94 protein-coding genes, 2 pseudogenes and 1 riboswitch (2 of these 97 running past the window's edge) are annotated in these 115,343 nt (G+C 63.8%); of the genes and pseudogenes, 53 read left to right on the plus strand and 43 right to left on the minus strand.

Features of this window, described 5'->3' with window-relative positions; genetic code table 11:
- The 7 genes from HU738_RS06545 to HU738_RS06575 all read right to left on the minus strand — a co-directional run.
- Nucleotides 1-166, minus strand: partial view of a glycosyltransferase gene (locus HU738_RS06545; protein WP_186601672.1) — the beginning only. The gene continues 926 nt to the left of window position 1, outside the view; only the first 166 of its 1,092 coding nucleotides appear in the window; it begins with the start codon at nucleotides 164-166; the stop codon falls past the left edge of the window.
- A gap of 263 nt (nucleotides 167-429) precedes the next feature.
- Nucleotides 430-1,386 (minus strand): glycosyltransferase, encoded by a 957-nt coding sequence (locus tag HU738_RS06550; RefSeq protein WP_186601673.1) that lies wholly within the window; start codon nucleotides 1,384-1,386, stop codon nucleotides 430-432.
- Between the two features lie 37 nt (nucleotides 1,387-1,423).
- Nucleotides 1,424-2,827 carry a PIG-L deacetylase family protein gene (locus HU738_RS06555; protein WP_186601674.1) on the minus strand — a complete coding sequence of 468 codons (1,404 nt, stop codon included), beginning with the start codon at nucleotides 2,825-2,827 and terminating at the stop codon, nucleotides 1,424-1,426.
- On the minus strand, nucleotides 2,824-3,720 hold the full coding sequence (locus HU738_RS06560) for an antimicrobial resistance protein Mig-14 (protein ID WP_186601675.1): 897 nt from the start codon (nucleotides 3,718-3,720) through the stop codon (nucleotides 2,824-2,826). The genes HU738_RS06555 and HU738_RS06560 overlap by 4 nt, the downstream gene beginning before the upstream one ends.
- On the minus strand, nucleotides 3,720-4,850 hold the full coding sequence (locus tag HU738_RS06565; RefSeq protein WP_186601676.1) for a glycosyltransferase: 1,131 nt from the start codon (nucleotides 4,848-4,850) through the stop codon (nucleotides 3,720-3,722). Before HU738_RS06565 ends, HU738_RS06560 begins: the two co-directional genes overlap by 1 nt.
- Nucleotides 4,834-6,591, minus strand: coding sequence for a carbamoyltransferase family protein (locus HU738_RS06570; RefSeq protein ID WP_176509970.1), 1,758 nt, complete (start codon nucleotides 6,589-6,591; stop codon nucleotides 4,834-4,836). The genes HU738_RS06565 and HU738_RS06570 overlap by 17 nt, the downstream gene beginning before the upstream one ends.
- A gap of 87 nt (nucleotides 6,592-6,678) precedes the next feature.
- Nucleotides 6,679-7,515, minus strand: coding sequence for a 23S rRNA (adenine(2030)-N(6))-methyltransferase RlmJ (locus tag HU738_RS06575; protein WP_186601677.1), 837 nt, complete (start codon nucleotides 7,513-7,515; stop codon nucleotides 6,679-6,681).
- 180 nt (nucleotides 7,516-7,695) lie between these two features.
- On the opposite strand from HU738_RS06575, the gene HU738_RS06580 reads away from it, so the two are divergent.
- On the plus strand, nucleotides 7,696-7,953 hold the full coding sequence (locus HU738_RS06580; protein ID WP_176509968.1) for a hypothetical protein: 258 nt from the start codon (nucleotides 7,696-7,698) through the stop codon (nucleotides 7,951-7,953).
- A 125-nt stretch (nucleotides 7,954-8,078) separates the two neighbouring features.
- Here HU738_RS06580 and putP read toward each other — a convergent pair whose 3' ends face one another.
- The gene (gene putP, locus HU738_RS06585) at nucleotides 8,079-9,557 is read right to left on the minus strand and encodes a sodium/proline symporter PutP (protein ID WP_176508217.1); all 1,479 of its coding nucleotides are present in this window, start codon (nucleotides 9,555-9,557) and stop codon (nucleotides 8,079-8,081) included.
- Between the two features lie 357 nt (nucleotides 9,558-9,914).
- On the opposite strand from putP, the gene putA reads away from it, so the two are divergent.
- The 8 genes from putA (at nucleotide 9,915) to yccS (ending at nucleotide 25,706) form a co-directional block, all read left to right on the plus strand.
- Nucleotides 9,915-13,868, plus strand: a complete 3,954-nt coding sequence (putA, locus tag HU738_RS06590) for a trifunctional transcriptional regulator/proline dehydrogenase/L-glutamate gamma-semialdehyde dehydrogenase (RefSeq protein ID WP_186601678.1) — start codon at nucleotides 9,915-9,917, stop codon at nucleotides 13,866-13,868.
- 662 nt (nucleotides 13,869-14,530) lie between these two features.
- Nucleotides 14,531-16,333 (plus strand): acyl-CoA dehydrogenase, encoded by a 1,803-nt coding sequence (locus HU738_RS06595; protein WP_186601679.1) that lies wholly within the window; start codon nucleotides 14,531-14,533, stop codon nucleotides 16,331-16,333.
- A 31-nt stretch (nucleotides 16,334-16,364) separates the two neighbouring features.
- Entirely contained in the window at nucleotides 16,365-17,807 is a 1,443-nt protein-coding gene (locus HU738_RS06600) for a TldD/PmbA family protein (protein WP_186601681.1), read from the plus strand.
- Nucleotides 17,807-19,126 carry a TldD/PmbA family protein gene (locus tag HU738_RS06605; RefSeq protein ID WP_186601683.1) on the plus strand — a complete coding sequence of 440 codons (1,320 nt, stop codon included), beginning with the start codon at nucleotides 17,807-17,809 and terminating at the stop codon, nucleotides 19,124-19,126. The genes HU738_RS06600 and HU738_RS06605 overlap by 1 nt, the downstream gene beginning before the upstream one ends.
- Before the next feature lie 100 nt (nucleotides 19,127-19,226).
- Complete coding sequence (mdtD, locus tag HU738_RS06610; protein ID WP_099815611.1) at nucleotides 19,227-20,654, plus strand: multidrug transporter subunit MdtD; 1,428 nt, start codon at nucleotides 19,227-19,229, stop codon at nucleotides 20,652-20,654.
- Nucleotides 20,655-20,766: 112 nt separating this feature from the next.
- Nucleotides 20,767-22,101, plus strand: a complete 1,335-nt coding sequence (gene dbpA / locus HU738_RS06615; protein WP_236192415.1) for an ATP-dependent RNA helicase DbpA — start codon at nucleotides 20,767-20,769, stop codon at nucleotides 22,099-22,101.
- 156 nt (nucleotides 22,102-22,257) lie between these two features.
- Entirely contained in the window at nucleotides 22,258-23,439 is a 1,182-nt protein-coding gene (locus tag HU738_RS06620) for a BaiN/RdsA family NAD(P)/FAD-dependent oxidoreductase (RefSeq protein ID WP_054887919.1), read from the plus strand.
- Nucleotides 23,440-23,522: 83 nt separating this feature from the next.
- On the plus strand, nucleotides 23,523-25,706 hold the full coding sequence (gene yccS / locus HU738_RS06625; protein WP_186601685.1) for a YccS family putative transporter: 2,184 nt from the start codon (nucleotides 23,523-23,525) through the stop codon (nucleotides 25,704-25,706).
- A gap of 11 nt (nucleotides 25,707-25,717) precedes the next feature.
- Here yccS and HU738_RS06630 read toward each other — a convergent pair whose 3' ends face one another.
- Nucleotides 25,718-26,455, minus strand: a complete 738-nt coding sequence (locus HU738_RS06630; protein ID WP_186601687.1) for a substrate-binding periplasmic protein — start codon at nucleotides 26,453-26,455, stop codon at nucleotides 25,718-25,720.
- 168 nt (nucleotides 26,456-26,623) lie between these two features.
- Here HU738_RS06630 and HU738_RS06635 point away from each other — a divergent pair, with 168 nt between their 5' ends.
- Nucleotides 26,624-27,097: a GNAT family N-acetyltransferase gene (locus HU738_RS06635; protein WP_176508206.1), complete on the plus strand. Its 474-nt coding sequence runs from the start codon at nucleotides 26,624-26,626 to the stop codon at nucleotides 27,095-27,097.
- Here HU738_RS06635 and HU738_RS06640 read toward each other — a convergent pair.
- From HU738_RS06640 to tkt, 9 genes are all read right to left on the minus strand, one after another.
- Nucleotides 27,072-27,368, minus strand: a complete 297-nt coding sequence (locus HU738_RS06640) for a winged helix-turn-helix domain-containing protein (RefSeq protein WP_054887923.1) — start codon at nucleotides 27,366-27,368, stop codon at nucleotides 27,072-27,074. The genes HU738_RS06635 and HU738_RS06640 overlap by 26 nt on opposite strands.
- Nucleotides 27,369-27,380: 12 nt before the next feature.
- Complete coding sequence (locus HU738_RS06645; protein ID WP_027920691.1) at nucleotides 27,381-27,881, minus strand: M48 metallopeptidase family protein; 501 nt, start codon at nucleotides 27,879-27,881, stop codon at nucleotides 27,381-27,383.
- Between the two features lie 39 nt (nucleotides 27,882-27,920).
- Nucleotides 27,921-30,041, minus strand: a complete 2,121-nt coding sequence (locus HU738_RS06650) for a putative bifunctional diguanylate cyclase/phosphodiesterase (protein ID WP_186601689.1) — start codon at nucleotides 30,039-30,041, stop codon at nucleotides 27,921-27,923.
- Nucleotides 30,042-30,237: 196 nt separating this feature from the next.
- Nucleotides 30,238-31,302, minus strand: a complete 1,065-nt coding sequence (gene fba / locus HU738_RS06655) for a class II fructose-bisphosphate aldolase (RefSeq protein ID WP_008093958.1) — start codon at nucleotides 31,300-31,302, stop codon at nucleotides 30,238-30,240.
- A 100-nt stretch (nucleotides 31,303-31,402) separates the two neighbouring features.
- Nucleotides 31,403-31,732: an MliC family protein gene (locus HU738_RS06660; protein ID WP_186601691.1), complete on the minus strand. Its 330-nt coding sequence runs from the start codon at nucleotides 31,730-31,732 to the stop codon at nucleotides 31,403-31,405.
- Nucleotides 31,733-31,796: 64 nt separating this feature from the next.
- Nucleotides 31,797-32,015, minus strand: a complete 219-nt coding sequence (locus tag HU738_RS06665) for a hypothetical protein (protein ID WP_186601693.1) — start codon at nucleotides 32,013-32,015, stop codon at nucleotides 31,797-31,799.
- A gap of 32 nt (nucleotides 32,016-32,047) precedes the next feature.
- Nucleotides 32,048-33,211 (minus strand): phosphoglycerate kinase, encoded by a 1,164-nt coding sequence (locus HU738_RS06670; protein WP_054887926.1) that lies wholly within the window; start codon nucleotides 33,209-33,211, stop codon nucleotides 32,048-32,050.
- Between the two features lie 12 nt (nucleotides 33,212-33,223).
- Nucleotides 33,224-34,285 carry an erythrose-4-phosphate dehydrogenase gene (epd, locus tag HU738_RS06675; RefSeq protein WP_186601695.1) on the minus strand — a complete coding sequence of 354 codons (1,062 nt, stop codon included), beginning with the start codon at nucleotides 34,283-34,285 and terminating at the stop codon, nucleotides 33,224-33,226.
- A 152-nt stretch (nucleotides 34,286-34,437) separates the two neighbouring features.
- Entirely contained in the window at nucleotides 34,438-36,435 is a 1,998-nt protein-coding gene (gene tkt, locus HU738_RS06680) for a transketolase (protein WP_176508202.1), read from the minus strand.
- Nucleotides 36,436-36,661: 226 nt separating this feature from the next.
- On the opposite strand from tkt, the gene HU738_RS06685 reads away from it, so the two are divergent.
- From HU738_RS06685 to HU738_RS06700, 4 genes are all read left to right on the plus strand, one after another.
- Nucleotides 36,662-37,654, plus strand: coding sequence for an ArsR/SmtB family transcription factor (locus HU738_RS06685; RefSeq protein ID WP_176508201.1), 993 nt, complete (start codon nucleotides 36,662-36,664; stop codon nucleotides 37,652-37,654).
- 19 nt (nucleotides 37,655-37,673) lie between these two features.
- Nucleotides 37,674-38,864 (plus strand): methionine adenosyltransferase, encoded by a 1,191-nt coding sequence (metK, locus tag HU738_RS06690; protein WP_054887930.1) that lies wholly within the window; start codon nucleotides 37,674-37,676, stop codon nucleotides 38,862-38,864.
- A gap of 144 nt (nucleotides 38,865-39,008) precedes the next feature.
- Nucleotides 39,009-40,700 carry an NAD-dependent DNA ligase LigB gene (gene ligB, locus HU738_RS06695; protein WP_186601697.1) on the plus strand — a complete coding sequence of 564 codons (1,692 nt, stop codon included), beginning with the start codon at nucleotides 39,009-39,011 and terminating at the stop codon, nucleotides 40,698-40,700.
- 132 nt (nucleotides 40,701-40,832) lie between these two features.
- The gene (locus HU738_RS06700) at nucleotides 40,833-41,225 is read left to right on the plus strand and encodes a DUF1090 domain-containing protein (protein WP_186601699.1); all 393 of its coding nucleotides are present in this window, start codon (nucleotides 40,833-40,835) and stop codon (nucleotides 41,223-41,225) included.
- 30 nt (nucleotides 41,226-41,255) lie between these two features.
- Here HU738_RS06700 and HU738_RS06705 read toward each other — a convergent pair whose 3' ends face one another.
- The gene (locus HU738_RS06705) at nucleotides 41,256-41,702 is read right to left on the minus strand and encodes a c-type cytochrome (RefSeq protein WP_186601701.1); all 447 of its coding nucleotides are present in this window, start codon (nucleotides 41,700-41,702) and stop codon (nucleotides 41,256-41,258) included.
- Nucleotides 41,703-41,821: 119 nt separating this feature from the next.
- On the opposite strand from HU738_RS06705, the gene mltA reads away from it, so the two are divergent.
- Nucleotides 41,822-42,973 carry a murein transglycosylase A gene (mltA, locus tag HU738_RS06710; protein ID WP_186601703.1) on the plus strand — a complete coding sequence of 384 codons (1,152 nt, stop codon included), beginning with the start codon at nucleotides 41,822-41,824 and terminating at the stop codon, nucleotides 42,971-42,973.
- Nucleotides 42,974-43,021: 48 nt separating this feature from the next.
- Here the strand turns inward: mltA and HU738_RS06715 are convergent, their stop codons facing one another.
- Together HU738_RS06715 and HU738_RS06720 are read right to left on the minus strand one after the other, a co-directional pair.
- Nucleotides 43,022-43,408 carry an MAPEG family protein gene (locus HU738_RS06715; protein ID WP_186601705.1) on the minus strand — a complete coding sequence of 129 codons (387 nt, stop codon included), beginning with the start codon at nucleotides 43,406-43,408 and terminating at the stop codon, nucleotides 43,022-43,024.
- Between the two features lie 28 nt (nucleotides 43,409-43,436).
- Nucleotides 43,437-44,270: an EamA family transporter gene (locus HU738_RS06720; RefSeq protein ID WP_186601707.1), complete on the minus strand. Its 834-nt coding sequence runs from the start codon at nucleotides 44,268-44,270 to the stop codon at nucleotides 43,437-43,439.
- Nucleotides 44,271-44,631: 361 nt separating this feature from the next.
- On the opposite strand from HU738_RS06720, the gene HU738_RS06725 reads away from it, so the two are divergent.
- A complete protein-coding gene (locus HU738_RS06725) occupies nucleotides 44,632-45,447 on the plus strand; it encodes a DUF3800 domain-containing protein (protein ID WP_186601709.1) in 816 nt (271 codons plus the stop codon).
- A 142-nt stretch (nucleotides 45,448-45,589) separates the two neighbouring features.
- Nucleotides 45,590-46,825, plus strand: coding sequence for a cation:proton antiporter (locus tag HU738_RS06730; protein WP_186601711.1), 1,236 nt, complete (start codon nucleotides 45,590-45,592; stop codon nucleotides 46,823-46,825).
- Nucleotides 46,826-46,858: 33 nt separating this feature from the next.
- On the opposite strand, the gene HU738_RS06735 is transcribed toward HU738_RS06730, so the two are convergent.
- A complete protein-coding gene (locus tag HU738_RS06735) occupies nucleotides 46,859-47,260 on the minus strand; it encodes an acyl-CoA thioesterase (RefSeq protein ID WP_054884326.1) in 402 nt (133 codons plus the stop codon).
- Between the two features lie 179 nt (nucleotides 47,261-47,439).
- A riboswitch (S-adenosyl-L-homocysteine riboswitch) is annotated at nucleotides 47,440-47,536 on the plus strand.
- A 20-nt stretch (nucleotides 47,537-47,556) separates the two neighbouring features.
- On the opposite strand from HU738_RS06735, the gene ahcY reads away from it, so the two are divergent.
- The 4 genes from ahcY to rhlE2 all read left to right on the plus strand — a co-directional run bounded on the left by ahcY (nucleotide 47,557) and on the right by rhlE2 (nucleotide 53,388).
- A complete protein-coding gene (gene ahcY / locus HU738_RS06740) occupies nucleotides 47,557-48,966 on the plus strand; it encodes an adenosylhomocysteinase (RefSeq protein WP_099815603.1) in 1,410 nt (469 codons plus the stop codon).
- Nucleotides 48,967-49,092: 126 nt separating this feature from the next.
- A complete protein-coding gene (gene metF / locus HU738_RS06745; protein WP_186601713.1) occupies nucleotides 49,093-49,938 on the plus strand; it encodes a methylenetetrahydrofolate reductase [NAD(P)H] in 846 nt (281 codons plus the stop codon).
- 94 nt (nucleotides 49,939-50,032) lie between these two features.
- Nucleotides 50,033-51,109 (plus strand): hypothetical protein, encoded by a 1,077-nt coding sequence (locus tag HU738_RS06750; RefSeq protein WP_186601715.1) that lies wholly within the window; start codon nucleotides 50,033-50,035, stop codon nucleotides 51,107-51,109.
- A gap of 380 nt (nucleotides 51,110-51,489) precedes the next feature.
- Complete coding sequence (gene rhlE2 / locus HU738_RS06755) at nucleotides 51,490-53,388, plus strand: RNA helicase RhlE2 (RefSeq protein ID WP_186601716.1); 1,899 nt, start codon at nucleotides 51,490-51,492, stop codon at nucleotides 53,386-53,388.
- 66 nt (nucleotides 53,389-53,454) lie between these two features.
- On the opposite strand, the gene HU738_RS06760 is transcribed toward rhlE2, so the two are convergent.
- The 3 genes from HU738_RS06760 to HU738_RS06770 form a co-directional block, all read right to left on the minus strand.
- Entirely contained in the window at nucleotides 53,455-54,054 is a 600-nt protein-coding gene (locus HU738_RS06760) for a YceI family protein (RefSeq protein ID WP_054884321.1), read from the minus strand.
- A gap of 34 nt (nucleotides 54,055-54,088) precedes the next feature.
- A complete protein-coding gene (locus HU738_RS06765) occupies nucleotides 54,089-54,640 on the minus strand; it encodes a cytochrome b (protein ID WP_176508190.1) in 552 nt (183 codons plus the stop codon).
- Nucleotides 54,641-54,870: 230 nt separating this feature from the next.
- Nucleotides 54,871-56,661: a flavin monoamine oxidase family protein gene (locus HU738_RS06770; protein WP_186601717.1), complete on the minus strand. Its 1,791-nt coding sequence runs from the start codon at nucleotides 56,659-56,661 to the stop codon at nucleotides 54,871-54,873.
- Nucleotides 56,662-56,874: 213 nt separating this feature from the next.
- On the opposite strand from HU738_RS06770, the gene HU738_RS06775 reads away from it, so the two are divergent.
- The 3 genes from HU738_RS06775 (at nucleotide 56,875) to HU738_RS06785 (ending at nucleotide 59,748) form a co-directional block, all read left to right on the plus strand.
- On the plus strand, nucleotides 56,875-57,366 hold the full coding sequence (locus HU738_RS06775) for a hypothetical protein (protein WP_186601718.1): 492 nt from the start codon (nucleotides 56,875-56,877) through the stop codon (nucleotides 57,364-57,366).
- A 78-nt stretch (nucleotides 57,367-57,444) separates the two neighbouring features.
- A complete protein-coding gene (locus tag HU738_RS06780) occupies nucleotides 57,445-58,851 on the plus strand; it encodes an adenosylmethionine--8-amino-7-oxononanoate transaminase (protein ID WP_186601719.1) in 1,407 nt (468 codons plus the stop codon).
- 174 nt (nucleotides 58,852-59,025) lie between these two features.
- Complete coding sequence (locus HU738_RS06785; RefSeq protein WP_186601720.1) at nucleotides 59,026-59,748, plus strand: 16S rRNA (uracil(1498)-N(3))-methyltransferase; 723 nt, start codon at nucleotides 59,026-59,028, stop codon at nucleotides 59,746-59,748.
- An 8-nt stretch (nucleotides 59,749-59,756) separates the two neighbouring features.
- Here the strand turns inward: HU738_RS06785 and trhA are convergent, their stop codons facing one another.
- From trhA to HU738_RS06820, 7 genes are read right to left on the minus strand one after another with little or no spacing between them, the layout of a single operon-like run.
- The gene (trhA, locus tag HU738_RS06790) at nucleotides 59,757-60,374 is read right to left on the minus strand and encodes a PAQR family membrane homeostasis protein TrhA (protein ID WP_186601721.1); all 618 of its coding nucleotides are present in this window, start codon (nucleotides 60,372-60,374) and stop codon (nucleotides 59,757-59,759) included.
- A gap of 59 nt (nucleotides 60,375-60,433) precedes the next feature.
- The gene (locus tag HU738_RS06795) at nucleotides 60,434-60,907 is read right to left on the minus strand and encodes a chemotaxis protein CheW (protein WP_176508185.1); all 474 of its coding nucleotides are present in this window, start codon (nucleotides 60,905-60,907) and stop codon (nucleotides 60,434-60,436) included.
- Nucleotides 60,900-65,789 (minus strand): hybrid sensor histidine kinase/response regulator, encoded by a 4,890-nt coding sequence (locus HU738_RS06800; RefSeq protein ID WP_186601722.1) that lies wholly within the window; start codon nucleotides 65,787-65,789, stop codon nucleotides 60,900-60,902. The genes HU738_RS06795 and HU738_RS06800 overlap by 8 nt, the downstream gene beginning before the upstream one ends.
- 9 nt (nucleotides 65,790-65,798) lie before the next feature.
- Nucleotides 65,799-67,823: a methyl-accepting chemotaxis protein gene (locus tag HU738_RS06805; protein WP_189660540.1), complete on the minus strand. Its 2,025-nt coding sequence runs from the start codon at nucleotides 67,821-67,823 to the stop codon at nucleotides 65,799-65,801.
- Between the two features lie 47 nt (nucleotides 67,824-67,870).
- Nucleotides 67,871-68,425 (minus strand): chemotaxis protein CheW, encoded by a 555-nt coding sequence (locus HU738_RS06810; RefSeq protein WP_176508183.1) that lies wholly within the window; start codon nucleotides 68,423-68,425, stop codon nucleotides 67,871-67,873.
- Entirely contained in the window at nucleotides 68,422-68,787 is a 366-nt protein-coding gene (pilH, locus tag HU738_RS06815; RefSeq protein ID WP_176508182.1) for a twitching motility response regulator PilH, read from the minus strand. Before pilH ends, HU738_RS06810 begins: the two co-directional genes overlap by 4 nt.
- A 45-nt stretch (nucleotides 68,788-68,832) precedes the next feature.
- Complete coding sequence (locus HU738_RS06820) at nucleotides 68,833-69,234, minus strand: response regulator (protein ID WP_176508181.1); 402 nt, start codon at nucleotides 69,232-69,234, stop codon at nucleotides 68,833-68,835.
- 196 nt (nucleotides 69,235-69,430) lie between these two features.
- On the opposite strand from HU738_RS06820, the gene gshB reads away from it, so the two are divergent.
- From gshB to HU738_RS06890, 14 genes are all read left to right on the plus strand, one after another.
- Nucleotides 69,431-70,384, plus strand: a complete 954-nt coding sequence (gene gshB, locus HU738_RS06825; protein WP_186601723.1) for a glutathione synthase — start codon at nucleotides 69,431-69,433, stop codon at nucleotides 70,382-70,384.
- A gap of 91 nt (nucleotides 70,385-70,475) precedes the next feature.
- Nucleotides 70,476-71,381: an energy transducer TonB gene (locus tag HU738_RS06830; protein WP_176508179.1), complete on the plus strand. Its 906-nt coding sequence runs from the start codon at nucleotides 70,476-70,478 to the stop codon at nucleotides 71,379-71,381.
- A 173-nt stretch (nucleotides 71,382-71,554) separates the two neighbouring features.
- Entirely contained in the window at nucleotides 71,555-72,124 is a 570-nt protein-coding gene (locus tag HU738_RS06835) for a YqgE/AlgH family protein (RefSeq protein WP_054884307.1), read from the plus strand.
- Entirely contained in the window at nucleotides 72,124-72,549 is a 426-nt protein-coding gene (ruvX, locus tag HU738_RS06840) for a Holliday junction resolvase RuvX (protein ID WP_186601725.1), read from the plus strand. Before HU738_RS06835 ends, ruvX begins: the two co-directional genes overlap by 1 nt.
- A 60-nt stretch (nucleotides 72,550-72,609) precedes the next feature.
- Entirely contained in the window at nucleotides 72,610-73,128 is a 519-nt protein-coding gene (gene pyrR / locus HU738_RS06845; protein ID WP_186601726.1) for a bifunctional pyr operon transcriptional regulator/uracil phosphoribosyltransferase PyrR, read from the plus strand.
- 13 nt (nucleotides 73,129-73,141) lie between these two features.
- Nucleotides 73,142-74,146, plus strand: coding sequence for an aspartate carbamoyltransferase catalytic subunit (locus tag HU738_RS06850; protein WP_054884304.1), 1,005 nt, complete (start codon nucleotides 73,142-73,144; stop codon nucleotides 74,144-74,146).
- Nucleotides 74,143-75,414 (plus strand): dihydroorotase, encoded by a 1,272-nt coding sequence (locus HU738_RS06855; protein ID WP_176508176.1) that lies wholly within the window; start codon nucleotides 74,143-74,145, stop codon nucleotides 75,412-75,414. Before HU738_RS06850 ends, HU738_RS06855 begins: the two co-directional genes overlap by 4 nt.
- A 259-nt stretch (nucleotides 75,415-75,673) precedes the next feature.
- Entirely contained in the window at nucleotides 75,674-76,204 is a 531-nt protein-coding gene (gene hslV / locus HU738_RS06860) for an ATP-dependent protease subunit HslV (RefSeq protein WP_054884302.1), read from the plus strand.
- A gap of 74 nt (nucleotides 76,205-76,278) precedes the next feature.
- Nucleotides 76,279-77,622, plus strand: a complete 1,344-nt coding sequence (gene hslU, locus HU738_RS06865; protein WP_176508175.1) for an ATP-dependent protease ATPase subunit HslU — start codon at nucleotides 76,279-76,281, stop codon at nucleotides 77,620-77,622.
- Nucleotides 77,623-77,708: 86 nt separating this feature from the next.
- On the plus strand, nucleotides 77,709-78,086 hold the full coding sequence (locus HU738_RS06870) for a gamma-butyrobetaine hydroxylase family protein (RefSeq protein ID WP_054884300.1): 378 nt from the start codon (nucleotides 77,709-77,711) through the stop codon (nucleotides 78,084-78,086).
- Between the two features lie 354 nt (nucleotides 78,087-78,440).
- Complete coding sequence (gene phaC / locus HU738_RS06875; RefSeq protein ID WP_186601727.1) at nucleotides 78,441-80,120, plus strand: class II poly(R)-hydroxyalkanoic acid synthase; 1,680 nt, start codon at nucleotides 78,441-78,443, stop codon at nucleotides 80,118-80,120.
- Between the two features lie 63 nt (nucleotides 80,121-80,183).
- Complete coding sequence (phaZ, locus tag HU738_RS06880; RefSeq protein ID WP_060509739.1) at nucleotides 80,184-81,035, plus strand: poly(3-hydroxyalkanoate) depolymerase; 852 nt, start codon at nucleotides 80,184-80,186, stop codon at nucleotides 81,033-81,035.
- A gap of 68 nt (nucleotides 81,036-81,103) precedes the next feature.
- Entirely contained in the window at nucleotides 81,104-82,786 is a 1,683-nt protein-coding gene (gene phaC, locus HU738_RS06885) for a class II poly(R)-hydroxyalkanoic acid synthase (RefSeq protein WP_186601728.1), read from the plus strand.
- A 13-nt stretch (nucleotides 82,787-82,799) separates the two neighbouring features.
- Nucleotides 82,800-83,414, plus strand: coding sequence for a TetR/AcrR family transcriptional regulator (locus HU738_RS06890; RefSeq protein ID WP_186601729.1), 615 nt, complete (start codon nucleotides 82,800-82,802; stop codon nucleotides 83,412-83,414).
- Nucleotides 83,415-83,545: 131 nt separating this feature from the next.
- On the opposite strand, the gene HU738_RS06895 is transcribed toward HU738_RS06890, so the two are convergent.
- Both HU738_RS06895 and HU738_RS06900 read right to left on the minus strand, forming a co-directional pair.
- Nucleotides 83,546-84,331, minus strand: a complete 786-nt coding sequence (locus tag HU738_RS06895; RefSeq protein ID WP_186601730.1) for a phasin family protein — start codon at nucleotides 84,329-84,331, stop codon at nucleotides 83,546-83,548.
- A 10-nt stretch (nucleotides 84,332-84,341) separates the two neighbouring features.
- A complete protein-coding gene (locus HU738_RS06900) occupies nucleotides 84,342-84,761 on the minus strand; it encodes a phasin family protein (protein ID WP_186601731.1) in 420 nt (139 codons plus the stop codon).
- Nucleotides 84,762-84,940: 179 nt separating this feature from the next.
- On the opposite strand from HU738_RS06900, the gene HU738_RS06905 reads away from it, so the two are divergent.
- Nucleotides 84,941-89,659 (plus strand): dermonecrotic toxin domain-containing protein, encoded by a 4,719-nt coding sequence (locus HU738_RS06905; RefSeq protein ID WP_186601732.1) that lies wholly within the window; start codon nucleotides 84,941-84,943, stop codon nucleotides 89,657-89,659.
- 43 nt (nucleotides 89,660-89,702) lie between these two features.
- On the opposite strand, the gene HU738_RS06910 is transcribed toward HU738_RS06905, so the two are convergent.
- Nucleotides 89,703-89,978, minus strand: a complete 276-nt coding sequence (locus HU738_RS06910; RefSeq protein WP_186601733.1) for a polyhydroxyalkanoic acid system family protein — start codon at nucleotides 89,976-89,978, stop codon at nucleotides 89,703-89,705.
- A gap of 125 nt (nucleotides 89,979-90,103) precedes the next feature.
- Here HU738_RS06910 and ubiE point away from each other — a divergent pair, with 125 nt between their 5' ends.
- The 13 genes and pseudogenes from ubiE (at nucleotide 90,104) to HU738_RS26320 (ending at nucleotide 100,192) form a co-directional block, all read left to right on the plus strand.
- Entirely contained in the window at nucleotides 90,104-90,874 is a 771-nt protein-coding gene (gene ubiE / locus HU738_RS06915; RefSeq protein WP_186601735.1) for a bifunctional demethylmenaquinone methyltransferase/2-methoxy-6-polyprenyl-1,4-benzoquinol methylase UbiE, read from the plus strand.
- Nucleotides 90,874-91,497: a ubiquinone biosynthesis accessory factor UbiJ gene (locus tag HU738_RS06920; protein ID WP_186601736.1), complete on the plus strand. Its 624-nt coding sequence runs from the start codon at nucleotides 90,874-90,876 to the stop codon at nucleotides 91,495-91,497. Before ubiE ends, HU738_RS06920 begins: the two co-directional genes overlap by 1 nt.
- Complete coding sequence (gene ubiB, locus HU738_RS06925; protein ID WP_186601737.1) at nucleotides 91,494-93,113, plus strand: ubiquinone biosynthesis regulatory protein kinase UbiB; 1,620 nt, start codon at nucleotides 91,494-91,496, stop codon at nucleotides 93,111-93,113. Before HU738_RS06920 ends, ubiB begins: the two co-directional genes overlap by 4 nt.
- Before the next feature lie 72 nt (nucleotides 93,114-93,185).
- Entirely contained in the window at nucleotides 93,186-93,578 is a 393-nt protein-coding gene (gene hisI, locus HU738_RS06930; protein ID WP_176508163.1) for a phosphoribosyl-AMP cyclohydrolase, read from the plus strand.
- A 1-nt stretch (nucleotide 93,579) separates the two neighbouring features.
- The gene (locus HU738_RS06935; protein WP_013974545.1) at nucleotides 93,580-93,915 is read left to right on the plus strand and encodes a phosphoribosyl-ATP diphosphatase; all 336 of its coding nucleotides are present in this window, start codon (nucleotides 93,580-93,582) and stop codon (nucleotides 93,913-93,915) included.
- A gap of 25 nt (nucleotides 93,916-93,940) precedes the next feature.
- A complete protein-coding gene (locus tag HU738_RS06940) occupies nucleotides 93,941-94,228 on the plus strand; it encodes a twin-arginine translocase TatA/TatE family subunit (RefSeq protein ID WP_186601738.1) in 288 nt (95 codons plus the stop codon).
- 3 nt (nucleotides 94,229-94,231) lie between these two features.
- Entirely contained in the window at nucleotides 94,232-94,609 is a 378-nt protein-coding gene (gene tatB, locus HU738_RS06945; protein WP_186601739.1) for a Sec-independent protein translocase protein TatB, read from the plus strand.
- On the plus strand, nucleotides 94,606-95,397 hold the full coding sequence (gene tatC, locus HU738_RS06950; RefSeq protein WP_186601740.1) for a twin-arginine translocase subunit TatC: 792 nt from the start codon (nucleotides 94,606-94,608) through the stop codon (nucleotides 95,395-95,397). Before tatB ends, tatC begins: the two co-directional genes overlap by 4 nt.
- Complete coding sequence (locus tag HU738_RS06955) at nucleotides 95,394-96,101, plus strand: 16S rRNA (uracil(1498)-N(3))-methyltransferase (protein ID WP_176508159.1); 708 nt, start codon at nucleotides 95,394-95,396, stop codon at nucleotides 96,099-96,101. The genes tatC and HU738_RS06955 overlap by 4 nt, the downstream gene beginning before the upstream one ends.
- A gap of 100 nt (nucleotides 96,102-96,201) precedes the next feature.
- Nucleotides 96,202-97,263: pseudogene (locus HU738_RS26305) on the plus strand (methyl-accepting chemotaxis protein); the annotation flags it as partial.
- A 141-nt stretch (nucleotides 97,264-97,404) separates the two neighbouring features.
- Complete coding sequence (locus HU738_RS26310; RefSeq protein WP_409519843.1) at nucleotides 97,405-98,118, plus strand: methyl-accepting chemotaxis protein; 714 nt, start codon at nucleotides 97,405-97,407, stop codon at nucleotides 98,116-98,118.
- A 220-nt stretch (nucleotides 98,119-98,338) separates the two neighbouring features.
- Nucleotides 98,339-99,289: pseudogene (locus tag HU738_RS26315) on the plus strand (methyl-accepting chemotaxis protein); the annotation flags it as partial.
- 198 nt (nucleotides 99,290-99,487) lie between these two features.
- Nucleotides 99,488-100,192 carry a methyl-accepting chemotaxis protein gene (locus HU738_RS26320; protein ID WP_420066523.1) on the plus strand — a complete coding sequence of 235 codons (705 nt, stop codon included), beginning with the start codon at nucleotides 99,488-99,490 and terminating at the stop codon, nucleotides 100,190-100,192.
- 93 nt (nucleotides 100,193-100,285) lie between these two features.
- On the opposite strand, the gene HU738_RS06970 is transcribed toward HU738_RS26320, so the two are convergent.
- From HU738_RS06970 to pip, 7 genes are all read right to left on the minus strand, one after another.
- The gene (locus HU738_RS06970; RefSeq protein WP_176508223.1) at nucleotides 100,286-101,020 is read right to left on the minus strand and encodes an amino acid ABC transporter ATP-binding protein; all 735 of its coding nucleotides are present in this window, start codon (nucleotides 101,018-101,020) and stop codon (nucleotides 100,286-100,288) included.
- Nucleotides 101,013-101,975, minus strand: coding sequence for an amino acid ABC transporter permease (locus tag HU738_RS06975; RefSeq protein ID WP_176508156.1), 963 nt, complete (start codon nucleotides 101,973-101,975; stop codon nucleotides 101,013-101,015). Before HU738_RS06975 ends, HU738_RS06970 begins: the two co-directional genes overlap by 8 nt.
- A 79-nt stretch (nucleotides 101,976-102,054) precedes the next feature.
- On the minus strand, nucleotides 102,055-102,852 hold the full coding sequence (locus tag HU738_RS06980) for a transporter substrate-binding domain-containing protein (protein ID WP_025752328.1): 798 nt from the start codon (nucleotides 102,850-102,852) through the stop codon (nucleotides 102,055-102,057).
- A gap of 216 nt (nucleotides 102,853-103,068) precedes the next feature.
- Nucleotides 103,069-105,642, minus strand: a complete 2,574-nt coding sequence (gene mdoH / locus HU738_RS06985; protein ID WP_186601742.1) for a glucans biosynthesis glucosyltransferase MdoH — start codon at nucleotides 105,640-105,642, stop codon at nucleotides 103,069-103,071.
- Nucleotides 105,635-107,371, minus strand: coding sequence for a glucan biosynthesis protein G (locus HU738_RS06990; protein WP_217871434.1), 1,737 nt, complete (start codon nucleotides 107,369-107,371; stop codon nucleotides 105,635-105,637). The genes mdoH and HU738_RS06990 overlap by 8 nt, the downstream gene beginning before the upstream one ends.
- 263 nt (nucleotides 107,372-107,634) lie before the next feature.
- Nucleotides 107,635-108,072, minus strand: coding sequence for a D-aminoacyl-tRNA deacylase (gene dtd, locus HU738_RS06995; RefSeq protein WP_186601743.1), 438 nt, complete (start codon nucleotides 108,070-108,072; stop codon nucleotides 107,635-107,637).
- Nucleotides 108,069-109,040 (minus strand): prolyl aminopeptidase, encoded by a 972-nt coding sequence (pip, locus tag HU738_RS07000; protein WP_176508153.1) that lies wholly within the window; start codon nucleotides 109,038-109,040, stop codon nucleotides 108,069-108,071. The genes dtd and pip overlap by 4 nt, the downstream gene beginning before the upstream one ends.
- A gap of 149 nt (nucleotides 109,041-109,189) precedes the next feature.
- On the opposite strand from pip, the gene HU738_RS07005 reads away from it, so the two are divergent.
- On the plus strand, nucleotides 109,190-114,724 hold the full coding sequence (locus tag HU738_RS07005) for a dermonecrotic toxin domain-containing protein (protein ID WP_186601745.1): 5,535 nt from the start codon (nucleotides 109,190-109,192) through the stop codon (nucleotides 114,722-114,724).
- Between the two features lie 15 nt (nucleotides 114,725-114,739).
- Here HU738_RS07005 and hutG read toward each other — a convergent pair whose 3' ends face one another.
- Nucleotides 114,740-115,343, minus strand: the 3' portion of a protein-coding gene (gene hutG / locus HU738_RS07010; protein ID WP_186601746.1) for an N-formylglutamate deformylase. Its footprint extends 200 nt past the window's final position; the window shows 604 of its 804 coding nt (coding positions 201-804); its start codon lies off the right edge, out of view; the stop codon is at nucleotides 114,740-114,742.

Genomic DNA, 115,343 nt, shown 5'->3' on the forward strand with positions numbered 1-115,343 from the left:
TGTGCCACACGCGGGTGGGGCCACGACCGTGACACAGCTCGCCCCCAAGTAACAACCAGTTACTGATGGAGGCATCGGCCCCTGCGTGCGACAGCACCTGCTGGTGGACCTTGTGGATGGACATGTACGGCGAACCGCCTGCCCACATCATATTGACGATATTCATGGGGATAGCGCCCCTCGCCCGTCCAGGCCAGGTGGGACTGCAACCTCAATTTCAAGAATCGGATTTCCCATGCCGACAAGGGCACCCATTACCCGCGTCAATGCCGGTCTTACCCGACATGACGCCGGAAAAGCGCCCTTCACCAGCATAGGCCGGAAATGCCGGACAGCAGTGCTGCCCCTTGGATGACCCTGGCAACACAGCTTAGTGCCCGGCATCAACATGAAACCTTCAGCCAACGCTGTCATCGCAGAGGCAGATGGTCAGAAGCCGAATTTCAGGCGCAAGCGCTGCCATGCAGACAGCGGCGGCTGAGGCCTGAGCGCCGGGCGCATATGCTCGACGATACTGCGCCCCACTGCCGCGAAACTGAAACGCGACACTGCCAACTCGCGACCATTTTCGGCAATCTGCTGTGCTAGCGCAGGGTTTTCGCGCAAAGTGCGTAACTTTGCCTGCAAGGTCGGTATGTTGTCGTAGAACACGACATTGACCATGTCCTGCAGCCCTAACGCGCGATTCTCTGCTTCGCCCTGGTCGTAGGCCAGCAGCACACAGCCGCAAGCCATGGCTTCGAAGTTCTTGATCATGTACTCGCCCATGCCCACGTCGGCGCTGACGAAGTACTGGATACGGTTGAGCGTGTTGCAATAATCCTCGCCCGACTTGGTGCGGGTCACGACCAGGTTTTCTACCTGCCCCAGCTCGTCCAGCAGCGCCTTGCGACCGCTGTACGCGACACTGTTGGTGCTGCCGACGAATGCCAGTTCGATATCGCGCTCACGGCCCTGGTCGGCCAGCAGTTGTTCATCGTAGCCTTTGGGCACGAACACCGCGTCGAAGCCCTCCTGACGCAGACGCTCGCTGACGCTGTAGCCCGAGCTGATCACGCGCGCCCACGGCATCTTGCGGTAATGTGCGCTGAACTTGCCGGTGTACTTGCATGGGATGTAGTTCTGGTAGGCGTCGTGCTCGAGAATGACCAGGTTTGGCACCGTGCGGATGAAGGCCGACTGGCGGATCTCTTGCTTGAAGCGCAGGAAGAAGACGATACGGTCATAGCGCTCGACCTGCACCTCACGCTTGAAGTAACGGCGCAGGTTGCGCTGGTCTTCGCTGGTCAGCCAGCGCAGATCGCATTCACAGTTGGCCGCGACGCCGTCGTACAGGCGATCGAGGATCGCGCGCTGTTCCTTCTGTACCAGAAATAGGACTTTCATTGCTTTCCTTGGGCGCTCTGCGCCATCGCGGTCAGGTTTACAGCTCACGCCGCCAGAACAATTCATGCCGGCGCACGGCCTTGCGGAAGAACTCGTTCTCCCCGTAAGGCGACGGCCGGCGCCCGGCCAGCCAGCGCTGCAACAAGCGGCGCAAGCGACGCTTGAACGGCGCAGGCGGCTGCAGGTCGTGCATCATGCCCAAGGCCATGGCCTTGTCGCGTTGGGTAGCGACATCCAGTAGCAAGGCACATGGCGCCCAGGCCTGCTCGGCACTCAGTTGCGGCGGCAAGGCCACGCCATCGCCACTGTCGCCCATGGGCCAGCGGTCGTTGTCATGCAGATGGTTGGCGTAACACAGCAGCGTCTGCGGCTGCCAAACGAGGCCCTGCAGGGCCTCCATGACGGCCGCCTGGGCGCAGATATGGTCGGGGTGGGGGTCAAGTTGCGGATGGGGCATGACCAGCACTTCAGGCCTGGCCATCTCCAGCAGGGCCCGCAGGTCGGCCAGCAGGTTCTGCCAGGTTGGCGCACCATCGCGGTCGGCCGGCAGCGGGAACGGGTTGAACCGGCGGAACGGGCGGATATCGGCCATGTCCGCTTCGCGGGACGCAGCAGGCTGATCAGGCGCAGCTTGCATGGCGGGCAGTTGCAGGCAGAAATACCCCAACTGCACGCAACGGGACTCGGGTACACCGGCCCAGCGCGGTACGGCGATGCTGTCCCAGGCGCGCAGGCGCCCCTTCAAGCGGGCAGCCTCCGACTTGCCCAGGCCCATCTGCTGATAGTGCTCGGCTTCGATCTCCCCTGCAGTCAGGGTCACCACCCAGGTTTCGTCCGCCTGGCTGTACAAGCCATAAGCCGCCAGCTCGGCATCGTCGGCATGCGGCGCGATGACCATCACGCGGCGGCGCTGCAGTTCGACGCCGGGGGTTATCCACAGGCGCGGCTCCCCCTGCAACTGGCAAAAGCGCCCGCGCAGACGCAGCGTGCCCGCCTGCAGTGGGGCCGCCAGCCCGGTAAGGTTGAGGAAACGCACCCCATCGACACCACGCTCGAAGGTTTGCCGATCCATGCATTCGCTGCCGTACAACTCGACCCGGGGATCGAGGAAGCGCCCCAGCCATCCACTTTTCACCCGCACTTCAAGCACCAGGGTTTCATCACCCTGCAAGGTCGCGTCCATCTTGAGCAACCCGTCGCGCAGCACGACCGGCGCTTCCTGGCTCAGCTCGCCGAAGCGGTAGGCGTAATCTTCGCCAGGCGCATAGAACAGGTGGTCGGCGAACCAGGCTTCGTGCGCGACCCAGAGCAAAGGCAGCAGCAACAGCGGCAGCCACCACCAGGTGACGACCCCCAGCACCAGCAGCACAACCAGACTGGCCAGCAAACCCAGGCGTTTGTTGCGCCGATGGCGCCTGAGCAATTGCTGCTTGCGGCTCACGACTGGAATACCTGCACAGGGTTGCACCACCGATCTTTGTACTCCCGGTCGGCTCGGCCGAACGAGAAGCGCAGGGGCTTGTTGCGCGCCTTGGCATCTTCCCAGGCCGCCTGGGTATTGAGGAAGCTCAGCACGCTACCGGGGCTGAAAGCCTTGGTCTCGGGATCGACACCACCGTTGATGTATTCGACGCTGATCCACTCAGGCGCTTCAACGCGATACACCAGCTGGATGGCAATGGGTTTGTCGTCGAGCATCAGCACCGAGCCGATCAGCAGCTCGCGCAGGCGCTCCAGCACTTCGGCCATGCGCTCGGCACCGGTGGCCGGGAAGCCCCAGCGGCGCAGGAACAGGTCGCAGTACATGACTGCGATCTGCTGCGCGCTGAAGTCGCTGATCGGTCGCACCACCCCACCCGCTTCTTCCAGCAGGCGCAATTCGCGGCGCTGGTTGTAGCGGAACTTCTTCGACAGGTCTTCATGGGGGCGGGCCATGGCCAGCTGCTCTTTCTGCACCTTGAGGCCGCTGAAGCGGCCCTGGTTCAGTTCGGACAGGTAGCGTGCGCCATGGCGCAACGGCGCGCCGGCATCAGCCGCTGCCGGGAGGATGATTTCGGCATTGCCAAGGTCGAACAGGGCCTTCTTGCCGGCACGCTTGAGCACGTCCTTGGACAACGCCAGGTGCCGCCCCCAGGTCGGGATGGCAGCCTTCAATTCACCTGCCTGGTACCAGCCCAGGTAACGCACCGGAATCTGTGCCAGATCCGCCAACTGCTCGACCACCAATGGGTGCGTCGCAACGCTGCCGCCGAATCGCGCCCACGCCTCGGCGTAGGCAGGTGCATCGATGGCCTGCCAACCGCGCTCGCGGAAGGCCTGGATATGATTGAGCATCACGCCTTCCCCGCCAGCGCACGAACCTGTGGCAATTGCCAGAACGCCTCGCGCACAGCGTGGTCGGAAAACCGCTCGTGCAGGCGCCGCAACATGTGCGCGGCGCAGGCTTCACGCTGCTGTTCATCCAGCGCGGCCATGTGCTTGAGGCCCTGCGCCAGTTGCCCGGCGTCGGCCAGCGGGAACAGCACACCAACACCTTCCACGACTTCGCGCGCGCCGCCGCAGGCCGTTGCCAATACTGGCACGCCAGCGACCATGGCCTCGAGCAGAACCATGCCGAACGGCTCATGGTCGGAGCTCAGCGCAAACACGTCGAAGGCCTGGAAATAGCGACGGGCATCCGGCACCTGGCCAAGGAAGTCCACCTGCGCGGCAATCCCCAGTTCGGCGGCCTGTGCCTTGAGCTTGGCCTCCAGGCGGCCCTTGCCAAGAATAGCCAGGCGAGCACCGGCCGGCAGGCCCGGCAGCGCCTCGGCAAAGCCACGCAGCAAGGTCGCCTGATCCTTGTCCGGGTGCAGGCGACCGACATTGCCGACCACCCAGGCCTGGGCATCCAGGCCCAATGCCTCGCGGGCCTCGGCACGGGATACCAGGGTGGCCTGCAGGGCGTCGATATCGATACGGTTGTACAACGTCTGGATACGTTCGGCCGGCCACTGCGGCAAGCAACGGCGCATGTCGTCACGCACCGCATCCGACACACCCAGCAAGCTCAGGCGCTTGCTGAACAGGTTGGCGAACAGGCGCCGGCCCTTGCGCTCATAATCGCCGAACGCGTGGTGCACGCCGATCACCGGCAAGCCGGTCGCCAGCAGCGCGACATAGATCGGCTTGAAACGGTGGGCGATGCAGAAGCTGAAATTGCGTTCGGCCGCGATACGCCGCAGGGCGCGTATTGCACCGAGCTTCAGGCCACGCACGGCCTTGGAACTGAATTCGAGGAACAGCACCTCGTCCGACGCGCAGCCAGCCGCAACCTGCGGGTCGGCGGCGCCGGTGAGGAACACGGTGGTGACCTTGTAGCCGCTGCCCTGGAACAGGCTGGCGTACTGACGGGCACAATCGAGGAACGGCCCGTCATAGCCATGGCAGAACTGCAGGATCCGCGTTTCAGAGCGGCTGGTCATAGGCGGCCGCGCCGTCCTTGACGACCAGGATGTCTTCCATGATCAGGTACTGCAGGTCCGAGCCGAAGAACATGTTAAGGGCGTCGGTCGGCGAGCAGATCATCGGCTCGCCACGGCGGTTCAGCGAGGTGTTCAGCGACACGCCGTTGCCGGTCAGGTCTTCCAGCGCCTTCATCATGTCGTAGTAGCGCGGGTTGTATTCGCGCTTGAGCACCTGGGCACGCGAGGTGCCGTCCTCGTGCACCACTTCCGGTACACGGGTCTTCCACTCTTCAGCCACTTCGAAGGTGAAGGTCATGAACGGCGCCGGGTGGTCGACCTTGATCATTTGCGGGGCGACGGTGTCGAGCATCGACGGGCAGAAAGGTCTCCAGCGTTCGCGGAACTTGATCTGCTCGTTGATGCGGTCGGCCACGCCCGGCACGCTCGGGCAACCGATGATCGAACGGCCACCCAGGGCACGCGGACCGAACTCCATGCGGCCCTGGAACCAGGCCACCGGATTGCCATCGACCATGATCTTGGCGATACGCTGCGGCATGTCGTCGAGTTTGCGCCATTTCGGCGCGTTCGGGTGACGGGCGCAGGCAGCGATCACGTCTTCGTTGGAGTAGGAAGGGCCGAGGTAGACGTGCTCCATCTTCTCGACCGGCACGCCACGGGCGTGAGAAACGTAGGCAGCAGCACCGACAGCGGTACCCGCGTCACCGGAAGCCGGCTGGACGAACAGCTCCTTGACGTCGGAACGGGCAATGATCTTCTGGTTGAGCTTGACGTTCAGCGCGCAGCCGCCGGCGAACGCCAGCTTGCCGGTTTCACGCAGGGTGTCACCCAGGTAGTGGTCGATCATCTGCAAGGCGATCTTTTCGAACAGCGCCTGCATGCTGGCCGCGTAGTGGATGTACGGCTCGTCGGCGATATCGCCTTCACGCTTGGGCCCCAGCCATTCGATCAGCTTCGGCGAGAAGTAGAAGCCCTTGCCCTTCTCTTTATAGCGGCGCAGGCCGATGACGTTGGCGTACTCGGTATTGATCACCAGTTCGCCGTTCTCGAAGCTGGCCAGGCGGGAGAAATCGTACTTGCTGGCGTCGCCGTACGGCGCCATGCCCATGACCTTGAATTCACCGTCGAGCATCTCGAAGCCAAGGAATTCGGTGATCGCGCCGTACAGGCCACCCAGCGAGTCCGGATCGAAGAATTCCTTGATCTTGTGGATCTTGCCGTTTTCGCCATAACCGAAGAAGGTGGTGGCGTACTCACCCTTGCCATCGATGCCGAGGATCGCGGTCTTTTCCTTGAAGCCCGAGCAATGGTAGGCACTGGAAGCGTGAGCCAGGTGGTGTTCGACCGGTTCGATCTTGACCTTTTTCGGGTCGAAGCCCAGCTGCTCCAGGCACCAGACGATCTTCTTGCGGTAGCGCTTGTAGCGGCGGTTGCCCATCAGGATGGCGTCGAGGGCGCGGTCCGGGGCGTACCAGTAGCGCTTGGCGTAGTGCCAGCGGGCCTTGCCGAACAGGCTGATCGGGGCGAACGGAATGGCCACCACGTCAACATCGGACGGTTTGATGCCGGCTTGTTCCAGGCAGAATTTCGCCGACTCGTAGGGCATGCGGTTCTTCGCATGCTTGTCACGCACGAAGCGCTCTTCTTCGGCGGCGGCAATCAGCTTGCCGTCAATGTACAAGGCCGCGGAAGGGTCATGGCTAAGGGCGCCGGACAGGCCAAGAATCGTCAATGCCAAGGGATTAGCCTCTTCATTCGGTAGAGATGCGCCAGCGGCCTCGTAGGCGGCTGGCGGCTAAAAGGCGAGATTATAACGCAGCGCCGTTTATTCGGCGATCAGCCAGTCCATGCGGAAACTGCCAGCAGTCTGCGCCAGCTCCCTGGCCAGCCAAGGCAGCAGTTCACGCAGTTCTTCTTCCAGCCCCCACGGCGGGTTGGCAATGGCCAGGCCCGAGCCGTTAAGGCCCTGCGGACTGTCCTGATGATGCACATACAGCTCGACCCGCAGCAGCTTCGGCGCGCCGGTGCTGGTCAGGTCCTGGTAGAAGCGGGTCAGCGAGCGCTGGTCCTTGATCGGGTACCAGATGGCCGCAACGGTCTGGCGCATGCGGCCGATCGCCTCTTTCATCGAGTTGGTGCAGCGCTTGAGCTCGTCAGCCTGCTCGAACGGCGGGTCGATCAGCATGATCGCGCGCTTTTCCTGCACCGGCAGCAGTGCCCGTGGCACATACCAGCCTTCGCCCAGGTGCACGACCACACGCGGGTCCTTCTTCATGTTCTCTTTGAGCAGCGGCCCGTCTTCCGGGTGCTTCTCGTTGAGCAGTGCACGGTCCTGCTCGCGCATCAGGCGACGCGCCAGCTCGGGCGAACCTGGGTAGTAGCGCAGTTCACCATTGGCATTCAGCCGCTTGATGATGCGCAGGTAGTCCGCCGCCATGGCCGGCAGGTCATCACGGTTCCACAGGCGGGCGACGCCCTCCAGGTATTCACCGGTGCGGGTGGCCTGATCGCCTTGCAGGTCGTACAGACCAAGACCGGCGTGGGTGTCAATGTAGGCGAACGGCTGCTCCTTGCGCGACATCAGGGCGATGAGGCGGGTCAGCACGATATGTTTGAGGACGTCGGCATGGTTGCCGGCGTGGAAGGCGTGACGATAGTTCATGGCAACTCCTGCGGGGCTGGCAAGTTTACCTTGTCAGACTGCCGCCGTCAGGTGCGACAGCCGATCGGCACCCTGCACACCCCTGACCGCCAGAGCCATGCGGCCTGAGGAATACCTTCCCGATTTTTCCAGGCCTGCCACGGATCGACAATCGCGGCTCCACCCAACCGAGTAAAGCGCATGAAAGCTTCCATTGAACTCGATAGCACTGCGACACCCACCCTGAAAGGCAAGCTCGGCGTCATGAATGCGCCGTACACCGCCGTTGTCGAACTGACCCGGCCCGATGGCAGTATCGTCACCCTGGTCGTACCCAGCTCCGACACCGATGCCTGGGCCGTCAGCCTGGACGGATACGCTGCCGGAAACTACGACGCCGCGATTCGCCCACGAAATGGCATGGCGTTCGAAGGCACTCGCCTGGCGTTCTCGCTGTAACCTGCCCTGGCTGAAAACGCGAACGGCCCGAACAACATGGTTGTTCGGGCCGTTCGCGTTTGCAGGACGATGACTGACGACTCGCTATCGGCACTCAGCCCCCGCCAAACCAGCGGAGATTTGCCTTACTTGTCAGCGTGGTACGCCGCATCAGCGGTTTCGAAGCGCTGCACCATCGCCTGCGACGGGCTGCCCAGCTTGCTCACCAGAACGATGGCGATGCTGGCAAACAGGAAGCCTGGGATGATTTCGTACAGGCCGAGCGTGTCGAAGTTCTTCCACAGGATCACGGTCAGCGCACCCACCACGATACCCGCCAGCGCGCCGTTACGGGTCATGCCTTTCCACAGGACAGAGATCAGCACTACCGGGCCGAAGGCGGCACCGAAGCCGGCCCAGGCGTAAGCCACCAGGCCCAGCACGCGGTTTTCCGGGTTGGCCGCCATGGCAATGGCGATCAGGGCCACGGCCAGCACCATCAGGCGGCCGACCCACACCAGCTCACCCTGCGAAGCGTTCTTGCGCAGGAAGGCCTTGTAGAAGTCTTCGGTGAGGGCGCTGGAGCAGACCAGCAGCTGGCAGCTCAGGGTGCTCATCACCGCCGCCAGGATGGCCGACAGCAGCACACCGGCGATCCACGGGTTGAACAGGATCTTGGCCAGCTCGATGAATACGCGCTCATGGTTCTCGGTGACCGGGCCCGCCAGTTCAGGGTGCGCCGAGAAGTAGGCGATGCCGAAGAAGCCCACGGCGCAGGTACCCGCCAGGCACAGGATCATCCAGGTCATGGAGATGCGACGGGCGTTGGCGATCGACTTCACCGAGTCGGCGGCCATGAAGCGCGCCAGGATGTGCGGCTGGCCGAAGTAGCCCAGGCCCCAGCCCATCAGCGAGATGATGCCAACGAAGGTGGCGCCTTTGAGCATGTCGAAGTTGGCCGGGTTCTGCGCTTCGATGGCCAGGAAGGTGGTATCGAAGCCTCCCGTGGAGATCAACACGATCACGGGCGTGAGGATCAGCGCGAAGATCATCAGCGAGGCCTGCACGGTGTCGGTCCAGCTCACCGCCAGGAAGCCACCGACGAAGGTGTAGGCGATGGTCGCCGCGGCACCGGCCCACAGGGCAGTCTCGTACGGCATGCCGAAGGTGCTTTCGAACAGACGAGCACCGGCAACGATGCCGGAGGCGCAATAGATGGTGAAGAACACCAGGATCACAATCGCCGAGATGATCCGCAGCAAGCCACTTTGGTCTTCGAAGCGGCTGGAGAAGTAGTCCGGCAGGGTCAGCGCATCGCCATTGTGCTCGGTCTGCACACGCAGGCGGCCAGCGACGAACAGCCAGTTCAGGTAGGCGCCTACGGTCAGGCCGATGGCAATCCAGGCCTCGGAAAGGCCGGAGAAGTAGATGGCGCCCGGCAGCCCCATGAGCAGCCAGCCGCTCATGTCGGAAGCACCGGCAGAGAGCGCAGTGACCACACTTCCCAGGCTGCGACCGCCGAGGATGTAGTCGGAAAGGTTGTTGGTGGAGCGATAGGCCGCGAAACCGATCAGCACCATTGCCGCGATGTAGATCACGAAGGTGATCGTTAGTGGATTGCCCATGCATGTGCCCTGGCGTTTGTTTTTATCTCATGCGCAACCTTCTTGACGACGGTTGCACCCAGGCGGCGAATGCTATGCAACAACGCAAATGCGGTGCAACCATTTTTCATTTGCAAGTTGCACCCACTCGTGCACTTTCGGAAAAATCCTGTTTCTTGCTTCTTTTTGGAGCAAAAAGGGGCTTTGTCATAAGAAAATGCACTGTGATGGGTTCTTTTTGGCCTGTAGGAAATCTCGCCAGACGAGTTGCACCTTTTCCTCGAAAAAATGGGGTTGCACCTGGTTGCACCCAAAATCGCCTACGGCTAATCTTGGCGCAGCTTAAGCCACACCCGTGGCAATAACGAGGATAAGAAATTGGCGACGACCACCCTTGGGGTCAAACTTGATGACCCGACCCGTGAGCGACTCAAAGCAGCTGCGCAGTCCATCGACCGCACGCCGCACTGGTTGATCAAGCAAGCGATCTTCAATTACCTGGAGAAGCTCGAGGGTGGCGCCACCCTGACCGAACTCAACGGTCACGCCAACAACCTGGCCGATGACGCTGGCGAAGTCCAGCCAGAGCACAGCCACCAGTGCTTCCTCGAATTTGCCGAGAGCATTCTGCCGCAGTCGGTGCTGCGCTCGGCGATCACCGCCGCCTACCGCCGCCCCGAGCAGGAAGTCGTGCCGATGCTGCTGGAACAGGCGCGCCTGAGCGCCCCGCTGGCCGAAGCCACCAACAAGCTCGCTGCAGGTATCGCCGAAAAGCTGCGAAACCAGAAGAGTGCTGGCGGCCGTGCCGGCATCGTTCAGGGCCTGCTGCAAGAGTTTTCCCTGTCTTCCCAGGAAGGCGTCGCCCTGATGTGCCTGGCCGAAGCCCTGCTGCGCATCCCTGACAAAGGCACCCGCGACGCCCTGATCCGCGACAAGATCAGCAACGGCAACTGGCAGCCGCACCTCGGCAACAGCCCGTCGCTGTTCGTCAACGCAGCCACCTGGGGCCTGCTGCTGACCGGCAAGCTGGTCTCCACCCATAATGAAGCCGGCCTTACCTCCTCGCTCACCCGCATTATCGGCAAGAGCGGCGAGCCGATGATCCGCAAGGGTGTCGACATGGCCATGCGCCTGATGGGCGAGCAGTTCGTCACTGGCGAAACCATCGCAGAGGCCCTGGCCAACGCCAGCCGCTTCGAAGCCAAAGGCTTCCGTTATTCCTACGACATGCTCGGCGAAGCCGCACTGACCGAGCACGATGCACAGAAGTACCTGGCTTCCTACGAGCAGGCGATTCACTCGATCGGCAAGGCCTCCCATGGCCGCGGCATCTATGAGGGCCCAGGCATCTCGATCAAGCTGTCGGCGCTCCACCCACGCTACAGCCGCGCCCAGTACGAGCGCGTGATGGAAGAACTGTACCCGCGCCTGCTGTCGCTGACCCTGCTGGCCAAGCAATATGACATCGGCCTGAACATCGACGCCGAAGAGGCCGACCGCCTCGAGCTGTCCCTCGACCTGCTCGAGCGCCTGTGCTTCGAGCCGGCCTTGGCGGGATGGAACGGTATCGGCTTCGTCATCCAGGCCTACCAGAAGCGCTGCCCGTACGTGATCGACTATGTCATCGACCTGGCCAAGCGCAGCCGCCACCGCCTGATGATCCGCCTGGTGAAAGGCGCCTACTGGGACAGCGAGATCAAGCGTGCCCAGGTCGAAGGCCTGGAAGGCTACCCGGTCTACACCCGCAAGGTTTACACCGACGTGTCCTACGTCGCCTGCGCCCGCAAGCTGCTGGCCGTACCGGAAGCCATCTACCCGCAGTTCGCCACCCACAACGCGCACACGCTGTCGGCCATCTACCACATCGCTGGCCAGAACTATTACCCGGGTCAGTACGAATTCCAGTGCCTGCACGGCATGGGCGAGCCGCTCTACGAACAGGTCGTAGGCAAGGTCGCCGACGGCAAGCTGAACCGTCCGTGCCGCGTGTACGCGCCAGTCGGCACCCATGAAACCCTGCTGGCCTACCTGGTCCGCCGTCTGCTGGAAAACGGCGCCAACACCTCGTTCGTCAACCGCATCGCCGACCACTCGATTTCCATCCAGGAACTGGTCGCCGACCCGGTCGCCAGCATCGAACGCATGGGCACCCAGGAAGGCAGCATCGGCCTGCCACACCCACGCATCCCGCTGCCGCGTGAGCTGTATGGCAGCGAGCGCGCCAATTCGGCCGGCATCGACATGGCCAACGAACACCGCCTGGCGTCGCTGTCCTGCGCCATGCTGGCCACTGCCAACAATGATTGGAAAGCCACGCCGATGCTGGCCTGCACCGCCAGCGAAGCCGCTGCCGTGCCGGTCCTGAACCCGGCAGACCACCGTGACGTGGTCGGTCACGTGCAGGAAGCCACCGTTGCCGATGTCGACAATGCCATTCAGTGCGCGCTGAACGCTGCCCCTATCTGGCAAGCCACCCCGCCTGCCGAGCGTGCCGCGATCCTTGAGCGCACCGCCGACCTGATGGAAGCAGAGATCCAGCCGTTGATGGGCCTGCTCATCCGCGAGGCTGGCAAGACCTTTGCCAACGCCATCGCTGAAGTGCGCGAAGCCGTGGACTTCCTGCGCTACTACGCCGTACAGGCACGCAACGACTTCAGCAATGACGCCCACCGCCCGCTGGGCCCGGTGGTGTGCATCAGCCCGTGGAACTTCCCGCTGGCGATCTTCACCGGCCAGGTTGCCGCTGCCCTGGCGGCCGGCAACCCGGTACTGGCCAAACCTGCCGAACAGACCCCACTGATCGCCGCCCAGGCCGTGCGCCTGCTGCTGGAGGCCGGTATTCCGGAAGGGGTGCTGCAACTGCTGCCAGGCCGCGGCGAAACCGTCGGTGCCGGCCTGGTCGGTGACGAGCGCGTCAAAGGCGTGATGTTCACCGGCTCCACCGAAGTCGCCCGCCTGCTCCAGCGCAATGTCGCTGGCCGCCTGGACAACCAGGGCCGGCCGATCCCGCTGATCGCCGAAACCGGCGGCCAGAACGCCATGATCGTCGACTCCTCGGCACTGACCGAGCAGGTGGTGATCGACGTGGTGTCCTCGGCCTTCGACAGCGCCGGCCAGCGTTGCTCGGCACTGCGCGTACTGTGCCTGCAGGAAGACTCCGCCGACCGCGTGATCGAGATGCTCAAGGGCGCCATGGCCGAAAGCCGCCTGGGCTGCCCGGACCGCCTGGCCGTGGACATCGGCCCGGTGATCGACGCCGAAGCCAAGGCCGGTATCGAGAAGCATATCCAGGGCATGCGCGAGAAAGGCCGCGCGGTCTATCAAGTCGCAATCGCCGACGTGGCCGAGATCAAGCGTGGCACCTTCGTCATGCCAACCCTGATCGAACTGGACAGTTTCGACGAACTGAAACGTGAAATCTTTGGCCCGGTGCTGCACGTTGTGCGCTACAACCGCCGCAATCTGGACCAGCTGATCGAGCAGATCAACGCGTCCGGCTACGGCCTGACCCTCGGCGTGCACACCCGCATCGACGAGACCATCGCCAAGGTGGTGGAGACTGCCAACGCCGGCAACATGTACGTCAACCGCAACATCGTTGGCGCCGTGGTGGGTGTGCAGCCGTTCGGTGGTGAAGGCCTGTCCGGCACCGGCCCGAAAGCCGGCGGCCCGCTGTACCTGTACCGTCTGCTGTCGACCCGCCCGGCCGACGCCATTGGCCGCCACTTCCAGCTGCAGGATGGCGAAGTCCAGCCGGACCGTACCCTGCACGACCAGCTGATCAAGCCGCTGCACGCGCTCAAGGCCTGGGCCGAGAGCAACCAGCACGCCGACCTGGCCGCCCTGTGCAGCCAGTTCGCCGGCCAGTCGCAGAGCGGCATCGCCCGCTTGCTGCCAGGCCCGACCGGTGAGCGCAACACCTATACCATCCTGCCGCGCGAGCACGTGCTGTGCCTGGCGGACAACGAGGCCGACCTGCTGGCACAGTTCGCTGCCGTGCTGGCAGTGGGCAGCTCGGCGGTGTGGGCTGACAGCGAGCCAGGCAAGACCCTGCGCGGCCGCCTGCCGCGGGAGCTGCAGGCCAAGGTCAAGCTGGTGGCGGACTGGAGCAAGGATGAAGTGGCGTTCGACGCCGTGATCCACCATGGCGACTCGGACCAGCTGCGCGGCGTATGCCAGCAGGTGGCCAAGCGCGCTGGCGCGATCGTCGGTGTGCACGGGCTGTCCAGCGGCGACCACCAGATTGCGCTGGAGCGCCTGGTGATCGAGCGGGCGGTGAGTGTGAATACGGCGGCTGCGGGCGGTAATGCCAGCCTGATGACCATTGGCTGACGCCAGGGGTTGTTGATGAAAAAGGAGAGCTTCGGCTCTCCTTTTTTATGGGTACAGGCCTTGCGCGAGTGTCAGGGCTGGCGGGTGCATGCCGGCAGATTTGCAGCGCCCATCAGATCGAGCGCCGCCCGCGCGGCGCATCGCGGATAAATCCGCTCCTACGTCTGTTTCGGGCCAGTCCGGCCTGCGAGGTCACCGCTGTCCGCCTTGTTTGTCCCATTCAATACCGAAGAGCGCGCAAGGGTGCAGGATTAACTGGCCCGGACGTCTGTTTCGGGCCAGGCCGGCCTGCGAGGTCACCGCTGTCCGCCTTGTTTGTCCCATTCAATACCGAAGAGCGCGCAAGGGTGCAGGATTAACTGGCCCGAACGTCTGTTTAGGGCCAGTCCGGCCTGCGAGGTCTCCGCTGTCCGCCTGTTTGTCCCATTCAGTACCGAAGAGCGCGTAAGGGTGCAGGATTAACTGGCCCGAAACAGACGTAGGAGCGGATTTATCCGCGATGCGCCGCGCGGGCGGCGCTCGATCTCACAGGCGCTGTAAAAATCAAGGCAGGCACCTGTATGCCCCCACCTTTTCTATAGCCATATCACCCAAACCTATTAACCTCCCCCCATCCCGCCCAACCCCCTAGACTCGCTGCATCCCGCCTCAGGACCGCCCCCATGCCCGAGACCCTGCTCAGCCCCCGCAACCTCGCCTTCGAACTCTACGAAGTCCTCGACGCCGAAGCCCTGACCCAGCGCCCGCGCTTCGCCGAGCACAGCCGCGAAACCTTCGACGCGGCCCTGACCACCGCGCGCACCATCGCCGAAAAGTACTTCGCCCCGCACAACCGCAAAGCCGACGAAAACGAGCCGCGCTACGTGGACGGCCGCGCCGAACTGATCCCTGAGGTGAAGCCCGCCGTCGACGCCTTTCTGGAAGCCGGCTTCCTCAACGCCAACCGCGATTTCGAAGTCGGCGGCATGCAACTGCCCAGCCTGGTCTCACAGGCCTGTTTCGCCCACTTCCAGGCGGCCAACGCCGGCACCACGGCCTACCCTTTCCTGACCATGGGCGCGGCCAACCTGATCGAGAGCTTCGGCACCGAAGCGCAGAAGCGCCTGTACCTGCAGCCGATGATCGAAGGCCGTTATTTCGGCACCATGGCGTTGACCGAGCCCCACGCGGGGTCGTCGCTGGCCGATATCCGCACCCGCACCGAACCCGCTGGCGATGGCACCTACCGGCTCAAGGGCAACAAGATCTTCATCTCCGGTGGCGACCACGAACTGTCGGAGAACATCGTGCACATGGTGCTGGCCAAGCTGCCGGACGCACCGCCCGGCGTGAAGGGCATTTCGCTGTTCATCGTGCCAAAGTACCTGGTCAATGAAGACGGCAGCCGCGGCCCGCGCAATGACGTGCTGCTGGCCGGTCTGTTCCATAAGATGGGCTGGCGCGGCACCACCTCCACCGCACTGAATTTCGGCGACAACGGTCATTGCGTCGGCTACCTGGTCGGCCAGCCCCACCAAGGCCTTGCGTGCATGTTCCAGATGATGAACGAGGCACGCATCGGCGTTGGCATGGGCGCGGTGATGCTCGGGTACGCCGGCTACCTCTACTCCCTGGAGTACGCCCGCCAGCGGCCACAGGGCCGGTTGCCGGACAACAAGGACCCGCACAGCCCGGCAGTGACTATCATCGAACACACCGACGTGAAGCGCATGCTGCTGGCACAGAAGGCTTATGTGGAAGGCGCCTTCGACCTGGGCTTGTATGCCGCGCGCCTGTTCGACGACACCCACAGCGCCAGCGACGAAGGCGCACGCAAACAGGCCCAGCAACTGCTCGACCTGCTGACCCCGATCGTCAAGTCCTGGCCGTCGACCTTCTGCCTCAAGGCCAATGAACTGGCGATCCAGATTCTCGGTGGCCACGGCTACACCCGCGAATACCCGGTGGAGCAGTACTACCGCGACAACCGCCTGAACCCGATCCATGAAGGCACCGAGGGCATCCAGTCGCTCGACCTGCTGGGCCGCAAGCTGGCGCAGAACAACGGTGCCGGCCTCAAGCAGCTGATCCGCCTGATCGCCGCCAGCGCCGAGCGCGCCAGCCATCACCCGCGCCTGGACACCCTGCGTCAGCCGCTGGAACAGTTGGTCAATCGCCTGCAATCCGTGACCCTGGCGCTGCTCGGCGACATGGCCGAGGGCAACGTTGCAGGCGCCCTGGCCAACTCCGCCCTGTACCTCAAGGTCTTCGGCCACTGCGTGATCGGCTGGCGCTGGCTGGAACAGGCGATCTACGCCGAGCTCGGCCTGCTGAAAGGCAATGCCGCTGACCGCGACTTCTACCTCGGCAAGCTGCATGCCGCGCGTTATTTCCTGACTTGGGAAATTCCCGCCTGCCATAATGACCTGGCATTGCTCGAGGCACGCGACGACACTTGCCTCACCATGCAAGACGGGTGGTTCTAGGGGGAGCCACTGTGAAAACGGAGGCTTCCAGATGTTCGATTCCAGCGCCCTGCTGCGCCAGCGCTTTGCCGCGCTGCGCAGTACGGCCGATGTGTATTCCCTGCGCCATGTGAAACAGTCGCACCAGGCGCTTTCGGTTCGCCGCAATGTCGCCGAGCCACCGGCCTTCAGCCACGACGAGGGCGCCATGCTCACCGTACGGCTCAATGGCGTGGAGGCCTATGCGGCTACTGCCGACCTGTCCCAGGCCGGCCTGCAACGAGCGCTGGACCAGGCCGAGGCCCTGGCGCGGCAGATCGCCCCGTACAACCTGCTCGACCTGCGCCAGCAGCCGGTGACAAGCGCTCGCCACGATCACATTTCACCCAATTTCGACCAGCCGGTACCCAGCCTTGCCGACTGCCTTGGCCTGCTTGCCGCCGAATCGGCCAGCGTGCCCAAGGACAGCCGCCTGGTGGACTGGCAGGCCAGCCTGGGCCTGAGCCTGGTCGAGCAGACCTACCTGAACTCGGCTGGCGCCGAACTGCGCCATGCCCAGCGCTTCCTGTTCCCGGGGCTGAGCGTTACCGCCAGCGACGGCCAGGACAGCCAGAGCCGCAGCCTGGGCCGCGACAACTTCGGCCAGCAAGGGGGTTTCGAAATCGTCGAGCGCTGTGGCCTGGTCGGCGCGGCCCGCCAGGTCGCCGATGAGGCCTTGCAGCTGCTGCTGGCACCCAACACCCCTGGCGGCGCGCGCGACCTGCTGCTGATGCCCGACCAGATGATGCTGCAGATCCACGAGTCCATCGGCCATCCGCTGGAGATGGACCGCATCCTCGGTGACGAGCGCAACTACGCCGGCACCAGCTTCGTCAAAGCCAGCGACTTCGGTCACCTGCAATACGGCTCCAGCCTGCTCAACGTCACCTTCGACCCGACCATCGGCGAAGAGCTGGCCAGCTACAGCTTCGATGATGACGGGACCGCCGCCAGCAAGCAGTTCCTGATCCGCGATGGCCTGCTGCTGCGCCCGTTGGGGGGCGCCCTGTCGCAGTTCCGCTCAGGCCTGGATGGGGTTGCCAACAGCCGCGCCTGCAGCTGGAACCGTGCCCCCATCGACCGCATGGCAAACCTCAACATCGAACCGGGCGACCAAACCCTCGAACAACTGATCCAGGGCATCGAGCACGGCATCCTGATGCGCACCAACCGCTCCTGGTCGATCGACGATGCGCGCAACAAGTTCCAGTTCGGCTGCGAATGGGGCCAGCTGATCGAGGATGGCGAGCTCAAGGGCATCGTCAAGAACCCTAACTACCGCGGCATCTCCGCACAGTTCTGGCGCAACCTCGCGGCTGTCGGCGACCGCAGCACCTTCCAGGTCCTCGGTACGCCCAACTGTGGCAAGGGCGAACCCAACCAGGTGGTACGGGTCGGGCATGCCTCACCCGCCTGCGTGTTCCGCCAGATCGATGTATTCGGAGGAGACGCCTGATGAAACCGGTTTTCGAAGCCCTGCTCGCGGATGTGCGCCACGCCCTGCAAGCCGACGAGCAATTTACCCTCGGCTACAGTGCCGAACAGTCGCAGTTCGTGCGTTTCAACCATGCCAAGGTGCGCCAGGCCGGCGAAGTGAGCCAGGCCAGCGCGCAACTGCGCTTGATCCGCGATGGCCGCCAGGCGGAACAGCAAGTGACCCTGAGTGGCGACCCGCAGCTTGACCGGCAACGCCTGATCGCGGCGCTGGAGCAGTTGCGCCAGACACTACCGATGCTGACGCTCGACCCATACCTGAGCCTCGACGAAAGCGCGTGGCACAGCGACAGCCAGCAGCAACAGCCGTTGCCCGAACTGAACGAAGTGCTGGCCCTGCTCGAACATGAGGCCGGTGACCTGGACCTGGTCGGCATCTACGCCGCCGGCCCGATCTTCCGCGGCTTCGCCAGCTCGTTCGGGGCCATTGGCTGGCATCAGGCCAACAGCTTCAACTTCGACTGGAGCCTGTTCCACGAAAACGGCGAGGCGGTGAAGGCCAACTATGCCGGCCAGTTGTGGAACGCCGACGACTTTACCGCCCGCCTTCGCCTCGCTCGGCAACAGCTGGGCTTCCTCGGCCGCCCGGCAATTACCCTCAAGCCCGGCCGCTACCGCGCTTTCCTGGCACCTGCGGCCATGGACGAAATCGCCGGCATGCTCTGCTGGGGCGGTTTCTCCGCGCAGGCCCTGGCCACCGGTAACAGCGCCCTGCAGCGCTTGTACAACGGCGATGCACAACTGCACCCGCTGGTGAATTTCAGCGAGCAGGTCAGCGGCTCACTGAGCCCGGCATTCAGCGACGAGGGCTCACCGCGCCTGGATGTACCGTTGATCCAGCAGGGTCAGGCGATGCAGCGGCTGGTCAGCGCCCGCAGCGCAGCGGAGTTCGAGTTGCGGGCCAATGGAGCCGACAGCTACGAGTCGCCGTGCGCCCTGAGCTTGGCGCCCGGTGGCTTGCCCCGCGAGCAGATTCTGGAGCGGCTCGGTACCGGGCTGTACATCAGCAACCTGTGGTACCTGAACTACTCTGACCTGCCGGCGGCACGCATGACCGGGCTGACCCGCTTCGCTACTTTCTGGGTGGAGAACGGTGAGATCCAGGGGCCGGTGAGCACCATGCGCTTCGATGACAGCCTGTACAGTCTGCTGGGGAGCCAATTGGAGGACCTGACGCAGGAGCGCGAGATGATCCTGTCGACCAGCACCTACGGGCAGCGCAGTACCGGGTCGAGTCATCTGCCGGGGGCGCTGGTCAAAGGGCTGACCCTGACATTGTAATTGGCCTTGCCGGCCCTATCGCGGCTCATACAGGGATCGCATACTCCCTGTAGGAGCGGCTTTGGCCGCGACAGGGCCGGCACTGACGGAAGAGCAAGCCATGCCCGAACGTACCCCGCTGGACCCGACCACCGCCCGCTGGCTGCCCTGGGTGGTGGCCATCGCCTTCTTCATGCAATCCCTGGACGGCACCATCCTCAATACCGCCCTGCCGGCCATGGCCCGCTCGCTGGCTGAAGACCCCCTGCGCATGCAGGGCGTGATCATCGCCTACATGCTCACCGTGGCCCTGCTGATCCCCGCCTCCGGCTGGATCGCCGACCGCTTCGGCACCAAGCGCATCTTCTTCAGCGCCATCATGCTGTTCAGCTTCGGCTCGCTATTGTGCGCCACGGCCAACAGCCTCGGCTTCCTGATCTTCGCCCGCATCGTGCAGGGCCTGGGCGGCGCGCTGATGCTCCCCGTCGGGCGCCTGGTGGTGCTGCGCGCCTACCCGCGAACCGAGCTGGTGCGGATCATGAGCTTCATCACCATCCCCGGCCTGCTCGGCCCGCTGCTGGGCCCGACCCTGGGCGGCTGGCTGGTGGAAATCCTCAGCTGGCACTGGATCTTCCTGCTCAACCTGCCAGTCGGTGCGCTGGGCTGCTATGCCGTGTGGAAGTTCATACCCGACCTGCGCGGGGCCGAGCGCACCCGCTTCGACGGCCCCGGCTTCATCCTGTTCGGCGCGGCGATGGTGCTGATCACCATCGCAATGGAAGGCCTGGGCGAGCTGCACCTGCCACACCTGCGGGTGATGTTGCTGCTGTTCGCTGGCATGGCCTGCCTGGCGGCCTATTGGCTGCGCGCCGGGCGCGACCCGGAACCGCTGTTCTCACCCAGCCTGTTCCGCGTGCGCACGTTCGCCATCGGCATCCTCGGCAATCTGTTCGCGCGCCTGGGCAGCGGTGCCCTGCCGTTTCTGGTGCCGTTGCTGCTGCAGGTGGCGCTGGGCTATTCGCCGGCCCAGGCTGGCATGAGCATGATTCCGCTGGCCGCCTCGGCGATGCTCGCCAAGTCGGTCGCCCGCTCGCTGATAGAGCGGCTGGGCTATCGCATCGTGCTGACCGGCAACACGTTGCTGCTGGGCATCCTGCTGGCCAGCCTGGGCCTGGTCGACGAGCAGACGCCGTATGCGCTGCTGCTGGTGCAGTTGGCCCTGCTTGGCGCCGTCAATTCGATGCAGTTCACGGCCATGAACACAGTGACCCTGATCGACCTCGACGACGCCAGCGCCAGCAGCGGCAACAGCCTGCTGTCGGTGGTCGCGCAGTTGTCGCTGAGTCTCGGTGTGGCCTGCGCCGGTGCCCTGCTCGGCGGTTTCACCGCAGCGGGCAGCGCCGACGGTGTGGAAACCACGCTCGGCGCGTTCCAGCTGACCTTCGTCACCATCGGCGTGATGGCCATGCTGGCGGCTGCCATCTTCCTGCAACTGTCGCCGACGGACGGAAGGCGTGCCCGTCGTCCGGAACAACACATGGAGTCGTAGGGCGAATGGCCACGAGGCTGGTAAACTGTTCGGCATTTTTCGCTTCGCACCGCAGGCCCGCCTCGTGACCACCGAATCCACCGCCTTTGCCACCTTGCCGCTGTCCACCGCCATGCTGGCCAACCTGGACGCCCTCGGCTATGCCTCGATGACGCCGATCCAGGCCCAGAGCCTGCCTGTCATCCTGCGCGGCCAGGACCTGATCGCCCAGGCCAAGACCGGCAGCGGCAAGACCGCCGCCTTCGGCATCGGCCTGCTCAACCCGATCAACCCGCGCTACTTCGGCTGCCAGGCACTGGTGCTGTGCCCGACCCGCGAGCTGGCCGACCAGGTCGCCAAAGAGCTGCGCCGCCTGGCCCGCGCCGAGGACAACATCAAGATCCTCACCCTTTGCGGTGGCGTGTCGCTGGGCCCTCAGATCGCCTCGCTGGAGCACGGTGCGCACATCATCGTCGGCACCCCGGGGCGCATCCAGCAGCATCTGGACAAGGGCACTTTGGTGCTCGACGGCCTGAACACGCTGGTGCTGGATGAAGCCGACCGCATGCTCGACATGGGCTTCTTCGACGCCATCGCCAGCATCATCGGCAAGACCCCGGCGCGTCGGCAGACCCTGCTGTTCTCGGCCACTTACCCGGCGGGCATCGAGCAACTGGCCGCCGACTTCATGCGCAAGCCGCAGCAGGTCAAGGTCGAAAGCCTGCACGCCGACAATCAGATCGAACAGCGTTTCATCGAGATCGACCCGCAGCAACGCCTGGAAGCCGTCACTCGCGTGCTTGGCCACTACCGCCCGCAATCGTGCGTGGCGTTCTGCTTCACCAAGCAGCAGTGCGAGGACGTGGTAGCCCACCTGACCGCCAAGGGTATCGTCGCCCAGGCCCTGCACGGTGACCTGGAGCAGCGTGACCGCGACCAGGTGCTGACTCTGTTCGCCAACCGCAGCAGCTCGGTACTGGTGGCTACCGACGTGGCTGCCCGCGGCCTGGATATCGACGGCCTGGACATGGTCATCAACGTCGAACTGGCGCGCGATGCCGAGATCCATGTGCACCGCGTCGGCCGTACCGGCCGTGCCGGTGAGAAAGGTCTGGCAGTCAGCCTGGTGGCGCCAGCCGAGGCCCATCGTGCCCAGGCCATCGAAGCCCTGCAGAAGCGCCCGCTGCGCTGGGATCAGCTGGACAGCCTGAAGCACAAGGGCGAACCTTTGGTGCCGTTGATGAGCACGTTGTGCATTGCTGCCGGGCGCAAGGACAAGCTGCGCCCGGGCGACATCCTGGGTGCACTGACCGGCGATGCCGGAATCCCGGGCAAGCAGGTGGGCAAGATCGCCATTTTCGACTTCCAGGCCTTCGTGGCGGTGGAACGGCCGCTGGCCAAGCAGGCCATGCAGCGCTTGAACAGCGGCAAGATCAAGGGCCGGGCCCTGAAAGTCCGTATCGTCTGACCTATTTTGGGGGCCGCTTCGCGCCCCTTTCGCGACACAAGGCCGCTCCCACAGTGTATTGCGCAAATTTCAGATCATGTGCGATCTCTTGTGGGAGCGGCCTTGTGTCGCGAAAGGGCTGCAAAGCAGCCCCAGCAATTCCGAAGAGGTAACACCGTGCACTCCACCGACGTGATCATCCTCGGCGCTGGCGCCGCCGGCCTGATGTGCGCCCAGCTCAGCGCCCGCCGCGGGCGCCGGGTGTTGCTGCTCGACCACGCCAACAAGCCCGGCAAGAAGATCCTGATGTCGGGCGGCGGGCGCTGCAATTTCACCAACCTGTACACCGAGCCGGCCAACTTCCTCTCGCAGAACGCGCACTTCTGCAAGTCGGCCCTGGCCCGCTACACCCAGTGGGACTTCATCGAACTGGTGAGCAAGCATGGCGTGCCGTACCACGAGAAGAAGCTCGGCCAGCTGTTCTGCGACAACAAGGCCAGCGACATCCTCGACATGCTGTTGGCCGAATGCGACGACGCGGGTGCCGAAATCCGCATGCACACCAGCATCGAACACATCGAGAAGACCGAAACCGGCTACCTGCTGCAGACCAGCGGTGGGCAGTTCGCCTGCCAGTCGCTGGTGATCGCCACTGGTGGCCTGTCGATCCCGACCCTGGGCGCCACCGGCTTCGGTTACCAGGTGGCCCGCCAGTTCGGCCACACCCTGCTGCCGACCCGCGCCGGGCTGGTGCCGTTCACCATCACCGAGCCCCAACTCAAGGCACTGTGCACCGAATTGTCGGGCACTTCGCTGGACTGCACTGCCAGTTGCAACGGCACCAGCTTCCGCGAAAACCTGCTGTTCACCCATCGCGGCCTCAGCGGCCCGGCGATCCTGCAGATCTCGTCGTTCTGGGAAGCCGGCGACACCGTGGAAATCAACCTGCTGCCCGATCGCGATGCGCTGGCCTGGCTGCAGCAGATGCAGGCCGAACGTGCCAACGCCGAACTGAAGACCGTGCTGGGCGAGGTGTTCACCCGCAAGCTGGCCAACCTGCTGGCCGAGCAATGGTTCGAGTCCCGCCCCATGAAGCAGTACACCCCCGGGGAACTGGCGCAGATCGCCGAAAAACTGGCGAACTGGCAAGTGGTGCCGGCCGGCACCGAAGGCTACCGCACGGCGGAAGTGACCCTCGGCGGGGTCGACACCCGCGAAGTGTCATCCAAGACCATGGAATCGCTGAAGAGCCCCGGCCTGTATTTCATCGGCGAGGTGCTCGACGTTACCGGCCATCTGGGCGGTTTCAATTTCCAGTGGGCGTGGGCGTCCGCCAACGCCGCTGCGCAGTTCGTGTAGAGTAGAATCCATTCAGCAGCACGGAACGCTTCTTGCTGGCCGTGCTGCAATGCATTCATTCGATCACTGCCTAGCAGGCCATCATGTCATCGAGTTCGTTCAGTCAGTCACTGCGTCGCCTGTGGGGCCAAGACAAGTTCAGCTACAGCATCCGGGTCACCATCGCCCTCACCGGCAGCCTGGCCCTGTGCTGGTACCAGAACGAGATGGCTCTGCTGATTCCACTGTTCCTCGGCATCATCGCCAGCGCCCTGGCCGAGACCGACGACAGTTGGCAAGGCCGCCTCAGCGCCCTGGCCGTGACCCTTCCCTGCTTTGCCATCGCAGCGCTGGCAGTCGAGTTGCTGTTCCCCTACCCGTGGATCTTCGTCGCCGCGCTGGCGCTGGCAGCGTTCGGCCTGACCATGCTCGGCGCGTTGGGCGAGCGCTATGGCGCGATCGCTTCGGCGACGCTGATCACCTCGGTGTACACCATGATCGGCGTGGACCAGCGTGGCGGCCAGGTCAGCGACTTCTGGCACGAGCCGATGCTGCTGGTAGCAGGCGCCGCCTGGTACGGCCTGCTTTCGGTGCTGTGGCAGGCGCTGTTTTCCAACCAGCCGGTGCAGCAGAGCCTGGCCAAGCTGTTCTTCGAGCTCGGCAGCTACCTGAAGCTCAAGGCCAGCCTGTTCGAGCCGATCCGTAACCTCGATGTCGAGGCCCAGCGCCTGGAACTGGCCCGTCAGAATGGCAAGGTGGTCGCGGCGCTCAACGCGGCCAAGGAAATCATCCTGCACCGGGTCGGCAACAGCCAGCCGAACTCCAAGGTCAGCCGCTACCTCAAGCTGTACTTCCTGGCCCAGGACATCCATGAACGGGTCAGCGCTTCGCACTACCCTTACAACGCCCTGACCGAAGCGTTCTTCCACAGTGATGTGATGTTCCGCTGTCAGCGCCTGCTGCGTAAACAGGGGGCCTCCTGCCAGGAACTGGCGCGCTCGATCCGCCTGCGCCAGCCCTTCGTATTGGCCAGCGGATTCGCCGAAGCCCTGGAAGACCTCAATGCCTCGCTCGAACACCTGCGTATCCAGAGCAACCCGGCCTGGCGCGGCCTGCTGCGTTCGCTGCGCGCCCTGGCTGCCAACCTGGCGACCCTCGACCGCTTGCTCAGCGCAGCCAGCAACCCCGACAGCCTGGCCGATGCCAGTGACAGCAGCCTGCTCGACCGCTCACCACGCAACCTGAAGGACGTGTGGACACGCTTGCGCACCCAGCTGACACCGACCTCACTGCTGTTCCGTCATGCCCTGCGCCTGCCGCTGGCACTGTCGATCGGTTACGGCATGGTGCACGTGATCCACCCGACCCAGGGCTACTGGATCATCCTCACCACCCTGTTCGTCTGTCAGCCCAACTATGGCGCCACCCGGCGCAAGCTGGTGCAACGGATCTTCGGCACCGCGATCGGCCTGACTGTCGGCTGGGCGCTGTTCGACCTGTTCCCCAACCCGGTCATCCAGTCGCTGTTCGCAGTGGCTGCCGGGGTGGTGTTCTTCGTCAACCGTACCACCCGCTACACCTTGGCCACCGCAGCGATCACGCTGATGGTGCTGTTCTGCTTCAACCAGATCGGCGATGGCTACGGCCTGTTCCTGCCACGCCTGTTCGATACCTTGGTCGGCAGCCTGATTGCCATCCTTGCGGTGTTCCTGTTCCTGCCCGACTGGCAGGGCCGCCGCCTGAACAAGGCGCTGGCCAACACCCTGGCCTGCGCCAGCGTGTACCTGCGCCAGATCATGCAGCAGTACGCCCATGGCAAGCGCGACGATCTCGCCTACCGCCTGGCCCGCCGCAACGCCCACAACGCCGATGCGGCGCTGTCGACCACCTTGGCCAACATGCTCATGGAACCGGGGCATTTCCGTAAGGAGGCCGATGTCGGCTTCCGCTTCCTGGTGCTGTCGCACACCTTGCTCAGCTACCTGTCAGGGTTGGGCGCGCACCGTGACACGGCCTTGCCGGCAGAGGTGCAGGAGCAGTTGATCGATGGTGCCGCGCAGACTCTGGCCAACAGCCTGGACGAGATAGCCAATGGCCTGGCTGCCCGGCTGCCGGTCGCGATACACAGTGATGCCGAAGAATCGCTGGCCGCCGCCCTGGAGCAAATGCCGGAAGAACTGGATGAGCACCAGCGGTTGGTGCAGACCCAGCTGGCGTTGATCTGCCGGCAGCTGGCGCCGTTGCGGACCTTGGCCGCCCATCTCATCAAAGAGGCACAGGCGGCTTGAGCGGCGTAGCGTCAGAAGCCATGCTGGCGTAGCAGCCGCGCATAGCTGCCATCGGCCTTCATGCCTGCGATGGCCTGCTCGAAGCGTTCGACGATCTGCTGGTGGTCGGGGTGTTTCAGGCTCACCAGGATATGCAGGGTATTCTCCGCCAGCGGCGGCTCTACCAAGGTCACCCCATCGCGCACGTCCTGCGGCTCGCGCTGCAGGTTGTAGCGCGCCACGTATTCGTCTTCCACGGCCAGGTTCACTCTGCCGGCTGCCAGCATGCGCACCGCGGTGGAGAAGTTGCGCACCGCCACCTTGTGCAAGCGGGTATCGCCATCGAAAGCGGGTGAATAGGCGTAGTCGCGCACCACCGCGATGCTGTAGGGGTAAAGGTCGCCCTGGCTTTTATAACGGAACGTGTCGCCCTTGCGCTTGAGCAGACGAATGCGGTTGTTCAGGTAGCCCTTGGAAAACTGCCCGATCTGCTGGCGCGCGTCGTTGTACCAAGCGTTGATCAGCACGTCGTAGCGCCCCTCGCCAACGCCCATCAGCGCTCGCGCCCAAGGTACTTCCTCATAGCTGCTGGAGTACCCCGCGCGGGCCAGCGCGGTGGTGACCAGGCTGGTCGCCAGGCCGCCGCCTGGCATGGCGCTGTCGGTGAACGGCGGCCAGGTGTCAGCTACCAGACGCAGTCTGTCCTGGCCGAATACAGGTGCTGTCAGGAACAGGCCCAGCAAACCCAACGTGCGAAGCAGAGGCCGCATGCAGAAGTCCTTTTGCAGTGGAAGGCACTCACTGAGGAAGGCGACGCGCAGATGAGAATACACAAAGGCTACTCTTTGGGCAGCGGCCAATGATGTCATTTAGCCTCTATTTTGGCCGAGGCGGGGAAATTTGCGATGATCGGCCATCCATTTCGAGGAGTTACCACAATGTCCATCCACTGGCTTTGCAAGCACCACTCCGACCTCGACACGCATGAGCTCTATGCCATCCTGCAACTGCGTACCGCCGTGTTCGTGGTCGAGCAACGCTGCGCCTACCAGGAAGTCGATGGTCAGGACCTGACGGGTGACACCCTGCACCTCATGGGCTGGCAGGATGACAAGCTGGTGGCCTACCTGCGCCTGCTCGACCCACAGTCGCAGGGCGGCGATGTGGTCATCGGCAGGGTGGTGACCTCGCCGGAGGCGCGCGCGTTGAAACTTGGCCATCCGCTGCTGATGAAAGGGCTGGAAGCAGCCGGGCATTGCTGGCACGGGACACCGGTGTATCTGTCGGCGCAGGCACACCTGCAACGGTTCTATGCCCGGCACGGTTTTGCCGTGGTGGGCGAGCAGTACCTCGAGGATGACATCCCGCATATCGGCATGCGCAAGGTCATGGATACCCCAGTACTGCCTTGATCTGCCGCAGGTGCCGGATGATCCACTGCTTGTCGATCGCGCCCCAGTCATGAATGCGGTAATGCCCGGCATGGTTGCGTGCGCCTTCCTGCTGCTCGAACTCGCAGACGATGTCCAGGTCGGCGAGTGCGGCGATGGTGTCCTGTGCCGTGCGCCGCGGCATGCCGGTGGCCTCCATCAGCGCCGGCACGCTGGTGGCGGTCTGGCTATCGATCAGCCAGGCCACGTACAGGCGGCGGTAGAAACTGCTCTTGGTCTTGCTCACATCCATGCTGCGTGATCCTTACAGGTTGCCTGGCAACTCCCGGTAGGTCAGGTAGACGCGCAGGTCGAATTCCAGTTGGTGGTATGCCGGCTCCATATGCTGGCAGAGCTGGTAGAACGCCTTGTTGTGATCGCGCTCGCGCAAGTGCGCCAGTTCGTGCACCACGATCATGCGCAGGAACTCGGGCGCTGCCTCCTTGAACAGCGAGGCAATGCGGATTTCCTTCTTTGCCTTCAGCTTACCGCCCTGCACCCGCGAAACCGCGGTATTGAGCCCCAGGGCCCGATGGGTCAGGTCCAGGCGGTTGTCGAACAGCACCTTGTCCAGGTTTGGCGCACTGCGCAGGTACTGCTGGCGCAAGTCCTGGGCATAGCCGTACAGCGCCTTGTCGCTCTGCACGTCATGGCGGCCCGGGTAGCGGCGCTGCAAGTACTCGCCCAGGCGGTCGCTGTCGATCATCTGCCGCACCTGCTCCTGCAGGTGCGGTGGGTAGGCTTGCAAATAGCGTAATACGGTCATGGCATGGCATTCGTCGTAACGAATGCCGATTCTAGCCAATCACGGCAGCAGCCAGGGAAAAATCACCGGAAAGCCAGTGGCATCGGCCGCTGTCATGGGGTGCGCGACCAGAAAACCCTGGACGTAGGCGCAGCCGTTTGCCTTCAGCCACGCAGCTTGGGCCTGCGTTTCGACCCCTTCTGCGATCACGGTGATGCCGTAGTCTGCACACAGGACGATGACACTTCGCACCAATGCGGCATCCGGCGCCGAATCTGGCAGACGCGCCACCAGATGGCGGTCCAGCTTCAAGGTGTCGATGGGCAGGTCGCGCAACATGCGCAACGAACAGTCGCCCGCGCCGAAATCGTCCAGCGCCACGCGAACGCCCAGTTCGCGCAGGCGGTGAATCTGCTTGATCGCCGCGTCGATGTTGTACATCAACGAGGTCTCGGCAACCTCGACCTCCAGTTGCGACGGGTCGAGCTGATAATCCTGTATCACCCGCTGCAGTTCATCGACCAGGCTGGGCATGGAGAATTGAGCGCGACTCAGGCTGATACCCAACACCAGTTCCGGGTCGAAACGCTGGCACCAGGCCTGGCGCTGAGCAGCCCCCTGGCGGTAGATCCAGCTGGCCAGGCGGTTGATCAGCCGAGCCTCTTCCAGCAAGGGTATGAACAGCCCGGGCGGCACATCGCCAACACTGGGGTGTTGCCAGCGCAGCAGCGCCTCGAAGCCCCGAAGCTTGCCATCGGCAAAGGCCACCTGCGGCTGATACACGAGGCTGAAATCCTGTACCTCGATGGCATTGCGCACGCTGTCTTCAAGCATCAACCGCGAGCGGGCCCGACCATTGAGTTCCTGATCATAGAAGCGGTATTGCTGGCGACCGGCCCGCTTGGCTGCATACATCGCGGTGTCGGCCGCGCGCAGCAGGCCTTCGACATTACCCCCGCAGTCAGGGAAGGTGGCGATGCCAATGCTGACGCCCAAGCAGATGTCGATGCCGTCCACCTGCTGCTGGATCGACACCCGCTCGAGCAGTTTTTCGGCATAGCGCCCGGCCTGCTCCGGGTACGGCAGGCCGTCGAACAATGCGGTGAACTCGTCGCCGCCCAAGCGTGCCAGCAGCGCCTCGCTGCCCAGGCATTCCTTGATCTGCTCGGCCACCCAGAGCAGCACCCGGTCACCCGCTTCGTGGCCCAGCGAATCGTTGATCCGCTTGAAGCCATCGAGGTCCATGTACATCAGGGCCTGGGCCTTGTTCGAGCGCTCGCCGCGCAGCAACGCGCCTTCGGCGGCCTGGTAGAAACCGCGACGGTTGAGCAGCCCGGTCAGCGGGTCGGTCACCGCCTGGTATTCGAGTTGCTGATGCAGGTTACGCTCCACCGACATGTCCAGCACCGTGACCACCATGGCCTGCTGCTCCGCCGGTAACGGCGCGCAGGACAGCGCAACGGGGACCAGCTGGCCACCGGGGGTGCGCAGATGGGCATCATGCACCCGCACGATTTGCCGTGCGAGGTAGGCGTTGCGGAACTCGGACTCGCTCCACAAGGTGGCATTGGCCAATTGCAGCAGATCGAGCAGCTGGGCACCCTGCAAGTGTTCCATCGAGCTATGCAGCAAGCGCGAGATCGCCGGGTTGGCAAAGCTGATGACACCCTCGGCGTCGACCACCAGGATGCCTTCGGCGGCATTTTCCAGGATCGAGGCGTTGAACGCCCGGGCAGCCTCCAGCTCGCGGGTCAGCTGCTGCAGTATGCGCCGGCTGCGCTGCTGGTCCAGCTGCGCCTGCACCTTCGGCTTGAGAATCTGTGGATCGAACGGTTTGAACAGGTAATCCACCGCACCACTGGCATAGCCCTTGAGCACGGCGGCATCGGACTGCTCGTTGGCGGTGAGGAAGATAATCGGGGTCAGCCGGGTTCGCTGGCTGCCGCGCATCAGGCGGGCGACCTCGAAGCCGTCCATTTCCGGCATCTGCACATCGAGCAGAACCAGATCGACTTCATGTTCCAGCAACGTCCCCAGGGCTTCCATCCCCGAGCTTGCAGTCAGCACTTGCCAATCGTTGCGCGCCAGCAAGGCGCGCATACTGATCAGGTTTTCCGGGTAATCGTCTACCACCAGGAGAACCGATTTGCCATCCAGTGGTTCAGGGTAAGCGCCATCCATGCTGCTTCTCTTGTTTGACAGACTTCGACTTGCTATTGGATCCAGCTGATACTCTAGACCTGCAGTTGCGACAAGCAATGCAATCAGATCGCTATCAATTGATTAGTTTCACGGTAGCCGACTAACGGTCGCCGTGCAGCATTTTCGACACATGAAAAACCCGCATCGCTGCGGGTTTTTCATTGACGCTGGTGGATCAGTTGACCTTGGCAGCCAACTCACCCTTCAGGTAGCGCTGGAACATGCCTTCCAGCGAGATCGGCTTGATCTTCGAGGCGTTGCCGGCAGTGCCGAACGCTTCGTAACGGGCGATGCACACGTCGCGCATGGCTTTCACGGTTTCACCGAAGAACTTGCGTGGGTCAAACTCGCTCGGGTTCTGTGCCATCAGGCGGCGCATGGCACCGGTGGACGCCAGGCGCAGGTCGGTGTCGATGTTGACCTTGCGCACGCCGTGCTTGATACCTTCGACGATCTCTTCGACCGGTACGCCGTAGGTTTCCTTGATGTCGCCGCCATACTGGTTGATGATCGCCAGCCACTCTTGCGGGACCGAGGAGGAACCGTGCATCACCAGGTGGGTGTTAGGGATGCGCTTGTGGATTTCCTTGATGCGGTCGATTGCCAGTACGTCACCGGTCGGTGGCTTGGTGAACTTGTAGGCACCGTGGCTGGTGCCGATGGCGATGGCCAGGGCGTCGACCTGGGTCTTCTTGACGAAGTCGGCGGCCTCTTCCGGATCGGTCAGCATCTGGCTGTGGTCCAGCACACCCTCGGCGCCGATGCCGTCTTCTTCACCGGCCATGCCGGTTTCCAGGGAACCCAGGCAGCCCAGCTCGCCTTCTACCGAAACGCCACAGGCGTGGGCCATGGCCACGGTCTGCTGGGTGACGCGGACGTTGTACTCGTAGTCGGTCGGGGTCTTGCCGTCTTCACCCAGCGAGCCGTCCATCATTACCGAGCTGAAACCCAGCTGGATGGAACGTTGGCACACGTCAGGGCTGGTGCCGTGGTCCTGGTGCATGCACACCGGGATGTGCGGGAATTCTTCGATGGCGGCCAGGATCAGGTGGCGCAGGAACGGGGCACCGGCATATTTGCGGGCACCGGCCGAAGCCTGGACGATCACCGGGGAGTCGGTCTTGTCGGCCGCTTCCATGATGGCGCGCATCTGCTCGAGGTTGTTGACGTTGAAAGCCGGAACGCCGTAACCGAACTCGGCGGCGTGGTCCAGCATCTGGCGCATGCTAATGAGTGCCATTGTGTATCTCTCTCCCGACAAGCGTCGTTTGTTTCGTGCAAGCCTGCCGCAGGGGCGGTTGCTGTTCAAGTAGTGTGGGCCGCCTGTGCGGCCCGGCCAGTCACGGTGCCTTGCAGCCCCGCCCAATCAGATCGTTGGTTGCCACCCAGTACACCAGGCCTTCGTCGCCCTTGGTGTGGAAGGCCAGCACGCCATCGCTGTACAGCGCGCCAGAGGCGCCCGGCTCGGCCTTGAGCCGATAGACCTGGTCACCGCCGCCGAGGCGCACGTCAACCTGGTCCCGCTGTGCATCAGCGAAGCGCCACAGCACTTCGGCCTGAGTGTCACAGACCCAGCGGGTCCAGTTGTCCGCCGGGGCGGAAGGTGCAGGCTGTATCAGCGAGCATCCTGCCAGTGTCGCCAGAGCCATCGAGGCCAGTAGCGCTTTCATTACATATCCTCTAGAGGACCACATAGCGGTCACTTGGTTGCCTGCTCCGACGAAACGCACGGCATCAGGGGCAACCCGGCGCCTGGCGCTGGTGTTCTTCGTCGTACTTTTCCAGGCCGTCCGGGCCAACGCGCTTGCTGATGACCGGCACGGTCTCGGCCTGCCACGCGGACTGGTAGCAACCGCCCTTGGGCGGCTGCGCCGGGTCGGCCTCCGAAGACGGGCTGCTGGAGCAGGCGCCCAGCAGGCCGGCCAGAATCATCACAGGCAATTGCTTGACCATCAGGTCGCTCCCTTTGCCAGGCGCCGCCATGGTCAGGCTTTTGCCCGCTCTTCCAGGATCGCCACGGCTGGCAGCACCTTGCCCTCGACGAATTCGAGGAAGGCACCGCCACCGGTAGAAATGTAGGAGATATCCTTGCTGACGCCATATTTGTCGATGGCTGCCAGGGTATCGCCACCACCGGCAATGGAGAACGCTGCACTTTCAGCGATGGCCTTGGCCAGCACCTTGGTGCCGTTGCCGAACTGGTCGAACTCGAACACGCCGACCGGGCCGTTCCACAGGATGGTCTTCGACGACTTCAGCAGCTCGGCGAAATGGGCAGCGGTCTGCGGGCCGATGTCGAGGATCATGTCGTCGGCGGCAACGTCGGCGATGGCCTTGACGGTGGCTTCGGCGTCCTCGGCGAACGCCTTGGCAACCACGACGTCGACCGGCAGTGGCACGCTGACCTTGGCGGCGATGGCCTTGGCGGTTTCGATCAGGTCAGGCTCGTACAGCGACTTGCCCACCGGGTGACCGGCAGCAGCCAGGAACGTGTTGGCGATGCCGCCACCGACGATCAGCTGGTCGCAAACGCTGCTCAGGCTGTTCAGCACATCCAGCTTGGTCGACACCTTGGAGCCGGCAACGATGGCCGCCATTGGCTTGGCCGGGGCTTTCAGGGCCTTGCCCAGCGCGTCCAGCTCTGCAGCCAGCAGCGGGCCAGCGGCAGCCACCTTGGCGAACTTGGCAACGCCATGGGTGGAGCCTTCGGCCCGGTGAGCGGTGCCGAAAGCGTCCATTACGAACACGTCGCACAGGGCGGCATATTGCTGGGCCAGCTCGTCGGCGTTCTTCTTCTCGCCCTTGTTGAAACGTACGTTCTCGAACAGCACCAGGTCACCGGCGCTGACTTGAACACCGTTCAGGTAATCGGCAACCAGCGGCACTTCACGGCCCAAGGCCTTGCTCAGGTAGTCGGCGACCGGCTTGAGGCTGTTCTCGGCAGAGAACTCGCCTTCGGTCGGGCGGCCCAAGTGCGAGCAGACCATTACCGCCGCACCCTTTTCCAGGGCCAGCTTGATGGTCGGCAGCGCTGCAAGGATACGCGCATCGCTGGTTACCACACCGTCCTTCACAGGTACGTTGAGGTCTTCGCGGATCAGTACGCGTTTACCTTGCAGGTCGAGGTCGGTCATCTTCAACACGGTCATGAATGCAGTCCTTCAGGGCTGTTTGCTGCGGGTTGGGTGGACGACGTGCAGATAGTGTTCGGCAACGTCGAGCATACGGTTGGCAAAACCCCATTCATTGTCGAACCAAGCCAGCAAGTTCACCAGGCGCGGGCCTGAAACGCGGGTCTGGCTGGCATCGACGATCGCCGAATGCGGGTCATGGTTGAAATCACAGCTGGCGTGAGGCAACTCGGTATAGGCCAGCAAGCCTTTCAGCGGGCCGCTCTGCGCGGCCTCGCGCAACACCCGGTTGACCTCGGCCGCACTGGTATCGCGGGCGGTCTGCAGGGTGATGTCCAGGCACGAGACGTTGACGGTCGGCACGCGTACCGCTTTGGCCTGGATTCGCCCGGCAAGTTCCGGAAGCAAGCGCTCGATGCCGCGCGCCAGCCCCGTGGACACCGGAATCACCGACTGGAAGGCCGAGCGCGTGCGGCGCAGGTCCTCGTGGTGATAGGCATCGATCACCGGCTGATCGTTCATCGCCGAGTGGATGGTGGTGATCTGCACGTACTCGATGCCGAATGCCTGGTCCAGCACGCGCAACAGCGGGACGCCGCAATTGGTGGTGCAAGAGGCGTTGGACACCAGGCGTTCGTGGCCCGTCAGGCAACCCTGGTTGATGCCATAGACCACGGTAGCATCGACATCGGCCTCGCTGGCCATCGGCTGCGAGAACAATACGCGCGGTGCGCCAGCGTCGAGGAAACGCTGGCCATCGGCGCGGGTGTGATAGACACCGGAGCACTCCAGCACCAGGTCGATACCCAGGGCGGCCCAGTCGATGCCTTCAGGGGTGGCGCTGCGCATGACCTTCACGCAGTCGCCATTGATATGCAGACAGTCGCCGTCGACCTTCACCTCGCCGGGGAATCGCCCGTGGGTGGAGTCGAAGCGTGTCAGGTATTCGATGCTGGCCTGATCGGCCAGGTCGTTCAGCGCAACGATCTCGAAACCGGCCTTTGCCCCCCGCTCGAACAGTGCGCGCAGGACACAGCGGCCAATGCGGCCGTAACCGTTGAGTGCAACTTTGTAGGGACGCGGGTGGGGCATTCGTTGGCTCGCTAACGCATGATGGCTATTGGGGCCGCCATGCGGCCCATTCGCGACACAAGGCCGCTCCCACAAAGACCGCGATGCAAGCGGACCCTGTGGGAGCGGCCTTGCGCCGCGAACGAGGGCCTACGGCCCTCGCCTTGCCTGTATCAGTCTTCCAGCAGCTCTTCGGCGGTACCCAGGATGTTTTCCAGGGTGAAGCCGAATTCTTCGAACAGTGCAGCGGCCGGCGCCGACTCACCGTAAGTGGTCATGCCGATGACACGACCTTCCAGGCCGACGTACTTGTACCAGAAGTCCGCGTGGGCGGCTTCGATGGCGATGCGTGCAGCGACTTCGACCGGCAATACCGATTGCTTGTAGGCCGCGTCCTGGGCATCGAACACGCTGGTGCACGGCATGGAAACCACGCGCACCTTGCGGCCCTGCTCGGTCAGCTTGGCGTGCGCCTGAACGGCCAGGCCCACTTCCGAACCGGTGGCGATCAGGATCAGCTCAGGCTCGCCAGCGCAATCCTTGAGCACATAGCCGCCGCGGCTGATGTTGGCGATCTGCTGGGCGTCGCGATCCTGGTGCTGCAGGTTCTGACGCGAGAAGATCAGTGCCGATGGGCCGTCCTTGCGCTCCAGGGCGTTTTTCCACGACACGGCCGATTCGACCGCGTCGGCTGGGCGCCAGGTGTCCAGGTTCGGCGTGCTGCGCAGGCTGGTCAGCTGCTCGATCGGCTGGTGAGTCGGGCCGTCTTCGCCCAGGCCGATGGAGTCGTGGGTATAGACGTGGATGACGCGTTGCTTCATCAGGGCCGACATGCGCACGGCATTGCGGGCGTATTCCATGAACATCAGGAAGGTCGCGCCGTAAGGCACCAGGCCACCGTGCAGGGCGACGCCGTTCATGATGGCGGTCATGCCGAACTCACGCACGCCGTAGAACACGTAGTTGCCGCTGGCATCGTTGGCTTCGACGCCCTTGCAGCCCTTCCACAGGGTCAGGTTGGAGCCGGCCAGGTCAGCCGAACCGCCGAGGAACTCAGGCAGCAACGGGCCGAAGGCGTTCAGCGCGTTCTGGCTGGCCTTGCGGCTGGCAATGGTTTCGCCCTTGGCGGCCACTTCGTTGATGTACGCCTGGGCCTTCTCGCTGAAGTCGGCCGGCAGCTCGCCGCTGGCACGGCGCTTGAACTCGGCAGCCAGCTCCGGGTAGGCCTTGGCGTAGGCGTCGAAACGCTGGTTCCAGTCGGCTTCGGCCTTGGCACCGGCAGCCTTGGCATCCCATTCGGCGTAGATGTCCGCCGGGATTTCGAAAGGACCGTGGTTCCAGTTCAGTTCCTTGCGGGCCAGGGCGATTTCGTCGTTGCCCAGCGGCGCGCCGTGGCAGTCTTCCTTGCCCTGCTTGTTCGGCGAACCAAAACCGATGATGGTCTTGCAGCAGATCAGGGTCGGACGGTCGCTCTTGCGGGCGGTCTCGATGGCCATCTTGATTTCATCGGCATCATGACCGTTGACGTTACGGATCACCTGCCAGTTGTAGGCTTCGAAACGCGCCGGGGTATTGTCGGTGAACCAGCCGTGCACTTCGCCGTCGATGGAGATGCCGTTGTCGTCGTAGAAGGCGATCAGCTTGTTCAGGCCCAGGGTGCCGGCCAGCGAGGCGACTTCGTGGGAGATACCTTCCATCATGCAGCCGTCGCCAAGGAACACATAGGTGTGGTGGTCGACGATGGTGTGGCCGTCACGGTTGAACTGGGCGGCCAGCACTTTCTCGGCCAGGGCGAAGCCCACGGCGTTGGCAATGCCTTGGCCGAGCGGCCCGGTGGTGGTCTCGACGCCAGGGGTGTAGCCGTATTCCGGGTGGCCAGGGGTGCGGCTGTGCAGCTGGCGGAAGGCCTTGAGGTCGTCGATCGACAGGTCGTAGCCAGTCAGGTGCAGCAGCGAGTAGATGAGCATCGAGCCGTGGCCGTTGGACAGCACGAAGCGGTCTCGGTCGGCGAAGTCCGGGTTGCTCGGGTTGTGCTTCATGTAGTCGCGCCAAAGCACTTCGGCGATATCCGCCATGCCCATGGGGGCACCTGGGTGGCCGCTGTTGGCCTTTTGCACGGCATCCATGCTGAGGGCACGAATGGCGTTGGCACGTTCACGACGGCTGGGCATCGCTGATCTCCTGGGGCTTGAATAGGTGGTGTCACGAAAAAGGCGGCCATTTTCGCCCACTGCGGGGGCTGGGGGCAATGACGGATGGTCGCAGTTGGGGGATTTTCCTGTGATTGGCCTGCATAACGGCGAAAAAACCGCCAGGTGTACCCGCCCATCAGCCAATATCAAAACTTTTTGATATTGGCCTTGCGGGGGCAGCCCTGCCTGTCTAGACTGCCGTCCCATGAACCTCCGTGCGCAACCGATCCCTCAGCAAAGCGACACACTGGCCGCCCTGTGCAAGGCCAGTGGCGATGCGCTGCGCCTGAACGTGTTGCGCGCCCTGGCCAGTGATTCGTTCGGCGTGCTGGAACTGGCACAGATCTTCGACATCGGCCAGTCGGGCATGAGCCATCACCTCAAGGTACTGGCCCAGGCCGAGCTGGTGGCCACACGGCGCGAAGGCAATGCGATCTTCTACCGTCGTGCCCTGCCCGACGGCCAGCGCTTCGGCGGGCGCCTGCACATGGCCCTGCTCGATGAAGTCGACGACCTGACCTTGCCGGAAGACGTCCAGGCCCGTATCGCCCAGGTGCAGCAACGCCGCGCCGCCACCAGCCAGGACTTCTTCTTGCGCGTGGAAGAAAAATTCCGCGCCCAGCAAGACCTCATCGCCGGCTTGCCGCAATACCGCGAGAGCCTGCTGGCGCTGCTCGACAAACTGAACTTCGCGCCGACCGCCAGCGCGCTGGAAGTCGGCCCCGGCGATGGCGGTTTCCTGCCAGACCTGGCACGGCGTTTCGCCCAGGTCACCGCCCTGGACAACAGCCCGACCATGCTCGAGCTGGCGCGCCAGGTCTGCGAACGCGAACGCCTGGGTAATGTAAACCTGCAGTTGGCCGATGCACTGGGTGCAACGGATGTGGAAGCCGACTGCGTTGTGCTGAACATGGTCCTGCACCATTTCAGCGACCCGGCCCTGGCCCTGCGCCAGCTGGCCAAACGGGTGAAGGCAGGCGGCAGCCTGCTGGTCACCGAACTGTGCAGCCATGACCAGGGTTGGGCGCGGGAAGCCTGCGGCGACCTCTGGCTCGGCTTCGAACAGGACGACCTGGCCCGTTGGGCCACAGCAGCCGGGCTGGTCCCCGGGGACAGCCTCTATGTGGGCTTGCGTAACGGTTTCCAGATCCAGGTCCGCCATTTTCAGCGGACGGCTGGCGACACTCACCATCGGTAAATTTTAGGAACCCGTCGAGATGAGCGAATACTCCCTTTTCACCTCCGAGTCCGTGTCCGAAGGGCATCCGGACAAGATCGCCGACCAGATTTCGGACGCGGTCCTTGATGCCATCATCGCCCAGGACAAGTACGCCCGCGTTGCCTGCGAAACCCTGGTCAAGACCGGTGTCGCCATCATCGCCGGCGAAGTCACCACTTCCGCCTGGGTCGACCTGGAAGAGCTGGTGCGCAAGGTCATCATCGATATCGGCTACAACAGCTCCGACGTCGGCTTCGACGGCGCCACCTGCGCGGTGATGAACATCATCGGCAAGCAGTCGGTGGACATCGCCCAGGGCGTCGACCGCTCCAAGCCGGAAGACCAGGGTGCAGGCGACCAGGGCCTGATGTTCGGCTATGCCAGCAACGAAACCGACGTGCTGATGCCAGCACCGATCTGCTTCTCGCACCGCCTGGTCGAGCGCCAGGCCGAAGCACGCAAGTCCGGCCTGCTGCCGTGGCTGCGCCCGGACGCCAAGTCCCAGGTCACCTGCCGCTACGAAAACGGCAAGGTGGTCGGTATCGACGCCGTGGTCCTGTCGACCCAGCACAACCCTGAGGTCTCGCAGAAAGACCTGCAGGAAGCCGTGATGGAGCTGATCGTCAAGCACACCCTGCCGGCCGAACTGCTGCACAAGGGCACCCAGTTCCACATCAACCCGACCGGCAACTTCATCATCGGTGGCCCGGTGGGCGACTGCGGCCTGACCGGCCGCAAGATCATCGTCGACTCCTACGGCGGCATGGCCCGTCACGGTGGTGGCGCGTTCTCCGGCAAGGACCCGTCCAAGGTCGACCGCTCCGCCGCCTACGCCGGCCGCTACGTGGCCAAGAACATCGTTGCCGCCGGCCTGGCCGAACGTTGCGAGATCCAGGTGTCCTACGCCATCGGCGTGGCCCAGCCGACCTCCATCTCGATCAACACCTTCGGCACCGGCAAGGTGTCCGACGACAAGATCATCCAGATCGTACGCGAGTGCTTCGACCTGCGCCCGTACGCCATCACCAAGATGCTCGACCTGCTGCACCCGATGTACCAGGAAACCGCTGCCTACGGCCACTTCGGCCGCGAGCCGCAGCAGAAGACTGTCGGCGACGACACCTTCACCACCTTCACCTGGGAACGCACCGACCGCGCCCAGGCGCTGCGTGACGCTGCCGGCCTGTAATTTTCCTGCAGCGGTAACCGAAAGCCCCTGCCGAGTGATCGGCAGGGGCTTTTTTGTGACATATCGGCTGACAACTGCGCGGCGCAACACGCGCGCACGTTGCCTAGGCTGAGGTTTCCCCTCCGCCAGGCAAGGATGCTGGCCATGCCGTTGCTGTTCCTGTTTCTGCTCGCTCTTTCGTTCAACGCGCAAGCCGCTGGCTGCCCGAGCTGGTCTGCCGAGCGGGCACGCGCCGAAGTCACCCGCCTGCGCGAGGCGGTCAGCCGATGGGATGACCACTACCATCGTCTGGGCGAATCCCTGGTGGCCGATGAGGTTTATGACCAGAGCCGGCAACGCCTGCTGCACCTGCAGGGGTGTTTCGCCCTGGACAGCGAGCTGGACTCATTGGCCAGCGCACGCGGGCCAATTGCCCACCCGGTCCGCCACACCGGTGTCGACAAGCTCTCGGGTGAACAGGCCGTGAGCCAATGGATGGCCGGCAAGACAGGCGTCTGGCTGCAGCCGAAGGTCGATGGCGTCGCCGTGACCCTGGTCTATCGCCAAGGCAGGCTGGTGCAGTTGCTCAGCCGTGGTGATGGCAACCAGGGACATGACTGGAGCCGGCATATCGAAGTTCTGCAAGGTATCAACCGGCAGTTGCCCGACCCCGTTGACCTGATTCTGCAAGGGGAGCTGTACCTGCGCCTGGTTGATCATGTGCAAGCCCAGCGAGGTAGCGTCAATGCGCGTGCCATCGTCGCGGGCCTGCTGGCGCGCAAGCAACTCGCTCGTGAGCAAGGCGCGGGCATTGCGCTGTTTGTCTGGGACTGGCCGCAAGGGCCAAGCGATCAGGGCGAGCGTGTGGCTCAGCTGGCTGCACTGGGGTTTCCCGACAGCCAGCGCTACAGCGTGGCCATCAGCAGCGCTGGCGAGGCGGCACACTGGCGCGAGCATTGGTATCGCTCTGCCCTGCCCTTCGCCACGGATGGGGTGATCCTGCGCCAGAACATACGGCCATCCGCCGAACGCTGGCAGAGCAATGCGCCTTACTGGATCGCAGCCTGGAAGCATCCCTTTGCCCAGGCGTTGACCGAAGTGCGGGACGTGCGCTTTCGCATAGGCCGCACGGGGCGAATCACGCCGGTCCTGAAGTTGCAGCCAGTACGGCTCGACGACCGCCTGGTCACCCAGGTGAGCCTGGGCTCCCTGGCTCGCTGGCAGGCACTCGACATTCGCCCGGGAGACCAGGTAGCCATCAGCCTGGCAGGGCTTACCATCCCGCGCTTCGAGCAGGTAGTGCTGCGCGCCACCGAGCGCGATGCGGTCGCGGCACCTGCGCCAGATCAATACAACGCTTTGACATGCTGGCAGGCTAGCGAAGGCTGTGAAGAACAGTTCATTGCTCGGCTCACCTGGCTCAGCGGCAAACAGGGCCTGGCCATGCCAGGCACCGGGCCCGGCACATGGCGACGACTGGTACGAGGCGGGCAGATAGCAACGCTGGCAGACTGGCTGGCGCTGGACGCCGAGCGACTGGCCCAGCTACCTGGCATCAGCGATACCCGCGCCAAGCGCCTGCAACAAAGTTTCGAGGCTGGCCGCAGCAGGCCTTTCGCCCAGTGGATCAGCGGTCTTGGCGTGCCAGTACCGCGCAATCTGCCCATCGAGGGGGACTGGGCAACCCTCACCCAGCGTTCAGCCACGCAATGGCAAGCCTTGCCCGGTATTGGCGCATCACGCGCCAGCCAGCTACACGCATTTTTCGCGGCCGAGCAGGTGCAGGCCCTGGCGCAGCAGCTGAGCGAAAGCGGCATCCAGGGGTTCCCTGCGGCTGCCACCGGTGTGAAGCAATGAGTTTTAACAAAAAACCGTTGTAGGAAATTGTCTGGATTGCTCCAGAAATATCCACCAAGGGTTCCTATATAGGCAAAACCAAGGCAGGATTTGCTCCATCTTTTGCTGCCCCGCCCCCTCAAGGAGGCTTTGATGAACATGATTTCCACCCTGGCATTGCTGACCACGCTTGGCCTGGCTGCTGGCGCTGCCCAAGCCGCCCAGCCCGACGAGGGCCTGACCGGTTGTGCCGCCAAGCGCAGTGCCATCGAGAACCAGCTGCAAATCGCACGCGACCACGGTAACAGCGATCAGGTAGCTGGGCTCGAGGAAGCATTGCGCGGCGTTGACCATTGCACCGACGCCGGCCTGCGCAAAGAGCGCGAGCAGAAAGTGCTCGATGCCCGTCACGAGGTGGCGCAGCGCGAGAAGGACCTGAAGAAGGCCGAGAAAAAAGGCGACGCGGAAAAGATCAACAAACGCAAGGACAAGCTTGCCGAGTCCCGTAAAGAGCTGCAGGAAGCGGTGGACGACCTGGATCGCTGATCTTGCCTGATCGCCCGTTGACACAGGCGATCAATGGTTGCGGAACTCGCTATGACACGCCTTGCACGCCGCCTCGACCTTGTCCATCGGCGCCTTCAGTTGCGCCGCGTCCAACGGCTGGGTCCGGGTCACTTCAACCAACTCACCGGTCACGCCCTCCAGCTGCCGGGCAAGGTCATGGAAGCGCGCCTGGCGCTCCCACACCTCCGGTCGCGCGCTGCTGTCACCCTCGTCCCGCGCTTGCGGAAAATGCTGCCACGGCGCACGGGCCAGGCCATCGAGCTTCAACGCACCCGCTGCGAACTTGACCCCGTCGAAGGGCAAGCGGCCGCGCAACATGCCGCCCATGTCTTCGCTGGTCTTGAGCATTTCCTTGAAGATTGCCTTGCGCTTGCCCAGCGGCGAATTGGGGTCAACCCGATCACAGGCCGTCAGGGCAAGGGCAGCGAGCAGTACAACGGTCAATCGCTTGAACATCACGGTCACTTGAGCCTACGCAAAGGGGCGGTCAGTATCGCTGCCTGCCAGGCAAAGACCAATAGCCACATAAAACACAAGGGCGAATCTTCATGTTCGCCAGCCACAGGTAACCACTGATGAAATCTGCCCTGCGCCATCTGGCCTGGACACTCCCGGCACTTGCCCTGCTGGCCGGCTGCAACGGCGGCGAAAACGCCAAGCCCGAGCCTCACGCCATCGCCACCTATGCCCCGGCCACCTGGAAAGACCTGCCTGCGGTCAGCGATGAAGACTTGCTGGCCGGCTTCTACGCCTGGCGCAGCGGCTGCGAGAAGCTCAAACGCGACCCGGTGTGGGCCGCCACCTGCGAAGCGGCCGGCAGCGCCACGGCGAGCGCCACCCAGGTACGCACGTTCCTTGAGCAGAACCTGCAGGTATACGGCCTGCGTTCGGCCGACAACAACGCCAACGGCCTGATCACCGGCTACTACGAACCGGTCTACCCCGGCAGCCTGAAGCGCACCGAAGCAGCGCACGTGGCGGTTTATGGCGTCCCCGATGACATGATCGTGGTCGACCTGGCCAGCGTGTATCCCGAACTCAAGGGCAAGCGCCTGCGCGGCCGCCTGGACGGTCACGTGCTCAAGCCCTACGACACCGCCGAAGTGATCAACCGCGATGGCGTCAAGGCGCCCGTGCTGGCCTGGCTGACTGATCCGATGGACCTGCAGTTCCTGCAGATCCAGGGTTCAGGCCGGGTCCAGCTGGAGGATGGCCGCCAGCTGCGGCTGGGCTACGCCGACCAGAACGGCCACCCCTACCGGCCGATCGGCCGCTGGCTGGTGGAGCAAGGCCAGTTGAAAAAAGAAGACGTGACCATGGGCAGCATCCACGCCTGGGCCATGGCCAACCCGCAGCGCGTGCCGGAGCTGCTGGCCAGCAACCCCAGTTATGTGTTCTTCAGTGCTCGCCCGGACAGCAACGAAGGGCCGCGCGGCTCGCTGAACGTGCCGCTGACCGCTGGATATAGCGTGGCCATCGACCGCAAGGTGATTCCGCTGGGCAGCTTGCTGTGGCTTTCCACCACGCGCCCCGACGGCACACCCGTCGTGCGCCCGGTAGGCGCCCAGGACACCGGCGGTGCCATCGCCGGCGAAGTGCGGGCCGACCTGTTCTGGGGTACCGGGCCAGAGGCCGGCGAGCTGGCGGGGAACATGAAGCAGCAGGGGCAGATCTGGATGCTGTGGCCCAAGGGCAAGCCGTTGCCTGAGGTACCTAAAGTGCTTTGATTGGCGGGGATGCTTCGCGGGCAAGCCCGCGAAGCAGGCGACCCGGTTTCAGATGGAAACCACGAAGAACGACACGATCAACGCCAACCCGGCAAACCACACCAGCGACCGCAGCGCTGCCCAGTCTGCCAGGTAGCAGATGATGTACAGCAGCCGGCTGGTGATATACATCACGGCCAGCACATCCTGGGTCACCTGCTCGGCATTGCCGACGATATCCGCCACCAGCACCGCTGCGGCAAACGCCGGGAACGCCTCGAAACTGTTCTGTTGAGCCGCATGCGCACGCCTTGGCAGACCCGACAGGGTATCGAGGAATGCACGCGGATCATGGTTGTCACGCAAGCCGAAACGGCCACTGCTCACTTTCGCAATCAATGCGCACAATGGCGGCAGGCACAGGGCGATGAGGATGCACCACAGGGCAACGGTCATGCACAGGACTCCTTGTTCGAGGTTCGGGTCAGAGCTTCATCACCAGCATGCCTGCCAGGACCAGCCCGCAAGCTAGGAGTCTCGGCCCGCCAAAAGGTTCTTTGAGGTAGCGCATGCCCATCAGCACCACCAGGATCACACTCAGCTCGCGCAGGGCCGCCGCCTCGGCCACGGAGCCCAGGTGCATGGCCCACAGCACCAGCGCGTAACTGAACAGTACGCAAAAGCCCACTGCCAACCCCAAGCGCCATTGGGTGCGCCAGAACAGCACGAATGGCGCCCGCCGCGCCACCCCGGCCAGGAACGGGAATGGCCAGGCGCTGAGCAGCGTCAACCACACCAGGTAGTCCCACGGTTTGCCCCACAAACGCACCGCCTGGCCGTCGAACCAGGTGTAGCAACCGATGCACAGGCCGATCAGCGCCACCACCGGCAACATCGACCAGGGCAACCGGTCACCCCCTCCGCCCTGCCACAACAGGCAAGCCATGCCACACGGGATCAGCAGGATGCCGATGATCTGTTGCTGGCTGAGCGGCTCACCGGCAAACGCCAGGGTCAGCCCCAGCACCACCAGCGGCGACAGGCCGCGCATCAAAGGATAGACCAGGCCCAGGTCACCTACCCGATAGGCCTGGATCAGCAGGAAGCGGTACAGCTGCTCGGCCAGCGCCGAAGCCAGCAGCCAAGGCCAGATCCCGGCGGGCGGAAACTCGGTGAAGGCCACGGCACACACGGCGAACAGCAACGCCACGGCATCCATGCTGGCGATCACCAACAGGCGCTCGGCGCTGAATTTGATCAGGGTGTTCCAGGTCGCGTGCAACAGGGCGGCGACCAAAACCAGGGAAGTTGCCAGCACGCGGGAGAGTCCTTGCCTTGGGTTCAAATGAGTCCGCAGCACTATACCTCGGGGCAAAGTGTGATCACGGAAAAAGCCTACATGCTCGGTAGAGGTTTCAGCCCCCTCAGCAAGCCATTTCTCGTCGCATCATTCAATACACTCATAGCGGGCCGCCCCGCATGTAGCTGGCCGCTAGTACTGCACTTGAATGCAGCCTTCTTCAAGAATACACACTCACTTACGAAACACGATTGACGTTTCAACGCTCGCAGGCTTAGGATCACCGTAACGCATGGGGCAACCCGTGCCTACCTTCCGAGGCCCGCAATGCGCAAGCAAGCGGGCTTTCGTGTTTCTGGGGCAAGGACACCCGGAACTCATGACTCATTTTGTGGCCTACCTCGACGAATTCGGCCACGTCGGGCAATACGTTTCGCGCACTCACAGCCACTTCAAGACCAGCCCCGTGTTCGGCCTGGGTGGGATTCTTCTGCCTGCTGAAGAAGTGCGAGAGTTCGCCATCTTCTTCTATCAGTTGAAATGCCAGTTACTTGCCTGGGACATAACCCATGAAAATCCCAGGAACCTTCCTGCCTATCAATGGGAAAAGAAAGGCTCCAAACTCTTCACGACACGTAACGTCACGCAATATCGATCATTGAGACAGGCTACGTTTCGTCTGCTCAACCATATCCGAAAGATTGGTGGGTATGTCATCTATGCAGGAGAGCACAAGACCGGACCGGCCAAACAGCACGATGCGACGGATACGTTCAAGCGCCAGCTGCTGCACGCAGTAAGAACAATAGACCGTTACTGCACACCGTCCGCCTCGACCTTCATGCTCCTTCTGGACGAGCAGCGCGCCGGCAATGAATGGCGTGAACGAAATGTGGAAGCCTGCACCCTGGCGATGTTCGAAGATGCCACCGAGAAATGTCGAAGCCTGATAGAGCCTCCCCTGCAGGGCGAAAGCCACCTCTTCCAGACACTGCAATGCGCAGACTGGATCTGCGGCCTGGTGGGGCGTTTGATGGCGATATCTGTTTCGCCTGAGGAGTACCCGGACTGGGAGCCTTTCGACAGATATTTCTCAGCCCGAATCGCTGAGGTCGCCCTGCCGGGCTCAGGCTTGCAGTGCAACCCCGTCATGTCGCCGGTCGGCAAGCGCCCGATGGCTGGAACAGAAGCCTGAAGCCACATGCAGGAAACCTCACAACGGATACGCGGTCTACCTGCACAGTCAAAAAGTGTGTCCCGACCCCCTCGCCAGATCATCCAAGAACTGCCCGAGCCATTCGGGTAACGACTTGGAAGCCACTGTCACAGGATTCGGGATGCTTGAACTAGTTGCCGCGTTTATCTGCCTCACCACCCTCCTCACCTACGTGAATTACCGCTTCATCGGCCTGCCACCCGCCATCGGCGTGATGGTCACGGCGTTGCTGTTCTCCCTGATGCTGCAGGGCCTGAGCCTGATCGGCTTCCCTGGCCTGGAAGAACGCGTCGAAGGCCTGATGAACCAGATCGATTTCAACGACCTGCTGATGCACTGGATGCTGGCCTTCCTGCTGTTCGCCGGCGCACTGCACGTCAACCTCAGCGACCTGCGCAGCTACCGCTGGCCGATTGGCCTGCTGGCCACCCTGGGCGTGCTGATCGCCACCGTGGTGATCGGCTACCTGTCGCACTGGGTATTCGCCCTGTTCGGCTGGCAGGTGCCGCTGATCTACTGCCTGTTGTTCGGCGCGCTGATCTCCCCGACCGACCCGATCGCCGTGCTGGGCGCGCTGCGCACCGCCAACGCCTCCAAGCCATTGAAGACCACCATCGTTGGCGAATCGTTGTTCAACGACGGTACCGCCGTCGTGGTGTTCACCGTTTTGCTGGGCATCATTCAGCTGGGTGAAACGCCGAGCATCACCGACACCGCCCTGTTGTTCGCCCGCGAAGCCATCGGCGGGGTGCTGTTCGGCGGTGTGATCGGCTATGCCACCTACCGCATGATCAAGAGCGTCGAGCAGTATCAGGTCGAGGTCATGCTGACCCTGGCACTGGTGATCGGTGGCTCGGCCATGTGCTACGAGCTGCATGTTTCAGCACCGATCGCCATGGTGGTGGCGGGGCTGATCATCGGCAACCTGGGCCGCAACCTGGCGATGAACGACATGACCCGCCGCTACATGGACGGGTTCTGGGAACTGATCGACGACATGCTCAATGCCCTGCTGTTCGCCTTGATTGGCCTGGAGCTGTTGCTGCTGCCGTTCAACTGGCTGCACCTGGCGGCGGGTGGTGCGCTGGCGCTGGCAGTGCTGCTCTCGCGGCTACTGACCGTGGCCCCAGCGATCGTGCTGTTGCGGCGCTGGCGGCCGGTGCCCCAAGGCACCATCCGTGTGCTGACCTGGGGCGGCCTGCGGGGAGGCGTGTCGGTTGCACTGGCGCTGTCGTTGCCAGTGGGCGACGAACGCGACCTGCTGCTATCGATCACCTACATCGTGGTGTTGTCGTCGATCCTGGTGCAGGGTTTGAGCATCGGGCGCGTGGTGCGCAAGGTCAGCGTACAGCCTTGAAAACGCTGGGGCCGCCCCTGCGGCCCCGGACCGTCATTCGACTGCGGAGTCGGGGAACTGGTCCTGGATATACTTGATTTCGGTCCGCCCATGGGCCGCCGGCAGGCCATCCTCACCCAGGTTGACGAAGACCATCTTGTCGACCGTCAGAATGCTCTTGCGGGTAATCTTGTTGCGCACTTCACACTTGAGGGTGATCGAGGTGCGGCCAAACTCGGTGGCGGTGATGCCCAACTCGATGATGTCGCCCTGGCGCGAGGCGCTGACGAAGTTGATCTCCGACATGTACTTGGTCACCACACGTTGGTTGCCGAGCTGGACGATCGCGTAGATTGCCGCTTCTTCGTCGATCCAGCGCAGCAGGCTGCCGCCGAACAGCGTGCCGTTGGGGTTGAGGTCTTCGGGTTTAACCCATTTGCGGGTGTGAAAGTTCATCTGTACTCCTGACCGGCTTGGCTAACGTGAAGTAATGATGGCAGAGCGGCCGCCACCGCTCCATTGAACATCGACTATCGTCGCGATAAATCGACAGAAAGCCTTGGGTGTGTCACACAGCCACGGCTATAATCGCTGCCGATTCTCATGGCTGCCCACAGTGGCGGCCATCCCGCCACCCATCCGAGGGGCGCTGCAGCAGGCTCGGCCTGTCAGGCTCGGTTGGGGCGTTGTCCGCTGAAGCGGACGCTCAACGCACAACGGCGCCCATTCGCACACTACGAATGGAGGCTCTCATGAGCGCTGTAAACACGCCTGCTGGTTTTTCCGACTTCAAGGTCGCCGACATTTCCCTGGCCGACTGGGGCCGCAAGGAAGTCATCATCGCCGAGTCGGAAATGCCCGCACTGATGGGCCTGCGCCGCAAGTATCAAGCCGAGCAACCGCTCAAGGGCGCGAAGATCATCGGCTGCATCCACATGACCATCCAGACCGCCGTGCTGATCGAAACCCTGGTCGCACTGGGCGCCGAAGTCCGCTGGTCGTCGTGCAACATCTTCTCCACCCAGGACCAGGCCGCTGCCGCCATCGCCGCCGCCGGCATTCCTGTATTCGCCTGGAAAGGTGAAACCGAGCAGGAATACGAGTGGTGCATCGAGCAGACCATCCTGAAGGATGGCCAGCCTTGGGACGCCAACATGGTGCTGGACGACGGTGGTGACCTGACCGAAATCCTGCACAAGAAATACCCGGCCATGCTGGAAAAGATCCACGGCGTGACCGAAGAAACCACCACCGGCGTGCACCGCCTGCTGGACATGCTGGCCAAAGGCGAGCTGAAAGTCCCGGCGATCAACGTCAACGACTCGGTCACCAAGAGCAAGAACGACAACAAGTACGGCTGCCGTCACAGCCTGAACGATGCCATCAAGCGCGGCACCGACCACCTGCTGTCGGGCAAGCAAGCCCTGGTCATCGGCTACGGTGACGTGGGCAAGGGCTCGGCCCAGTCGCTGCGTCAGGAAGGCATGATCGTCAAGGTCACCGAAGTTGACCCGATCTGCGCCATGCAGGCCTGCATGGACGGCTTCGAAGTCGTTTCGCCATTCAAGGACGGTATCAACACCGGTACCGAAGCCGGCATCAACGCCGACCTGCTGGGCCGCATCGACCTGATCGTCACCACCACCGGCAACGTCAACGTCTGCGACGCCAACATGCTCAAGGCCCTGAAGAAGCGTGCCGTGGTCTGCAACATCGGCCACTTCGACAACGAGATCGACACCGCCTTCATGCGCAAGAACTGGGCATGGGAAGAGGTCAAGCCGCAGGTTCACAAGATTCACCGCACCGGCGCGGGCACTTTTGACCCGCAGAACGACGACTACCTGATCCTGCTGGCCGAAGGCCGCCTGGTGAACCTGGGTAACGCCACTGGCCACCCGAGCCGCATCATGGACGGTTCGTTCGCCAACCAGGTGCTGGCACAGATCTTCCTGTTCGAGCAGAAGTTCGCCGAACTGCCAGCTGCGAAGAAGGCCGAGCGCCTGACCGTGGAAGTGCTGCCGAAGAAACTCGACGAAGAAGTGGCCCTGGAAATGGTCCGCGGCTTCGGTGGCGTGGTCACCCAGCTGACCCCGCAACAGGCCGAGTACATCGGTGTGACCGTCGAAGGCCCGTTCAAGCCGGACGCCTACCGCTACTAAGCGGCAGGCTTGAAGCGACACGCTTCAACGCCGAAACCTGAACGATGCCCAAGCCAGATCGGCCATCACCGATCTGGCTTTTACTTGCAGCTTGCTGCTTGAGGCTTGCTGCTCGAGGAACGCCAGATGTCCCAAGATCGCCGTTACAGTTTCGAGTTCTTCCCAACCAAGACCGACGCCGGTCACGAAAAGCTGATGGGCGTGGCCCGCCAGCTGGCCGCGTACAATCCGGACTTCTTCTCTTGCACCTACGGTGCCGGTGGCTCGACCCGCGACCGCACACTGAACACCGTGCTGCAGCTGGAAAGCGAAGTGAAGGTCCCTGCCGCACCGCACCTGTCCTGCGTGGGTGACACCAAGGACGAGCTGCGCGCCCTGCTGGCCGAATACAAGGCCGCCGGCATCAAGCGCATCGTCGCCCTGCGTGGCGACCTGCCGTCGGGCATGGGCATGGCCAGTGGCGAGCTGCGTTATGCCAGCGACCTGGTCGAGTTCATCCGCGAGGAAACCGGCGACCACTTCCACCTGGAAGTCGCCGCCTATCCGGAAATGCACCCACAGGCGCGCAACTTCGAGGCCGACCTGGGCAACTTCGTGCACAAGGTCAAGGCCGGTGCCGATAGCGCCATCACCCAGTACTTCTTCAACGCCGACAGCTATTTCTATTTCGTCGAGCGGGCGCAGAAGATGGGCGTGGACATCCCGGTGGTGCCCGGCATCATGCCGATCACCAACTACAGCAAACTGGCGCGCTTCTCCGATGCGTGCGGCGCCGAGATCCCGCGCTGGATTCGCAAGCAGCTGGAAGCCTACGGCGACGATACGGCGAGCATCCAGGCCTTTGGCGAAGAAGTCATCACCCGCATGTGCGAACAACTGCTGCAAGGCGGCGCACCGGGCCTGCACTTCTATACCCTCAACCAGGCCGAGGCGAGCCTGGCGATCTGGAACAATCTGAAACTGCCACGCTGAAACTTTTTGGCATCATCAGATTCTCAAACAATTAAGGCTTTAGTCGTAGACTAGGGCCTTATTCACTTTGTGGCTCTGATAGGTGTCGTCTGCAATGCAACATTTCCTGCCATCTCGCCCTCAGCTCGTCTACTTGGCGTTCGGCCCGGCCACCTATCATCAGGAAGCCTGTTTCAGCATCGTCAGCGCCCTCGCGCAGCTGGGCGGCGATGCCAACCTGGCCATCGACATCCAGGTCTATACCGACACTGCCGAGCCTTACGGCAAGCTGCCGGTCACCGTTCATCTGCTTGACGAGGCTACCCGCAAGGCCTGGAACCAGCCACACGGCTATCATTTTCGCAGCAAGCATGTGCTGTTGCGCCAAGTATTGCAGCAGCATCCTCAGGCCGTGCTGATCGACACCGATACCTTCTTCCGCAAGTCGCCGCTGCAGCTGTTCCAGCGGGTCAAGCCCGGCACGCTGCTGTGCAACGCCATTGGCGCGCGCTACGGTGCGAACCAGCAGTGCCTGCTGTACCAGAACCTGCTTGGCATTCTGGAATCACGCGGCCTGGCCGACTGCCAGATGCCGTTGGTCAACTCCGGCGTGATCGGGCTGTGCGCCGAGGACAGCGACGTGCTGGACCGCTCGATTGCCATGATGGACGAGTTCTACCCATTGGCCCGCACCGCCTATACCCTGGAAGAGTTCTGCCTGGCGGTAGCCGCTTACCGCAAGATGGAACTGGCCGAATGCATCGACGTCATCCATCACTACTGGAGCCGCAAGGCCCAGTTCCGCGCCAAGATCCAGGCCTGGCTGGGTAAACACGGCCATAACCCACTGGGGCCGGCGGCGCTTGCCGATGTGGCACTGGTCAACGACCAACTGCCCCGCCCTCCAACCTTGCAGCGCCTGGGTTACAAGGCCTTGAGCCTGACCATGCCCAGCCGCGAGCGCCAGTTCGTGCGCGAACTGCTGTATGGCTGCTACCCCTACCCCAACGAGTTCGATCGCGCTTGTGCAACGGCCTGGTGGGACAAGGCGCTGGAGAACCTCAACGAACGCCATGGGCGCATCGAGCCCGAGCAATTGCGCCAGTGCCTGCGCCACCCGAGCCTGCGCCTGTCACTGGGCGGCCGGCGCAAGGATATCGAGGCGCACCTGCTGCGCTCTTCCGATCGCTGAGGCCTGAAACGGGGGCCATGATCTGCACTGGCATTACCCTTGGTGAGCACGTAATCCCGCGCCAGGCACCCTTGTCGCCCATTTGCGGTGCACCCTGCTGCTTACGACGCTGGCAGTCTTGTCGGCACCGTTGAGCAGCAGGAAAGCAGCACGCGGCGTCAGCTCTGTTATACTCGGGCCTTCCCGCCCGGCTCACGCCCGGACGCTCGGCCTCGCAACAGGCATCCCGATCGGCATCGACGCCCCTTGGCGTCCACCCTCCGCTTCCCGGATGCGCAGTGAAAGCCCAGCTGGACCGGACGCGATCGCATCCCTTGGATGCCCGTCGCGCCAGGCAGAACATCCCAACGGGCCCAGCCCACACGAGAACAGGATTGCCCATGTCCTTTGCTTCCCTCGGTCTCTCCGAGGCTCTTGTCCGCGCTATCGAGGCAGCGGGCTACACCCAGCCGACCCCGGTGCAACAGCGGGCCATTCCCGCCGTGTTGCAAGGCCGCGACCTGATGGTTGCCGCACAGACTGGTACTGGTAAAACCGGCGGCTTCGCCTTGCCGATCCTTGAGCGCCTGTTCCCGGCCGGCCACCCCGACAAATCCCAGCGTCATGGCCCGCGCCAGCCGCGCGTCCTGGTCCTGACCCCAACCCGCGAGCTCGCCGCCCAGGTACACGACAGCTTCAAGGTGTATGCCCGCGACCTGCCACTGGTCAGCGCCTGCATCTTCGGCGGCGTCGGCATGAACCCGCAGATCCAGGCCATCGCCAAGGGTGTCGACGTGCTCGTCGCCTGCCCGGGGCGCCTGCTCGACCTGGCCGGCCAAGGCAAGGTCGACCTGGCCCACGTGGAAATCCTGGTCCTCGACGAAGCCGACCGCATGCTCGACATGGGCTTCATCCATGACGTGAAGAAGGTGCTTGCCCGCCTGCCGGCCAAGCGCCAGAACCTGCTGTTCTCGGCGACCTTCTCCAAGGACATCACCGACCTCGCCGACAAGCTCCTGCACAACCCGGAGCGTATCGAGGTCACCCCGCCAAACACCACCGTCGAGCGTATCGAGCAGCGCGTCTACCGGCTGCCCGCCAGTCACAAACGCGCCCTGCTGGCGCATTTGATCACGCTGGGCGCCTGGGAGCAGGTTCTGGTATTCACCCGCACCAAGCACGGCGCCAACCGCCTGGCCGAGTACCTGGAAAAGCACGGCCTGACCGCTGCCGCTATCCATGGCAACAAGAGCCAGAACGCCCGGACCAAGGCCCTGGCCGACTTCAAGGCCAACAGCGTACGCGTGCTGGTGGCCACCGACATCGCCGCCCGAGGCCTGGACATCGACCAGCTGCCCCACGTGGTCAACTTCGAGCTGCCGAACGTCGAGGAAGACTACGTGCACCGCATCGGCCGTACCGGCCGTGCCGGGCGCTCGGGCGAGGCCATCTCGATGGTTGCGCCGGATGAAGAAAAACTGCTCAAGAGCATCGAGCGGGTCACCAAGCAGAAGATCCCGGATGGCGACCTGATGGGCTTCGACGCCAGCCAGGTAGAAGCTGAAAAGCCTGAAGTGCGCGAACGCCAGCAGAACAGCGGCCGCGGCGGCCGCAACCAGCAGGCCCGCGGCGAAGGCGGCAAAGACGCCAACGGCGGCCGCAAGGACAAGGGCAAGGACAAAGGCAAGGCCAGGCAGCAGGCTGCGGACAAGCCGGCCGACAAGGAAAAGTCAGGCGACAAGCAACAGCAGCAACGCAAGCCGCGTGACAAGAAGCCGCGCCAGCAACAGCAGACCAGCACCAGCCCTATCCCGAAACCTGCTGCCGACCGTGATCCAGAGGAGTTCCTGGACGACGATATCGACAACTTCGGCAACCGCGCCGACTACGTCAGCCCTTACCAGAACGCCAAAGGCCAAGGCCGCAACCGCCGGCCGGGTGGTGCAGGTCAAGGCCAGGGCCAAAGCCAGGGCGCAAGCCAGCGCAGCAACAACGGTGGTGGCCAAGGCCGCAATACTGGCGGCCAGCAGCGCAGCGGCAGCGGCGACAAGCGCCCACGCAACAGCAACGGTGGTGGTGGTGCACGTCGTGACAACAATGGCGGTGGCCGCAACCGTCCGGCCGGGCGCAACGATGCATCGCGCCAGGAGCCGGCAGTACGCAGCCCCCGCGAACAGCACCAGCCCGTGATCATCCGCAAGGAATCCAAGCTCGACCGTTACCCGACGCCAGAGCAGCTGGATGACCTGCCGAGCCGCCCGCGTGGTGAGCGACCTGCGCTGCTCACCCGCAAAGGCTGAGTTCATGCATCAGGCATAAAAAAACGCCGCCCAATGGGCGGCGTTTTTATTGCCTGTCCAGCAATATCACTTCTGCTGAACACCTTCGAACACGAAGTACAGCTCAACTTTCTCGGACAGCGGGCCGAGGTCCATGGACTTCGGCGCGAAATCCTTGCGGTTGATATCGAGCTTGCCCTCGAAGCCGGCACGGTAGCCGCCCCATGGGTCCTTGCCTTCACCAATGAAGGTGGCCTTGATCACCACCGGCTTGGTCACGCCGGTCAGGGTCAGATCACCGGCGACATCGGCAGTCAGTTGGCCTTCGGCGTTCTTGCCGGTCGGGGTCACCTTGGTCGACTTGAAGGTGGCGGTGGGGTACTTGGCTACGTCAAGGAAGTCCTTGCTCTTGATGTGCTTGTCCCGTTCGGCGTGGTTGGTATCCACGCTCACAGTCTTGAGGGTGACGTCGATCTTGCTGGCTTCAGGCTTGGCCGGGTCCCAGCTGAAGTTACCATCCCAGTCCTTGAAGGTACCGGTGATGAAGCTGTAGCCCAGGTGGCTGATCTTGAAATCAACGAACGCGTGCTGGCCTTCCTTGTCGATCTTGTACTCGGCAGCCATGGCCTGGCCGGCGGAGAACAGAGCAGTACCGAGCGCCAGAGCGGCAAAAGTCTTTTTCAACATCCTTACTTCCTTCCTATGCAATTGAGGTTGAGAGTCAAGCTTTGCGGCCCAGCATGCGGGTCAGGGTCGCGTCACGGTCGATGTAATGGTGTTTCAGGGCCGCCAGGGCATGCAGCACGGCGAAGATCACCAAGCCCCATGCCAACCACAGGTGAATCACGCCGGCGACGTCCGCTTGGTCGGGCAGGTTGCTGATCAGCGCTGGTACGTCAAACAGGCCGAACACCGGAATGCCGACGCCGTCGGCAGTGGAAATCAGGTAACCGGCGATCATTACCGCAAACAGCCCCAGGTACAGCGCCAGGTGCCCCAGCTTGGCCGCCACGCGGGTGAATGCCCCGTGGTTGGCCGGTGCCGGCGGTGGCGGGCTGATGAAACGCCAGACCACACGCAACAGCATCACCGCCAGCAATACCAGGCCGATGCTCTTGTGCAGGTCAGGGCCGGCCTTGCGCCAAGGGTCGTAGTAGCCGAGATCGACCATCCACAGGCCCAGGCCGAACAGGCCAAAGACTGCCAGTGCAACGCCCCAGTGCAGGACGATGCTGACCACGCCATAGCGAGAAGGTGAATTGCGCAGTTGCATGATGACGTCGTTCCCCGTGAAAGCTGTGCACAGACTAGCGCGTAACGTATCGAATAAAAGCTTAAAAAACTGCTTTGGATTATCGAGAAATACGATGAATAGTGTGTAAGTTACCTATTAAGGAAACATTAACAATAGTTGGAGAGTTTGAGCTTGCCAGCACCGGCCCCTTCGCGGGCATGCCCGCTCCCTGTAAGAGCGGGTTTACCCGCGAGGGGCCGATACAGGATTCAGTTGGCCTTGGCCTGAGTATTGTCCACCGGCTTCTTCACCGGCTCGGATTTGACCGTGGCTTTTTTCGGCTCGACCGCCTTTTTCGCCTGTTTGGCCGCAGGCTTGTGTGCCGGTGCATGCTTGGCCGGTACCGGCTTGGCTGGCGCAGCCTTCGTCGCGGCGGGCTTGGCTGGCTCTTCCTTGGCGATTTCAGCAGGGGCAGGCGCTACGGGGGCTGCTGCAGGCGCCGGTGCTGGCGCGCCTGCCTCAACTTTGGGCTCAACCTTGGCAACCGGCGCAGCCTTGGCCTCAGGCTTGTCGGAACCACCGAACAGGCGCGAGAAGAAACCGCCGCCAGTGTCCTTCTTCGCCACAGCGGCACCGGCTGTCGCCGCTGCCGCGACGGTCGCAGCCTTGGCCGGGTCGAACGACTTGCCGGCGAGCAAGTCCTGTACCTGGCTGGCAGCGCGCTGGCCGCTGCGCAGGGCGCCTTCGAGGGTGCCTGGGTAGAGCGCATCGGTGTGCTCACCGGCAAAGGTGATGCGCTGCACCGGGCGCTCCCACAGGCGCCAGTACTTGCTGATCTGCCCTGGGCCGTATGCCAGGTAGGCGCCACCGGTGCCGGCATCGATGCTGTAACGCTTGACCTCATAACCGGTGAACGCACCGCGAGCCTGTGGATAGAACGCATGCAGGCGGATCAGCACCTGGTCGACCATCTGTTTGTCGCCGAAGGCCTGCAGCAGCCGCGCATTGTCGCCCGACAGGTTGATCACCACGTTGGCACCGCCCTTGAGCGCCGGCTCGATCCACAGCATGCCGAGACCGGCGTTACTGAAGATCTCGCCCGACATGCGCGCGCGGCTTTCCCATACAGGTTGCTTGAACTTGAGCATCAGCTGGTCACGCCAGCCGTAGTTGGTGCCCTTGAGCGCCGCCATGTGCTGGCTGTCCAGGCCTGGGGTGATCTGAATCTTGGCCAGCGCCCGCAGAGGGACCGCCATCACCAGGTAATCGGCCTTGTAGTCGGTGCTGCCGACCTTGACGCTGACGCCGTCCTTGTCCTGCACGATCGCCGTGACCGGCGAGCTGGTCTTGATGGTCTTCAGTTGCTTGACGAATGCCTGGGCCAGCACCGGGCTGCCACCAGGCAGGCGCGCGGCACGCAGATCGCGATCACTGACGCCACGGTAGACGCGGTTCTGCTGAGCGAAGTAAAGCAGCGACAGGCGCGATGGCTCGTCGTAGCGGGTACGGATCTGCTGGTTGATCAACTGGCGTGCGGTGGCCGGCAATTGCAGCTTGTCGAGCCAGGTGGCGACGTTGATCTGGTCAAGGGCGAACAGGGTGCTGTTCGCCTGCGGGTTGAGCGGGTCATCGATCGAACGGGCCAGGTCGTCGAGGGTCTTTTCGTAGCGCTTGAGCGCCTCGGCGGTAGCCGGCTGCTTGGTGGCCAGGTCGGCGGCGCTGAAGTACTCGCCGTCGATCAGGTAGCCGGGGGTACGTACGAACTCCGGAGCGGGCAGTGTTTCAAGCTTGAAACGGTCAAGGTACTGGTTCAGCACCGGCTGGGCCTTGGCGTTACCGATCCATTCGCTGGTGGCCAGGCCCGAACGGCCACCCATGCCTGACTTGGCCTCCAGCAGGGTGACCTGCCAACCCTTGTTCTGCAGTTCATAGGCCGCAGTCAGGCCAGCCAGGCCGCCACCCACGACGATTGCCGAAGGTGTCTTGTCCTTTGCCAGCGCGGCGCCGCTGGACACACCGATCAATACCAACGCGCACAGGCGCACCCAAGCAGCAGCCATGTCGGCGAACTCCGAGTTGAAATAGCAGGGATGGGAAGAGGCGGGAATGCCCCGAGAGTCGATGCGCTAAGAATACGTCAGGTATCCGGACCCTGCCAGCACGGCGACATCAAGTGCCTCTGGCAACTGGCAATTTTGTCAGTAGCCAGGCATCTGGCCATTAGGCGAAGCTGGCGAAGGTGGCTGAAAAAAACCGACAAAAGGAGCTGCGCCATGACCTATGAGGAGCATTTCGCACAGGTAGAAAGGCAATTTTTGTGGCACAACCAGACGGTACACACTCCCTCCGGCCTGAAAATCCGCTCCAACGGTACGTCATGGACCGGCCTGCATGAAGCCTTCAAAGGCGATGAAGGCACCGAGCTGGTGATTGGCGAGCACAGTGACGTGGAAATCAACTTCAACCAGGAAGTCGAATGCCTGCGGCTGGAGTATTACGTCGTCAGCGACCAGCACTTCGACGGTGTGCAGATGCTGCTGGATACCGATGGCTACGACATGGACCTGATCGCCCCGATCCCGCGCAATTTCTATTGGCTCACCCTCGCCGGCAGCGGTTATACCGATTCCAGGCCGGGACCGATTGCCACGCAGCCCTATCACCAGGTCATCGAGGGGCCCTTCCGTCGCCTGACCATATCCACTTCACAGGCTGGCACCGTCCATATTCGCAAGCTGGAATGGACCCGCACCTGCCGTCATTGACCACAAGCGGTTGTCCTGCCCCCTGGCTTTGCTTAGGCTTACGCGGTCAAAGCAGGCAGCAAGCCAGGAGAAGTGCCCATGGGCCTTAACGATCAGTGGATGCAACGCGACCTCAAGGTCCTATGGCACCCCTGCACCCAGATGAAAGACCACGAGCAGCTGCCACTGATCCCGATCCGGCGTGGTGAAGGCGTATGGCTCGAGGACTTCGACGGCAAACGCTACCTGGATGCCGTGAGCAGCTGGTGGGTCAACGTGTTCGGCCATGCCAACCCGCGCATCAACCAGCGCATCAAGGATCAGGTGGACGAGCTGGAACACGTCATCCTCGCCGGCTTCAGCCACCAGCCGGTGATCGAGCTGTCCGAACGCCTGGTCGCCATGACCCCCGCCGGGCTCGACCGGGTGTTCTACGCCGACAACGGCTCGTCGTGCATCGAAGTGGCGTTGAAGATGAGCTTCCATTACTGGCAGAACATCGGCAAACCGGCGAAAAAGCGCTTCGTGACCCTGACCAACAGCTACCACGGCGAGACCATTGCCGCGATGTCGGTCGGCGACGTGCCCCTGTTCACCGAAACCTACAAGGCACTGCTGCTCGACACCCTCAAGGTGCCAAGCCCGGACTGCTACCTGCGCCCCGAGGGCATGGGCTGGGAAGAACACTCGCGCACCATGTTCGCCGCCATGGAACAGACCCTGGCCGAACACCACGAAACCCTCTCGGCAGTGATCATCGAACCGCTGATCCAGGGTGCCGGCGGCATGCGCATGTATCACCCGATATACCTCAAGCTGCTGCGCGAAGCCTGCGACCGCTATGACGTGCACCTTATCCACGACGAGATCGCCGTCGGCTTCGGCCGCACCGGCACGATGTTCGCCTGCGAACAGGCCGGCATCCGCCCGGACTTCCTGTGCCTGTCCAAGGCCCTGACCGGTGGCTACCTGCCGCTGGCCGCCTGCCTGACCACCGACAAGGTGTACCAGGCCTTCTACGACGATTACCCGACCCTGCGCGCGTTCCTCCACTCGCACAGCTACACCGGCAACCCGCTGGCCTGCGCCGCCGCCCTGGCGACGCTGGACATCTTCGAGCAGGACAATGTGATCGAGGCCAACAAGCCCCTGGCCGCGCGCATGGCCAGCGCCACCGCGCACCTGGCCGAGCATGCCCATGTCGCCGAGGTTCGCCAGACCGGCATGGCCCTGGCCATCGAGATGGTCCAGGACAAGGCCACCAAGGCTGCCTACCCATGGCAGGAGCGTCGTGGCCTGAAGGTGTTCGAGCACGCCCTGACCCGCGGCGCGCTGCTGCGCCCGTTGGGCAGCGTGGTGTACTTCCTGCCGCCGTATGTGATTACTCCGGAGCAGATCGACTTCCTCGCCGAAGTGGCCAGCGAAGGCATCGACATCGCCACCCGCGATAGCGTCAGCGTCGCCGTACCAGCCAACTTCCACCCCGACTTCCGCGACCCCGGCTAGTAGCAGCCCTTGCACTATCCCTTGTGGGAGCGGCCTTGTGTCGCGAAAGGGCCGCAACGCGGCCCCGGCAATTTCCGCTGCGAAGCTGAAAATCTGGGGCTGCTTCGCAGCCCTTTCGCGACACAAGGCCGCTCCCACAAGGGGTGATGTCCCTCAAACATTCCGAGCCGAACCATGAGACTGTCCCGCTTCTTCATCGATGCCCCCCTGAGCCTTGGCGAACACGACCTGCCCGAAGCCCAGGCCCACTACATTGGCCGCGTCCTGCGCATGGCCCCTGGCGATGCCGTGCAGCTGTTCGATGGCAGCGGCCAGGAATACCTCGGCCAGTTGCTCGAAGTCGGCAAGAAGACGGTACGCGTCAGCCTCGACCAGGCCATCACCGGCCAGTCCGACTCGCCGCTGCAGGTTCACCTCGGCCAGGGCCTGTCCCGAGGCGAGCGCATGGACTGGGCGATCCAGAAGGCCACCGAGCTGGGTGCCAACGTCATTACCCCGATCGTCAGCGAGCGCTGCGAAGTGCGCCTGAAGGACGAGCGCGCCGACAAGCGCCTGGCCCACTGGCGCCAGGTGGCGATCAGTGCCTGCGAACAATGCGGCCGTTCGACGCTGCCGGTCATCCATCCGCCCGTGACCCTGGCCGAATGGCTCAAGGGCACCGAGGCCGAGCTCAAGCTGGTCCTGCACCCGGTCGCCGAGCCGCTGACCAGCCATGACAAGCCGGCAACGCTGGCCTTCCTGATCGGCCCGGAAGGTGGCCTGAGTGATACGGAAGTCGAACAGGCCAAGGCTGCTGGCTTCCATGCCGCACGCCTCGGGCCGCGGGTACTGCGGACCGAGACCGCACCGGTGGTGGCGCTGTCGGTCGCGCAGCAGCTGTGGGGTGACTTTTCGTAAACAAAAAGCTAACGCACGTACAGCGACACCGCCACGAAGTGCATGAGGCTGCCGACAATCACGAACAGGTGCCAGATGCCATGCGCATGGCGCAAGCGACTGTCGAGGGCGAAGAAAATGATGCCGACGGTATAGAACACGCCGCCGGCAGCCAGCCAGGTGAAGCCGGCAGTGCCGAGGTTGTTCAGCAGCGGCTTGACTGCCACCAGCACGATCCAGCCCATCAGCGCATAGATGATGATCGACAGGATGCGCGCTTCCGAGCGCGGCTTGATCTCTTGCAACATGCCGATCACCGCCAGCCCCCAGACCACGCCGAACAGGCTCCAGCCCCAGGGCCCGCGCAGGCTGACCAGGCAGAACGGGGTGTAGCTGCCGGCGATCAGCAGGTAGATCGACAGGTGATCGAGCTTGCGCATGATCACCTTCGCCCGCCCGCGCGTGCTGTGGTACAGGGTGGAAATGCTGTAGAGCAACAGCAACGTGCTGCCATAGATGGAGAAACTGACGATCTTCCACGGGTCGCCCTGCAGGCCAGCAGCGACGATCAGCCAGATGGCACCGATACAGGCCAGGACGGCACCGACCAGGTGGGTCCAGGCATTGAAGCGTTCACCGTAGTACATGCAAACACAGACCTCCTGAATCGGGCTGGGTTCATGACAGGGTCCGTTCCTGCCTCATCCTAGCCAAAAGCAGGCTGCAGTTCAGCGTCACGCACCAGCCTTTCCAGCCCGACCAGGTCCGGCACACGCGCCACTTGCTCGCCTACCTGCACCGCGGCCAGCTCCAGGCTGCCCAGCGGCACATCCACATAGTTGAGCTGGCTATCGAGCTTGCACGAGCGCGGAATGTCCTGCAGCAGCACTGCCAGGTAGCGCAAGCCGGTGTCCCCGAGCGCATTCAGCACCACGATCCGCGCCCGCTCGCCACAGGGCGTCTCACCGCCGCAGGCGGCCTCGAAACCGATCAACGGCAGATGCTGCTGTCGCCAGTCGATCCACCCCAGGTGCCAAGCCGGGTCACCCGGTTCGCACACCAGGTTGCGTTGGCCGATCAGTTCGACCACAGCGACGTTGGGCAATACCAGCGTACGGTCGCCCAGCGGCAGCAGCAGGCCTGTGAGGCTGCTGCGTTGCCCTGCAATCAGTTCAAGCATGGGTCTGGCTCCAGTGGGCGATGCTCTGCAGCAGTACCGACTCCTGATAGGGTTTGCCCAGGTAGTCGTTGACGCCGATGGCCATGGCCCGGTCGCGGTGCTTCTGCCCGGTGCGCGAGGTGATCATGATGATCGGCAAGTCTTTCAGACGCTCGTCGCGGCGAATGCGGGTGGCCACTTCGAAACCATCCATGCGCGGCATCTCGATGTCCAGCAACAGTACGTCGGGGCGGTGCTCTTCCAGCAGGGCCATGGCATCGACACCATCCTTGGCCGTCATCACGCTCATGCCATGGCGCTCCAGCAGGCGACTGGTGACCTTGCGCACGGTGACCGAGTCGTCCACCACCATCACCAGCGTGGCCCGCCGGGGTGCCGGGCCGAACAAGGTGCGCTGCACCCCGCTACCCCCCGGCAGACGCGCCAGCCGCCGCTGCTGGCCACGCAGCTGGCCCAGCAGGTCGAGGATCAGTACCACGCGGCCATCACCGAGCAAGGTCGCCCCCGACAAACCCGCCACGGCGGCGAACTGCGGGCCAAGGCTCTTGACCACGATCTCACGGCTCGGCGACAGGCTGTCTACCTGAATGGCGAACGACTGCTCCTGGGAATGCAGCAGCAACACCGGCAGCGGCACGCTCTGCCCCAGCAGCACCGGGCGCGGCAGCCCCTGCAGCAGCTCGCCGAGGTAACGCAACTCGTACTCGTGGCCGCCATACACATAACGCGGGGCGTCCAGCTGATAACAGGCGGCCAGTTCGGCCGGTGGTACACGCACGATGCCTTCGATGGTGTTGAGCGGTATGGCGTACTGCTCCTCGCCCAGGTGCACCATCAAGGCCCGGTTGATCGACACGGTGAACGGCAAGCGGATCAGGAACCGTGCGCCCTTGCCCTGGGCCGACTCGATGGTCATCGAGCCGCCCAGTTGCTTGACCTCTTCGTGGACCACGTCCATGCCCAGGCCGCGCCCGGAAATCTGGGTGATCTTCTCCGCCGTGGAAAAGCCCGGGCGCAGGATGAACTGCAGGATCTCGTGATCGCTCAGGTGCGCCTGCGGGTCCAGCAGGCCACGCTTGATTGCCTTGCGCCGGACCGCCTCCAGCGGCACGCCGGCGCCGTCGTCGGTCATCTCGATGACGATGTCAGCGCCTTCATGCAGCAAGTTCAGGTGAATGGTGCCCTGCTCTGGCTTGCCCGCGGCCAGGCGTATCTCGCGCGACTCAAGGCCGTGATCGACTGCATTGCGCAGCATGTGCTCCAGTGGCGCGACCATCCGTTCCAGCACACTGCGGTCCAGTTCACCCTCGGCATTGCCGACCACCAGCTCGACCTGCTTGCCCAGCTCGCTGGCCACCTGGCGCACGACCCGCTGCAAGCGCGGCACCAGGCGTTCGAACGGGACCATCAGGGTCGCGGTCAGGCCTTCCTGCAACTGGCTGTTCACCCGGGCCTGTTGTTGCAGCAGGCTGTAGGCCTCCTGGGCACGCTGGGCAAGGGTTTCCTTGAGGTCGAGCAGGTCGGAGGCCGACTCGAACAGGGCCCGCGACAGCTGCTGCAGTTGCGAATGGCGGTCCATCTCCAGCGGGTCGAAATCTTCGTAGGCGTCTCCCTCGAACGCCTGGCGGCTGCTGATCCGCCCCTGGGTCTCGATGTCCAGGCGCAGCAGCTGGTCGCGCATGCGCTCCAGGGTGGTTTCCATCTCGTTGAGGGCGAACTGGGCATCGTTGACTTGCTGTTCGATACGGCCGCGAATGACCGAATGCTCGCCGGCCAGGTTGCCCAGGTCGTCGAGCAGCTCGGCGTCGACCTTGACCATGTCGCCCGGCGCCCGCTCCGGTGTCGCCACCGGCGTTTCGGCGGGTGCGGTGTCCGCCGGGGCCTGGCTGGCCGCGCTGTCGGTCAGTGCGGCACTGCTGAAGTTACGGATGTAGTCGATCAGCGCGGTAGCGGTGTGCAGCGGCTGGCCCAGGCGCACGGCGTCGAGCATATGCGCCAGGCGGTCATGGCAGTTCTGCAACAGTGCGAACAGCGCCGAGCTCGGCGGCAGGCGCCCGGCGGCGAGCAGCTCGTAAAGGAATTCCAGCTCATGGGCCAGGTCGCCGATGGCGCTGATCTCGACCATGCGCGCGCCCCCTTTGAGGGTGTGCAGGTCACGCAGCAGGTTCTCCACTTCGACGCTGTTGCGCGGGTCGGCCTGCCAGCGCGCCAGGGCGGCGGCGGCGCTTTCGACGATGTCCGAGCTTTCTTCGAGGAAGACCTCGAGCAGCTCCTTGTCGCCTGGGCTGTCAGCATCCTCTTCGTGCTCCAGCGCGCCAGCAAGCGGCGTCACTGCATCAGCGCTTACCAAGCCGGTGGCATCGGCCGCCAGCGCCCCCTCCAACACGTCGCGCAGGGCGTCGATACAGTCAGGCCGTGGGCTGAGCGCCTGCCCGGCGGCCACTTCGTCGAGCATGTCCAGCAGGGCTTCATGGGCTTGCCGGGCAACGGCGAAAAAGCGCGGGCTGGCGCCCAGGCTACCCTCCTCCACCGCGCCGTAGAGATCGAGCAGAGCCTCGCAGATGGCATCCATCTGCCACAGGTCGGCAAGGTGCGCGGCGTGGCCAAGGCTGGTCAGCTCATCGAGCAAGGTCTCCAGCGGTTCGCGCTGCCCGGGCTGCTGTTGCCAACGCGACAGCAGCGACTCGGCGTCCAGCAGCATGTCCATGGCCTGGGCCAGGAAACTGGCGATCAGCTGTGGGTCGCGCTTGCCACTGCGTGTGTGTTGAGGCTCGGCATGCAGGCTGGCCAGGCGCAGGTCCACTGCCTCGCCGACCTGCTCGATCAGCTGCGCCGCCCCCGGGATGGTCGCCAAAGGTGTACTGCCGAGCTGCGCCAGGCCCTGCAGGAACAGGCCATGGGCGGTGTGCAGCCACTGCATCTCCGCTGCCTGCAACGGCAACTGGTGCCCCCGGTACTCACGTACCAGGCGGTCGAAGGCAGTGGCCAGCTCGGCGATCGGCATGACCCCGGCCATGGCAGCGCTGCCCTTGAGCGTGTGCAAGGCGCGCTGCAGGCTGTCGCTGACTTCGCTGCCCTGGCCGTCGGCGCCCTGCAGAAAGCCTTCCAGGCTGGCCAGGTGGCCTTGCGCCTCGTTGCGGAAGATATCCAGTAGTTGCGGGTCGAGGCCATCGATGTCGGCGCTGGCCGGGGTATCGTTCTCGGCCAGGGCGTGCAGGTGGCTCGCCAACTGTTCGATTTCGCTCAATTGCGGCAACTGGCCAGCCGCAAAGTCGGCCAGCAGGTCTGGCAGATGGACGAACACCTGCTGCAGCGCCACTGCGCCTTCCGGGGTCAGGGCGATGCGCCCCTCCAGCACCCGGTTGAGCAGGTGTTCACCGCCCCAGGCCAGCTCCGCTACCGCCTCGGCATGCACCATGCGTCCGCTGCCCTTGAGCGTATGCAGGTCACGGCGCACCTCGATCAACGCGTCGCGCAGGCTGTTGTCGGCGCGCCAGCGCAACCAGTGTCGCTCGATCTCCGGTAGCAGTTCGCCAGCCTCTTCGAGGAACACTTCGCGCAATTCGTCGTCGATGCCATCGCTGCCATCCTGCGCCTCGGGCGGGCCCGCATGGGTGCACTGCACGCCCAGCGCCGTCAGGCTGGCGCGGGCCATGTCGAGAAACGGCTGAGCGTCGGCCAGCGGGTCGGCGACCCGCCATTGCAGGTAGCACTCGGCGGCGCTGAGGGCCTCGGCCAGGTGGGTCAGCTCGTCCGCAGGCGGTTCCTCCTCCAGGTGCTGCAGCCAGCCCTGCACATAGCCCGCACAGCCGGCAAACACTTCGGCGGCGGCCGGCAGCATGAGCATCGCCAACGCGCCACGCACTTGCTGCAACAGCCCCGGCAGAGGCTGCAGGCGCTGACGGGGCCAGCCAGATTCCAGGCAATCGCCGATCAGGTCCTTGGCCTGCTGCAACACCGACAGTGACTCGTTCAGCACCAGCTGGCGAATCTCGGCCAGGTCCGAGCCGGGCAGGCCGCCCTGCCCGCCCTCCTCCAGCGGCAGGACCATGCCGTTGAGCGTGGCCTCCACATACAGCAGCGCACCGGCCACATCCATCAATACTGCGTCGTCCACCACGCGCTCACCCTGGGCCAGGGCCTGCAGCGCCAGCACCTGGTCGATGATGACCCGGCGTGGCTGCTGGAAGCCCAGCACCGCCAGGGTGTCGGCCACATGGCGCAACGGTGCGAGCAGTGCGTCCAGGTCCTCGCTGTGCTGGCGGTCGCCGCGCACGAACTGGTCCAGGCGCTCCTTGATCCGCATCAGGTCGTCGCACAGGGCGCTGATCACCGAGCGCAGGGCGTCACGCCCCGGCCCGGCCTGCATCTGCTCCCGCCAGTTGCCCAAGGACAAGTCGAGGTTGGCCAGGTCATCGGAGCCGGCGAAGCGCTGCGCGGCACCGCTGATCAGGCTGGCCTGGGCCAACGGCTCGACGCCGCGGCAGGCACGCAGCTGATTGAGCAGCGGCAGCATCACCAGCGGCAGGTCATGGCGCGCTCCGCGCAACCGCTCCAGGTAAGACGGCAACTGCTCCAGGCCGCGGAACAGTGGCCCCAGGCAGTCGCCGCGGGGGCTTAACTGCCCCTCGGCCAAAGCCTTGGCCAGCAATTCCAGCTCTTCGGCCAGGCGGGCGGCACCGCGCAGCTCGAGCATGCGCAGGCAGCCGTGCACCTGATGCAGGTTATCCACAACGAAGGCCAGCATCGACAGGTCGTCGGTCTCGCCGGCAAAGCGTTCCAGGGCCTGACGGGCCTGGCTCAGGCAATCGAGGATGGCGGCCCGGGTCCAGGCCAGGGCCACGGTATCGTGGCGTTCAGGGCTTACGACGGCAGAAGCCATGGGTGGTCCTCAGCTTCGCTCGGCGGGCGCCGGCAGGGTGAAACCGGAGACCGAGCGGCGCATTTCGCTGGCCATCCGCGCCAAGTGGCGGATGCTGTCGGCGGTGGCGCTGGAGCCGGCGGACGTCTGCGCGGTGATCTGCTGGATCACCGCCATGGTGTGGGAAATCTGCCCTGCGGAAGAGGTCTGCAGCTGTGCTGCATCAGAGATGCTGTGGATAAGCTCGGCGAGGTTCTGCGATACGCCCTCGATTTCGGCCAGTGCCACGCCGGCATCCTGGGCCAGCCGCGCACCGCGCACCACCTCGGCGGTGGTCTGTTCCATGGAGATGACGGCCTCGTTGGTGTCCGCCTGGATGGTCCGCACCAGCGCTTCGATCTGCCGGGTTGCCGAGGACGAGCGCTCGGCCAGGCGCTGCACCTCGTCGGCGACCACGGCAAAGCCGCGACCGGCCTCGCCTGCCAGCGAGGCCTGAATCGCGGCATTGAGGGCAAGGATGTTGGTCTGGTCGGCGATGTCGTCGATCAGGCTGACGATGTCGCCGATTTCCTGGGAGGATTCGCCCAGGCGCTTGATCCGTTTGGCGGTGTCCTGGATCTGCTCGCGGATGTTGTCCATGCCATTGATGGTGTTATGCACCACCTCGTTGCCCTTGTTGGCGATCGCCACCGAGCGCTCGGCGACCTTGGCCGATTCATAGGCGTGGGCGGAAACCCGGTCGATCGACTCGACCATATCGCCGACAGCCTCTGACGCCTCGCTGATCTGCTCGGCCTGGTGCTCCGAGGCCTTGGCCAGTTGGCGCGCGGTATTCTGCGTGTCCTGCACGGCAGCCGCGACTTGCTCGGCGCTGTGGTTGATGGTGGCCACCAAATCGCGCAGCTGGTCGACCGAGTAGTTGATCGAGTCGGCGATGGCGCCGGTGAAGTCTTCGGTCACCGACACGGTGACGGTCAGGTCGCCATCGGCCAGCTCTTCGATTTCATCGAGCAGGCGCATGATCGCCTGCTGGTTGCGTTCGTTCTTTTCCGCGGTTTCCTGCAACTGGCGGTGGGTGGTGCGGACCATCACCAAGCCGATCAGGATGATCGACGCCAGCGCCAGCAGGCCCAGTGCATAACCGCCGACGGTATCCAGGGTGCGGCCGCTGGCCAGGTTCTCGAAGCCGTTGGCCAGGTGCGAGGCCTCATCGAGCAAGGTTTGCGACAGGCTGAAGATGTTGCCCGCCGCTTCGCGCACGCGGAACAGCTCGGGCGAGGTTTCGAGGATTTCATCGACAGACCCTGCCACGAACTGGAACAGCTCGGCGATTTCCGCCAGGCGCGCGCGGGCATCGGCGTCCTCGACGCGGGTCACCTGGATCGCCGGGTTGCCGCCGAGCATGCCCTCGAGCACCTGGCCGAAGCGGCTGGCATCGCGGCCGAAGGTATCGGCGGCCTGCGCCGCGGTGTCGTCGCCAGCCAACACGGTATTGACCGACCCAAGGATACGCTCTGCCAGCAGCAGCTGGCGCTGGGCTACCACTACCTGATTGGCCGGGGCACCACTTTGCAGCAGGATCTCGACCACCTTTTCATACTCGACCTGCAATTGCGGTACGGTTTCGGCGAGGGTCGCCGCCACCTGATGCAACGACAGCACGGTCTGTTCGCTGGCCAGAATGGTGTCGGTGTTCTTGCGCAGGTTTTCCCAGTCCTGGCGCACCGCTTCCATTTCATCGCGCACTGCAGGCGGCGCCGCTGGCAGGCCGGTGGACTTGTCACCTTCGCGCAGGTAGCTCCAGCGCCGCTCGAAGTCGTTGCGCGCATCCGACAGCAGCTTGAATGCCAGGGCCTTGCCCGCCGCAGCCTCGGTGGCGTTCTTGGCGATACGCTGGGACAACACCCGCAGTTCGCCGGCGTGGCCGATGTATTGCTTGTCGTGATTGGCCTGGGTGTTGAGGTAGGCGAAGTTGGCGAACAACAGAATGATCGACAGAATCAGGATCACGAACAGCACGGTGATCTGCACGATGCTGCGCGTGCGAGGGGTCATGCTGGCGGGGGCGACGGGTGTGGCCGGCTTGTTCACGTTCGAAAGTCCTATAGCGCCACGTCAAGAAAGCCCGGCGCCTGGGCCAGGGCGAAGGGGCTGAAGATCGCCCAGTTGCGTTCACGCGCAAAGTGCCCCTGCACGAAGCGGGCAGCAGCCCGCAGCAATGGCTGCGGGGGCGACAGGTCCAGGCTGCTCAGGGCGAAATGCTGCAGCCCCAGCACCTCATCGACCAGCAAGCCGACGAACAGGTCGTCATGGTCCAGCACCAGCACCCGTCGCTGCTTGCCTGGCGCAGCGGGGCCCAGGCCGAAGAAACTGCTCAGGTCCATGACCGGCAACAACCGGCCGCGCAGGTTGGCCACCCCGCACACCCACGGCTGCACGCCTGGTACGCGGCTGCTGCGTGGCTCGCGCAGCACCTCGGCGACCTCGCCCATGGGGGCGACGAACCACTGCCCGGCGACGCGAAAACCGATGCCGCTCCATTGCTGCAGGCGCGTGTCCTGCGGCGGCTGGTCGGCCACCAGCAGGCGGCAGCGCCGGTCGATGTCCAGCAACAGCTCGAAGGCGGTCAGCGACGCGCCCTGTGGGCGGGTGGTCAAGCGCCCAGTACTTCTTTGAGCTTGGCGATCAGCGCGTCCTCTTCCACCGGCTTGGTCAGGAAGTCGCGGGCGCCCTGGCGCGTGGCCCAGATACGGTCGGTTTCCTGGTCCTTGGTGGTCACCACCACCACGGGGATGGCGCGGGTTTCAGGGTCCTTGCTCAACTGGCGGGTGGCCTGGAAACCGTTCATGCCGGGCATGACGATGTCCATCAGCACCGCATCGGGCTTTTCCTGACGGGCCAGGGCCACGCCGTCGGCACCGTTGCTGGCCTTGAGCACCTGGTGACCATGCTTTTCCAGCCATCCGGTCAATTTGTACATCTCTGTCGGCGAGTCGTCGACAATCAGAACTCGGGCCATGCTGTTCCCCATCAGGACATTGAAAGCCGCACCAGCGCGGCGTGATCAGGGTGCGGGTTGTTCGGGCGCGGCGAAACCGGGCACATGGGCCCTGATTGCGTCGAGCAGTTCTTCCTTGCTGAATGGTTTGGTCAGGAACTGGTCGGAACCGACCACCCGGCCGCGGGCCTTGTCGAACAGGCCATCGCGAGACGACAGAAGAATCACCGGGATGTCCCTGAAGGCACTGTTGTGCTTGATCACCGCACAGGTCTGATAACCGTCCAGACGGGGCATCAGCACATCGACGAAGATGATCTGTGGCTGGTGGTCAATGATCTTGGCCAGGGCATCGAAGCCGTCACTGGCGGTGACCACCTCGCAGCCCGCTTCGCCGAGCAACATCTGCGCGGTGCGGCGGATCGTGCGGGAGTCGTCGATCACCATCACCTTCAGGGGCTGTTCCATAAATTGCGCTACCATCGCTGCACAGTGTGGGCTGCGAGCCACTGATGGCTTGCAGCTTGAAGCTGAGGGCATTTTTAGCACACTCCGGGGGGCCATTCCATCTACCGCCCCCTTGACCCGCGGCGTCCACGGCGCCACCCTGAGCCACTTTTCTTTCGATTGACCGCGGCCACCCGCCGCCAAGAGGAACCACCCCATGAGCGTTCGCCTCGGCATTGTCATGGACCCGATCGCGTCCATCTCCTACAAGAAGGACAGCTCGCTGGCCATGTTGCTGGCCGCCCAGGCCCGCGGCTGGGAGCTGTTCTACATGGAGCAGCGCGACCTTTATCTGGGTGCCGGCCAGGCCCGTGCGCAGATGCGCCCGCTGAAGGTCTTCGCCGACCCCGCCCGCTGGTTCGAGCTGGGCGAGGAGCAGGACAGCGCCCTGGCCGAGCTGGACGTGATCCTGATGCGCAAGGATCCGCCCTTCGACATGGAATTCGTCTACAGCACCTACCTGCTGGAGCAAGCGGAGCGCGAAGGTGTGCTGGTGGTCAACCGCCCGCAGAGCCTGCGCGACTGCAACGAAAAACTGTTCGCCACCCAATTCCCGCAGTGCATGGCGCCAACCTTGGTCAGCCGCCGCGTCGACATCCTGCGCGAGTTCGCCAACAGCCGCGGTGACGTGATCCTCAAGCCGCTGGACGGCATGGGCGGTGCGTCGGTGTTCCGCCACCGCAAGGACGACCCCAACCTCTCGGTCATCCTGGAAACACTGACCCAGCATGGCACCCAGCAGATCATGGCCCAGGAGTACCTGCCGCAGATCGTCGACGGCGACAAGCGCATCCTGATGATCGACGGCGAACCGGTCGACTACTGCCTGGCGCGTATCCCGGCCAGCGGCGAAACCCGTGGCAACCTGGCCGCCGGTGGTCGCGGTGAAGCCCGCCCACTTACGGAGCGCGACCGCTGGATCGCCGCCCAGGTCGGGCCGACCCTGCGTGAAAAGGGCCTGCTGTTCGTTGGCCTGGACGTGATCGGCGATTCCCTCACCGAAATCAACGTCACCAGCCCCACCTGCATCCGCGAGATCGACGCCGCCTACAACACCGATATCGGTGGCAAGCTGATGGATGCCATTGATCGCCAGCTCAAGGCGCGCTGACCGCCGACGCGGAGCAAATGCGCGGAGTGGGGTATGATGCCGGTCCTTTTCGACTGAGCTGCTGCCCCGCCTAGCGGTTGCTGGATACCTGATGACGCTGCCTGCCGACATCCCTTCCGACCTGCTGCCACCGCGCGTTCGCCCGGTGGACCGGCTTGGCTTTACCCTGTTCCTGGCTGCCCTGGTGCACCTGGCGCTGATCCTTGGTGTGGGCTTCACCGTGGTCAAACCGGCCGAAATCCGCCAGACCATGGACATCACCCTGGCCACCTTCAAGAGCGAGAAGGCGCCGAACAAGGCTGACTACCAGGCCCAGGCCAACCAGCAGGGCAGCGGCACGCTGGAAAAGAAAGCGGTGCCGACCACCACCGAAGTGGCGCCGTTTCAGGACAGCAAGATCAACAAGGTCACCCCGCCGCCTGCGGCCAAGCCGGAGGTAGCGCCACCACCCGTGCCGGAGAAATCCGCGGTGGCGACCAAGGCGCCGAAAGCGCAGAAGGTCGAGCCCAAGCCCAAGGAAAGCAAGCCACAGCCCAAGCCGCCAGCGGCCACCCCGGACTTCGACAGTTCGCAATTGTCGAGCCAGATAGCCAGCCTTGAGGCGGAGCTTTCCAACGAACAGCAGATGTACGCCAAACGTCCGAAGATTCACCGCCTCAATGCGGCGTCGACCATGCGCGACAAGGGCGCCTGGTACAAGGAAGAGTGGCGCAAGAAGGTCGAGCGGGTGGGCAACCTGAATTACCCCGACGAGGCACGTCGGCAACAGATCTACGGCAACTTGCGAATGATGGTGTCGATCAACCGCGATGGCTCGCTGTATGAGGTGCTGGTGCTCGAGTCATCCGGGCAGCCGGTGCTGGACCAGGCGGCCCAGCGCATCGTGCGCCTGGCAGCGCCCTTTGCGCCGTTCACCGGCGACCTGGCCGAGTTCGACCGGCTGGAAATCATCCGCACCTGGCGCTTTGCCCGCGGCGACCGCCTGTCGAGCAACTGATCCGAAATTGCCGGGGCCGCTTTGCGGCCCTTTCGCGACACAAGGCCGCTCCCACAGGAACCGCGCGATCCCTGTGGGAGCGGCCTTGTGTCGCGAAAGGGCTGCGCAGCAGCCCCAATACAGCCAAGCCGAGCACCTTGTCAGGCTCGCCACCTGGCGCCACACTATCCCCCATGAAAACCCTCACCCCGAGCTACCTCAAGCATCAGTTCCTGATCGCCATGCCGCACATGGCCGATCCGAACTTCGCCCAGACCCTCACGTACATCGTCGAGCACAACGCCAATGGCGCCATGGGCCTGGTGGTCAACCGACCACAGGAGCTGAACCTGGCCGACATTCTCGAGCAGTTGCGCCCCAACGAGGTACCTCCGGCCAGCACCTTGCACGTGCCCATCTACCAAGGTGGCCCGGTGCAGACGGACCGCGGCTTCGTCCTGCACAGCAGCGAATGCAGCTACCAGGCCACCGTCGAACTGCAGGGCCTGTCGCTGTCCACTTCGCAGGACGTGCTGTTCGCCATCGCCGAAGGCGTAGGGCCACAGCAAAGCCTGATCACCCTGGGTTATGCCGGCTGGGAAGCGGGCCAGCTGGAAGCGGAACTGGCCGACAACGCCTGGCTCAACTGCCCGTTCGACCCGGACATCCTCTTCGCCATGGCCAGCGAACAACGCCTCGGCGCCGCCGCCCGCAGCCTGGGGATCAACCTCAGCTTGCTGACCAGCCAGGCGGGGCACGCCTGATGGCCGAATTACGCCTGCTGCTGGGCTTCGACTACGGCAGCAAACAGATCGGCGTCGCCGTCGGCCAGGTGATCACCGGCCAGGCCCGCGAGCTGTGCACCTTGAAGGCGCAGAATGGCGTGCCGGACTGGGCCCAGGTGGAAAAGCTCATCAGCGAGTGGAAGCCCGATGCCATCGTCGTCGGCCTGCCGCTGAACATGGACGGCACACCCAGCGAAATGAGCGAGCGCGCGGAAAAGTTCGCCCGCCGCCTCCATGGCCGCTTCAACGTGCCGGTGCACACCCACGACGAACGCCTGACCACCTTCGAGGCCAAAGGCGAGCGCCTGGCCCGTGGCGGCCAGCGCGGCAGCTACCGTGACAACCCGGTCGACGCCATCGCCGCAGCCTTGCTGCTGCAAGGCTGGCTGGAGGCCAACACCTGATTTTTCCCGCGTTTACGTCGAGGCAATGACAACGTCCCCGGCGCCCCCAGGAGATACGCAATGAGCCTACCCAATCCCGCCGACCTGATCCGGCAGATGGCTGTCGACCTTCGCGCCCATCTGGCCCGCCGAAACATCACCGAACCGCGCTTTATCGGCATCCGCACGGGCGGCGTCTGGGTTGCCCAGGCCCTGCAGGAAGCGATGGCCGACCAGAGCCCGCTCGGCACCCTGGACGTGTCGTTCTATCGCGATGACTTCAGCCAGAACGGCCTGCACCCGCAGGTGCGCCCCTCGGAGCTGCCATTCGAAGTCGAAGGCCAGCACCTGGTGCTGATCGATGACGTGCTGATGAGTGGCCGCACCGTCCGCGCCGCGCTCAACGAATTGTTCGATTACGGCCGCCCGGCCAGTGTCACCCTGGTCTGCCTGCTCGACCTGGATGCCGGCGAACTGCCCATTCGCCCCAACGTGCTCGGCGCCACCCTGTCGCTGGCCGCCCATGAACGGGTAAAATTGACCGGACCCGCACCGCTCGCCCTCGAGCGCCAGGACCTCGCCACCGCTTCTGCCCTTTAAGAGTCCCCTCGCGATGACGCCAATCGACGCCAAGCGCCCGCTGCAGCTCAATGATCAGGGCCAGCTGCGCCACTTCCTCTCGCTCGACGGTTTGCCCCGCGAACTGCTGACCGAGATCCTCGACACCGCCGACTCGTTCCTCGAAGTCGGCGCCCGGGCCGTGAAGAAGGTCCCGTTGCTGCGCGGCAAGACCGTGTGCAACGTGTTCTTCGAAAACTCCACCCGTACCCGCACCACCTTCGAACTGGCCGCCCAGCGCCTGTCGGCCGACGTGATCAGCCTGAACGTGTCGACCTCCTCGACCAGCAAAGGCGAGACCCTGTTCGACACCCTGCGCAACCTCGAAGCCATGGCTGCCGACATGTTCGTCGTGCGTCACTCCGACTCCGGCGCGGCGCATTTCATCGCCGAGCACGTGTGCCCGGACGTCGCCGTGATCAACGGCGGTGACGGTCGCCACGCGCACCCGACCCAGGGCATGCTCGACATGCTGACCATCCGCCGTCACAAGGGCAGCTTCGAGAACCTCTCGGTGGCGATCGTCGGTGACATCCTGCACTCGCGCGTGGCACGTTCCGACATGCTCGCGCTGAAGGCGCTGGGCTGCCCGGACATCCGCGTGATCGGCCCGAAAACCCTGATCCCGGTCGGTATCGAGCAGTACGGCGTGAAGGTCTACACCGACCTTGCCGAAGGCCTCAAGGACGTCGACGTGGTGATCATGCTGCGCCTGCAGCGCGAGCGCATGGCCGGTGGCCTGTTGCCCAGTGAAGGCGAGTTCTACCGCCTGTTCGGCCTCACCACCGCACGCCTGGCCGGCGCCAAGCCCGACGCCATCGTCATGCACCCGGGCCCGATCAACCGCGGCGTGGAGATCGAATCGGCGGTGGCCGACGGCAAACACTCGGTGATTCTCAACCAGGTCACCTACGGCATCGCCGTGCGCATGGCCGTGCTGTCCATGGCCATGAGCGGGCAGAACGCGCAACGTCAATTCGACCAGGAGAACGCTCAGTGACCATCAGCATTCTTGGCGCCCGGGTCATCGACCCTGTCAGCGGCCTGGACCAGGTCACCGACCTGCACCTGGATGGCGGCCGCATCGCCGCAATCGGCGCCGCCCCGGCCGGCTTCAGCGCCAGCCGAACCATCGAAGCGGGTGGCCTGATCGCCGCGCCCGGCCTGGTCGACCTCGGCGTCTCGCTGCGCGAGCCGGGCTACAGCCGCAAGGGCTCGATCGCCAGTGAAACCCGCGCCGCCGTGGCCGGTGGCGTCACCAGCCTGTGCTGCCCACCGCAGACCAAGCCGGTGCTGGATACTTCGGCTGTGGCCGAACTGATCCTCGACCGCGCCCGCGAAGCGGCCAACAGCAAGGTCTACCCGATCGGCGCCCTGACCAAGGGCCTGGAGGGCGAGCAACTGGCCGAACTGGTTGCCCTGCGCGACACCGGTTGCGTGGCCTTCGGCAACGGCCTGAAGGAAATCCCCAACAACCGTACCCTGGCCCGTGCCCTGGAGTACGCCGCCACTTTCGACCTGACCGTGGTGTTCCACTCCCAGGACCGCGACCTGGCCCAGGGTGGCCTGGCCCACGAAGGCGCCATGGCCAGCTTCCTCGGCCTGCCTGGCATCCCTGAGACCGCCGAGACCGTCGCCTTGGCGCGCAACCTGCTGCTGGTGGAACAGACCGGCGTGCGTGCGCACTTCACCCAGATCACCAGCGCCCGTGGCGCACGGCTGATCGAACAGGCCCAGCAGTTGGGCCTGCCGGTGACCGCCGACGTGGCGCTGTACCAGCTGATCCTTACCGACGAGTCGCTGCGTGAGTTCTCCAGCCTGTACCACGTGCAGCCCCCCCTGCGCACCGCCGCCGACCGCGACGGCCTGCGCGCGGCGGTGAAATCGGGGGTGATCCAGGCGATCTCCAGCCACCACCAGCCCCACGAGCGCGATGCCAAGCTGGCGCCGTTCGGCGCCACCGAGCCGGGTATCAGCAGCGTCGAACTGCTGCTGCCGCTGGCCATGACCCTGGTCGAGGACGGCCTGCTCGACCTGCCGACCCTGCTCGCCCGCTTGAGCAGCGGCCCGGCCAAGGCCATGCGCCTGCCGGCCGGTGAGCTGAAAGTCGGCGGCGCCGCCGATCTGGTGCTGTTCGACGCCAAGGCGTCGACGATTGCCGGTGAGCAATGGCTGTCGCGTGGCGAGAACTGCCCGTTCATCGGCCACTGCCTGCCGGCGGCCGTGCGTTATACCTTGGTCGATGGGCATGTCTGCCACGAGGCCTGAGTAGCCCCTGTGGGAGCGGCCTTGCCGGGGCGCCGGACCGGTCGGAAAGGGCTGCGTAGCGGCCCCAGGATCTCTGCATCATGCATAGATTGCCGGGGCCGCTTTGCGGCCCTTTCGCGACACAAGGCCGCTCCCACATTGATCGCGCTCAAGCTTCAGCCTGCGGCGACCATTCATCCCCCGCGGTTGAAATCCTTCCCCCCACCCCCATATGAGTCTGCATCAGGCAATTTTGCCCCGCTGCGTGGAGACTCTCCCCTTGACCACCATCGTTTCTGTCCGCCGTAACGGCAAAGTCGTCATGGGCGGCGACGGCCAGGTATCCCTCGGCAACACCGTGATGAAAGGCAACGCCAAGAAAGTCCGTCGCCTGTACAACGGTCAAGTGATCGCCGGTTTCGCCGGTGCCACCGCCGACGCCTTCACCTTGTTCGAGCGCTTCGAAGCCCAGTTGCAGAAACACTCCGGCCATCTGGTGCGTGCCGCCGTCGAGCTGGCCAAGGAATGGCGTACCGACCGTTCCCTCAGCCGCCTGGAAGCCATGCTGGCAGTGGCCAACAAGGATGCATCGCTGATCATCACCGGCAACGGTGACGTGGTCGAGCCGGAAGACGGCCTGATCGCCATGGGCTCCGGTGGCGGTTACGCCCAGGCTGCAGCCCGCGCCCTGCTGAACAAGACCGACCTGTCGGCCCGGGAGATCACCGAGACTGCCCTGAACATCGCCGGTGACATCTGCGTGTTCACCAACCACAACCTGACCATCGAGGAGCAGGACCTGGCCGAGTAATCAGCTGTTCTGGCGTCCCGCTCATGGCGGGACTTTTCCACGCTGACCTACTCCGCTCGAGGACCATTTTCATCATGTCCATGACCCCCCGCGAGATCGTCCACGAACTCAACCGTCACATCATCGGCCAGGACGACGCCAAGCGCGCTGTCGCCATTGCCCTGCGCAACCGCTGGCGGCGGATGCAGCTGCCGGTCGAGCTGCGCGCCGAAGTGACCCCGAAGAACATCCTGATGATCGGCCCTACCGGCGTCGGCAAGACCGAAATCGCCCGCCGCCTGGCCAAGCTGGCCAACGCACCGTTCCTCAAGGTCGAGGCCACCAAGTTCACTGAAGTGGGCTATGTCGGCCGCGATGTCGAGTCGATCATCCGTGACCTGGCCGATGCCGCGCTGAAGATGCTGCGCGAGCAAGAGATCGTCCGCGTGCGCCACCGTGCCGAGGACGCCGCCGAAGACCGCATCCTCGACGCCCTGCTGCCGCAGGCGCGGGTCAGCAGCTTCAGCGAGGAAGCCGCGCAGACCAGCACCGATTCCAACACTCGCCAGCTGTTCCGCAAGCGCCTGCGCGAAGGCCAGCTGGACGACAAGGAAATCGAGATCGAAGTGGCCGAGAACATGGGCGTGGAAATCGCCGCGCCACCCGGCATGGAAGAGATGACCAACCAGCTGCAGAGCCTGTTCGCCAACATGGGCAAAGGCAAACGCAAGACCCGCAAGCTGAAGGTCAAGGACGCCCTGAAGATGGTGCGCGACGAAGAAGCCAGCCGCCTGGTCAACGAGGAAGAGCTCAAGGGCAAGGCCCTGGAAGCGGTCGAGCAGCACGGCATCGTGTTCATCGACGAAATCGACAAGGTGGCCAAGCGTGGCAACGTCGGCGGTGCCGATGTCTCCCGTGAGGGCGTGCAGCGCGACCTGCTGCCACTGATCGAAGGCTGCACCGTCAACACCAAGCTGGGCATGGTCAAGACCGACCACATCCTGTTCATCGCTTCCGGTGCGTTCCACCTGAGCAAGCCGAGCGACCTGGTACCGGAGCTGCAGGGCCGCCTGCCGATCCGTGTCGAGCTTAAGGCGCTGACGCCGGAAGACTTCGAGCGCATCCTGAAAGAGCCACACGCGTCGCTGACCGAGCAATACAGTGCGTTGCTCAAGACCGAAGGCCTGAACATCGAGTTCGCCGCCGACGGCATCAAGCGCCTGGCCGAGATTGCCTACCAGGTGAACGAGAAGACCGAGAACATCGGTGCCCGCCGCCTGCACACCCTGCTCGAGCGTCTGCTCGAAGAGGTGTCGTTCAGTGCCGGCGACCTGGCCAGCAGCCACGACGAAGCGCCGATTGTCATCGATGCTGCATACGTGAACGGCCACCTCGGTGAGCTGGCGCAGAACGAAGACCTGTCGCGCTACATCCTGTAAGCCCGCACGGGGTCGCGAAGCGGCCCCTTGCACAATGGCCTGAATCACTCGAAGCTTGCACCATCAGCTCCCGAGAGATTCAGACCATGGCCCGCCTGCCCACCGCCATCAACCTGCACAAAGCCTCCAAGACCCTCAGCCTCACCTACGCCCCTGGCGAGGTCTACCAGCTGCCTGCCGAATTCCTGCGGGTGCACTCCCCCTCCGCCGAAGTCCAGGGCCACGGCAACCCCATCCTGCAGTTCGGCAAGATCAACGTCGGCCTCATCGGCCTGGAACCGGCCGGCCAATATGCACTGAAATTGACCTTCGACGACGGCCACGACAGCGGCCTGTTCACCTGGGAATACCTCGAACAGCTGTGCCTGCGCCAGGAACAGCTGTGGGCCGACTACCTCGAAGAGCTGCACAAGGCCGGCAAGTCCCGCGACCCGGCGGAATCGGTGGTCAAACTCATGCTCTAGCGCAAGCCTTCCAGGCTTTAGAGCGCATTTTCTAATCTCATCTGTTTGAATGCCTTACAGACAACTCTTGAACGGGTTGTCTTGCGCATTACATGAAAGTCGGGTAACCAATGGAGCTGGCAAGTTCCCTGCATCGCCTTGAAGGCAGTCAGGTACCTGGCCGGTATGTAGAGGTCGCGAGCGAAAGCAGGCTGTCTTCACACGCAGAATCCCCCGCAGCTCATCGCCGAATGCATCCGGCCCGCAGCACCGCTGTTCCTTATCACTGGTCACCCGAGTAGCAGTACCGGGCTGTCCGCTGTGCAGTGCGCCACAGCAATCCGGTACTCGTCTCAGGACAACGGAGCGTCGTAGATGAGTAACAAGAACAACGATGAGTTGCAGCGGCAGGCCTCGGAAAACACCCTGGGGCTGAACCCGGTCATCGGCATCCGCCGCAAGGACCTGCTGAGCTCTGCACGTACCGTGCTGCGTCAGGCCGTGCGCCAGCCGCTGCACAGTGCCAAGCATGTGGCGCATTTCGGCCTGGAGCTGAAGAACGTGCTGCTGGGCAAGTCCAGCCTCGCCCCGGCAGGTGACGACCGTCGCTTCCAGGACCCGGCCTGGAGCAAGAACCCGCTTTATCGCCGCTACCTGCAAACCTACCTGGCCTGGCGCAAGGAGCTGCAGGAGTGGATCGGCAACAGTGACCTGTCGCCCCAGGACATCGCCCGCGGCCAGTTCGTCATCAACCTGCTGACCGAGGCCATGGCGCCGACCAATACCCTGTCCAACCCGGCGGCCATCAAACGCTTCTTCGAAACCGGCGGCAAGAGCCTGCTGGATGGGTTGTCCAACCTGGCCAAGGACGTGGTCAACAACGGTGGCATGCCCAGCCAGGTCAACATGGACGCGTTCGAGGTCGGCAAAAACCTGGGCACCAGCGAAGGCGCCGTGGTCTACCGCAACGATGTGCTGGAGCTGATCCAGTACAGCCCCATCACCGAACAGGTGCATGCCCGCCCGCTGCTGGTGGTCCCGCCACAGATCAACAAGTTCTACGTCTTCGACCTGAGCCCGGAAAAGAGCCTGGCGCGCTTCTGCCTGCGCTCGCAGCAGCAGACCTTCATCATCAGCTGGCGCAACCCGACCAAGGCCCAGCGCGAGTGGGGCCTGTCGACTTACATCGATGCGCTGAAGGAAGCCGTCGATGCCGTACTGGCAATTACCGGCAGCAAGGACCTGAACATGCTCGGGGCCTGCTCCGGCGGCATCACCTGTACCGCCCTGGTCGGCCACTACGCCGCGCTGGGTGAACAGAAGGTCAATGCCCTGACGCTGCTGGTCAGTGTGCTCGATACCACGCTGGACACCGAAGTCGCCCTGTTCGTCAACGAGCAGACGCTCGAGGCGGCCAAGCGCCACTCCTACCAGTCCGGGGTGCTCGAAGGCAGCGACATGGCCAAGGTGTTCGCCTGGATGCGCCCCAACGACCTGATCTGGAACTACTGGGTCAACAACTACCTGCTCGGCAACGAGCCCCCAGTGTTCGACATCCTGTTCTGGAACAACGACACCACGCGCTTGCCGGCCGCCTTCCATGGCGACCTGATCGAGATGTTCAAGAACAACCCGCTGACCCGGCCCAATGCCCTTGAAGTGTGCGGCACCCCCATCGACCTGAAGAACGTGCAGTGCGACATCTTCAGCGTCGCCGGCACCTCCGACCACATCACGCCGTGGCAATCATGCTACCGCTCGGCGCACCTGTTCGGCGGCAAGATCGAGTTCGTGCTGTCCAACAGCGGGCATATCCAGAGCATCCTCAACCCGCCAGGCAATCCCAAGGCCCGCTTCATGACCGGCGCCGACCGCCCGGGTGACCCGGTGGCCTGGCAGGAAAACGCCGAAAAGCACGCCGATTCCTGGTGGCTGTACTGGCAGGCCTGGCTGGGCGAGCGCGCTGGCGACCTGAAAAAGGCCCCGACGCGCCTGGGCAACCGTGCCTATGCTGCCGGCGAGGCGGCACCAGGCACCTACGTACACGAGCGTTGAGTCGCAATGCCGTGGCCGCCTGGAGCGTGCCACGGTACATTTTCAAGCCATAGAGCCACGCGCATGCCGCTACCCTACATCTTCCGCACCGTCGAGCTGGACGACCAATCCATCCGTACTGCGGTGCGCCCGGGCAAGCCGCACCTGACGCCGCTGCTGATCTTCAACGGCATCGGCGCCAACCTGGAGCTGGTGTTCCCGTTCATCGAGGCACTCGACCCAGACCTGGAAGTCATTGCCTTCGACGTGCCCGGCGTGGGGGGCTCATCCACTCCTCGCCACCCGTACCGCTTTCCCGGCCTGGCCAAGCTGACCGCACGCATGCTTGATTACCTGGACTACGGCCAGGTGAATGTCATCGGCGTGTCCTGGGGAGGCGCGCTGGCCCAGCAATTCGCCCACGACTACCCCGAGCGCTGCAAGAAGCTGGTACTGGCAGCCACCGCCGCCGGTGCGGTAATGGTGCCGGGCAAGCCCAAGGTGCTGTGGATGATGGCCAGCCCCAGGCGCTACGTGCAGCCATCGCATGTCATCCGCATCGCGCCGCTGATCTACGGTGGCGGTTTTCGCCGTGATCCCGACCTGGCCATGCACCATGCGGCCAAGGTGCGCTCGGGCGGCAAGCTGGGGTACTACTGGCAACTGTTCGCCGGCCTTGGCTGGACCAGCATTCACTGGCTGCACAAGATCCAGCAACCGACCCTGGTGCTGGCGGGCGATGACGACCCATTGATCCCGCTGATCAACATGCGCCTGCTGGCCTGGCGAATTCCCAATGCCCAGCTACACATTATCGACGACGGTCATCTGTTCCTGATCACCCGGGCCGAGGCTGTCGCACCCATCATCATGAAGTTTCTCCAGCAAGAGCGTCAGCGCGCGGTCATGCACCCCAGTCCGGCCTCTGGTGGCTGAATTGTTGCTTGCTGTTGCACGAGCACGACTGATGAGTACGACCGTGGCCTGACAAGGGAGTTGTTGCCATGAAAGAAAAACCGGCCAAAGGAACGTCAACGCTTCCCGCCACCAGCATGAACGTACAGAACGCCATCCTCGGCTTGCGGGGTCGCGACCTGGTTTCCACCTTGCGCAGTGTTGGCCGTCATGGCCTGCGCAACCCGTTGCATACCGCCCGCCACCTGCTGGCCCTGGGCGGGCAACTGGGCCGGGTGATGCTCGGCGACACGCCCTATCAGCCGAGCGCGCGTGATGCACGCTTCAACGATCCGACCTGGAGCCAGAACCCGTTCTACCGACGCGGTCTGCAGGCCTATCTGGCGTGGCAGAAACAGACCCGCCTGTGGATCGAGGAAAGCCACCTGGACGCCGATGACCGGGCCCGTGCGCACTTTCTGTTCAACCTGATCAACGATGCGCTGGCACCGAGCAACTCGCTGCTCAACCCGTTGGCGGTCAAGGAACTGTTCAACACCGGTGGGCAGAGCCTGGTGCGCGGTGTCGCCCACTTGCTCGACGACCTTCGCCACAACGATGGGCTGCCCCGTCAGGTCGATGAGCGCGCCTTCGAAGTGGGCGGCAACCTGGCGACCACGCCCGGCGCCGTGGTGTTTCGCAACGACCAGCTGGAGCTGATCCAGTACAGGCCGATGAGTGAAAAGCAGCATGCCCGGCCCGTGCTGGTGGTGCCGCCACAAATCAACAAGTACTACATCTTCGACCTGCAGCCGACCAACAGCTTCGTCCAGTACATGCTCAAGAACGGACTGCAGGTGTTCATGGTCAGCTGGCGCAACCCTGACCCTCGCCACCGCGAGTGGGGCCTGTCGAGTTATGTACAGGCGCTGGAAGAGGCGCTGAACGCCTGCCGCAGCATCAGCGGCAGCCGCGACCTGAACTTGATGGGCGCCTGCGCCGGCGGTTTGACCATGGCGGCGCTGCAGGGCCACCTGCAGGCCAAGCACCAGCTGCGCCGGGTACGCAGTGCCACCTACCTGGTCAGCCTGCTCGACAGCAAGTTCGACAGCCCGGCCAGCCTGTTCGCCGACGAACAGACCATCGAGGCGGCCAAGCGTCGCTCGTACCAGCGCGGTGTGCTGGATGGCGGCGAGGTGGCGCGGATCTTCGCCTGGATGCGGCCCAACGACCTGATCTGGAACTACTGGGTCAACAACTACCTGCTCGGCAAGACGCCGCCGGCCTTCGACATCCTCTACTGGAACGCCGACAGCACGCGCCTGCCGGCCGCGCTGCACGGTGACCTGCTGGACTTCTTCAAGGTCAACCCGCTGACCCACGCCGCTGGCCTGGAGGTGTGCGGCACCCCCATCGACCTGAAGCAGGTCGACCTTGACAGCTTCACCGTGGCGGGTAGCAACGATCACATCACGCCATGGGACGCAGTGTACCGCTCGGCCTTGCTGCTCGGTGGCGACCGGCAGTTCGTGCTGGCCAACAGCGGGCACATCCAGAGCATCATCAACCCACCCGGCAACCCCAAGGCGTACTACCTGGAAAACCCCAGGCTATCGAGCGACCCACGCGCCTGGTTCCACGACGCGCAGCGCCGCGACGGCAGCTGGTGGCCGTTGTGGCTGGAGTGGATCACACCGCGCTCCGGCCCGCTCAAGGCGCCACGCACGGAACTGGGCAACGCCACGTATCCACCGCTGGGCCCTGCGCCAGGCACCTATGTCCTGACCCGATGAGCACGCTGACTGGATGAAGACCCGAGACCGTATCCTCGAATGCGCCCTGCAGCTGTTCAACGCGCAGGGCGAACCCAATGTCTCGACCCTGGAGATCGCCAACGAGCTGGGCATCAGCCCGGGCAACCTGTATTACCACTTCCACGGTAAGGAGCCATTGATTCACGGGCTGTTCGACCGCTTCGAGGAAGCCTTGATGCCGCTGCTCGACCCACCGCTGGAGGTGCGTCTGGAGGCCGAGGATTATTGGTTGTTCCTGCACCTGATCGTCGAGCGCATGGCCCAGTACCGGTTCCTGTTCCAGGACCTGTCCAACCTGACCGGGCGCCTGCCGAAGCTGGCAAGGGGCATGCGCAGCCTGATCAACGCACTCAAACGCACCTTGGCGGCACTGCTGGCCAGCCTGAAGGGTCAGGGGCAAGTGGTCAGTGAGACGCAGGCATTGGGCCAACTGGTGGAGCAGATCACCCTGACCTTGATGTTCTCGCTCGACTACCAGCGGGTACTGGGGCGCGAGGGGGATTCGGGGATCGTGGTGTACCAGGTGATGATGCTGGTGGCGCCGCATCTGCAGGTGCAGGCACGAACGGCAGCGGAGGAGCTGGCGGTGCGGTATCTGGAGGGGTAAACCGGTAGGAGATGTACTGCTGCACCGACGTCTTCGCGGGTAAACCCGCTCCTACAAGGGACAGCGCTGATGCTGGATCCGGCGCTGTGCCTGTGGGAGCGGGTTTACCCGCGAAGGGCGTTACGCCGCTCTCAGAGCAGAGAACCGGTGCTGGCCGGAGCCGAAGCCGGGTTGCTGGCCGGGGCCGCAGTTGGCGCCGGCGCTGCGGTAGCAGCCGGAGCGGCGCTGGCCGCTGGTGCTGCTGGCTTGGCGGCTGCCGGTTTGGCCGGTGCTTTCTTCACCGCCGGTTTCTTCGCTGCGGCAGGCTTGGCTGCAACGGGCTTGGCAGTCGGTTTTGCCGCTGGCTTGGCCGCTGCGGCCTTGGCTGCGGGTTTGGCCGCTGCCGGTTTAGCCGCAGTCTTGGGAGCCGGCTTGGCAGCCGCCGTTTTTGCTGCGGACTTGGCCAAGGGTTTGGCCGCTGCCTTGCTCGCTGCCGGTTTGGCGGCTGCAGAGCGCGAGGAGACCGGGGTGACCGAAGCACCGGTCAGTTTCTCGATCTGCTTGGTCAGGCTGTCGACCTGCTGGTGCAGGGCCTTGATCTCGTTGCGGCTCGGTACGCCGAGACGGGAGATGGCACTGTTCAGACGCTTGTCGAAGGCCTCTTCGAGTTCGCTCCACTTGCCCAGCGCCCGATCCTTCACACCCGATACGCGTGAGGTGGTCGAGGACTTGGCTGTTTCAGCGACGTCTTCAGCGGTCTTCTTCGCTTGCTTTTCAGCCTTCTCGCCATCCTTCACCAGCGAGTCGAACAGCTTCGGGCCGTCCTGGTCGATCTTCGAATAGATCCCCAGCCCTGCCAGCCAGATCTTGCGGGAGTACTTCTCGACCCCGCCGATCCAGGAGCTGCCTTCTTTGTCGGAATTCTTCTTGCCAGCCATCCTGCTCTCCTTATGGTTTGTGCGCGACGCGCTCGAGCAGCTCATGCAGCTGTTCAAGCTTGATGGACAACGCCTCAACGTCATGTTTAGACGGAATGCCAAGGCGATTCAAGGCGCGACCTACCCGTGCGTCGAAAGCTTTTTCAATCTTGTCCAACTGAATTTCGACCTTGCCACGTACACGGCTGACTTCTTCAGTGGCTTCATCGAGCTGGTGGTTGGCAGCTTCGAGCTCTTTGTCGATGCGCTTCTTGCCACGTTTCTCGACGCCTTCACCGGCCTTGACCAGTTCCTTGAAGTAATCAGAGCCTTCCTGGCCGACCCGGGCATAGGCGCCGATACCGGCCAGCCAGATCTTGCGGGCGTAGCCACGCACTTCGCCCAACGTGCCCAGGGCTTCGTCTTTTTTCTTCACAATCACTTTGGCCATGCTGTCTACCTCATGCTCATGAGTGGAGGAAAAACCGCCCATGGAGGTTGGGCTCATGCACACGGTAGGCAGAAAAATTAGAAACCTCACCCTAAGCTCGAGGCGCTGCATTCATGTACCCCATCCGCAGGCGGGCAACCCGCTAGGGTCTTGGGCTCCATTCCACCGGAGCCCCGTCCATGCACGCATCCAGCACATCATCGACAACCACCTTCAAGCAAGCGGTAGCGGCGTGCTTCCGCCAGCGCCCGGGCCTGCGCGCGGTCCTGGCGGACGAAGCCTTCAAGGCCTTGATCGACCGTTACCCGATGATTCCGGGTAATTATCCACAGCTGTCTTCACTCGACGGATTCACGCTGATGCGCGCGTCATCCGCAGCAGGCGATGCCCGCCCAGGCTCGCTGCTGGACGAGCTGCTGCAGCACTACCTGAACGGCACGCCCCTGCAGCTGACGGCGAGCGATGCGCTGTCACTCGCTCCGCCAGCAATATTCCATCCACAGCCGCAAGGCAGCGGCACTAGCCAGCAACCGCGTATCGACCTGGACATGGTGAAACTGGAGGCTGACCTTGAGCCTGTGCTGGTCAAACTGCCAGACGCCTTTGCGCAAGCCCAGATCAGCTTCTGGAACGGTGTCGACGAAGGTTCCGATACCCCGCGCATGCAGTGGCTGGCCAACCTCATCAAGGCGGCCCAGCTGAACAATATCCCGCGCCAGGGGCTGGACGCCGATGACCAGGCTTTGCTGTACGCCATGCTCGAAGGGGCTGGCCAGAACGTCGCGGTGAACGTCGTGCAGGTGACCTTGAGCGTCGACGGCAAGGATTGGTCACGCCTGTTGCCCGATCTGCTGCTGGGCCCAGGCGAGGAGTCGGACCAGCGGGTACTCTGGTGCAAACCCTCCGGGGTGATTCGCCGCTACGTCGACCGGGCAGCCTTCGCCGCCGCCCTGCAAGACGAACTGGCGGAGCGCTACCGCTTCGACAGCCTGTCCTGGGCGCAGCGGCCGCTAAGCGGGGACCCCGTGCAGTTCCAGGTCCTGCAGCAGCTCAATGGCCTGCTGGACGATCTCAGGCGCTTGCGTGTGACTGGCCTGGCCTCCATCGATGCCCTGGAAAAGGCGTACGCCGCAGCCTGCGACCCTTCAGGCAGTTTTCTCGACCAACCCTTGCAGGTAGCGGGCCTGCCCGCCATCGCACTGCCCGGCTGGCTGGCCAGTGCCGATGCGCAGCAGCGCTTCGCCTACCAGGGCGCCTTGCTTGACCTGGCCGCCAGCCAGGGGCAATCCCGTGGCCGCACTTCGCTCGGTGATATCGACGACATACAACGCTATGCCCATCGCCGCCTGCGCGAGCAGCTGCGGCTTGACCACCCGGGTGAAACACCCTGTGACCCCGACCAGGTCTTCATCAGCATCGACCAGGTGCTCGGCAGCTCAATGGCCGCGCAGCCGCAAGCCCAATACCTGCGTACCGAAAGCCTCACCACGCTGGCCATTTCCCGCCTCGGGCCCGACGAGGTGATGACACGCATCAGCGAAGGCCAAGGCCAGACCTACACCGGCTGGTTGACGATCCGCCATGTCGAGGACCTGATTCGTACCCTCGACATCGGCGGCAACTATCCCACCTACCTGCGCAGCCTGGTCGATGCCCAGCCGCGAAAGCACGAGCGTATCGCCCAGTACGCCAGGGAATGGCGCCAGCACTTGCGCTTCGACACCCTCAAGGCGCGTCTCGACCAGCAGTTGAGCGAAGCCCAGAGCACGGCGCTGCTGGGCTTTTGCAAGGGCGCCGGTGACGAGCAGCCTGCCATCGCCCCGCTGGCGCTGCGTCGGGAACCGGGGGCGACAACCCGCGACCTGGTGCATGGCATGTTCCTGATCCAGCTGCCTGACAGCTGGGTGCTTTACCGCCCTCTCCACGACGGTGATTCCCTGCTGGCGTTCACCAGCCGTGAGCGAATGCTGGAGCACATACGCAGCAATGCCGAGCTGCACAAGAGCGTCATCGATGCGCTGGACGACGATGCGCGGCCGATCTACGAAAAGGGTGGCCTGCGCATACCGCACTTGCATGTCGGCCTGGATGACCTGGCGGCCTCGCTGAATATCGGCTCGGTCGTGACCGAACTGGCCCTGGAAAACACCAGGCAGCCGGTCGAATTGGCATTTGACCCCTGGTCCAGCGGACTGGATGGCCACCTGCTGGACGCCAGGGTGCAAACCATGCTGCATTTCGCCGCCCGCAGGAGCGTATCCAATGCCCAGATCAAGGGCGAGCTGGTCAGGCAGGTCGCCTGGGCCATCTTCAATGGCGCCACCCTCCTGTGGCGCGGCCCCCTGGCCGGTATCACCTGGCTGATGGTGGCACTCTCGGCCTCCGCGGACGACCTGCGGACCCTTGCCGAAGGCGGCGACGATGCGCGAATCATGGCCGCCACCGACCTGCTGACCAACCTCGCGATGCTGGTCGCGCAGCGTGGCGCCGAGAGCGTGCCCCAGCGTGGGCGCGCGCCGCTGCTGCACTTCGCCGAGCCGGCCGAACGCGGCGTGAACCTGGTAGAAGCAGCGAACCCCGTGCAAGAACGGAGCTGGCAAGAGGCCGTGATCGAACGGCAGTCGGTCCTGCTCAGGGGCAGTCGCTATGGCGATGTCCAGCGCCTGGACAAGTTGTCCCCCGGGGAGCTCCAGGCTCTGGTCAGGCTCCAGGCCAGGCAGTCGCTGAAGGGGCAGCTACCGCTGGAAACAGGGCGACTGCGCGGCCTCTACCGGGTTGACGGGCGGCTCTATGTGAAGCTCGCCGATGCCGCCTTCGAGGTGCAGGAAAGCTGGAACGGCGTGCGCATCATCGGCCCTGACCTGAGCAAAGGCGAATGGGTCGCCCAGGGCGGCGCGGACGACGGCTACCACATTGTCGGCCGCGAACGCGCCATGGGGCCCTGGGTAAGCCGCTGGAACGGCGAATGGTCGATCAGCCTGAGCCTGCCGGGAGGGGCGCCGGTAAAGACGCCCGACAAGACCGAGCACCTCAGGCTGGTCAACCAGCTGTTGGGGAATCAGGCGCCGCTCAAGGAAGTCGATGCAATGCTCGACAGCAACCTGGCAACCCTGGTCCCGCTGGACGAACATGAAAAGGCCTACTCGCAAGAGCTTACGAAACAGCGCAGCCAGCAGAACCGAGAAATGCTCGTCGAAACGCCACGCATGGCCAAGATGCGCGGGGAGCGCGACAGGCTCAGGGCAGCTCATGCCAGTACCGTACGGGCCGTCAGCAAGCTCTACGAACAACGGGCTTCCCTGCTGCAGTCCAACATCGAGCTGCTGAACTTCCTGAAGGCGCCAGCCATGCGGCGTTTTGGCAGCATCGACTACCAGGCCGAGGTCGGGCCCTGGTACCAGACACTGATCCAGAACGATACCCAGTTGTACACCCGCCTGCTGTCGCAAGTCAGTTACGATGGCATCGACCTGCAGGCCATGGCGATCGCGCGGCTACCGACCACGCCCACCCAACGCGAAGCCTATGGCGTTTATCGCCAGACCCGTGAAAACGCCCTGGCCGTTCATAAACGCCTGCTTACCGTCAGCCAACGGCTGGACGAGATGATCACCGAGGTCCTCGATGACCCTCGGATCGTGTATCCGGATAAACACAGTCACCTCAGGGAGGTGATCGATACGCGCCCCTACTCCACCCTGGTCGTGCATGCCCAGATCATCTCCGACCTACAGGCGCTGGCCCTTGACCGCATGCAACTGAATGCGGGCAATGTCGACAGGATGTACCAGGAGCAGTTGAACCTGCGCAACAGAGACATGCATCAGGCCATGGTCAGCCATGATGGCCTGTTGCGTGCGGACCCGTCCGTGCAAGACCAGATCGCCGTCCTGGAGAGCAGCCTGCAACAGTACGAAACAGGACTGGGCACGGCGAAATACCTGCTGACGCTGGAGGATCCCGCCTGGAACAGGCAATACCTGCAGGCCTACCTCAGGGAGATGTCGACGCTCAGGCGCATGGCCGAACGCGCACTGGACCACGCCAATGCCCGCCTGGATGCCGAGCAACATCCCGACTGGCCGGTGGCCAGGCCCGCGCCACCGGCCAGGCCGCAGAACATGCGTCGCACACGGCTGCGGGTGATCCGCACGGCCCGGCACAAGACCCTGCTGGTCGATGAGGCACTACGCGACGGCAAAGCCATACAGTACGACCCCGTCGCGCTGCAGCCGGTTGCCGAATACGAAGCACAAGGCAGCACGTGGGTCGAGGTGCAGCCGCAGCCGCGCGCCAGCCAGAAGGCGCTGCGCAGCCTGGGCACCCGCCTGGTGGCCGAAACGGATAACGAAATTGCCCGAGCCAGGCTATTCGACGACGAACCGAACAGCCTGTCGGATGTACTCGACCATCACATCGAAAGGCTGACGGCCGTGACCAGCCAGCTCGAACGCGAATCCAGCCCGACCCTGCTCGACAACCTCAATGACGCCATCGAGCGCGTGCAAAAGGAAAAATACGCTCGGCTAAAGGCCATCTATCTCGCCACTCGCCACCCCGACAGCAAGGCGCTGCGCTTCCTGCTGGAGAACGGGCTGGTCGAGATCAGGCGGACTGCCATCCGCCGCCGCCTGGGCGAAAGGGACTTCCTCGATGTCTATACCCTGTACCGCAAGGAAGCGAACAGCAACGCCATCTTCTGGGAGGCTCACTTCCATTACACGCGCCACAACGCTGCAGCAAGGGACTTCGCCAAGGGGCATCTGAAGTTCGCGACGGCGAAGATGCGCGACGCCCAGCTGGAGGATGCCCTCAACCCGCATGAGCGGCTGAAGGTCTACCGCGGCGACCTGACGTACGAGCAGGTCAGGGACCTGATTCCGTTCCCTGCCGACTGACGCGGTATCCCCAGTGCTGCCCGCGCGGCCCTGGCCATGTGTGTCAGGCCAGGGCCTTGTCCAGCGCGCGCTCGATCTCGGCCTTGATGGTGCCGCTCATCATCGACAGCATCATGCCCAGCTTCAGCTCCACGCGAATGCTGTCTTCACCGATGTGCACGCTGCCGTTGGCGCCGCTGCGGGCGACGTCGACCCGGTCACCCTGCCAGGTGGCCTTGAGGTCGTATTCACGGCTGAGCCTGTCGACCAGCGCTTCGGCCTTGGCGCGGGCGGCATCGCGGCCGAGGGAGTGTTTGCGTTCGACGCTGATCTGGGTCATGCGGATGTTCCTGGCAATGTAGACATAATCTGCATTATGCCCGCGCCTGCCACCCGGCACACCCCGCCAAGACAAATCCGCCCGTTCGCCCTAGAATGGGCGGTAATTTTTTCCGGTGAAGCGATATGAACGACCAGCGCAAAGGCGAACACGCCGAACCCACCACCCATTTCGGCTACCAGGACGTCCCCGAAAGCCAGAAGGCGAAGAAAGTCGCCGAAGTGTTCCACTCGGTGGCCGCCAAGTACGACCTGATGAACGACGTGCTCTCCGGCGGCATGCACCGCCTGTGGAAGCGCTTTACCATCGAGTTGTCCGGCGTGCGCGCCGGCAACCGCGTGCTGGACATCGCCGGCGGTACCGGCGACCTGGCCGCCAAGTTCTCGCGCCTGGTCGGCCCGACCGGCCAGGTGGTGCTCGCCGATATCAACGAATCGATGCTCAAGGTCGGCCGTGACCGCCTGCTCGACCGTGGTATGGCCGGCAACATCGAGTTCGTCCAGGCCGATGCCGAGAAGCTGCCGTTCCCCGACAACCACTTCGACTGCGTGACCATCGCCTTCGGCCTGCGCAACGTCACCCACAAGGACCAGGCCATCCGTTCGATGCTGCGCGTGCTCAAGCCGGGCGGGCGCCTGCTGGTGCTGGAGTTCTCCAAGCCGACCAACAAGCTGATGTCCAAGGCTTACGACGCCTATTCGTTCGCCTTCATGCCGCTGGCCGGCAAGCTGATCACCAATGACTCCGAAAGCTACCGTTACCTCGCCGAGTCGATCCGCATGCACCCCGACCAGGAAACCCTCAAGAGCATGATGGTGGAGGCCGGTTTCGACCGCGTCACCTACCACAACATGACCAGCGGCATCGTTGCCGTGCACCGGGGAATCAAGCCCTGATGCTGCTGGCCGGGCTGCTTGCCAGTGTCGAACATGGCCTGAACCGTGTCCTGCGCATGGACAGCACGGCCTTGCCGCGGCTGGCCGCGCTCGGAGGCAAGGTCATCGAGATCGACTGCCGCCAGCCGGCCCTGCAGGTGTTCATCCTGCCTGATGAAGAAGGCCTGATGCTCGCCGCCCATTGGGAGGGCGAGGTCGACTGCAGCCTGCGCGCCCCGGTCGGTAGCCTGGTGCAACTGGCCGTGGCCAAGGACAAGACCGCCGTGCTGCACAGCCCGCAGGTCGAACTGCATGGCGACAGTGCCGTGCTGCTCGACCTGTTCGGCATGCTGCAGGACCTGGAGCTGGACTGGGAACACGAGCTGCAGCGCTGGCTCGGCCCGGTGGCCACGGCGATGCTGGCCGGGCACATCCGCCTGCGCGCACGCTGGACCCGCCAGGGCCTGGCACGTTTCAGCCAGAACCTGTCCGAATACCTGGCCGAAGAGTCCCGTACCCTGGTCGGCAAGCGCGAAGCTGAAGCCGCCTTCAGCGAACTCGATGCCCTTAAGCTCGACACAGAACGCCTGGAGGCACGCCTCAAGCGCCTCTCCCGATCCCTTGATACCAGCGAAAACGCATGAAGCTGCTCGCCGTCCGCCGTCTCTTTCGCATCCAGCGCGTGGTGATCCGCTACCGTCTCGATGACCTGCTGTTCGAACAACCCCTGCTGCCCTGGTGGCTGGCCAGCCTGCGCCTGCTGATGCCTTGGCGCTGGCTGCCGCGCAAGCCCTCTGCGCTCAGCCGCGGTGCGCGCTTGCGTCTGGCGCTGCAGGACCTGGGGCCGATCTTCATCAAGTTCGGCCAGTTGCTGTCCACCCGCCGCGACTTGCTGCCCACCGACATCGCCGACGAGTTGATGCTGTTGCAGGACCGCGTGCCGCCGTTCGACCCGAAAAAAGCCGTGGCGCTGATCGAAGAGCAGCTCGGCGCCAAGGTCGGCGAAGTGTTCAGCCGTTTCGACGTCGAGCCACTGGCCTCGGCCTCGGTCGCCCAGGTGCATGCCGCCCGCCTCAAGAGTGGCGAAGAGGTGGTGGTCAAGGTGGTGCGCCCTGGCCTGAAGCCGGTCATCGCCCAGGACATGGCCTGGCTGTTCCAGATCGCCAAGGCCGCCGAGCGCGCCTCGGCCGACGCCCGCCGCCTGCACCCGGTGGAAATCGTCGGCGACTACGAAAAGACCATCTACGACGAACTCGACCTGCTGCGCGAAGCGGCCAATGCCAGCCAGCTGCGGCGCAACTTCGAAGGTTCCGAGCTGATGTACGTGCCCCAGGTGTACTGGGACCTGTGCCGCCCCAAGGTGCTGGTGATGGAGCGCATCTACGGCGTGCCGGTGACCGACATGGCCACCCTGGCCGACCAGCGCACCGACATGAAGATGCTGGCCGAACGTGGCGTGGAAGTGTTCTTCACCCAGGTGTTCCGCGACAGCTTCTTCCATGCCGACATGCACCCCGGCAACATCTTCGTCAGCACAGTCAAACCATGGAGCCCGCAGTACATTGCCATTGACTGCGGCATCGTCGGCAGCCTCACCGCCGAAGACCAGGACTACCTCGCGCGCAACCTGATCGCTTTCTTCAAGCGCGACTATCGCCGCGTTGCCGAACTGCACATCGACTCGGGCTGGGTACCAGCGCATACCAAGGTCAATGAGTTCGAAGCGGCTATTCGCACCGTGTGCGAGCCGATCTTCGAAAAACCGTTAAAGGATATTTCCTTTGGCCAGGTGCTGATGCGTCTGTTCCAGACCGCCCGGCGCTTCAACATGGAAGTCCAGCCGCAGCTGGTGCTGCTGCAGAAGACCCTGCTCAATATCGAAGGCCTGGGCCGGCAGCTGTACCCCGACCTGGACCTGTGGAGCACCGCCAAGCCATTCCTGGAACGCTGGATGCGCGAACGCATGAGCCCCAAGGCGGTGCTCGGCAACATTCATGGCCAGGTCGAGCAGCTGCCGCACCTGGCTGGCATGGCCCGCGACCTGCTCGAACGCCTGTCGCAGCCGCACCTGGAAGACCCGCAGCTGCCGGAGCGTCGCCGCCAGGACCGCTGGGCGCTGCGCCTGCTCGGTGCCGGCCTGCTTGGCGGCGGTGCGGTACTGGCCACCGGCGCGGCCGAGGCCGCCAGCCTGGCCGCACCTGGCGCCTGGCCGGCCTGGCTGATGCTGGCTGCCGGGCTTTACCTGATTGTGCGCCAATAGCCAGCCGCGCTGCTGGCTGGCACACTAGCGCAAAGGGCCCGGCACAGGAGCGGGCCCGCTTTGGAGTCGACGATGAAAGACTGGCTGGACGAGATCAAGTGGAACAGCGATGGCCTGGTACCGGCGATCGCCCAGGACCACAAGACCGGACGCGTGCTGATGATGGCCTGGATGAACCGCGAATCGCTGGCGCTGACCGCCGCCGAACAACGCGCCATCTACTGGTCGCGTTCCCGTGGCAAGCTGTGGCGCAAGGGCGAGGAGTCCGGCCATGTGCAGAAGTTGCATGAAATGCGCCTGGACTGCGATGCCGACGTGATCATCCTGATGGTCGAGCAACTGGGCCATATTGCCTGCCATACCGGCCGTGAAAGCTGCTTCTACCGCGTCTACCAGGATGGCCAGTGGAAAACCGTCGACCCGGTTCTGAAAGATCCGGATGCCATCTACAGCGCAGGACACTGACATGAGCGACACCCTCAATCGCCTGGCCGAAGTGCTCGAAGAGCGCAAACAAGCGGCTCCTGACAGCTCTTACGTGGCCAGCCTGTACCATAAGGGCCTGAACAAGATCCTCGAAAAGCTCGGCGAAGAGTCCGTCGAGACCATCATCGCAGCCAAAGACGCTGCCGTGAGCAAGGATTACAGTGATGTCATCTATGAAACCGCAGACTTGTGGTTCCATAGCCTGGTCATGCTCAGTGCGCTGGGCCAGCATCCGCAAGCCGTGCTAGATGAACTGGAGCGCCGTTTCGGGCTTTCCGGGCACGATGAAAAGGCCGCGCGTCAGCCTTCGGCCTGAGCCAATAGAATTCTAGGAGAGCACCATGGGTATTTTTGACTGGAAACACTGGATCGTCCTGCTGGTGGTCGTCGTGCTGGTCTTCGGCACCAAGAAGCTGAAGAACTTCGGCAGCGACCTGGGCGAGTCGATCAAGGGCTTCCGCAAGGCCATGAGCGATGAAGAGAACAGGCCGGCCGAGCAGACCCCGCCGCCCGCCCAGCCGGTGCCGCCAGTGCAGGCGCCTCACCAGCAGAACAGCGCGCAGCCGCAGCCAGGCCACACCATCGAGGGCCAGGCCCAGCCGGTCCAAGAGCCGCAGCGGAAAGACTGACCCATGTTCGGCATCAGCTTCAGCGAGCTGCTGCTCGTCGGCCTGGTCGCCCTGCTGGTGCTCGGCCCCGAGCGCCTGCCTGGCGCCGCGCGTACTGCGGGGCTATGGATCGGGCGGCTGAAACGCAGCTTCAATGCGATCAAGATGGAGGTCGAGCGCGAAATCGGCGCCGACGACATCCGCCGCCAGCTGCACAACGAGCACATCCTGCAGATGGAAGAGGAAGCCAAGCGCATCCTCAACCCACTGACGCCACCTGCGCAGCCGCCGGTAACCACGGCCAGCGTGCAGCCACCTGCCGGGCTCGAAGCCAGGCCGGTCGAGCCACCTGCCGCCCCGGTCACACCTTCTGAACCGCCTCAACCGCCGCGAGCCCCATGAGCGAGAACCCGGAACATGACCAGCCAATGCCGCTGGTTTCGCACCTGACCGAACTGCGCACCCGCCTGCTGCGCTGTGTGGCAGTCATCTTCCTGATCTTTGCCGGGCTGTTCTCCTTCGCCCAGCAGATCTACACCCTGGTCTCGGCGCCGCTGCGCGACCATTTGCCGGCCAATGCGACGATGATCGCCACCGACGTGGCCTCACCGTTCCTCACGCCGTTCAAGCTGACCATGATCGTCTCGCTGTTCCTGGCGATCCCGTTCATTCTCCAGCAGATCTGGGGCTTCATCGCCCCAGGCCTGTACCGCCATGAAAAGCGCATTGCCATTCCGTTGCTGGTGTCTAGCATCCTGCTGTTCTACGCCGGCATGGCTTTCGCCTATTTCCTGGTGTTTCCGCTGATGTTCAGCTTCTTCGCCAAAGCCACACCGGAAGGCGTGGCGATGATGACCGACATCGCCGCCTACCTCGACTTCGTCATGACCTTGTTCTTCGCCTTCGGTGTCGCCTTCGAGATCCCGGTGGCCGTAGTGCTGCTGGTGTGGATCGGCGTGGTCGACGTGAAGTACCTGAAGAAGGTCCGCCCGTACGTGATCATCGGCTGCTTCGTGGTCGGCATGATCCTCACGCCGCCAGACATCTTCTCGCAGACACTGCTCGCGGTGCCGATGTGGCTGCTGTTCGAGATTGGCGTGCTGTGTGGCAGCCTGATCCGCAAACGCAGCCATGCCGACGACGAAGCCAACAACGCCCCTGACGACCAGCCGCCAGCGACCCAGCCGTGAACCTGTTACTTCTTGAAGAGGCCGATTTCGTCTCGGCCGAACGTGTCGTTCTCGCTGATCGGCGCTTTACCCACATGCAGGAAATCCACGGTGTCGCGGTGGGCGACACGCTGCGCGTGGGCCGCATCAACGGGCTGATGGGCAAGGCCACCGTGCTGCGCCTGGAGAAGCATGAAGCCGAGCTGGAGGTCGCCTTCGACCAACAGCCGCCGGCCAAACTGCCGCTGACCCTGGTGCTCGCAGTGCCGCGCCCGAAAATGCTGCGCCGGCTGTTCCAGACCGTGGCCACCCTGGGTGTGCCGCGGCTGATCCTGGTCAACAGTTACAAGGTTGAGAAAAGCTTCTGGCAAACGCCCTTCCTCAACCCTGAAACCATCCGCGAGAACCTGATTCTCGGCCTTGAGCAAGCCCGCGACACGGTGCTGCCCGAAGTGATCATCGAAAAGCGCTTCAAACCGTTCGTCGAAGACCGCCTGCCTGCCATCGCCGAAGGTACCCTCGGCCTGGTTGGCCACCCTGGCCCCTACCCGGCCTGCCCACGCGCGGTTGAAGGCCCGGTAACCCTGGCCATCGGCCCCGAAGGCGGCTGGATTCCTTACGAAATTGACCTGTTCGGCAAGGCTGGCCTGGCACCTGTGCAGCTGGGTGAGCGCATTCTTCGTGTGGAAACCGCGGTAACCGCCTTGCTCTCACGGATTTTCTGACAGACGGGTCAGCTTTTACCTATCAAGTTTCCCCAGCGCAAGCCGATGGCGTTGGCAACACTACAATAATCTGTGCTGCCACGTTGCCGGGGAGTCGAACATGTACCAATGGTTTTCCCAATCGCTCGGGAATGTAAGCGTCAATCGCAAATTGGGGCTGGGCTTTGGCCTGGTGCTGGTGTTGACCCTGGCCATCACCTTTACGGGTTGGCAGGGTTTGAACAGTGTCACCGAGCGTGGTGACAAACTGGGCAACATTTCGGTGATCCACCAGTACACCCAGGAGCTGCGCATCGCCCGCCAGCACTACCAGCGTGACCGCAGCGATGCGGCCATCGGCGAGCTGGAAAAGGCCCTGGGCAATCTCGAACGGCAGATCACCTTCATGCTCGGGCAGATCGAACAGCCCACCGACCGCCAGCGCCTGCAACAGCAGCAGGCCGCCGTAAACCAGTACCAGCAAGCCTTCAACGACCTCAAACAGGCCGGCCAGCGCCGCGAGGCCGCCCGCGGCGTGCTGGGTGACAGCGCCGACAAGGCCGTCGAACTGATCAACCGGGTGCAACAGCGCCTGCTGCAGAACGGCGACATCAGCCAGTACCAACAGGTCGTGGAAGTCAGTGCACTGGTGCAACAGGCGCGCTTCCAGGTACGTGGCTACACCTACAGCGGCAATGCTGACTTCCAGCAGACCGCGCTCAAGGCCATCGACGAGGCGCTGAGCGTGCTCAAGGCACTGCCGGCCAAGCTGCCGGCCGAACATGCCGCCAGCCTCGACGACTCGGCCAGCGCGCTGGCCGCTTACCGCGATGCGGTCACCCAGTTCGGCAATGCCCAGGACGCCAGTGAACAGGCGTTGCAGCGCATGGCTGAACAGGGCTCGCTGCTGCTGCAGACCAGCGAGGCCATGACCGTTTCGCAAACCGAAGTGCGTGATGCCGGCACTGCCCAGGCCAAAGTCATGCTCGGCGGTGCCACGGCCTTGGCTCTGGTACTGGGCCTGCTCGCGGCATGGGCCATTACCCGGCAGATCATCGTCCCCTTGCGCCAGACCCTGGCTGCCGCAGAGCGCGTGGCCAACGGCGACCTGCGCCAGGACCTGCATTCGACTCGCCGCGACGAACTCGGCCAGTTGCAAGCCAGCATGCAACGCATGACCCAGGGCCTGCGCGAACTGATCGGCGGCATCGGCGATGGCGTGACGCAGATCGCCAGCGCCGCCGAAGAGCTGTCGGCGGTCACCGAGCAGACCAGCGCCGGGGTCAATAATCAGAAGGTCGAGACCGACCAGGTAGCGACTGCGATGAACGAGATGGCTGCCACCGTCCACGAAGTGGCACGCAACGCCGAGCAAGCTTCGGAAGCGGCGGCCATGGCCGACCAGCAGGCACGCGAAGGCGATCGCGTGGTCAGCGAGGCGGTCGCGCAGATCGAGCGCCTGGCCAGCGAAGTGGTCAACTCCAGCGAAGCGATGAACCAGCTCAAGGCCGAAAGCGACAAGATCGGCAGCGTGCTTGATGTGATCAAGTCGGTGGCCCAACAGACCAACCTGCTGGCGCTCAACGCCGCCATCGAAGCGGCGCGTGCGGGTGAAGCCGGGCGCGGCTTTGCAGTGGTCGCCGACGAGGTGCGCAGCCTTGCCCAACGCACCCAGCAATCCACCGAGGAAATCGAAGAGCTGATCGCCGGCTTGCAAAACGGCACGCAGCGCGTGGCCAGTGTAATGGACGCCAGCCGTCAATTGACCGACAGCAGCGTCGAACTGACCCGCCGCGCCGGCAGTTCGCTGGAAACCATCACCCACACGGTGTCGTCGATACAGGCCATGAACCAGCAGATCGCCACCGCCGCCGAGCAGCAGAGCGCCACCGCCGAAGAGATCAACCGCAGCGTGATGAATGTTCGCGATATCTCCGACCAGACCTCCGCAGCGAGTGAGGAGACCGCCAGCTCAAGCGTCGAACTGGCGCGCCTGGGCACCCATCTGCAAGGGTTGGTCGGACGATTCAGGCTCTGACGCCTCTGCACTTGCGCTGAATTTTCCTACAGAACTTTCAGGTCAAGTCCTACAAGCCCTCCGCCGATTGGCAGGGATGAGATGCCAGCACTACGCCAGCATCCCATCCCCACCAACTGGACGGAGACTTGCCATGTTCGGCTACCTCAATCACAGGCTCGGCAACATCAGTGTCGGCGCCAAGCTCGCCCTGGGCTTCGCCGTGGTCCTCGCGCTGACCATGGTCACCACGGTCAGCGGCTGGCGCGCACTGGACGGCGCCATCACCCGCTCGGAACAGCTCAGCGAAATCGGCAAGATCAATGATCTGGTCAAGGACCTGCGCGCCGAGCGCATCACCTACCGGGTGCTGGCGGACGACGCCAGCAAGGCGCAGATCGCCGGTATCCTGCAGCAGCTCGACGCCATGCTCACCACCCTGCAGCAGCGCAGCAGCGTCGATGAATCACGCCAGATGCTGACCCAGAAGCTGCAGCTGCTGCAGCGCCTGCGCGATACCTTCTCCACACTGCAACGCAGTGTCGACGAGCGCCGTTCAGTCCGCGCAGCGATGCAGGCCCAGGAGCAGAAGCTCAATGACGTGATCGACGAGCTGCAGACCCAGGCCCTGCTGAAGATGCCTGCCGATAGTCAGGGCGGCGTGCTGGGGCTGATGGATAACCTGAGCCGTCAGGTCGACACAGCCAATCAACAAAGCCTGGTGCCGGCCTACACCTTCTCGCCCCTCGAGGACTTCGCCAAGGTCGGCGATGTCGCCCTGAACGCCGCCGATACCAGCCTCGGCCAACTGCTCAAAGGCCTTGCGCCACTGGGGCTGCCACGCACGCTGACGGAACAGCCTGGCATCGAACTGGACAAGTACCGCAGCAGCCTCGAGCAGTACCGTCAAACGGCGTTGCAGGTCGAGCAGTTGCAGAATGAAATGGAACAGATGGGCACCGAGCTCAGGGCCGTCAGCCTGGAGCTGAGCGACAGGAAGGTGGAGCAACGCGACAGCGAGGCCGTGGCTGCCCGCTCCTTGCTCACCAGTGTGGCGCTGCTGGCCCTGATCGTCGGCGTCATCGCCGGGTGGTTGATTACCCAGCAGATCACCCAACCGCTGCGCCAGACGCTGGCGTTGGCCGCGCGCATCGCCAAGGGCGACCTGAGCCAGCTCGAACCGGTGCAGCGCCGTGACGAAATGGGACAACTACAGACCCGCATGAGCGAGATGATCGCCAGCCTGCGCGAACTCATCGGTGGCATCGACCAGGGTATCGGACAGCTCTCCCAGGCGGCATCACAGCTGGCAGCGAGCAGTGAGGACACCAAGCTGCGCATCAACCAGCAGCGCGAGGAAACCGACCAGGTCGCCACCGCCATGAACCAGATGAGCGCCACGGTGCAGGAGGTGGCGCAGAACGCCGAACAGGCTTCACTGGCGGCCACCAATGCCGACCAGCAAGCGCAACTGGGTGACCAGGTGGTAGGCGAAGCCATTGGCCGTATCGAACAACTGGCGGGGCAGATGGACCATTGCCTGGCCGCCATGCAGCACCTGGCCGGCGAGAGCCAGCGCATCGGCAGCATTCTCGATGTGATCAAGTCGGTGTCCGAACAGACCAACCTGCTGGCTTTGAATGCAGCCATCGAAGCGGCACGGGCCGGTGAAGCCGGACGCGGCTTTGCCGTGGTGGCCGATGAAGTGCGCGGCCTGGCCCAGCGAACCTCGACCGCGACCGAAGAGATTGGCCAGTTGATCGACAGCCTGCACAACGGCACCGACGAAGTGAACCGGCTACTGGACAGCAGCAAGAGTCTTACCGAACAAAGCGTCGAGCTGAGCCGCAGGGCCGGACAAGCCTTGGCGCAGATCACCGACACGGTATCGAGCATCCAGGGGATGAACCAGCAGATCGCCACGGCCAGCGAGGAGCAGAGCGTGGTGGCCGAGCAGATCAACCGCAGCGTGATCAGCGTGAGGGATGTGTCGGACCAGACCAGTACGGCCAGTGAACAGACCGCGGCTTCGAGTGGGGAGCTGGAGCACTTGGGGCGGCAATTGCGAGGGATGGTGGGGCGGTTCAACCTGTAGGACCGGGCGGTCCGGCGCCCCGATGAACCGCTCCCACAGGGATCTGCGCTGCTTCCCGTAGGAGCGGATTCATCCGCGATGAATCCACCGCGGTTACAGCACCTGGCGCAGGAAGGCCTGAGCCCGTGGGTCTTTCGGCGCAGCAAAGAACTCAGCCGGCGCCGAATCTTCCAGCAGCTTGCCATGATCGAAGAACAGCACGCGGTCCGCCACTTCCCGGGCAAAGCCCATTTCGTGGGTGACGCAGACCATGGTCATGCCTTCCTGGGCCAGGGTCTTCATCACGTCCAGCACCTCGCCGACCATTTCCGGGTCCAGCGCCGAGGTCGGTTCGTCGAACAGCATCACCTTCGGGTCCATCGCCAGGGCACGGGCGATCGCCACCCGCTGCTGCTGGCCGCCGGAAAGGCGCGACGGATACTCGTTGGCCTTCTGCGCAATGCCGACTTTCTCCAGCAACGCCCGGGCCTTGGCCTCACGCTCGGCCTTGTTGCGCTTGCGCACCACCTTCTGCGCCAGGCACAGGTTTTCCAGCACGGTCATGTGCGGGAACAGGTTGAAGTGCTGGAACACCATGCCGACTTCGCGGCGGTAGGCGTTGATGTCGGTCTTCGGGTCGGCCAGTTGCAGGCCGTCGATGGCCACGCGGCCTTCGTCGAAATGCTCCAGGCCATTGAGGCAGCGCAGGAAGGTCGACTTGCCCGAACCCGACGGGCCGAGCACCACCACCACTTCGCCCTTGGCGACCTGGGTGGTGACGTTATCCACAGCCCGCACCACATGGCCACGGGTGTCGAAGACTTTCAGCAGGTCACGGACTTCAATCACTTTGCGCAAGCCTCCGCTCGAGCCGGCTGGCGATGTGCGACAGCGGCAGGTTGATCAGCAGGTACAGGCCGGCCACGCAGAACCAGATCTCGAAGGTCGAGAACGACGTGGTAATGGCCTCGCGGCCGCTCTTGGTCAGCTCGGTGATGGCGATCACCGACACCAGCGAGGTGTCCTTGACCAGGCTGATGAACTGCCCGGCCAGCGGTGGCAGCACACGCTTGAATGCCTGTGGCAGGATCACGTGGCGCATCGACTGGCCGGCGTTCAGGCCCAGCGAGCGAGCCGCTTCGTTCTGGCCCTTGGCAATGGACTGCACGCCGGCGCGGACGATCTCCGCGACATAGGCGCCGGTGAACAGCGCCAGCGCGGCCACCCCGGCAAACTCCCGGGACAGGTTGAGCACGGTGCCGATGAAGAAGTAGAAGATGAAAATCTGCACCAGCAACGGCGTGCCGCGCACCAGTTCGACGTACACCGTCGACAGGTCGCGCAGGGTCGGGTTGTTCGACAACCGGCACAGGCCGGCGAACAGGCCGATCACCAGGCCCAGCGCACCGGACACCACCGAAATCCACAGCGTGGTCCACAAGCCCCAGGCCAGCGGGCCAGCGGCCCAGTGACGGGTCACCCCGATCGGGTCGCCTTCGGCGACGTCATCGCCGCGGCTCAGTTGCAGGCTGTCCTTGGCCACCTCGAGCACTTGCTCGGCGCCGCTTTCGTCCTTCAGCGTGACGCGGGCATTGTCGCCGGAAATGACGATTTCCTGCACGGTGCCGTAACCGGCTGCGCGTTGCGTTTCTTCAGCCTTGTAGGCGAAATACTGCGGTACGCGGTTCCAGCGCCACTCGTAGGAAATCATCGAAGTGGCCATGTACAGGCTGAACGCCAGGCCCACCAGGACCAGGGCGGTCAAGCCATGCCAGGGCCACTGGGCTTTCTTGTGTTTGATCACGTGGGGTACTTCCGTAAATGCGAACGCGCAGGGTTTGCCTGCGCGTCGGGGTCATAAAGCCGGGCTTGTGGCCTGGGCCTTATTCCATTTCCTTCAGCCAATCCTTGTTCTTGAACCACTTGTCGTGAATACGATCGTAGGTCCCGTCATGCTTGATCTGGTGCAGGAAGTTGTTGATGAAGTTGATGCTGTCGTAGTCGCCTTTCTTCAGGCCGAAGGCCAGCGGCTCATAGGTGAAGGGCTCTTCGAGGAACAGCAGCTTGCCGGCACCGGCCTTCTCCACCGCTACCACGTTGTACGGCGCATCGTAGACGAAGGCGTCAGCCTTGCCGTTGACCACGTCCATCACCGCTTCCTGCTCGTTGTCGTAGCCGTGGTACTTGGCTTTGCCGATCAGCTTCTTGGACACCATCTCGCCGGTGGTGCCGAGCTTGGAGGTCAGGCGGTACTTCTCGTTGTTCAGGTCCTTGTACGACTTGATCTCGCCCGCCAGCTCCTTGCGGATCAGCAGGGTCTGGCCAACCACGATGAAGGGTTCGCTGAAGTTCAGGCGCAGGTTGCGTTCCTGGGTCAGGGTCATGCCGCTGCCGATCATGTCGAACTTGTCGGTCAGCAGGGCCGGGATGATGCCGTCATATGCGGTGGAAACAGCCTCGAACTTCACGCCCATGGATTTGGCCATGGCCTTGAGGATATCGACTTCGAAGCCGATGATCTCGCCGCGCTTGTTGGTCATCTGGAACGGCATGTAGGTGGGGTCCATGCCCACCCGCAGGGTGCCGCGCTTGACCGCGTCGTCAATGGCGCCGGCCTGGGCCGCCGTTACGGCGACCAGGGCGGTGACACCGACCAGCAGTCGCGAAAGATATTTCTTGATCATCACCAAGTCCCCTAGCAAGTAAAGAAGCGAATCTTATTGTCTTGGCATGGCCGTGCTGGCCGATGCGGATTATCGGAAACGGATGCTAACGCATGGCGGCGCTTGGACCTAGAGCCGGGGGGGACTTTGTTGGCCAAAAAAAAGCATCGCGGATAAATCCGCTCCTACAGGCGTAACCCTCGTAGGAGCGGATTTATCCGCGATTGCGATCTATCAGGCGCCGACGAGTGCCGGCTGGCCTTCATTCTCCGGATGCAGCGGCAGCAGCGGCGAATGCGGGTCGTTCTTGATCGAGGCACGCCACACATCGATCCACGCCGCGTTGTGCTCTGCCCAGACCTGCTCGTGCAGGCGGCTCAAGGCCACCGGATCGCTGAGCAAGGCCAGGCGGGTGTTGAGGTCCAGCCCTTTCGGCCCGACCTCGATCGCCTTGGCCACGCGCTCGGCACGCAGCGCCTCGATCGGCGCGGCCTGACCGTGGCGGGCGGTGGCCATGGCGCAGGCCAGGGCGTTCTGCCGAGGGTCGACCACCGCACGCACGAAGCCGTCATGCAGGGCATGCCAGCGGTTCTCGTGGGTGTACTGGTCGGTAGCCAGCAGTTCTTGCGGCGTCGCGTACTCCTCGGGAATCAGGAACAGCTTCTCGTCCTTGGCCGCCAGGCCCAGGCGCGTGCGGCTGGAGATGACCGATACCGGGATCGACAGCACCAGCGAGCCAACGATCGGCGCCAGCCACCACAGGAAGCTCGGGTTCAGCCAGGCCACCAGCCCGGCCCAGGCGAAGCCCAGCAGGGTCTGCGGACCATGGCGTCGCAGCGCTTCGCTCCAGGGGGTGGAGTCGTCGTCACGCTGCGGCGAGTTCCAGGTTGCCGCCCAGCCGAGGAACGCCGCCAGCACGAAGCGGGTATGGAAGATCATCCGTACCGGCGCCAGCAGCATGGAGAACAGCATCTCCATCAGCATCGACAGGGTGACCTTGATGCGCCCACCGTACTCGACGGCACCCTTGGCCCAGATCAGGATGACGCTGAGCAGCTTGGGCAGGAACAGCAGCACGATAGTGGTGGAGAACAGCGCCACGGCCTTCTCCGGGTGCCACTGCGGCCACAGCGGGTAGAGCTGGTACGGTTCGATGAAGTACTGCGGCTCCATCAGGGTGTTGGTCGCCAGCAATGCCGTCGACAACACCAGGAACAGGAACCACAGCGGCGCCGACAGGTAAGACATCACCCCGGTGAGGAACACCGCACGGTGCACCGGGTGCATGCCCTTGACCAGGAACAGGCGGAAGTTCATCAGGTTACCGTGGCACCAGCGGCGGTCGCGCTTGAGCTCGTCGAGCAGGTTCGGCGGCAGTTCTTCGTAGCTGCCCGGCAGGTCATAGGCAATCCACACGCCCCAGCCGGCGCGGCGCATCAGCGCGGCTTCGACGAAGTCGTGGGAAAGGATGGCGCCGGCGAACGCACCTTTGCCCGGCAACGGAGCCAGGGCACAGTGCTCGATGAACGGCTTCATGCGGATGATCGCGTTATGGCCCCAGTAGTGCGATTCGCCCAGCTGCCAGAAGTGCAGGCCGGCGGTGAACAGCGGGCCGTATACGCGGGTGGCGAACTGCTGCATGCGCGCATACAGGGTATCCATGCCCGAGGCTTTCGGCCCGGTCTGGATGATGCCGGCGTCCGGGTTGGCCTCCATCAGGCGCACCAGGCTGCTCAGGCACTCGCCACTCATCACGCTGTCGGCGTCGAGCACGACCATGTACTTGTACTCGCCACCCCAGCGACGGCAGAAGTCGTCGAGGTTGCCGCTCTTGCGCTTCACACGGCGACGGCGGCGGCGGTAGAAGATACGGCCGAAGCCCTTGGTTTCGCGGCACACGTCCAGCCAGGCCTGTTGCTCGGCCACGGCGATGTCGGTGTCGTTGGTGTCGCTGAGCACGAAGAAGTCGAAACGGTCGAGGTTGCCGCTGGCCGCCACCGACTCGAAGGTCGCCCGCAGGCCCGCGAACACACGCGGCACGTCTTCGTTGCAGATCGGCATCACCAGCGCGGTACGCGCCTCGGGGGCAATCGGCTCATTGCCGGCACTGCTGCCGGAAATCTTGTATTTGTCACGCCCTGTGAGCAGCTCGAGGAAGCCCATCAGCGCGGTCCAGAAGCCTGCCGACACCCAGCAGAAGAGGATGCCGAACAGCACCAGGATGGACGTCTGCAAGGCATACGGCCAAACCTGCACCACGGTGTCCCACAGCGGCTGGTTGACGACTTCGTTCAGGTCGACGAACGACCAGCCCTGGTACGGCAGGATGCCCTTCATGTACCAGCCAGCGACGATGGTCTGGCCAATCATGAGGGCAAGCAGGATGTAACGACGGATCGAGCCGACCGTGCGCCAGCGCGCAGCGGGCAGCTCGCGCTTGGGCGGCTGCGGCGCGTTGGCACGGCCCGTCATGCGCCGCCACACGCGGATCAGCACATTGGTGCGCCATGGCTCGGGCACGACCTTGGTGCGCTTGATCGGCGGCGCGATCTTCAGGCACAGGCGGCCGCTGCCGTCGACACCGAGCATCTCGGCATCTTCCAGCTCGGCGGCGCTGCCCACGGTCAGGCGCGGGCCGACCGAGGCCTGCACGGCCTCGGTGGCGTTGGCGGCCGGGTTGGCCGCCAGGCGTTGGTGCAGCTCACTGAACGAAGTGCAGCTGGCGAGTTCCGCGCGCTGCTCATCGCTCAGTGGGAGGTGGGCCAGGTATTCGCCAAGCGATTCTGGCCTTGCGCTTGAGTTACTCATCGGCAGGCAACTGATAGCTCCAGGTCTCGGTCAGCACTTTTTCAGTGGTGGCCGGGGTCCCGTTGGTGGGTGCCGCATCGGCGGCGGGTTGTTCGGCCTTGGCTGGTTCCGCCTTGGCGGTTTTCTCATGCTTGGCGTGCTTGGTTGCTGCCTTTTCCTGCTTGGTTTCAGCAGCAGGCTTGGCCGGCTCGACCGGCACGTCACGCACCAGCGCAGCGCGCATTTCGGTGGACTTGTTGGCTTCCTTGACCTTCAGCCGCAGGGTCAGGCGCCAGCCCTTGGTCTCCGGGTTATAGCGCAGATTGTTCTCGACCACCTCGGCATTGTCGCCAACGCTGATCTGGCTGCGCACCGGGGTGTCTTCCGGCAGGGCGGCAAGGGCCGGGCCGGCGAAGTCGACCAGGAAGGCGACGCTGCCGTCTGGCTGGCGGATCAGGTTGGACTGCTTGACGTCACCGGTGGAGCGCAGGGTCTGCTTGACCCAGCCCAGGTCAGGGGCCTGGAACTGCTGCTCGTCGATGGTCCAGTGCAGGCGGTAGGCGTATTCGAACGGCTTGCCGGGTTCAGGCAGCTTCTCCGGGCTCCAGAAGGCAACGATGTTGTCGTTGGTCTCGTCGGCGGTCGGGATCTCGACCAGGTCGACGGTGCCCTTGCCCCAGTCACCTTTCGGCTCGATCCAGGCACTTGGACGCTTCTGGTAGTTGTCGTCGAGGTCTTCGAAGTCGCTGAAGGCGCGCTGGCGCTGCATCAGGCCGAAACCACGCGGGTTCTCGACGCTGAAGTTGCTCACGGCCAGGTGTTTCGGGTTGTTCAGCGGGCGCCACAGCCATTCGCCATTGCCGGCATGGATCGACAGGCCTTCGGAGTCATGCAGGGCCGGGCGATAGTTCAGCACCTTGGAGGGCTGGTTGGGGCCGAACAGGAACATGCTGGTCAGCGGGGCGATACCCAGGCGGCTGACCTGGTCACGCAGGAACACCCGCGACTGCACGTCGACCACGGTATCGCTGCCCGGGCGCAGGATCAGCTTGTAGGCGCCGGTGGAGCGTGGCGAATCCAGCAGCGCGTAGATCACCAGGTGCTTGTCGGCCGGCTTTGGCTTCTCGACCCAGAACTCGGTGAAGCGCGGGAACTCCTCGCCCGACGGCAGCGCGGTGTCGATGGCCAGGCCACGGGCCGACAGGCCGTACACATGGCCCTTGCCGACCACGCGGAAGTAGCTGGCCCCCAGCAGGGTCATGATCTCGTCCTGCTTGTCGGCCTTGTTGATCGGGTAAAGCACGCGGAAACCGGCGTAACCGAGGTTCTTGACGGTTTCCGGGTCATGCGGCACGTCACCGAACTCGAAGCGGCTCGAGTCGTACTTGATTTCCTCGACCTTGGTGGCAGTGATCTCGTTGATCTTCACCGGTGTGTCGAAGTGCATGCCCTGGTGGTAGAAGGACAGCTTGAACGGGGTCTTGTCCTTGGCCCACTCGGCCTTTTCCTGGAGGAAGTGGATCTTCTGGTAGTCCGCGAACTTCATGTCGCGGAACACCGCAGGCAGATTGCTCTTCGGTGCTTCGTATTTCTGGCCGGCCAGATCCTTTGCCTTGGCTGCAACATCGTCAAGATTGAATGCCCACAGCTGGCCCGCGCTCATCAGGCCGACCAGTGCCACACTGGCCATCAGGGCCTTGCGCAGCCCGGTGCCGGGGATTCTTGATGCTTTTTGGGGACTAACAATCACGAGCAACCCTCGCCGAAAACAGATCATGAAACCAACGGCCAGCGACAAATGCCGGGTTGGCGAGCACTGTTCGGACCCCATGAGGGCCTAATGATTCCCCAAACGGGTCCAGACAATGCTCGAGTCAGAGTGAAACGAACCTGCGAACGCAGGCTCACGCAGCGCGCGATTATCCAGCAGGATGCGTTACAACGCATCAGTGTGGACTAACTATTTATCGTACAAAACCCCTTGTTTTCCTATAAACAAAGGGTTTTTCGACCTCATATTTGTAACAAGAATGTCACAGGGCCATCATTGACCAGGTGCACCTGCATGTCTGCACCGAAACGCCCGCTTGCCACATCGGCATGCTGGCCGCGTGCCTTGCTCAAAAGATAGTCGAACAATTCCGCCCCGAGCGCCGGTGGTGCGGCGGTCGAGAAGCTCGGCCGCATGCCGCTGCGGGTATCAGCCGCCAGGGTGAACTGGGACACCAGCAGCAGGCCGCCACCGACATCCTTGAGCGACAGGTTCATCTTGCCCTGCTCGTCACTGAACACGCGATAGTTCAGCAGCTTGTGCAACAGTTTGTCGGCGTGTTCACGGGTATCTTCAGGCTCCACCGCCACCAACACCAGCAAGCCCTGGTCAATGGCACCGACAATCTCCCCGCCCACTTCCACGCGTGCGCCACGCACGCGTTGCAGCAAGCCCTTCATGCTTCTTCCAGCGGCAGGTCGAGCAGACGGCGCGCCATCTGGTCGGCCGCACGCACCAGGGCATCGGTGATACCTGGCTCGGAGGCGGCATGCCCGGCGTCGCGGATCACCTTCAACTCGCTGTTCGGCCAGGCCTGGTGCAGCGCCCAGGCGTTGTCCAGCGGGCAGATCACGTCGTAGCGGCCATGCACGATCACCGCCGGCAGATGGGCAATCTTCGGCATGTCGCGAATCAGCTGGTCAGGCTCCAGGAACGCATTGTTCATGAAATAGTGGCATTCGATGCGGGCAATCGACAGCGCGCGCTGTGGCTCGGAGAAGCGGTCGACCACCAGCGGATTCGGGCGCAGCGTGGCGGTCCGGCCCTCCCAGGTGGACCAGGCCTTGGCCGCGTGCATCTGGGCGATCTGGTCGTTGCCGGTCAGGCGCTTGTGGAAGGCCTTGACCAGGTCACCCCGCTCCTCCGCGGGGATCGGTGCGATGTAGTCCTGCCAATAGTCGGGGAACATGCGGCTGGCGCCTTCCTGGTAGAACCACTCGATTTCCTGCGGACGGCACAGGAAGATGCCGCGCAGGATCAGACCGTGAACGCGCTCGGGATGGGTCTGGGCGTAGGCCAGCGCCAGGGTCGAGCCCCACGAGCCGCCGAACAGTACCCATTTTTCGATGCCCAGGTGCTTGCGGATGCGCTCAAGGTCCTCGACCAGGTGCCAGGTGGTGTTGTTCTCCAGGCTCGCGTGCGGCGTGGAGCGGCCACAGCCGCGCTGGTCGAAGGTGATGATGCGGTACAGGTTGGGGTCGAAGTAGCAACGGCTCTGGGCATCACAGCCCGCGCCTGGGCCACCGTGGATGAATACCACAGGCAGACCTTCCGGCGAGCCGCTTTCATCGACATACAGCACATGCGGCGCTTCCACGGCCAGATCATGCCGGGCGTAAGGTTTGATCTGCGGGTACAGGGTCTGCATTGCGCACTCCGTGTGAGGTTTGGGTCGGCCGAGGGCCATCATAAACCTGAATTGCGCTTTGAGCATGTGTCTGCGGCGAGATCATGTTATGCACGGGCTGCGCGCAGCCCTCAATAGCATCGAAGCCTTCGACAAATGCGAGGCTCACCATGATCGAATCCGCGCGACACCCCCTCCCCGACCCTGCCCACCCGCAAAACCTGATCGCCAGCAAGCTGCCCGCCTGGGTCGCCAGCCTTCCTGCCGCAGAGCGACGGCTGATGCGCGATGCAGCAGGCCGGCGCGACCCCCTGTTCGAGCAGGCCTGCCAGGCCGAACCTGAACTTGCCCGGCAACTGGTGCAGGCGTACGGCACCCAAAGGCAGGTAGAAGACCTGCTGCGCGCACGGATGGCGAACTTGCCAGCGCTCGAGCCGTTTGCTGTCAGGCTGTTGACCGAGGCCATTGCCCAACGCTTCGGCCAGAACCTGGATGTCAGGGCCACCTACCTGCTGAACGTCAGCAAGGCTGCCGAATACAAGGAGGGCCTCAATGGCGATGCGCTGGTCAGCAGCGACCGCGCCGTGAAACTGGCCACGCAATCCCTGTTGCATTGGGCACTGCAGAATTTCGAAGCATCCGAGGCAGAGCCTGGCGGGCTGCAAGCAGGTGGCAACAAATCGCTGGTCCTCGACAGCAACAACGTCAGCATCATCTCCTCCCCAAAGCAGTTGCCCATTGTTGCCGAGGACTTCGCGGCAATGGTGCGCGAACTGGACATCGGCGGTCAGTATCTGAAGCTGATCGATTCACTTCTCGCCTCGACGCCCACTGCGGGCAATCAGGCGGCCCAGGAGGTTTTCAGCCGCAGCGAACTGTCCACGTTCCGCTTGCATGTCCAGCGTGCCTATCTGCAAGGCGCAATCGACAAGGCCAGCCATGCCGCTCTGCTCCAGTTGGCCGCCGACGGCAAGGCAACCTACCAGGGACGACCGATACTGTGCTCGCGCATCAGCCTGCTGCGCGCCACGCTGACCGGGGCCGCGGTAATGGGTGTCGCCGCCCCCGGATTCGCCGGTGGCGGCAGGTTTGCGCCACCCACCTTCCCCTATGGCGGCTGGCTGGTGATCTACCTGCCCGGGATGCCCGAGCCACTGACATTGCATGCCAGCCGGGCGGATGCCGAAGCATTCCTGCTTGATCAGATGCCTGCCCTTCGCCGCCCTGAACAGCTACAGCTTGTCCCCGAGCGCGAAAAGTCCTCTTTTCTCGCCAGGCTCAGGGACACGCTTGAGCCCTACACCTGGAACCCGGCGAAAGGCCTCAAGGAGCGCATGGCTGACCCGAATGCCCGGATTACCCTCCACGTACAGCCCTTTACCCAGCCTTTTGTCGACGAACTGGTCGCCCAGCGCCTTCAGCGCCTGAGGGACGACGCGCTATTCCATGCCGTGCCGACAGCAAGCAAAGACCAGGAGAGCCTCGACAGGACCCGGGCCTACTTCGAGTCCGTGGTATTGGGCAGCCTGAACATTGGCGCCTTTTTCATCCCGGGGCTCGCGCCTTTGATGCTGGGCCTGACGGCGCTGCAGCTTGGCCATGAAGTCTACGAAGGGCTGGCAAGCTGGAGCAATGGCGAGCGCGAGCAGGCCTTTGCCTACCTGATGGATGTGGTTGAAAACGCCGCCCTCATCGCCGCATTGGGCGCTGCAGGCGCGGCGGACGCCCAGCCTGCGGTGGAGCGGATTGCCGTGGAATCACCTTCATTCATCGAGGAGCTCGACACCGTCGAGCTCGACGACGGCAGCCAGCGCCTCTGGCGGCCTGACGTGAAGGCCTTCGCCCATGACATTGTCTTGCCTTCAACCAGCAGGCCGGATGCAGCGGGCCTGCATCATCACCAAGGCAAGACCTGGCTGGCCATCGCAGACAGGACATATTCCGTCAGGTATCAGGCTGACGCCAACGAATACCGCTTGCAGCCTGCGCACGCTGGCGAGGGTTATCAACCAGCGGCACGGCACAACGGTGCCGGGGCCTGGTTGCTTCCAGGGGAAGATCCCGCGCGTTGGCCAGCGATGAAACTGTTTCGCCGCTGCGGCCCGCTCGGCAGCCGCTTCGACGAGCAGACTGCCGCGCACATCCTCGGCGTTTGCGGCATCGAAGAGAACGTGCTGCGCCGGGCTGTCAGCGACAACCTGCGAGTCCCGGCCCTGCTGGAGGACACCATGGTCCGGTTCGAACTGGATCGCTCGCTCGAACAATGGCCAGGCGACAGGCATGCCGAATTCCAGGCCCGCTACGCGCGCATGCCTGCCAGCGCCGGGGCCCCGGCCCATCTCATCTCGCAACGCTACCCCGGTCTTCCCACGCGGGTCATCGACGAGGTGTTGCGCAACGCCACCGACCAGGAATGGCAGGCACTGTCACAGGCAACGGTGCCTGTTCGCATGGCCGAGGAGATTCGCGTCTACCAGCAGCAGATCCGCCTGAGCCGTGCCTATGAAGGGCTCTATCTGCAAGCGCCGCGCAACTGGGACAGCGATCGACTGGCATTGCATAGCCTGGAGCAATTACCGGGCTGGCAAGCAAGCCCTGGGGTGACGCTGGCGCGATCGTTGAGTCCGTACCCTGTCGACACTGTCGGCGGCGCGCCCGACGCGCTGGGCAAAACCGTCTTCAGCCTGCAGGACGGTTACCGGGTCAGCCACGACGATGCCAGCGCACCGGACAGCCCGCTCCTGCCCACGATCTTTGCCGCGCTATTCGAGGCACTAAGCCCGACCCAACGCGGGGCGCTGGCTGTGGAAAGCGCAGCTGACCTGCGTGGGCTCATCCAGCGCACGCCTCCGTTGCCGCGTGCAACCGCGCGAAAATTGCTCGGCATGCAGCCCGTACGGCCCGGCTATCGCTCGCCCATGCGCCTGGCCGATGGCCGCCTGGGCTACCCGTTGGGTGGCAGCCGCGTACGCACGGGCAGTGTGTCACGGCACAACCTGCTGGCCCGCATCCGCCAGCTTGGCCAGGCGGCCCCGCAGCCGCGCCCTGCCGAACAGATTCTGACAGCCCTGGAAAACCGCCAGCTGTCCCGTGCGCAGATCGACGAATTGCTACAGGACCTGAGCGGCCAACACAGGCAATTGCAAAGGCAACTGACCGACTGGCGCGACCTGGCAACATTGCTCAATCGGCAAACGCCCGACGAGCTCCAGCGCCTGATGGACGCCATTTCCCAGCACTGGTATGACCGCGCGTTCCTGCCCCCCAACGAAACCCCGCCGCCGCTGCGCCTGGAGCGCCTGTCGCTGCTGGACTTCCCGCTGAACCTGCCCGAACGCTTCACCGCCAGCGTCACTGACCTGCACCTGGTCGATAGCGAACCGCAGGCATTCGCTGGCTGGAACCAGCACGCTACGCAACTGACCAGCCTGCTGCGCCAGTTCGGCCGCTTGCGCACCTTGCAGGTCAGCCGCAGTTATCAGGCCAACGCGCAGCCCTCGCCGTTCCAGTTCAGCCTGCCGCTGATCGCGCAACATCTGCCCCACCTCGAGTCGCTGGGCCTGGTCAATCAGAACCTGTCACTGTCCTCCACCGACATCGACAGCCTGGCAGGCCTCGAACAGCTGCGCCGGCTGGACCTGAGTGGCAACCGCCTGTCCGAGCAATACACACCCAGCTTTGACGAACTGACCCTGGATTTCCTTGGGCTCGACCACATGGCGCTGGATCATTGGCCAGAAGGCCTCAGTCGCAACAGCCTGGCGCAGATCCGACACCTGTCACTGCGTGACAACCACATCACACTGTTACCGGACTTCCTGCTGGAGGGCCGCATCAGCCTGGCCGAGCATGCGCATATCGACCTCCAGGGCAATGCCATTCTCGACCAGCACCTGCTGCGCATCCTGCTCAGTGAGCAGGCACGTGCCGCGCGCTTCCAACTGGACCAACCTGAAGAGCTTCGACAGTACCTGGCAGAACAACTGCATTTGCGCAGGCAACTGCATGAGTTCGTCGACAACTATGTCAACGCCTCCAGCTCCACCTCCACGCCAAGCCAGGCCGTATTGACCTCACGCACGCGCATCGCCACGGCGTTGAACGAGTTCTGGCACTATCAGGAAACGGGCAACACGCATGCCCCCCTGCGCCTGACCGGGGCGCTCGAACACATGCCTACCCGCTTGCCAAGGTTCTTCAGCGAGCGAGTGCGCAACCTGACGCTGGAAACCATCAGCGGCACCACCACGCAGCTCGATAGCATGCTCGCGCAGTTCCCCAATGCTACCCGCCTGACCATCGAAGGCTACACGAACGCGCAGGCCAGCCTGCCGTCTGCCCTGCTGCGCCTGCCTCGCCTGACCGACCTGGCGTTGCGCAACATCGGGTTGCAGATCGACGAGCAGCTGCTCGCCGGCCTGGCCAGGTCGCCCGGCCTGCAGTCGCTGGACCTGAGCGGCAACCGGCTGGCGGACATTGCCCGCGCCCCGGGCGAACTGCGGTCGCTGCGCCGCCTTGACCTGAACGACACGGGCCTGAACCAGTGGCCTGTCTGGGTCAATGACGTGCTGTCGCTGGACATGCTCGACGTCAGCGACAACCAGCTGAGCGAACTGCCGGAGTTTGTCCTTTCCAACCTCGAAAGCAGTTTTCCGATCACCTCGATCCAGCTGTTCAACAACCCGATCAGCGATCAGACCTACCAGCGCGCCCGGGCGTCGTCCGATAGCCAGCACAGTTTCACCTTCGCCATGGACGTGCCGGAGCACTTGACCGACTCCTCGGATGACGGTCTGCCGTTCGGCCACTTCCACATTCCATGGCTGGACCCCGCAGGGGACCTCCCCAACCTGAATAAATGGCTGCTGGGCTCGGCTGCGGAAAACGAAGCCATGCGCAGCTGCTGGGAACAACTTGAAGCTGAGGGCGACGCGGCAGACCTGCTGGCGCTGGTAGGGCGCCTGCAACAATCGGGGCCCTACACCAATGTGTCGACGCGCGCGGCCTTCAGCCAACGGGTGCGCCAGGTACTGGTGAAAGCAGCGGTGGATAGCATCGACCGAGCAGTGCTCAATCTTCAGGCCAGCGAAGCACTGCTACAGGCGTCGGGTGATCTGACCTGCCACGACGGTGCGCTGCTGGTGTTTCAGGACATCGAACTGTTCATCGCCAACCAGCGCCTGGAGGTCGCTGAGGAGGACAGCGAAAGCAACCGGTACCTGGAGTTGAGACGTCTGTTCCGCTTGCATGCCCTGGACGAAGTGGCCAAGAGCGAGGCCGGCGCCCGCGATGTGGCGGAAGTCCAGTTGACCTACCGAAGGGAGCTGAACGCCACGCTGCAACTTGGCCTGCCTGAGGATACCCTGCGCTACGCCGTCAACCCCTCATTGGACGAACTCATCTACGCCGAGCAAGAGGTGCAACGCGGGGAACTGGGTGAAGCTTTCCTGGACTTTGCAGCGGGCAACGAACGCTGGGTGGCGCAGCTTCGCCTCACCCATGCGACGCGCTTTGCGCAGATCGAACAAGATTACCAAGCCCAGGTGCTCGCATTGCCGGAGCAGTTTCCAGACGCCCCCCTCGACCAGCTTGGTCCGCAATTCGAGGCGCTGGAACGCAGTAGGCGAACTCGCGAACGACGCCTGGTTCGCGAGCTCACTTCCTTCGCCAACCCCGAGCGCAAACCGCGCTCATCCAGCCAGTAACGCGACAGCTGGCGGTTAACGCCCGTAACGTTGGCGGCCCCAGGCCAGCATGGCTTCGAGCAGCTGACTCAGCACACGCTGAGTCGGCTGGGCGAGGTCTTCGCGGTAGGCGAACGGTTCGGCTTCTTCCATGTAAGTACTTTGGGCCAGCTCCAGTTGCACCGCATGGATATGGTTGGCCGGGTCACCATAGTGACGGGTGATATGCCCGCCCTTGAAGCGACCGTTGAGCACATGGCTATAGGTGCCCGTCTCGGCGCATACGCCCTGCAACCGCTCGGCCAGTTGCGGGTCGCAACTGGCACCATTGAAGGTCCCCAGGTTGAAGTCCGGCAGCTTGCCATCGAACAGGTGCGGGATCAGCGAACGGATCGAGTGGGCATCCCACAACAACGCATAGCCATAAGCTTCACGCAGGCGGGCCAGCTCGCTCTGGAGGGTGTTGTGATAAGGGCGCCAGATCGACTCAAGATACGTCTTGCGTTCCTCGGCGGTCGGCTCCAGCCCGTCCTTGAACAGCGGCTCGCCATCAAACAGCGTGGCCGGATACAGGCCGGTGGTGGCACCGGCGTACAGCGGCTTGTCGTCGTCCGGGCGGTTCAGGTCGATGACGAAGCGC

Origin of the sequence: Pseudomonas vlassakiae, assembly GCF_014269035.2 — a bacterium.
Classification (GTDB): domain Bacteria; phylum Pseudomonadota; class Gammaproteobacteria; order Pseudomonadales; family Pseudomonadaceae; genus Aquipseudomonas; species Aquipseudomonas vlassakiae.

Excerpts from the sequence above, each read along its gene's own strand:
- HU738_RS26320 (WP_420066523.1), top strand. The coding sequence starts at position 99,488 with ATGAGCGCCACGGTGCAGGAGGTGGCGCAGAACGCCGAACAGGCTTCA.
- ligB (WP_186601697.1), top strand. The coding sequence starts at position 39,009 with ATGCCGTTGCTGTTCCTGTTTCTGCTCGCTCTTTCGTTCAACGCGCAA.
- HU738_RS06595 (WP_186601679.1), top strand. The coding sequence starts at position 14,531 with ATGCCCGAGACCCTGCTCAGCCCCCGCAACCTCGCCTTCGAACTCTAC.
- HU738_RS06775 (WP_186601718.1), top strand. The coding sequence starts at position 56,875 with ATGACCTATGAGGAGCATTTCGCACAGGTAGAAAGGCAATTTTTGTGG.
- HU738_RS06920 (WP_186601736.1), top strand. The coding sequence starts at position 90,874 with ATGCTGCTGGCCGGGCTGCTTGCCAGTGTCGAACATGGCCTGAACCGT.
- rhlE2 (WP_186601716.1), top strand. The coding sequence starts at position 51,490 with ATGTCCTTTGCTTCCCTCGGTCTCTCCGAGGCTCTTGTCCGCGCTATC.
- HU738_RS06900 (WP_186601731.1), bottom strand. The coding sequence starts at position 84,761 with ATGGCCAAAGTGATTGTGAAGAAAAAAGACGAAGCCCTGGGCACGTTG.
- HU738_RS06645 (WP_027920691.1), bottom strand. The coding sequence starts at position 27,881 with ATGACCGTATTACGCTATTTGCAAGCCTACCCACCGCACCTGCAGGAG.
- HU738_RS06670 (WP_054887926.1), bottom strand. The coding sequence starts at position 33,211 with ATGACCGTGTTGAAGATGACCGACCTCGACCTGCAAGGTAAACGCGTA.
- pyrR (WP_186601726.1), top strand. The coding sequence starts at position 72,610 with ATGAGCCTACCCAATCCCGCCGACCTGATCCGGCAGATGGCTGTCGAC.
- HU738_RS06605 (WP_186601683.1), top strand. The coding sequence starts at position 17,807 with ATGAAACCGGTTTTCGAAGCCCTGCTCGCGGATGTGCGCCACGCCCTG.
- HU738_RS06635 (WP_176508206.1), top strand. The coding sequence starts at position 26,624 with ATGTCCATCCACTGGCTTTGCAAGCACCACTCCGACCTCGACACGCAT.
- HU738_RS06630 (WP_186601687.1), bottom strand. The coding sequence starts at position 26,455 with ATGCGGCCTCTGCTTCGCACGTTGGGTTTGCTGGGCCTGTTCCTGACA.
- pilH (WP_176508182.1), bottom strand. The coding sequence starts at position 68,787 with ATGGCCCGAGTTCTGATTGTCGACGACTCGCCGACAGAGATGTACAAA.
- HU738_RS07005 (WP_186601745.1), top strand. The coding sequence starts at position 109,190 with ATGATCGAATCCGCGCGACACCCCCTCCCCGACCCTGCCCACCCGCAA.
- HU738_RS06795 (WP_176508185.1), bottom strand. The coding sequence starts at position 60,907 with ATGCTTGAACTGATTGCAGGGCAACGCAGCAGCCTCACAGGCCTGCTG.
- mdoH (WP_186601742.1), bottom strand. The coding sequence starts at position 105,642 with ATGAGTAACTCAAGCGCAAGGCCAGAATCGCTTGGCGAATACCTGGCC.
- HU738_RS06870 (WP_054884300.1), top strand. The coding sequence starts at position 77,709 with ATGGCCCGCCTGCCCACCGCCATCAACCTGCACAAAGCCTCCAAGACC.
- HU738_RS06550 (WP_186601673.1), bottom strand. The coding sequence starts at position 1,386 with ATGAAAGTCCTATTTCTGGTACAGAAGGAACAGCGCGCGATCCTCGAT.
- HU738_RS06700 (WP_186601699.1), top strand. The coding sequence starts at position 40,833 with ATGAACATGATTTCCACCCTGGCATTGCTGACCACGCTTGGCCTGGCT.
- mdtD (WP_099815611.1), top strand. The coding sequence starts at position 19,227 with ATGCCCGAACGTACCCCGCTGGACCCGACCACCGCCCGCTGGCTGCCC.
- HU738_RS06705 (WP_186601701.1), bottom strand. The coding sequence starts at position 41,702 with ATGTTCAAGCGATTGACCGTTGTACTGCTCGCTGCCCTTGCCCTGACG.
- pip (WP_176508153.1), bottom strand. The coding sequence starts at position 109,040 with ATGCAGACCCTGTACCCGCAGATCAAACCTTACGCCCGGCATGATCTG.
- putP (WP_176508217.1), bottom strand. The coding sequence starts at position 9,557 with ATGGGCAATCCACTAACGATCACCTTCGTGATCTACATCGCGGCAATG.
- HU738_RS06785 (WP_186601720.1), top strand. The coding sequence starts at position 59,026 with ATGAGACTGTCCCGCTTCTTCATCGATGCCCCCCTGAGCCTTGGCGAA.
- dbpA (WP_236192415.1), top strand. The coding sequence starts at position 20,767 with ATGCTGGCCAACCTGGACGCCCTCGGCTATGCCTCGATGACGCCGATC.
- fba (WP_008093958.1), bottom strand. The coding sequence starts at position 31,302 with ATGGCACTCATTAGCATGCGCCAGATGCTGGACCACGCCGCCGAGTTC.
- tatB (WP_186601739.1), top strand. The coding sequence starts at position 94,232 with ATGTTCGGCATCAGCTTCAGCGAGCTGCTGCTCGTCGGCCTGGTCGCC.
- phaC (WP_186601727.1), top strand. The coding sequence starts at position 78,441 with ATGAGTAACAAGAACAACGATGAGTTGCAGCGGCAGGCCTCGGAAAAC.
- ubiB (WP_186601737.1), top strand. The coding sequence starts at position 91,494 with ATGAAGCTGCTCGCCGTCCGCCGTCTCTTTCGCATCCAGCGCGTGGTG.
- HU738_RS06765 (WP_176508190.1), bottom strand. The coding sequence starts at position 54,640 with ATGCAACTGCGCAATTCACCTTCTCGCTATGGCGTGGTCAGCATCGTC.
- ahcY (WP_099815603.1), top strand. The coding sequence starts at position 47,557 with ATGAGCGCTGTAAACACGCCTGCTGGTTTTTCCGACTTCAAGGTCGCC.
- gshB (WP_186601723.1), top strand. The coding sequence starts at position 69,431 with ATGAGCGTTCGCCTCGGCATTGTCATGGACCCGATCGCGTCCATCTCC.
- HU738_RS06580 (WP_176509968.1), top strand. The coding sequence starts at position 7,696 with ATGAAAGCTTCCATTGAACTCGATAGCACTGCGACACCCACCCTGAAA.
- mltA (WP_186601703.1), top strand. The coding sequence starts at position 41,822 with ATGAAATCTGCCCTGCGCCATCTGGCCTGGACACTCCCGGCACTTGCC.
- HU738_RS06665 (WP_186601693.1), bottom strand. The coding sequence starts at position 32,015 with ATGGTCAAGCAATTGCCTGTGATGATTCTGGCCGGCCTGCTGGGCGCC.
- HU738_RS06895 (WP_186601730.1), bottom strand. The coding sequence starts at position 84,331 with ATGGCTGGCAAGAAGAATTCCGACAAAGAAGGCAGCTCCTGGATCGGC.
- HU738_RS06730 (WP_186601711.1), top strand. The coding sequence starts at position 45,590 with ATGCTTGAACTAGTTGCCGCGTTTATCTGCCTCACCACCCTCCTCACC.
- HU738_RS06820 (WP_176508181.1), bottom strand. The coding sequence starts at position 69,234 with ATGGAACAGCCCCTGAAGGTGATGGTGATCGACGACTCCCGCACGATC.
- epd (WP_186601695.1), bottom strand. The coding sequence starts at position 34,285 with ATGCCCCACCCGCGTCCCTACAAAGTTGCACTCAACGGTTACGGCCGC.
- HU738_RS06780 (WP_186601719.1), top strand. The coding sequence starts at position 57,445 with ATGGGCCTTAACGATCAGTGGATGCAACGCGACCTCAAGGTCCTATGG.
- HU738_RS06715 (WP_186601705.1), bottom strand. The coding sequence starts at position 43,408 with ATGACCGTTGCCCTGTGGTGCATCCTCATCGCCCTGTGCCTGCCGCCA.
- HU738_RS06770 (WP_186601717.1), bottom strand. The coding sequence starts at position 56,661 with ATGGCTGCTGCTTGGGTGCGCCTGTGCGCGTTGGTATTGATCGGTGTG.
- HU738_RS06735 (WP_054884326.1), bottom strand. The coding sequence starts at position 47,260 with ATGAACTTTCACACCCGCAAATGGGTTAAACCCGAAGACCTCAACCCC.
- HU738_RS06805 (WP_189660540.1), bottom strand. The coding sequence starts at position 67,823 with ATGACCCCTCGCACGCGCAGCATCGTGCAGATCACCGTGCTGTTCGTG.
- metF (WP_186601713.1), top strand. The coding sequence starts at position 49,093 with ATGTCCCAAGATCGCCGTTACAGTTTCGAGTTCTTCCCAACCAAGACC.
- tkt (WP_176508202.1), bottom strand. The coding sequence starts at position 36,435 with ATGCCCAGCCGTCGTGAACGTGCCAACGCCATTCGTGCCCTCAGCATG.
- dtd (WP_186601743.1), bottom strand. The coding sequence starts at position 108,072 with ATGAAGGGCTTGCTGCAACGCGTGCGTGGCGCACGCGTGGAAGTGGGC.
- HU738_RS06575 (WP_186601677.1), bottom strand. The coding sequence starts at position 7,515 with ATGAACTATCGTCACGCCTTCCACGCCGGCAACCATGCCGACGTCCTC.
- HU738_RS06800 (WP_186601722.1), bottom strand. The coding sequence starts at position 65,789 with ATGGCTTCTGCCGTCGTAAGCCCTGAACGCCACGATACCGTGGCCCTG.
- HU738_RS06940 (WP_186601738.1), top strand. The coding sequence starts at position 93,941 with ATGGGTATTTTTGACTGGAAACACTGGATCGTCCTGCTGGTGGTCGTC.
- HU738_RS06640 (WP_054887923.1), bottom strand. The coding sequence starts at position 27,368 with ATGGATGTGAGCAAGACCAAGAGCAGTTTCTACCGCCGCCTGTACGTG.
- HU738_RS06850 (WP_054884304.1), top strand. The coding sequence starts at position 73,142 with ATGACGCCAATCGACGCCAAGCGCCCGCTGCAGCTCAATGATCAGGGC.
- HU738_RS06905 (WP_186601732.1), top strand. The coding sequence starts at position 84,941 with ATGCACGCATCCAGCACATCATCGACAACCACCTTCAAGCAAGCGGTA.
- HU738_RS06725 (WP_186601709.1), top strand. The coding sequence starts at position 44,632 with ATGACTCATTTTGTGGCCTACCTCGACGAATTCGGCCACGTCGGGCAA.
- HU738_RS06760 (WP_054884321.1), bottom strand. The coding sequence starts at position 54,054 with ATGTTGAAAAAGACTTTTGCCGCTCTGGCGCTCGGTACTGCTCTGTTC.
- HU738_RS06835 (WP_054884307.1), top strand. The coding sequence starts at position 71,555 with ATGAAAACCCTCACCCCGAGCTACCTCAAGCATCAGTTCCTGATCGCC.
- phaZ (WP_060509739.1), top strand. The coding sequence starts at position 80,184 with ATGCCGCTACCCTACATCTTCCGCACCGTCGAGCTGGACGACCAATCC.
- ruvX (WP_186601725.1), top strand. The coding sequence starts at position 72,124 with ATGGCCGAATTACGCCTGCTGCTGGGCTTCGACTACGGCAGCAAACAG.
- HU738_RS06910 (WP_186601733.1), bottom strand. The coding sequence starts at position 89,978 with ATGACCCAGATCAGCGTCGAACGCAAACACTCCCTCGGCCGCGATGCC.
- HU738_RS06935 (WP_013974545.1), top strand. The coding sequence starts at position 93,580 with ATGAGCGACACCCTCAATCGCCTGGCCGAAGTGCTCGAAGAGCGCAAA.
- phaC (WP_186601728.1), top strand. The coding sequence starts at position 81,104 with ATGAAAGAAAAACCGGCCAAAGGAACGTCAACGCTTCCCGCCACCAGC.
- HU738_RS26310 (WP_409519843.1), top strand. The coding sequence starts at position 97,405 with ATGAACGAGATGGCTGCCACCGTCCACGAAGTGGCACGCAACGCCGAG.
- hslU (WP_176508175.1), top strand. The coding sequence starts at position 76,279 with ATGTCCATGACCCCCCGCGAGATCGTCCACGAACTCAACCGTCACATC.
- HU738_RS06565 (WP_186601676.1), bottom strand. The coding sequence starts at position 4,850 with ATGACCAGCCGCTCTGAAACGCGGATCCTGCAGTTCTGCCATGGCTAT.
- HU738_RS06650 (WP_186601689.1), bottom strand. The coding sequence starts at position 30,041 with ATGGATGGCGCTTACCCTGAACCACTGGATGGCAAATCGGTTCTCCTG.
- HU738_RS06685 (WP_176508201.1), top strand. The coding sequence starts at position 36,662 with ATGAACCTCCGTGCGCAACCGATCCCTCAGCAAAGCGACACACTGGCC.
- HU738_RS06560 (WP_186601675.1), bottom strand. The coding sequence starts at position 3,720 with ATGCTCAATCATATCCAGGCCTTCCGCGAGCGCGGTTGGCAGGCCATC.
- trhA (WP_186601721.1), bottom strand. The coding sequence starts at position 60,374 with ATGTACTACGGTGAACGCTTCAATGCCTGGACCCACCTGGTCGGTGCC.
- ubiE (WP_186601735.1), top strand. The coding sequence starts at position 90,104 with ATGAACGACCAGCGCAAAGGCGAACACGCCGAACCCACCACCCATTTC.
- HU738_RS06830 (WP_176508179.1), top strand. The coding sequence starts at position 70,476 with ATGACGCTGCCTGCCGACATCCCTTCCGACCTGCTGCCACCGCGCGTT.
- yccS (WP_186601685.1), top strand. The coding sequence starts at position 23,523 with ATGTCATCGAGTTCGTTCAGTCAGTCACTGCGTCGCCTGTGGGGCCAA.
- HU738_RS06750 (WP_186601715.1), top strand. The coding sequence starts at position 50,033 with ATGCAACATTTCCTGCCATCTCGCCCTCAGCTCGTCTACTTGGCGTTC.
- tatC (WP_186601740.1), top strand. The coding sequence starts at position 94,606 with ATGAGCGAGAACCCGGAACATGACCAGCCAATGCCGCTGGTTTCGCAC.
- metK (WP_054887930.1), top strand. The coding sequence starts at position 37,674 with ATGAGCGAATACTCCCTTTTCACCTCCGAGTCCGTGTCCGAAGGGCAT.
- HU738_RS06890 (WP_186601729.1), top strand. The coding sequence starts at position 82,800 with ATGAAGACCCGAGACCGTATCCTCGAATGCGCCCTGCAGCTGTTCAAC.
- HU738_RS06600 (WP_186601681.1), top strand. The coding sequence starts at position 16,365 with ATGTTCGATTCCAGCGCCCTGCTGCGCCAGCGCTTTGCCGCGCTGCGC.
- HU738_RS06660 (WP_186601691.1), bottom strand. The coding sequence starts at position 31,732 with ATGAAAGCGCTACTGGCCTCGATGGCTCTGGCGACACTGGCAGGATGC.
- hisI (WP_176508163.1), top strand. The coding sequence starts at position 93,186 with ATGAAAGACTGGCTGGACGAGATCAAGTGGAACAGCGATGGCCTGGTA.